Below are 115,343 nucleotides of genomic sequence, written 5' to 3' on the forward strand. Positions count from 1 at the left end.
GGGTGCAGGAAACCGCACCCCGGGCGGGAACGCGGCTCCAATGCGCTCCGCCTGGATCTCAAGCACGCTGAAGAGCATGAAACGACCATGGAACAGGACGAGCGCCGCGCTCGTCGCCGGCCTGGCCTGTGCCCTGCCGCTGCTGACGGCGGCCCCGGCGGCCGCGGGCGGTGGGGACACGACGGCCCGTACCGGCACCGTGCCGCCGAGGGCCACGGCCCCGGCCACCACGGTACGTACCGACTCCGGATGGGTGAGGGGCGGGGCCGGTAAGGATCATCTGTTCTTCCAGGGCATCCCGTACGCCGCGCCCCCCGTCGGTGAGCTGCGCTGGCGGTCGCCGCGAGCCGTCACCCCGTGGCAGGGGGTGCGCGACGCCACCGCGCCGGGTGAGCGGTGCGCGCAGACCGCCGACATCTGGGGCCTGCCGGGAAGCGAGGCGGAGGACTGCCTCTACCTCAACGTGACCGCGCCCGCCCCGGCAGGCGGGAAGCGGCCCCGGCCGGTCATGGTGTGGCTGCACGGCGGAAGCCTCATCAAGGGGGCCGGCAGCGACTACGACGCCCGCAGGCTGGCCGTGCGGGGCGATGTCGTGGTGGTGACGGTCAACTACCGGCTGGGCGTCTTCGGGTTCTTCGGGTATCCCGGGCTGGAGAACGCGGGAGCGTTCGGGATCGAGGACCAGCAGGCGGCCCTGCGCTGGGTGCGGCGCAACGCGGCGGCGTTCGGCGGCGACCCGCGCAACGTCACCCTGTTCGGCGAGTCCGCGGGGTCGCACTCGGTGTGCGCGCAGCTCGCCTCCCCCTCCGCGGCGGGGCTGTTCCACCGGGCGATCACCCAGAGCAGCCCGTGTGGGGCCGGAAGCTTCGAGGGCACCCCGCTGAGGCCGGTGATGGACATACCGTTCTGGGTGCCCCGAGCCGCCCACGACGGCTACGGACAGGCTCTGGCAGCCGGGCTGGGGTGCGCGGACCCGGAGACCGCGCTCGCCTGCCTGCGGGACAGGCCGGTGGCCGACCTGCTCGCCCAGCAGCCGCTCCCGCTGCCCGCGTACGGTAACGCGGTGCTGCCCGAGGATCCCTCGAAGGTGTTCGAGGAGGGCCGCTTCCACCGGGTGCCCGTGTTGACGGGCATCACCAGGGACGAGGGCACGCTTTTCACGTCGCTGCTGTTCCCGCCGATGACGGACGGGGAGTACGAGTCCGCGGCCAACGCGAAGTTCGGCGCCGCGGGACCGGACGTGCTGGCCGAGTATCCGCCGGACGCCCACGGCGGCTCACCCCTTCAGGCGGTGGCGGCCGTCATGAGCGACCTGGACTGGGCCTGGCCGGCGCGCGACACAGACCTGCTGTTCGCCCGGCACGTGCCGACCTTCTCCTACGAGTTCACCGATCGGACGGCGCCCCAGCTCTTCCCGCTGCCCAACGGGGTCAGGCCGCTCGCCTCGCACGGGTCCGAGCTGTCGTTCCTGTTCGACGTCGGCTGGAGGTCCGCCCCGCTCACCCCCGAGCAGCGGCGGCTCGGCGACACAATGATCGACTACTGGTCCAGGTTCGCCGCCGTCGGCGATCCGAACCGGCCTGGCCTGCCCACCTGGAGTCGCGTGCGCCCCACCGGCGGCACGCCGTACGTGCAGGGGCTGGCTCCGGGGCGAGGCGGTGTCGCCCCCTTCGACCGGGCCGCGGTTCACCGTCTCGCCTTCTGGGACAGGCTCGCCGCACAGGGGACGGAGCCGGCACACCCCTCCTAGGGGCCTGCCGACCTGATCCTTCCCGCCCCACCGGTCCTGCCCTGGTCCTCCCGGGCCAGGGCAGGCCCCCCGCTCCACGATGACCTCCGACGCGCTGACGGCTCCGCCGCGCCCCGGGCCTCGTCCGGTCCGCGTTCCTCAGGCCTGGAGCCTGGCGAGGGCGGCGCGGATGCGGTCCATCGACCGCGTCCGGCCGAGGACCTCGATGGACTCGAACAGCGGCAGGCCGACGGTGCGGCCGGTGACGGCCACCCGGACCGGCGCCTGGGCCTTGCCGAGCTTGAGGCCATAGGAGGCGCCGACCTCCTCCAGCGCCGTCTTGAGCGACTCGGGGTCCATCTCGACCTTCTCAAGCCGGTCGAGGTAGCCGGTGAGGATCTCCACGGCGGAGTTCTTCATGGCCTTGTCCCACGACGCCTGGTCGAAGACCGGCTCGTCCAGGAAGAGGAAGTCCACGTTCGCGGTGATCTCGGACAGGACCGCGATGCGGGTCTGGGCGAGCTCGGCGACCTTGGCGAAGGTCTCGCGGTCCCAGCTCGGGTCCAGCCACGGCTCGCAGCGGGTGACGAACTCCGCCAGCGGCAGTGCCCTGATGTACTCGCCGTTGAACGCGCGGAGCTTCTTCTCGTCGAAGAAGGCCGGGGAGGGGTTGACGTCCTCCAGCCTGAACAGCGGCACCATCTCCGACCAGGGCATGATCTCCCGGTCGTCGCCGGGGCCCCAGCCGAGCAGCATCAGGTAGTTGACCATCGCCTCGGCCAGGTAGCCCTCCTCGCGGTAGGACTCCAGCGCGACCTTGTCGCGGCGCTTGGACAGCTTCTGACGCTTCTCGTTGACGATGACCGGCACGTGCGCCCAGGTGGGCGGTGCGACGCCGAGCGCCTCCCAGAGCAGCTGCTGCTTGGGGGTGTTGGACAGGTGCTCCTCGGCGCGGACCACGTGGCTGATCCGCATCTCGACGTCGTCGACGACGTTGGCCAGTACGAAGAGCGGGGAGCCGTCACCGCGCGCGATGACGAAGTCCTCCATCGCGTTGTTGGGGAACTCGACGGTGCCGCGGACCAGGTCGGAGATCACGGTGACGCCCTCGTCGGGGGTACGGAAGCGGACCGCGCCCTCGGACAGGCCCCGGTCGCGGCAGAAGCCGTCGTAGCCCTGGTGCTCGGACCCGGTGCGGGCCTTGACCTCGTCGCGGGTGCACGTGCAGTAGTAGGCCCGGCCCTCGGCGAGCAGCCTGGCCGCGGCCTCGCGGTGCTGCTTCTCGTACGAGGACTGGAAGTAGGGCCCCTCGAAGGCCGGGGCGCCGTCGTTGATCCCGATCCAGGCGAGCGCCGAGATGATGCCCTCGGTCCATTCCGGCCGGTTGCGTGCGGCGTCGGTGTCCTCGATGCGGAGCACGAACTTCCCGCCGGACCTCTCGGCCAGGGCCCAGTTGAACAGCGCGGAGCGGGCGCCGCCGACATGGAACATGCCGGTCGGCGAGGGGGCGAAACGAACCCTAATCACGGGAGACCACCCGGTTGCTGAGAGTGCCGATTCCTTCGATGAAGACGCTGACCTCGTCGCCGACGCTGAGCGGGCCGACCCCTTCCGGCGTTCCGGTGAGGATGACGTCGCCGGGGATCAGGGTCATGACCGCGCTCACGTGGGCGATCAGCGCGGGGATGTCGTACATGAGCTTGGAGGTGCGCGAGCTCTGCTTGACCTCGCCGTTCACGGACGTGACGATGCCGACGTCGCTCGGGTCGAGCTCGGTCTGGATCCACGGACCGAGCGGGCAGAACGTGTCGAAGCCCTTGGCCCGGGTGAACTGGACGTCCTTCTTCTGCAGATCCCGCGCCGTGACGTCATTGGCGCAGGTGTAGCCGAAGATGACCTCGTGGGCCCGTTCCCGAGGCACCTCCCGGCAGAGCCTGCCGATCACCACCGCCAGCTCCCCCTCGTAGTCGACCCGCCGGGACAGGGTCGTCGGGTAGGCGATGGCCTCACCCGAGCCGATCACCGAGGTCGACGGCTTGAGGAAGACCAGTGGCTCGTCGGGGACCTCGCCGCCCATCTCGTGGGCGTGGTCGGCGTAGTTCTTGCCGATCGCGACGACCTTGCTGGGCAGCATGGGCGCGACCAGCTTGACCTGGGAGAGCGAGTGACGCTCACCGGTGAACTGGATCGGCCCGAACGGATGACCGGAGATCGCGGAGATGAACTCCTCCCCTGGGCCACCCTCGACCACCCCGAAGCCGACACCGTCTCCTGTGGAGAACCTCGCTATACGCACACGACAAGGCTAGTCGGGCTCCGGGTCTCGCCTGACCGTGCCCGCGCCTCCGGGAGGTTCATGCCTCCGCCCGGCCGGCCCCTCCATCGCACCGCCGAGCCATCTGGGCTATATGCAACTAAAAATACATATTTTCCCGATATGACCACGATTGAGTTAAAAATAAGCATGCCCTGATTACTGCCTATATGGGGGGTATGACCGTTTCTGTCAGCAGCGGGGGGCCAGAGGGCCTTCCCCCGGGGGAAGGAATGGACGTGACTGAAGCCAGCACGGTGAACAGGCCCAAGGGCGACGAGGTATCCGTGCCCCGGGCACGCACCGACAGCCCCGGATCCCAGGGGGGGCTGGTCACTCCCAAGGGAACCACCACCATCGAGAGCGGCGTCGTAGCGAAGATCGCGGGCCTGGCGGCCAGGGAGATTCCCGGCGTGTACAACATGGGCGCGAGCACCGCGCGAGCCCTGGGCGCGGTACGCGGCATGGTCGGCGCCGACCAGAACATCACCCAGGGGGTCTCCGTCGAGGTGGGCGAGCGTCAGGCCGCCGCCGACCTCGAAGTGGTCGTCGAGTACGGCATGGCCATTCCCGACCTGGCCGCCGCCGTACGCCGCAATGTGATCACGGCGATCGAGCGCATGTGCGGGCTCGAGGTCACCGAGGTCAACATCAAGGTCTCCGACGTCCACATGCCCGGCCAGGACAAGGACTCCTCTGAGGAGTCGTCCGAGCCGGGACCGCGCGTCCAGTGAGAGATCCGGCGCGCGGGCCCGAGGACCCGGCCCGCGAGGAGGCGACGCGTCCGGTGACGGCGGGATCCGGCCACCGGACGCCCGCGCCCGCGAACAACCCGGGTGATCCGGCCCGCCGGCCGCCCACCCCGGCCCCGGCGACCGCCACACCCGCGCACGGACCGGAGCACCCGACTCCGGCGACCGTCATGCCCGTGCACAAGCCGGAGCACCCGGTCCACCCGCCCGCCACCCAGACCCCGGCGGGGTCCGTACCCGCCCAGAGACCGCGGGCTCCGGCCCGCACGACGGCCGCCGCACCGGGCGAGACGGGTCCGCCCCGCGAGGAACCGGCCACGGCCGTCGAGCGGGAACCGGCCCGCCGGGAGGCGGGTCTCGCGCACGGGATAGCCGACGCCGTACGGCGCTGCCCCGATGTCGTCGACCTCTCGGGCGGCCCGTTCGGGACGGTGGCTACCTACCTGCCCGGCGAGAGGGTGTCCGGCGTCGCGCTGCACGAGGACGGGATCGAGATCTCGGTGGTCGTCAGGCTGGGGCGCCCGCTGCCGGAGATCGCCGACGAAGTACGTGCGGCGGTCGCCCCGCTGGCGGATGACCTGCCGGTGAATGTCCATATCGGAGGTTTGACATGAACAAGTTCCCAGTGTGGTCCGTGCTCGGCACCATCGTCGGCGTTCTGCTGGGCTTCGCCGGAGCCTTCGGCGGCTTCTGGGCATTCCTGCTGGTGCTGGTGCTCGGCGCCGTCGGATTCCTGCTCGGTCACTTCGCGGAGGTCGGCGAGGTCAACCTGTCCCGGTTCTCGGCGAGACAGCGATGAACACCCCTGTCGAGCACCGCGCCGCCTCCCCGGGAACGGCCGGTGACCCTCCCGCCGAACGGGCGGGTTCCGCTCTCGCGGAGACCGAGCGGTCCGCGCCGCCCGCCGTGCCCGCCCAGCCGTCGCAGCAGACCGTACCGGCCGAACTGCGCGGCAGAACCGACATATCCCACCGGGTGGTGTCGCGTATCGCGGCCGGTGCGGCCAGGGAGGTGGCACGGGTGCGGAAGGTCGGCGAGCGGGGGCCGCTGTCCCTCCGCGGAGGGACCCGCGCCGCCGTCGACGGCACACTCGCGACGCTCCAGCTGGACGTGACCATGGAGTACCCGGCCCCGATCCGCGAGGTGGCCGACGAGGTCCGGCGGCACGTCGCCGAACGGGTCATGACGCTGACCGGCATGGACATCGGCCACATCGACATCGACGTCACCAACGTGATCCGCGCTCCGGAGAGCCCGCCCGAGACCTCGTACCAGGTCTCGCGTGAGACCTCACCTGAGACCCCGCCCGAGGCCTCGTGGGCCGAAGGCGGGAGCCGGCCCGACTTCCGGACACACGAAACCGGCGTCCCGTCGCGGGAGGAAGGGCGATGACCTCCCAGACCCCCGAGCCGGCCGAGCCCTTCTCCGAGCATGTCTCCGAGACGGGGCCGACCGAGGAGATTCCGGCCGCACCCGGCGCGGCGTTCGTGGAACCGCCCGCGTCGCGGGCACCCGACGAGGTGGTGAGGAACGCCTCCGCGGACCGCGCGGCGGTCAGGGCCTTCCGCCCGCGCCGGGTGGTCCCCGCCGTCATCACCGCCGTGGTGATGACGGCGATCGGCGTCCTGGTGGCGCTGGAGGTCATCTCCGCCCTGGCGGGCCACCCGCTGCGCCTGCTGCCCTACGACCGGATGTTCGCCTGGGCATCGTCGACGCCGTGGAGCGACCGGCAGGTGATGGCGGGCGCGGGCCTGGTCGGCCTGCTGGGCCTGCTGCTGGTGCTGTTCGCGCTCATCCCGGGGCGGCCCACGCTGATCCCGGTGCGGACCGGCGACAAAGACCTGGTCATCGGCATGCAGCGCCGGGGTTTCGCCCGGTCACTGGCCCACGCGGCCGAGCGGGTGCGGGGGGTGGACCAGGCCAGGGTACGGCTGGTGGGAAAGACCGTGCGAGTGGACGCCCACAGCGCCGTCCGGGACACCACCGGGCTGGCCGACGCCGTACGGGAGGCGGTGACCGCGCGGATCGCCGCGCTCTCCCCCGTCTGGAACCATCCCGTCCACGTGCACCTGCGAGGGAAGTGAGCGCCATGGACGACAAGACCGCCCGGGGCAACCGGCTGGGGCTGCTGCTCGTGGGACTGGCGCTGATGGCCCTGAGCGCCCTGGTGATGGCGCGCGGCGCGGGGGCGTTCCCTCCGGCCGTGGCCTCCGCCCGCGGACCGCTCGTGGACGCCCAGACGCGTGCGGCGTTCGCCCGCTACGACCCGTGGCTGTGGTGGGTGGTCGCCGCGGCGGCGATAGTGCTCGCGCTGTTCGGCCTGCGCTGGCTGCTGGTCCAGGGACGCAGCCGGAGGCTGAGCGGCATCCGGCTGGACGGCGGTCCCGCCGGGATCACCGAAGTGGACGCGCACAGCGTGACCGACGCGGCGGCCGCCGAGGCGGGCTCGCACCCCTCGATCATCGGCGCCACCGCCGCGATGACCGGCACGAGCGAGCACCCCGCCGTACGGATGCGGGTGGCGGTCGTCGAGGACACGCCGATGAGCGTGGTCCGCGAGCAGCTGAGCGGGATGGTCATCCCGCACATGCGCCAGGCCCTGGAGACCGAGCGCATACCCGCCGTCGCCCGGGTGAGCCTGGGGGACGCGCCGCACCCCCGCAGGACCGTCACCTGACGGAGCGCCGATCATAGGGTGATCAGGGAAACCAACGCTTCGAGGAGACGATGTGCCTTCGGTCGTGAAGATAAACGTGCTGACAGTGTCCGCGGAGATGCGCGAGGAGCTGGAGCGCCGCTTCTCGGGACGGGCGGGAGTGGTCGAGTCCGCGGACGGGTTCGAGTGGTTCGAACTGCTCCGTCCGGTGGACGGCACCGACCGCTACCTGGTCTACACCCGCTGGCGTTCCGATGAGGACTTCAAGCGCTGGACCGAGAGCCAGGCCTTCCAGCGGGGCCACGCCCAGGCCGCCGCCGAGGCCGGCCAGGGTCACGGCCACGGGCAGGGCCCGGCGGCCTCCGGGGCCGAGCTGTGGTCGTTTGAAGTCGTACAGAGCACCGGCCCCGCGCCCGGAGCCTGATCGCTCGCCGAGGGGCGTCCCGGCCGAGTCCGCGTTGAGCGGGTGAGCCCCGCTCCCTTCGTTTCCGGGAGCGGGGCTCACCCGCTCAACGGTCCAGGGGATTGGCGGCGATCCGCTCGGCGATCCCCGAGCGGACGAACCGCCCGGCCGTGCTGTCCGGCTTGCGCGCGGCCTGGTCGGCGAAGCATCCGGCGAACTCCGGACCTATCCCCAGCCTGGGGTGACGCTCAAGCACCTCGGCCCGGAGACCGGCGGGGAAGTCCTCCGACCGCCGCCCGGAGATGTCCAGCCCGGTGGACAGTTCGAGCAGGTGCCCCTCGGGATCCGATCCGGGGTCCACGCTGTCCCACATGTGGCGTACGACGATCTCCGACGCGCGCACCCGGCGCTCGACGGGCCATCCGGCCCCGGCGGCGAAGACCCAGGCGACATGGCCTCCCGCCTCCTCGAACGGCACGGTGTGGCTGTCGAACTCCTTGACCAGGCCGATGTCGTGCATCATCGACGCGACGTACAGCAGCTCGGCGTCGAAGGCGATGTCGTTCATCGCACCGTAGGCCGCCGCCCACAGGTAGGCGCGCACGGAGTGGTTGAGCAGGGCGGGCGAGCAGTAGGCGGTCGCCACCTCCAGCGCGCCGCGGGCGGCCGGGGTGTCGGGAATCACGATGTCGGCGAGTCTCATGCCGCCCAGCCTGCCGAAACGCGGCGGCGCCCGCGAGTGGCAGCGGGGACATCGACCGGCAGGATCGGGTCACACGCGCCGGGAAACCTGGGAAACCCGCATCTAGTTGCTAACGATGTCCCGGAAGCGCCCATCCCGACTTGACCGGTTTGGTGGGATTCGGACAGCATGATCCGCTCCCCTCGTTCGGCCCGGAAGGAACTGGCGTGCGCCGCCGCACACAAGCACTCGCTCTCTCCCTTGTCCTCTTGACGACCTGCGGTGCCACGGCCGGCACCGCGGAGGCACGGGAGGTAAAACGCACCGCCGAGTGTCAGGGGGACTGGCTGCCGGCCACGCCGACGGCGGCGGACATCATGAACGGCGAGGTCGCCTTCCTCGACCTGGCCCCGGTGAAGATCGGCAAGAACGTCGACTGGCGTACCGACCCCTACCGGAACCGCTCCTGGAGCATGGTCTTCCACTCGCTGCGCTGGATGGGCCGCCTCGTCGCCGACTACGAGACGAACGGCAACGAGGCGTACCTGGCGCGGGCCGTCGAGATCGCCAAGGACTGGGTGGCCGACAACCCCCGCGGCGGTGCGGGGGCCAGCCCGTACGCCTGGCAGGAGCACCCGATCGCGCTGCGCGCCCCCGCGCTGGTCTGCCTCAGCAAGCACGTCAACGAGTCGTGGCTCTCCCGCAGCCTGGCCGAGCACGCCAAGATGTTGTCGGACCCGAAGCTGTATGAGAAGGGTCACAACCACGGCATCGACCAGGACATCGCGCTGCTCGGCATCGGCTGCCGCTATGGCCGGGACCAGTGGTCCAGCCTCGCGATCAGGCGGCTCACCGAGACCGTGAAGCTCGACGTCGACTCCCAGGGCGCGCTGCGCGAGCAGGCCCCCCGCTACGCGATCTACGTCTACGAGCGGCTGAAGGTCGCGATGGACAACATCAGGTCGTGCGGGCGGAAGGTGCCCGCCGACATCTCACGCCGCTGGGAGTCGCTGGAGGACTTCATCTCCCACTCCACCCAGCCCGACGGGTTCATGGTCCCGATCGGCGACGGCGGCGCGGACGTGCGGCCCGTCGGCTACTCCCACCCGAAGAAGACGGTGCGGGTGTTCGGCAACGGCTACGTCTACGGGCGCACCACCTGGGACAAGCCCGAGTCGGCGTTCTACTCCATCCGCTTCGGGCCCGGCATGAAGTACCACGGCCACGAGGACCACCTGGGCGTGACCTACTACGCCCAGGGCCGCGACGTCCTGGTCGACGTCGGCTTCGACTCGTACGAGAACAGCGGCTACCGGCACTGGACGATGTCGGCCGAGGCGCACAACACCTCGGCCGTGTCCGGGGCCGGGTTCCGCGGCAAGGCCGCCACCACCCTGAGCAGATCATCGATCGGGTCCGAGCGGCAGAGCTACCGGCTGACCGACAGGGCCTACGGCGTGCCCAGGACCCGCTCGGTGCTCGTCAACCACGAACGGGACCTGATGGCCGTGCTGGACACGGTCCCCAAGGGCTCCTCGGTCCGCAACACCTGGCACTTCTCCCGCGACCTGTCCACCGTCTCGAACAGCGGCGGCCAGGTCGTGGTGAAGGACAAGGCGGGCTGGAAGGCGACGCTCGTGCAGGTCTCGATGCCCTCCTGCAAGCCGGTCGGCGGGCTCAAGGTGATCCGCGGCCAGAAGAACCCCTACCAGGGCTGGGTCTCCTCCGCCTACCTGCGGCGGCACCCCGCGCCCGCGGTCGTCGCACCCGCCTCGGGCGACTCCGTGCTGACCGTGCTGGTGCCCGGCACCGGTGACCCGTCGCTCTCCTGCGCGGGTGGCAAGGTCAGCGTGGAGACCTCCGAGGGCCCGGTGAGCTTCCGCGTCGGCGGCGCCGACCTCTCCTGACGGCCTCGCCCCCGGCAGGACCGCCTGGCCGGGGGCTCCGGGCCGCCCGGGCCCGCCGGGTCAGCGGGGCGGCCCCGGGTGAACCCCCCTCCGGCTTTTTTCGGGTCTTTTCGGATACCGCCTCAGTCGGTGTGGCCGGCGCGCAGCAGGCCGTAGGTGACGGCCTGCTCCAGCGCCTGCCAGGACGCCTCGATGATGTTCTCGTCGACACCGACGGTGGACCACTCCCCGGCCGCGTCGCTGGAGGTGATCAGCACACGGGTGACGGCGTCGGTGCCGTGCGTGCCCTCCAGGATGCGCACCTTGAAGTCGATCAGCTCGACCCCCGCCAGTTCGGGGTAGAGCCGCTCAAGTCCCTGCCGTACGGCCCGGTCGAGGGCGTTGACCGGACCGTTGCCCTCGCCGGTGGCGACGATCCGCTCGCCCTTGGCGTGCAGCTTCACGGTAGCCTCGCTGACGACCTCGCCGCCTCGGGTCCGCTCGACGATCACTCGCCAGGACTCGACCCGGAAGTGGCGCCTGCGCTCGCCCGCGACGGTGTCGCGGAGCAGCAGTTCGAAGGAGGCGTCGGCGGCCTCGAAGGTGTGGCCCTTCGACTCCATCTCCTTGACCCGCCTCACCAGCTCCCGCGAGGTGTCGGGGGCCAGCTCGTAGCCCAGCTCGCGGCCCTTGAGCTCGACCGAGGCGCGTCCGGCCATGTCGGAGACGAGCATCCGCATGTCGTTGCCGACCTCGGCGGGGTCGATGTGCTGGTAGAGGTTGGGATCGACCTTGATCGCGCTGGCGTGCAGCCCGGCCTTGTGCGCGAAGGCGGAGACCCCGACGTAGGGGGCGTGGGAGTTGGGGGTGACGTTGGTGACCTCGGTGATCGCGTGGGCGATCCTGGTCATGTCGGCCAGCGCCTCCCTCGGCACCAGATCGAATCCCCGCTTGAGCTGCAGGTTGGCCACGACCGTGAACAGGTTGGCGTTGCCCGAGCGCTCCCCGTATCCGTTGGCGCACCCCTGCACGTGGGTCGCGCCCGCCCGCACCGCGGCCAGGGAGTTGGCGACCGCGCAGCCGGTGTCGTCGTGGCAGTGGATGCCGATCCTGGCGGACGTGCCGACGGCGGCCTGCACGACCTCGGCCAGCTCGTCGGGGAGCATGCCCCCGTTGGTGTCGCAGAGCGCGATGACCGAGGCTCCCGCCTCGGCGGCGGTGCGCAGCACCTCCAGCGCGTACGCCGGGTTGGACCTGTAGCCGTCGAAGAAGTGCTCGGCGTCCAGGAAGACCCGCTGCCCCTCCGCGTGCAGGTGGGAGACCGTGTCGCGGATCATCGCGAGGTTCTCCTCCAGGGTGGTACGGAGGGCCAGTTCCACGTGCCGGTCGTGACTCTTGGCGACAAGGGTCACGACCGGCGCGCCGGATTCGCGCAGCGCGGCCACCAACGGGTCGTCGGCTGCCTTCACACCTGCCCGGCGGGTCGCGCCGAACGCGGCGAGCTGCGCGTGCTTCAGATCGAGCTCTGTTTGAGCTCGTCTGAAGAACTCTGTGTCCTTGGGATTGGCCCCCGGCCAGCCACCCTCGATGAAACCGACGCCCAGGCCGTCCAGGTGACGCGCGATGACCAGCTTGTCGGCCACCGTGAGGTTGAGCCCCTCCTGCTGGGCCCCGTCACGGAGGGTCGTGTCGTACACGTGGAAGCGGTCGTCGGCCATGTCGTTCTCCTTCGCGGTTCGATGATTCGCCGCGCGCTCATTCGGCTTCGAGAAACAAAAAAACCCCTCACGGACGTGAGAGGTCTGCGCGCTGGCGGTGTCCCTTTTCAGCCAGCGCGCCTGCCGATAATGAGCAGACCGTAGAACATGATGCTGTGGAGTCTGCCACACGCTGACAGCATCTGACACATCGATCTTAGGATTTGAGACCTGCGGCCTGCCGACACGGCTCGGCTTCACCCCCCGCGACCACCTCGTACCGACCAGAATGAGGCCCATGAAGGCGACCTATCTCGACCCCGCCGTGGGGCAGTATCTGCTCGCGCACACCACCCTGCCCGACGACGTCCTCGACGCGCTCGCCGTCGAGACCCGCGAGCTGACCGGCGACAGCGCGGGAATGCAGATCTCCCCCGACCAGGGGCGGTTCCTCACCATGATCGCCCAGATCAGCGGCGCCAGGAACGCGGTGGAGGTGGGCACCTTCACCGGCTACTCCTCCATCTGCCTCGCCCGCGGGCTCGCCCCCGGCGGCGGGCTCACCTGCTTCGACGTGAGCGAGGAGTGGACCTCGATCGCCCGCAGATACTGGGAGAAGACGCAGGTCTCCGACCGCATCGAGCTGAGGATCGGCCCGGCGGCCGAGCGGCTGCACGAGCTCCCCGAGCACCCCGCGGTGGATCTGGCGTTCATCGACGCCGACAAGGTCAACTATCCCCTCTACTACGAGATCCTGATGTCGCGGCTGGCCCCCGGCGGGGTGATCCTCGTCGACAACACGCTGTGGAGCGGCCATGTCGCCGATCCGGGCAGGGACGACGAGATGGTCAGGCACATCCGCGAGTTCAACGACATGGTCAGCGCCGACGTGCGGGTCACCTCGATCATGCTCCCCATCGCCGACGGCCTCACCATGATTCGAAAGCACTGACGAGAACTTTTCCGAATCTCGGGCGGGCGGAAATCTTTTCGATTACTTTAAGCGACATGGCAAACACGTTGCGCCCACCCGCACGGAGGGAAGGATGACCGCATGGCCAAGGTTCTGGATCGACCAACCGAGAGACCTTCAAAAGAAGATCTCCGCGATGAACTCGTCAGGCGGCTCCCAGAGATGTGCGAGCAATGGCCTGACCGGCGCGTCGAGCTCATCAACGGCCGGATCGTGGTGAGGGAGTTGCCTACCGACAGCCACAACAACATCGTCTTCTGGGTTCTCACCCAGCTTCTCGGCACGGTGACCGAGCATGGCTGGAAGATCTGGAACGACATCAAGATCCATCTCGGCCCTCAAACCGAACGTTACCGTCCCGACCTCACCGTCGTGCCACGTAATCCCAGGATGTGGGACAAGAACGAGGTCTACGGTGACGTCACGCTGCTCGTGGTGGAGGTGGTCTCCCCAAGCAGCGTCAACGACGATCACGTCGTCAAGCCGCAAAACTGCGCGTTGGCGGGTGTCCCGCTCTATCTCGTCATCGATGCTTTCGACGAGCAGGTCCGGCTTCTCAGCAGCCCCAGCCTCAAGGGGTACCAACAGGAAAACATCGTCAAGTTCGGCGGCTCCCTGAAACTTCCCGAGCCGTGGAACCTCACGATCGACACCGACGAGCTGCCCGAAGGATAGCCCTGTCTGCGGAGGAGGCCTGGCCGGTTGGAGACCGGGCCTCCTCTGATTGGGGACCGCTGCGGTGACCGGTATATATGCGTTGGCCGGTTCTCCCCGCCCCCCTCGCGGCACCTGCCGCTACACTGCCCCACTTTGCATATGGGGACATCGTCATGTCACGGTTCAGATGCCATGCGGGATCCAGCACCCCAGGCCAACCGGGGCCACACGCAAAACCCGGGACTAGCAGATCTTGTGGACCCAGTTGTGCGGGTCCGGGCGGGAACCGTACTGGATGCCCACCAGTTCCTCGCGGATCCTCTCGGTGATCGGCCCCTGGGTGCCGTCACCGACCGTCCAGGCGCGGTCGGCGCCCTTGACCGAGCCGACCGGGGTGACGACCGCGGCGGTGCCGCAGGCGAAGACCTCGGTGAGCTCGCCCGACTCGCAGCCCCGCTGCCACTCCTCGATCGACAGCCGCCCCTCCTCCGCCCGCAGGCCGAGGTCGGCGGCCAGGGCGAGGATCGAATCGCGGGTGATGCCCGGCAGCAGCGTGCCGGTGAGAGCCGGGGTCAGCAGGCGGTCGCCGTAGACGAAGAACAGGTTCATCCCGCCCATCTCCTCGACGTAGCGGTGCTCGCCCGCATCCAGCCAGACCACCTGGTCACAGCCCTGCTCGACGGCCTGGCGCTGGGCCACGAAGGCCGCGGCGTAGTTGCCACCGCACTTGGCGAAGCCGGTGCCGCCGGGGGCCGCGCGGGTGTACTCGGTGGAGAGCCAGACACTGACCGCCTGCCCGCCGCCGAAGTAGGCCGCCGCCGGAGAGGCGATCACCATGTACTTGTAGGTCCTGGAAGGGTAGTTGACCCCGAGCGCCGGCTGCGTGGCGATCATGAAGGGGCGCAGGTAGAGGCTGTGTCCGGGCGTGGTCGGCACCCACTCGCGGTCGGTCTGGACGAGCAGTTCCAGTGACTCGACGAACGTCTCCTCGGGCAGTTCGGGCATGGCCATCCGCAGCGCGGAGGTGTTGAAGCGGGCGGCATTGGCTTCGGGGCGGAACGTCACGATCGCGCCGTTCTGCTGGCGGTACGCCTTCATGCCCTCGAAGAGCTCCTGCGCGTAATGGAAGACCGCGGTCGCGGGGTCGAGACTGAGCGGGCCGTACGGCATGAGCCGGGCGTCGTGCCAGCCCTCGCCCTCGGTGTAGTCGATCGAGATCATGTGGTCGGTGAAGACCTGGCCGAACCCCGGAGCCGCCATTACCTGCTCGCGCTCGGCCGCGGTGCGCGCGTGGTCGGAGAGCTGCACGTCGAAGCTGAGCTTCTGAGCGGTGGTCATGACGCGGATCCTTATCTTGAGGTCTGGCTTACCCTTGGGTCCATTCTGCGTTGGACCGGGTAACGGGAAACTACTGCATCCATGGCGAAAACCGGCAGTGCGGGGAAACAAAAACGCGCCCGGCGGCTCGAAGGAGCCGCCAGGCGCGTCGGGGTCGAGGGGGCGGCTTCCTCAGCCGGCTACTCGCGCGGTGATGTCGTCACCGATCTCCTGGGTGGTCCGGCCGGCCCAGCCGGCCAGCCGCTCAAGCAGGTCGTCGGCGACGGCCTGCTCGACCCGGGCCGCCTCACCGGCCAGGCCCAGGTGATCCAGGAGCATGGCGACCGACAGGATCGTGGCGGTCGGGTCGGCCTTGCCCTGGCCCGCGATGTCGGGGGCGCTGCCGTGCACCGGCTCGAACATGCTCGGCGCGGTGCGGTCGGGGTTGACGTTGCCGCTGGCCGCCAGGCCGATGCCGCCGGCGATCGCCGCGCCGATGTCGGTGAGGATGTCACCGAAGAGGTTGTCGGTGACGATCACGTCGAAGCGCTCCGGCTGGCTGACGAAGAACATCGAGGCCGCGTCGACGTGGCAGTAGTCGGTCTGGACCTCGGGGTACTCCAGGCTGACCCGGTCGAACGTGCGGGCCCAGAGGTCACCGGCGTAGGTGAGCACGTTGGTCTTGTGGACCAGCGTCAGCTTCTTGCGGGGGCGGGCCACCGCCTTCTCGAAGGCGTAGCGCACCACGCGCTCGACACCGTAGGCGGTGTTCAGCGACTCCTGGGTGGCGATCTCATGCGGCGTGCCGCGGCGCATGACGCCTCCGGCACCGGCGTAGGGGCCCTCGGTGCCCTCCCGGATGACGATCATGTCGATGTCCTCGGGGCGGGCCTTGCCCAGCGGCGTCTCGACGCCGGGGAAGAGCTTGACCGGGCGGAGGTTCACATAGTGGTCGAGCTGGAAGCGGAGCTTGAGCAGCAGGTCGCGCTCCAGAATGCCCGGGGGCACGCTGGGGTCGCCGACCGCGCCGAGCAGGATCGCGTCGTATCCGCGTAGCTCGTCGAGCAGCGGGTCGGGCAGGGTCTCACCGGTCTCGTGGTAGCGCTTGGCCCCGAGGTCGTACGTGGTGGTCTCCACCTTGGTGCCGACCGCTTCGAGGACCTTCAGCCCCTCGGTGACGACCTCGACTCCGATCCCGTCCCCGGGGATGACCGCCAGGCGAATGTTACGCGAATCCATGCAGGCACCTTACCTGTCCGTCTCGGTGATCGAACACCGGTCTCACTCTTCGGACGTGTCCGCACGTCCACCCATATGATCGCTTTGTCCTTTTTTGCTCCCTATTGACCGTTTCATGAGGTTTCGTTATCGTCCTCCCCATTCACATTGATGCCTAATCCGTACGGACCATCCCCTTACCGGCCCGTACGGAGCCGGGGAACCACTTTTTCCGGGATCCACCCGGCCCCCGGGAACCTTGCTCCGCTCCGGAGCGCGCTCCCGGTTGCCACCACGGGATCCCTTGGGGCGAATCTGCGCGTTCTCGCGCCGTAGGGCGGCCTCCACGCCCGAGCCCGACAGCTCACCCGGCCGGCCTTATGGAAGGAATCATCCTGTCCGGCAAGATGTACTCTCGCGTCCTGTCCATCCTCGTCTCAGGCGCCGCGGTGTTCGCGGCCTCGGCCATGGCGCCGACGGCGGCACTGGCCGCCTCCCCCCTCCCCTCCCCCGAAGCTCCCGCGTTCGGCACCGTCAGGCTGAAGGCGGCACTGAAGAGCGCGACTCCCAAACCTGCCTGGCAGAAGGCCGTGAAGTGGGCCATGTCCAAGCGCGGCACGCCCTACGTCTGGGGTGGCACCGGCAACGGCGGCTTCGACTGCTCAGGCCTGGTGCTCCGCGCCTACGGCGCCGCCGGGATCAAGCTGCCCCGGGTCACCAACGACCAGTACGCCGCCTTCTCCAAGAAGATCGCCTGGAAGGACCTCAAGGCCGGTGACCTGGCCTTCTTCAGTGGCCTCGGCCATGTCGGCATGATCACCAGACCCGGCTACATGGTCCACGCCCCGCAGAGCGGCGACGTGGTCAAGGAGGAGAAGCTCAGCGCCTGGCGCCGGTCCTCCTTCGTCGGCGCGGTGCGCCCCGACCCGCGGGGGGTCAAGTTGACCGAGCGGATCGAGCTCGCGACCGGCGGATGAGACACGTCGGCTGATCGGCCGCGGGAACCCCGTCGGCGCCGGGAACAGGTTCAGCGGGTGGGAGACCCACCGTTGTCCCGGCGGTCCAGGGCGGTCTGGATCGCCTCGGCGGCCTCGTCCTTGACCTCTTCGGCGTGGTTCCAGGGATACATGTCATACATGGCGAATCTCGTCTCGGTCGGATGCGAGCAGGGGCGGTGGTCGAGACTCCGATCAGGGCTCCGACCAGGCCTGATGTCACGGGTCCGGATCACGGACCGGTGGTTCGGGGCGTGGCACCGGAGAGTCGCCGGCCCACCCCTGTCAGGCCCCGTCGCGGCAGGCTGGAACCTGGCGCATTTCATCTCAGGCTACCTGGCGGCCGGAACGCCGTCTCGCCCGGCGTACACACTTCTCACATAGCGAGACAAAAAGGGGCCGTCGCCCCGCACTGCGGGGCGACGGCCACCTCGGTGTGACAACTAGTCGGCCAGGTCGACCGAGCGGCCGCTGTCGGCGCCGATCTCCGCGCCGATCTGGTCGATCACGTCGGCCGGGATGGCGGTGTCGACGGTGAGCGCGATGAGGGCCTTGCCGCCCTTGACGTCCCGGGCCACCTGCATCGAGGCGATGTTGATCGAGTGGTCGCCGAGGATGCGGCCGACCACGCCGACGACGCCGGGGCGGTCGGTGTAGGTGAAGAACGACAGGTGGTCGGTCGGCTCGATCTCCATCTGGTAGCCGTTGACCTCGACGATCTTCGTGATCTGCCGCGGACCCGACAGGGTGCCGGAGACCGAGATCGCGCGGCCGTCGGCGAGGACGCCGCGGACCGTCACCACGTTGCGCCAGTCGGGGCTCTCGGCGCTGGTGACCAGCTCGACCGAGACGCCACGGTCCTTGGCCAGCAGCGGGGCGTTGACGTAGGTGACGGAGTCCTCGACCACGTCCGTGAAGACACCCTTGAGCGCGGCCAGCTCCAGCACGCGGACGTCGTGGGCGGCGATCTCGCCGCGCACCTCGACGTCGAGCTTGGTGGCGACCTCGCCCGCGAGGGCCGTGAACACCCGGCCGAGCTTCTCGGCCAGCGGCAGACCCGGCTTGACGTCCTCGGCGACGGCGCCGCCCTGGACGTTGACCGCGTCGGGCACGAACTCCCCTGCGAGGGCGAGCTTCACGCTACGCGCCACCTGGGTGCCGGCCTTCTCCTGGGCCTCATGGGTGGAGGCGCCCAGGTGCGGGGTGACGACCACCTGGTCGAGTTCGAAGAGCGGGCTGTCGGTGACCGGCTCCTTCGGGAACACGTCGATGCCGGCGCCGGCGACGCGGCCCTCCTTGATCGCGGAGTAGAGGGCGTTCTCGTCGATGATGCCGCCGCGGGCGACGTTGATGAGGCGGACGTTCGGCTTGACCGCGTGCAGCTCCCGGTCACCGATGAGGCCGATGGTCTCCTTGGACTTGGGCAGGTGCACCGTGATGAAGTCGGCCTCGCGCAGGGCCTCCTCCAGCGTGACCAGGCGGACGCCCATCTGCGCGGCGCGGGCCGGCTGCAGGTAGGGGTCGTAGGCGATCAGCTCGACGCCGAACGGCTGGAGGCGCTGCGCGACCAGCTGGCCGATCTTGCCGAGACCGAGGATGGCGACGACCTTCTCGTCGAGCTCCACGCCGGTGTACTTCGAGCGCTTCCACTCGCCGCCCTTGAGCGCGGAGTGCGCCTGGGCGACATTGCGGGCGGAGGCGAGGATCAGCGCGACGGTGTGCTCGGCGGCGCTGGTGATGTTGGAGGTCGGCGCGTTGACGACCATGACGCCCGCCTTGGTGGCGGCCTCCACGTCGACGTTGTCCAGACCGACACCGGCGCGGGCGACGACGCGGAGCCTGGGCGCGTGGGCGACCGCCTCGGCGTCGACCTGCGTGGCGCTGCGCACGATGAGCGCGTCCACGTCGGCGAGCGCGGGCAGGAACTGGGCACGGTCGGCGCCGTCGGTGTGGCGGACTTCGAAGTCCGCGCCCAGGACCGCGAGACCGGCCTCGGAAAGTTCCTCGGCGACCAGTACGACGGGCTTGTTCACAGGCTGGATCCTTACTAGGCGGTGAGGGTGCACGGACCTCACGTAGTCTATCGGCGCTTGTGAACGTATTCACGAGTGTCCCGGGATGCGAGACACGACCGCCCCATGATCCAGCACCCCGGTACCCGCCCCTGACACATCCCATGCGCCAAAATTCAAGTTGGTCTTGATCCTAAGAAAACTTCGCGATTACCCTGATAAGCCGTGGGTCACTACCTATCGTTCCTCATATGAGCATCGGGAACCCCGCTCTCGGCAACGTACTCGCGCAGCACGGCGAGCCGCACCGGCTGCTGGCGGCGCTTGCCGAATGGGGACTCCTGGTCGCCGTGCGACCTGACCGCTCCGTCGTGCTCGGTACGACGCAGACCGGTGAGCGTGTCCTGCTCGGGTACACCTCGGCGGACACCTACGCGCGGCACCGTGGCAACCACTCGCTGTCGGCGTGCGACGCCGACACAGTCCTCGACATCCAGCGGGTCACCGGCGTGCGGGAGATAGTGATCGACGCGGCGGGACCCGCGGCCGCGGCCGTGCCGATCGAGGATCTCCAGCAGTACCTGCTCTCGAAGCGCAGCGGCCCCGCGCCCGTGCTGTCGAGCACGACACCGACGGCGTACGCGACCGGGGCGATGGCCACGGTCTCGCGTCCCGCGCCGGTGCGCCCGCAGAGAACGCCGGTGCCCGCCGCGCCCGCCCAGCCGTGGATCCCCGCGCCCCGGCCCCACCTGTCGGGGCCGATGCAGATGGTGGATCCCGGCTACCGGCGGTGCGAGCACCCGATCCTGCCCGCGCTGCGCGCCGCGATCTCGTACCTGCTCGTCGACTACCCGCTGGTCCACCACGTGTGGATCTCCGAGGCCAAGACCTCCTCGGGCGCCCCGGGCATCATGCTGCACGTGAAGGTGCACATGTCGGCGGCCGAGGACGTGGTCAGGGACATCCATCGCGGGGTGCGCGCCCGGTTGCCACAGCTCGCCGCGAGCGAGGCGCCGATCCTGATGGCCAGGGTCGCCGACGCCCGCAGCGAGCAGCGGATGGTCGAACTGGGCGCCCACGTGGTCTGCGCCGACGTCACCAACTGAACCGGTCCGCGGGGCACGGGTGCTGAACACCCCTACCCCGCGGATCGGTCCGGCTATCCCAGCCGCCGGGTCAGGGTCACCCTGGTCCTGGCGGACGCCATCGCGATCAGCGCCGCCAGCAGCGGCAGGCCGATGCCCACCACCAGCAGCGTCTGCCACGGCACGCTGAGGATGACGCCCAGCTTCTCGAACGGGACCCCGTTGAGCCCGACCTCACGCTCGGCGTCACGCCGCAGGCTTATCTGACTCGCCAGCGCGAGCCCGGGAACCAGCCCGGCGAGTAGTCCCAGGGGCACGCCGAACCCGGCGACGACCGTCGCCTGTCCCGTCGCCACCAGCCTGCGTGTCAGGGGACGTGCCCCGACCGCCGAGAGCGTGTCGAGGTCGGAACGGGCGTCGGCCGCAGCCAGCCCGGAGGCGGTGAGCGTTCCGCCGAGCACCACCAGCGAGGCGAGGCCCGCCATGACCCACATGATTCCGGTGACCCTGTCGGCTCTGTTCCGCCGGACCCCCCGCTCGGTCTCGACCGCGACGTTGGGGGTGACGGCGCGCACCGGCCCGCTGAGCCGCTGCTCCTGCTCCGGGGTCAGCCGGGCGACCGCCGGATCGACAAGCAGGTGGCTGAGCTTGGGGATGAACCCTGCCTTGGTGATCGCGGCGACCGGCAGCACACCGCGCACGTTGAACGGTCCCGGAACGGTGACCACCACCGCGGGCACAGCGAGGACCTGTTCCTTCTCCTGACTGCTGCCACGTGTCCAGGTTCGGAGACGGAGCCTGCCATCCCTGATCGCTTTCGGATTGAAGACCACAGCCTTCCCCTCCGCCAGCGCCGCCTCGGCCGCCCGGTCGGTGCGGCCCAGCAGGAGACGGAGCAAGTCCGGCCCGCCCGTGGGGATCTCGTTCAGCGGGCCCGTCGAGGTCATGCAGCGGCTGCATCTACCATCTCGCGCGTGGAAGTCCACCGTCCTGCCCTTGGCGTCGACAGGTCGGTAGGTCTCCACCAGCGGCACGCCGGGAAGCGTCCGATCGACGATCGGCCGGATCTCCTTCCAGGACTCCTCCGTCACGTCGTCGCCGTGGATCGCCGTGGTGCCCATCGGGTAGGCCGGCCGGTCGTACTCCTCCGACACCCGCTCGCTGCTGGCGAGGCCGACGGCGACCGTGCTGAACGCCGCCGCCGCGGCCAGCACCGCCACGACGGCGGGAGCCGTACGGCCGCGGTTGCGGGAGGCGTCACGGACGGCCAGCCGGAGGGGAAGCGGGAACCCTCCGGCCAGGCCTCCGATCCGCCGAATGAGCCAGGGCGTCACCATGACCAGGCCGAGCAGCCCGAGCACCGCGCCGAAAAGGATCACCGCGTCGGTCGACCGGACCCCGTAGACCATGGCCCCGACCCCCGCCGTCAGCAGGACCAGTCCGAGCAGCGGCCATCCGGTCCGGTCACGCGCTTCGGCCCGCCGGCCGGCGAGTGCCGCGACCGCGTCGGCCCGGGCGGCCTGTACGGCGGGCACCACGGCCGCCGCCACCCCGCTGACCACGGCGAGCGCCGCGACCAGCACGATCTGTCCGGAGGGAATCTCGAACGCCCCAAGACCACCGGCCGGCCAGATCCCCGCCCAGGCCACGATCCCCCTGGCGACGGCGATCCCGAGGGCGGCTCCCAGCACGGCGGCGGCCAGGCCCAGGGTCAGCCCGTCGGCCAGCACGACCAGCTTGAGGTGGCGGGCCGAGCCGCCCTGGGCGGTGATGAGCGCGAGCTCCCTGCGCCGGCGCCGCAGGCCGACGGCAAAGGCGGGTCCGGCCAGCAGCACGACCTCCAGCACGGCCAGGGTCACCCCCGACACGGCTGCCAGAACAGCGCTGCGCGTGCTGGTGGATCTCATCCCGGGCTCTTCGGCCGCCTGGTCCGGACCGCCTCCCACGGGCGGCGGGTTCTCCAGCACCGCCCGCGACAGCACGGTCACCCCCGCCTGGTTGAACCGGCGTGTCTCGGTCCAGGTGACCGGCGCCGGAGCGTCCAGCAACCAGGACTGCTCGGCGTCGATCACCCCCGAGTCGGGGTTCAGCGAGCCGGGCAGCCCGATGATCGCGCGCCTGCGGTCGCCTGGCTGCGAGACCACCGTTCCCACCACACGCTTGGGCACGTCGTCACGGGTGTAGCGGAGGGTCGAGCCCACGGCCGGCTCCATGGAGGCGGTGACGACCACCTCATCGGCGGCCTGCGGGTAGCGCCCCCGGACAAGCGGGAACATGACGCCCGCCATCGGGTCGCGCAGGTCCACCTCCAGGACCTGCGCGAAACCGTAGGCGGTCCCCGTCCAGTATTCCCCTGAGCCGCTGTTCATCGGGATGATCCGGCTGCCGGGTCCGGCCAGGGCCAGGATCTCCGCCCGGGACCGCGACGGCCCGCCGTCCTTTCGAGGTTGCCAGTCGTAGCCCGTCGTATCCTGCCTGATCGGCCCGGCGGCCCCGGTGTCCGTCAGCTTGGCGTCGGCCGCACCCAGGTCCATGGTCAGCCGCTCCTCCGGCCGGAGGTCCTCGGTCGCGGAGAAGGTGAGCACGGCAGTGATCGCGAGGACGGGCAGGCCGATCATCACGATGATGAGCGCGCTGCGTGCCTTCGCCCGGACGATGCTCCGGCGGGAGATCCGCAGTGCGGCGAGGAGGGCGCTCATGCCTCTCCTCCGCTCCGCGGCCCGGAGGCGGGGGTGCGTTCCGCGCTCAACCGGGCACTCTCCAGAGGCGTGGCGGTGGAGTCGGCGATCTCGCCGTCGCGCAGGAAGATCACCCGGTCGGCCCAGGCGGCGTAGCGGGGTTCGTGGGTGACGAGCAGCACGGTCGCCCCCGCGTCGCAGCGGGCGCGCAGCAGCTGGAGGATGTCGTCGCCGGTGGGGGTGTCGAGGGCGCCGGTGGGTTCGTCGGCCAGGATCAGCCGCCGCTCCCCGACCAGGGCGCGGGCGATCGCCACTCGCTGGCGCTGGCCGCCGGAGATCTCGTCGGGGAAGCGGCCGGCGACATCGGCCAGACCGACCTCGGCGAGGGCGTCCCCCGCCTCGCGGCGGGCCCGCCCGGCCCTGACGCCGTCCAGCTCGCGCGGGAGCATGACGTTCTCCGCTGCGGTCAGCGACGGGATCAGGTTGAGGTCCTGAAAGACGTAGCCGACATGGCGGCGGCGGAGCCCGGCGAGCCCTCCAGCGGTCATGCCGGAGAGCGGCGTGCCCGCCACCACGACCTCACCCGAGGTGGGCCGGTCCAGGCCGCCGACGAGGTTGAGCAGAGTGGATTTGCCCGACCCCGAGGGCCCCATCACCGCGACCAGCTCTCCTGCGGCGATGTCCAGGCTCACCTCCCGCAGCGCCGGTACGGCCTGCGGCCCGTCTCCGTGTACGCGGCTCACGTCCGTGAGCCGTACGACCGGATCGAAACTCATCTCTGCTTCTCCTGCGTCTGGGGGGAGGCCGTGAGCACGGCCTCGCAGTGGTCGAGCCAGCGCTGTTCGGCCTCGGCCTGGAAGATCATCGAGTCGAGCACCAGCCGCTGGGCCGGGTCCCCGACGCTCGCGCGCTTGGCGCGGACGAACTCCTGCAGCGTGCGCATGGTCGCGGTGCGCTGGGCCTGGATGATCGGCCGTACGTCCGCGGCGGCGGTGACCGCCATCGCGAGCTTGATGACCAGCTCGTCCCGAGGCCGGTCCGACGGAACGACGGGGGTGCGAAACCATCGCTCCATCTCGGCCAGACCGGCCTCGGTGATCGAGTAGACGACCCGGCCCTGCTCGTCCTGCTCGCCGGGGCTCACCAGGCCGTCGCGTTCCATCCGGGAGAGCGTCGTGTAGACCTGGCCGATGTTGAGTGGCCAGGCCGCCCCCGTCGACGCCTCGAACTCGGCACGCAACTGATAGCCGTAGCGGGGCCCCTGACTCAGCAGGGTGAGAATCCCATGTCGGATCGTCATGCATACCGAGTATGCATACTCAGTATGCCAGTTGCAAGAGATCTGCATATTCTGGACAGGTTCCGCCCTTGGGGCCGATACTCGGAGGATGAGCTCGACGCATCCCCCGTCCCGCGCCTCCGACGGGGATCGCGATCGTGCGATCAACGAGCTCCGTGACCGTGCTGTCGAGGGGCATCTGTCGCACGACACGTTCCTCGGCCGCGTCGACATGGCCCTGCGTGCGCGCAATCAGGGCGAACTCGACAACCTCGTCGCCGACCTGCCGCAACGCGGCCGGTTCCGCCGCGTGATCACCGAGGTCGTCGCCTCGGCCTCCGACTTCACCAAGCGGGTGGAGTCGGCCTGGCGGCGTCCCAGGCTGCCCAGGCTGGCACTGCCCGCCGACGACCGGACCCGCTATGTGGTGGGCCGGGGCTCCGCCTGCGACCTGGTCCTCGCCGACCTGACCGTCTCCCGGGTGCACGCCGAGCTCCGCCGCGACGAGGACGGCTGGACCCTCGTCGACCTCGGCTCGTTGAACGGCACCCGGCTGAACGACTGGCGCCTGGTCGGCCCGGCGAAGGTCCGGCCGGGCGACGTCGTCTCCTTCGGCGACTGCGGCTTCCTGATGATCACGCCTCAGCTGCTGTCATGACCGCACCCGGCCCTCCCAGGTCCGGTCACCTTCCTCAGTCGACCTGGGGCACCTCCGCCTCGGTCGCTCCGACCCCGGCCTCCCTGAGTTTCTCCGCGGTCAGGGTGTAGCGCATGGTCAGCACGATGCCGACCACCATCAGCAGCGCGGGCAGCAGCGTCGTGCCGTACAGCGCGGCCGTGGTCGCCGACTCGGGCTGCGCGACCGGGGTGGAGGGGTCGGACTCCACGAATCCGGTCGCACCGAGCAGCCAGCCGAGAATGAGCGCGCCGAACGCGAAGACCACGGTCTCGGCGGCGGTCCAGAGCCCGGTGAACACCCCGGCACGCCGCTTTCCGGTGACCAGCGTGTCGTGGACGATCACGTCCGAGAGCATCGAGAACTGCAGCAGCTGGAACCCCGCGTAACCGATGCCGACGAGAAGCACGCAGGCATGCGCGTACGCCGAGCCGAGCGGACCCGAGAAGGCCATCCCGACGGTGCCCACCGTGAACAGCGCCGACGACAGGATCATCGCCCCGCGCTTGTCATAACGCTTGGACAGCCAGACCCAGAGCGGCATGGTGATCAGCAACGGGCCGACGATGCCCAGGAAGAGCGTGGTGGTCGCCGCCGGATCACCGAGTGTGTAGGTGGCGAAGTACGGTGAGCCGGCCAGCATGATCCCGGCCGCGAGCATCTGGGCGCAGCTCAGACCGAGCAGCACCATGAACGTCCGGTTCGAGCGGGCGGCGGCGAACTGGGCACCGAGCGACGGCTCCGCCGCGGCTCGCGCGACCATCGGGGCGCGGGCCGTGCCGAAGAAGGCGGCGAGCATCGACAGCAGCAGCGCCGCGCCGACGACCAGCCCCATGGTCCGGTAACCGGAGACCTCGGTGCCCGCGATCATCGGCGCGATGGCCCCGGAGAGCAGGATCCCCAGACCGACGAAGACCATCTTCCACTGCAGCAGGGAGGAGCGCTCGTGGTAGTCGTCGGTCATCTCCGCCGGCATCGCCTTGTACGGCACCTCGTAGAAGGCGTAGGCCGTCGCGGTGAGGAAGTAGCAGAGGCCGACGTACAGCGCGGCGGACAGGCCGGTGAGCGGAGGGCCCATGAAGGTGAGCGTGAAGGTCACCGGCAGGGTGAGCGCGCCCAGCAGCATCCACGGGCGGCGGGCCCCGAAACGGGAGACCGTCCGGTCGGAGCGCTGGCCCACCCAGGGGTTGATGAACATGTCCCAGAGCTTGGGGAGGAAGGCCACCACCCCGGCGATCCAGGCGGGAACCGCCAGCACGTTCGTCATGTAGAAGAGCAGCAGCAACCCGGGGACGGTGGAGAAGGTCGCGGTGCAGATTGAGCCGACACCGTAGCCGAGGCGCACGCCGCGCGGCACGGTGACGACGGCGGGGGAGGGCGCCGGGGAGATCATGCCACATTCAATCGCAGCGAGTGACCGCTTGGTAGGCCCCGGAAACGTGAATATTTTTACCTTCCCCGCCGAGGGACCCCTTCGCTCCACGCGACCCAGTCGATCTTCGTATCGGTCGATGTCATGAATGTCCTGCTCAGATAGGTCAAAAAGGGACTTCTCAGGCTAGATCACCCCCCGACTTGGACCGGTGCATCACCGGCCCCAGACGCCTATGTGATCACTCTGGTTTACCTGGAGCTCACAATTAATGTCGGTAATTTACTGACAAAGCCGACCTGTCCCCGACAGAATGCGGAACCGTCCAGCGTCTCACCAACTGGAGGAACCGACATGCGCAGACCACTAGGGGCACTGCTGTGCCTCGGGAGCCTGGCGGCCCTCAGCACGCCGATCGCCACCGCGCACGCCGCCGCCCCCTTGGCCGAGTGCCGCGTGTACACGGCCAAGCCGTACGTCACCGCGACGGGACGGATCCAGGCCTCCGCCGCACGGCTGGGCTGCGACGACACCGCACTGGTCCGCATCCGCGTCAAGCGCGCCGTGGCCGGCACCGACCCGGTCGTCAAGAGCGCCTCCCTGCGCGGGACCAACGGGCGGGTGACCGTGAGGCTGGCATGCGCCCCCGGGGTCTACTACTCCGTCGTCACCGACTACCGGGGCAACGTCAGCCGTTCCAGGGCCGTCAGGCTCGCCTGCTCCCCCGCGGCCACCCCGACTCCGACCCCCACCTCCACCGCCCCGACCCCCGGCCCGGTCCCCACCCCGACGGCCCCCGGCACCACTGCCCCCGCACCTGAGGGGTCCGCCGTCTCCGAGGAGGTGGTGCGCCTGACCAACGCCGAGCGGCAGAAGGGCGGCTGTGCCCCGCTCGTCTCCGACCCCCAGCTGCGCTCGGCCGCGCAGGGCCACTCCGCCGACATGGCGGCCAGGAACTACTTCAGCCACACCTCGCCGGACGGCAGGGACATGACCGCCCGCATCAAGGCGAGCGGGTTCAGCCCGATGCGTGCCTGGGCGGAGAACATCACGATGCGCCAGCGCACCCCGGCCGAAGTGATGCAGAGCTGGATGGGCAGCGCCGGGCACCGCGCCAACATCATGAACTGCGCCTACACCCACCTCGGAGTGGGCGTGGCCAACAGCTCACGCGGCATCTACTGGACCCAGGACTTCGCCAAGCACTGAGCACCAGCTGGGACCGGATCCGGGCGGGCGCTCGGCCCGGCCGGCCCCGGCGTCCGGCCGGCCGTTCTCACCGGAACGGCCCGCGCCCCCACGACGGGAACTCGTCGCGGGGGCGCGGGCCGTACGGAGCGCCTGGAGCGGATGGCTCCTACTTGAGCCAGCTCATCATCGGGCGGAGCTTGGCACCGGTCTTCTCGATCGGGTGCTCGGCGAGCTCCTCGCGGTAGGCGGTGAACTTCTTCTGGCCGCTGTCGAACTCCTCCACCAGTTCCCTGGCGAACTCGCCGGACTGGATCTCGGCGAGGATGCGCTGCATCTCCTTCTTGGTCTCCGGCGTCACCACGCGCGGGCCGCGGGAGTAGCCGCCGTACTCGGCGGTGTCGGAGACCGACCAGTACATCTTGTGGATGCCGCCCTCGTACATCAGGTCGACGATCAGCTTCATCTCGTGCAGGCACTCGAAGTAGGCGACCTCGGGCTGGTAGCCCGCCTCGATCAGGGTCTCGAAACCGGCCTTGATCAGCTCGGACACGCCGCCGCAGAGCACGGCCTGCTCACCGAACAGGTCGGTCTCGGTCTCCTCCTTGAAGGTCGTCTTCAGCGCGCCGGCGCGGGTGCCGCCGATGCCCTTGGCATACGACAGGGCGAGGTCCATGGCGTTCCCGCTGGCGTCCTTCTCCACCGCGACGAGGCACGGCACGCCGCGGCCCGCGGTGTACTGGCGGCGCACGAGGTGACCGGGACCCTTGGGGGCGACCATGGCCACGTCCACGCCCTCCGGCGCCTCGATGAGGCCGTAGCGGATGTTCAGGCCGTGCCCGAAGAAGAGCGCGTCGCCCTCGACCAGGTTCGGGGCCACGTGGTCGGCGTACAGGTGGCGCTGGATGTGGTCCGGCGCGAGGATCATGGTCAGGTCGGCCTCTTCGACGGCCTCCGAGGGCGTGAGCACCCGCAGGCCGTCGGCTTCGGCCTTCTCCCGGCTCTTGGAACCCTCGGGCAGGCCGACCCGGACGTCCACACCCGAGTCGCGCAGCGAAAGCGCGTGGGCGTGGCCCTGGCTGCCGTATCCCAGAACGGCGACGTGCCGGCCCTGGATGATCGACAGGTCGGCCTGGTCGTCGTAGAAGATCTCAGTCACTTGCTTAACCTTTCGGGTTTCTCGGGTGCGTTACGCGGTCCGGTCCAGGGCCCGGAGAGAACGGTCGGTGATGGAACGGGCGCCGCGGCCGATGGCCACCATGCCCGACTGGACGAGCTCCTTGATGCCGAACGGCTCAAGGACCTTGATGAAGGCCTGCAGCTTGTCCGGCGTACCGGTGACCTCGATCGTCACCGCGTCCGAGGAGACGTCGACGCAGCGTGCCCGGAACAGGTTGACCAGCTCCAGCACGTTGGAGCGGTTCTCGGCGTCGGCGCGCACCTTGATCAGTGTGAGCTCGCGCTGCACCGACTGCGCCGGGTCGAGCTCCACGATCTTCAGTACGTTGACGAGCTTGTTCAGCTGCTTGGTGACCTGCTCCAGCGGCAGGTCGGCGACGCTGACCACGATGGTCATCCGGGAGATGTCCGCGTGCTCGGTCGGCCCGACCGCCAGCGAGTCGATGTTGAACCCCCTGCGGCTGAACAACGACGCGACGCGCGCGAGCACGCCGGGCTTGTTCTCCACCAGCACGGAGAGCGTGTGCCTGCTCATGCCTAGTCCTCGCTGTCCCAGACCGGCGCCATGTCGCGCGCGAACTTGATGTCATCGTTGCTGGTCCCGGCCGCGACCATCGGCCACACCATGGCGTCCTGGTGCACCACGAAGTCGACGACCACCGGCACGTCGTTGATCTCCATGGCCTTCTTGATCGTCGCGTCCACGTCCTCGGGGCGCTCGCATCGCAGGCCCACGCAACCGTAGGCCTCGGCGAGCTTGACGAAGTCGGGGATGCGGCGGACCGTCTGCAGGTCGGTGTTGGAGTAACGCTCGTTGTAGAACAACGTCTGCCACTGCCGGACCATGCCCAGGTTACCGTTGTTGATGATCGCGACCTTGATCGGCACGCCCTCGATCGTGCAGGTGGCGAGCTCCTGATTGGTCATCTGGAAGCAGCCGTCACCGTCGATGGCCCAGACCGTGGTGTCGGGCCGGCCCATCTTGGCACCCATCGCCGCCGGCAGCGAGAAGCCCATCGTGCCCGCGCCGCCGGAGTTGATGAACGTGCCGGGGTTCTCGTAACCGATGAACTGCGCGGCCCACATCTGGTGCTGGCCGACCCCCGCGGTGTAGATCGCGTCCGGGCCGACGATCGCTCCCAGCCGCTCCATCACGTACTGCGGGGCGAGGGAGCCGTCCTCGAACTCGGTGTAGCCCAGCGGGTAGGTCGCCTTGTAGGTGTTGAGCGCCGTCCACCACTCGGCGTAGTCGCCCTTGCGTCCCTCGCCGCGCACCGCGGTGATCAGGTCGGAGATGACCTCCTTGCAGTCGCCCACGATCGGGACGTCCGCGTGCCGGTTCTTGGAGATCTCCGCCGGGTCGATGTCCGCATGGACGATCTTCGCGTACGGCGCGAAGGTCGACAGGTCGCCGGTGACACGGTCGTCGAAGCGGACACCGAGTCCGATGATCAGGTCGGCCTTCTGCAGCGCGCCGACCGCCGACACCGAGCCGTGCATGCCGGGCATGCCCATGTGCTGCGGATGGCTGTCGGGGAAGGTGCCCCGCGCCATCAGGGTGGTGACCACCGGGATGCCGGTCAGCTCGGCGAACTCCAGCAACTGCGCCGACGCGCCGGCCCGGTGCACGCCACCGCCCACGTAGAGCACCGGCCTGCCGGCCTCGACGATGAGCTTGGCCGCCTCGCGGATCTGCTTGGAGTGCGGCCGGGTCACCGGCCGGTAGCCGGGCAGCTGCATGACGACCGGCCACTCGAAGGCCATCTTCGCCTGGAGCGCGTCCTTGGCGATGTCGACCAGCACCGGCCCCGGACGCCCGGTCGAGGCGATGTGGAATGCCTCCACGATCGTCCTGGGGATGTCGTTCGGGTCGGTGATCAGGAAGTTGTGCTTCGTGATCGGCATGGTGATGCCGGAGATGTCGGCTTCCTGGAAGGCGTCGGTGCCGATGGCGGCGCTGGCCACCTGACCGGTGATCGCGACCATCGGGACCGAGTCCATGTAGGCGTCGGCGATCGGGGTGACCAGGTTGGTCGCGCCGGGACCGCTGGTGGCCATGCAGACTCCGACCTTGCCGGTGGCCTGCGCATACCCCTGGGCCGCATGCCCCGCACCCTGCTCGTGCCGTACAAGCACGTGCCGGACCTTGGTCGAGTCGTAGAGCGGATCATAGGCGGGGAGAATCGCGCCGCCCGGGATCCCGAACACAGTGTCGACTCCGACGTGCTCCAGCGCCCTCACGAGGGCCTGGGCTCCTGTCATCTGTTCGGTCATCGGCTCGTTCCTTGTGGCTGAACATGCTTAATGGCATAAAAAATGCCCCATTCCGCTTGGTCGGCGGAGCTGGGGCGGCGCGCAGGTCGGAGTACTTCGCTCAGCGACCTGCGCGCCGGTGAAGTACTACGAGGATCCCACGGTCAATCTGCATGCCTCCACCTTGGCCGACGGAGTGGCCCCACGTCAAATTCATGGGACAGATATCTCAGAGTCCGAGATGTGAGGTCAGGCGTGCGTCCCCAGGCTGGAGAGGCTGGTGCGCATCAACGAGTCGACGCCGCGCGCGGCCATCGGGCGCGCCACCAGGAATCCCTGGCCTCGGGTGCAGCCCATCTCACGCAGCAACTCCAGCTGCTCGGGCCGCTCGATGCCCTCGGCGACCACGATCAGCCCCAGGTCGTGACCGAGCCGCACGATCGTACGGGTCAGCAGGGTCAGCGTCTCGTCGCAACCGAGCCCGGACACGAAGGAGGGGTCAATCTTGATCATGTCGACCGGGAGCTGCCGCAGCAGAGCCAGCGAGGCGTAACCGGTGCCGAAGTCGTCGATGGCCAGCCGTACTCCGAGGGTGCGCAACTCGGAGAGCCGGGTGATGGTCTGCTCGGCGTCCTCGACCAGCATCTCCTCGATGACCTCCAGGGTCAGCGCGCTGGGCGGCAGCCCGCTCTCGACCAGGGCGGACTCGACGGTCTCCACGAAACGCGGCGCCATGATCTGCCGGGCGGACAGGTTGAGCGAGAGCCCGATCTCCCATGCCGAGGCGCGCCAGGCGGCCACCTCCCGGCATGCCTCGCGCAGGATCCACTCGCTCAGCGGCACGATCAGGCCGGTGTCCTCCGCCGGGCCGAGAAACTGCTCGGGTGGTACGAACTCGTCCCCCTGGCACCAGCGCACCAGTGCCTCGACGGCGGTGACGCGCGAGGTGGCCAGGTCGACCACCGGCTGGTACTCGATCACGAACTGGTCTTCCAGCAGCGCCCGCTGCAGGTCGGCGGCGAGCTCCAGTCGCCGTACCACGTCGGCGTGCATGTGCGCGGCGAACACCTCGACCCTGCGCCCGCCCAGTTCCTTGGCCCTGGCCATCGCCACGTCGGCGTTACGGATCAGATCGGCGGAGGAGACGTCGTCGGCCGCGAAGGCCACCCCGACGCTCGCGGTCAGCGCGATGTCACGGTCGGCCACCCGGAACGGCTCGGATGAGACCGTGCGGACCAGTCGCTCGGCCAGGTCCACCGCGGTCTGGGCGTCGACCGCCTCAAGCAGCACCGCGAACTCGTCTCCACCCCAGCGCGCCAGGGTGTCGTCGGTCCGTATCGCGGCGCGGAGCCTGCGGGCCGCCTGGCCGAGCAGGTAGTCGCCGCTGGCGTGGCCGACCGAGTCGTTCACCGCGGTGAAACCGTCCAGGTCCAGAAAGACCACGGCGACGCTGTTCGCGCCGGGACGGCCGAGCACCTCGCGGGTGCGCTCCTCGAAGTAGGCCCGGTTGGGCAGGCCCGTCACGCCGTCATGGAAGGTCAGGTGGGCGACCTGGCTGCGCAGGGCCTCCTGGTCGCTGATGTCGCGGGTGGTGACGAGCAGCAGGCCCTCGCCGCGCACGTGCCGGGTGGCGACCGACTCGGCGGGGCGCCAGGTACCGTCGGAGGCTCGGACCCGGCAGGCGACCATGCACGCGCCAGGCCCCCCTTCGGCCTCCTCCTCCAGGCTCATCGCGCTCAGCGCCCCCTGGATTCCCGGCACGTCCTCGGGGTGGATGTAGTCGAAGATCTTCCCGCCGACCAGTTCCTCGGGGCGGTACCCGTAGGTGATCTCGACACCCTCGCCGATCTGCCGCATCACACCGTTGTAGTCGCAGAGCAGGACCACGTCGCCGGCGCTCTCCGCCAGGTCCTGCAACTGCCGCTCACCGAGATGGAGCAGGCTACGCAGCCGCCCGGTCTCCAGCAGCATCACGAACATGCGTACCAGCAGGACCGCGACGATCGACGCGCACACCGAGGCCAGCACCACCGGCGGCCCCTGCACCCCGCCGCCGATCACCTTCAGCAGCACGACGACGGCGGCCGCCGCGACCAGGAACAGCGGCACCGCCGCGATCAGCGAGGACGTGCTCTCGCGGAGAAAAGGCTCGTCGTCCTCGAGATCCGGCGGTCGCGCCGCGCGCCCGCTCCACGGGACCACGGCGAGCACCAGGAACGCGACGGGGGCCAGCCACACCCAGGTGAGCGACGGCGTGTCGCCGCTCACCCGAGCCAGCGCGGTGATCGTCTCGGAGGTCGCGACGGCGGCCAGCACGGCCAGCGCCGCCAGACCGACCGGCCAGGCCGACCGCCTGATCGGCACCACGGCGGGGCCCACGACGCAGGCGAGGATCAGGCAGAACAGGGGTGAGGCGAAGGTGACCGCGACGTCGCCCGCGTCGCCGGCGTCGCGGTAGACCGGCCCGACCAGCGTCACCCAGATGATCACCAGGATGGAGGCGGCGCACACGTAGGAGTCGGCGAGATCGCGCAGCAGGGCATACCCTCGGGCGGGCCTGACCGCCGACAGCGTGGTACCGACGGCGATCATGGCCGTACCGGCCAGGAGCACCAGGTCGGCGAAGGTCACCACGAACGGCGCGCCGTCCGCGATCGGCCGCACCCCCACCCCGAGCAGCCAGGTGACCGAGCCACCCGCCAGCCAGCGCCAGGCCAGCGCCCTGCGCCGGCCGATCACCCTGGAGGCCGCGGCGAACAGTGAACCCGCGGCGGCCGCCGCGGTGACGACGCCTGCCACCGCCTCGACGACCACGGCGGGAGCGCCGCTGACAAGAGCGGCAACGAGCCCCACCACGCCGACGGCGGCGGCGGTCAGCGGTACCCGGGGGTCACGCCAGCGGATCAATGTCGTCTGCCTATCGGTGTCGTTTCAGTGTGTTCTGCTCCCGCAGCATCCCTTAGTCACTGCGCTCGTGTCACCGGCGCGAGCGCGTCGTCCTTCGTCCTCGGCGCTCGTACCGGCACACGGCCAGTGTGGGCCGTCCGGCCCGCGCGAGGAGTGACAACGCCGTAGTCGTCACCGATCTGATAACCACGCGGGCGATGCAAATCGCTTCTGCAGACGGTACGCACCGTAGGTCACGAGGTAGCCACAGTCCGGATTCCTTTGCCGGTCAGTAGGAACCCGTGATCACGTTTTTGAGCGGCTCGCCCGCGAGGTAGCGCAGCAACTGGGAGCGGAGCAGCTTCAGCGTGCGCCGTACGGACGCCGGGCTGCTGCCCGCGACGTGCGGGGTGATGAGGACCCCCGGCGCACTCCACAGCGGGTGCCCCTCGGGCAGCGGCTCGGGATCGGTGACGTCGAGCGCGGCCAGGATCCGGCCGCTGCCCAGCTCGGCGACGAGAGCGGCGGTGTCGACCACCGATCCCCTGGCCGCGTTCACCAGGACGGCGCCGTCCTTCATCGCCGTCAGGAAACCGGCGTCCACCATGCCCGCGGTCTCAGGGGTGGACGGTACGAGCAGCACCACCACATCCGCCGCGGGCAGCAGGGCGGGCAGCTCGTCCATGCCGTGCACACCGGGCCTGGCGGTCCTGGCCACCCGGACGACGTCCACCTCGAAACCGTCGAGCCGTCGCTCCAGTGCCTCACCGATCGAGCCGTAGCCGACGATCAGGACCGTGGAGTCGGCCAGCACCCCGGTGTGGTGGTAGGTCCACTCCCCCTTCCGCTGCGCGTGGACGAACCCGGGGAACTCCCGAAGCACCGCGATCATGGCCCCCACCGCCCACTCGGCGGTACCCGCGTCGTGCACGCCCCGGGCGTTGCACAGCGTCACCCCCCCAGCCAGATGCGGCCGGTAGGCGTCGACACCCGCCGTGACGGTCTGCAGCAACCGCAGGCCGGTCATCCGGGCGAGCAGCTCGGCGAGACCCGCCACCGGCGTCAACGGCGGAATCCAGACCTCGACCTGCTCCGCCCCCTCCGGCACCGGCTCCGTGCCGTCGTAGACGACGCACTCCACTTCGGGCAGATCACACAGAACGTCGGCGGCGGCTTTCGAGGGGACCCAGATCTTCATCCCCGCATTATCCAACCGCGGTGCCCGTGAGCTACTACTCGTCCTCGCTTCCCTCACTCACACACTTCAGGTCGAGTTCGGGGCGGTAGACCGTGGTCGCCTTGACGCGCTTGATCTCCTTGCCGTTCTGCTTGAAGACGCGCCAGACATCGATGGTGAACCCCTGCTGGCCGACCATCGGGATGCAGTTGGGGCCGCTTTCGGTCACGCTCTTGAACGGGGTGACGTTGTAGCGCTCGGACGAGATCGACTCGATCTCGTACCGCTTGGTGCTCCAGAAGGCGACGGTGACCCCGTTGTTGTCGAAGGAGGTCTTCACCAGCACCCCGTACGGCGAGTCGTTCTTCCAGCGGAAGTCGGGCTCGGGCCAGGAGACCGTGGACTCGCGTCCGGCGGGGTAGCGAGAGATGTAGAACTCGTGTGCCATGTGCTGGACGTCCTCAAGGCCGCCGAAGAACACCGCGTTGTACATCGTGGTCACGAACTGGGAGATTCCACCACCGACCGAGTCGACCAGCCTGCCGCCCTGGATCATGGGGGCGGGGACGAAACCGCGGGCGGTGTCGCGCTGGCCGATGATGCCGTTGAGCGAGAAGGTCTCACCCGGCTTGACCAGGTAACCGTCCATCAGCTTGGCGAGCGCCCTGATGTTGGTCACCCGTGGCGGGCAGCACTCGTAGGGCGTGGTGAACTGGCTGATCCGCTCCTTGATGCCGAGCTTGCGCGCCTCGGCGTCGGACATCCGCGGCCGGACCGTGGCCATGGCCACCGGGATCGTCCGCTCTCCGTTGCGGGAGACCATCTCGGCCACGTCGGCGGCGAGCCGTTCGTCGTCGACGCCCTTCCCCTTGCGGCCGGGCACCAGTTTCGGCTTGCCCGCGACGATCTGGAACGTGGGGTCGCGCGGGGCCAGCGCCGGATCGACGAGCTTGTCCTCCACCGAGGCCACCGCGCTCCTGGCGTCGAACACCGGGCGCATACCACCGGAGCTGTCCGGCTCGAAGGACAGGTGCGCGGCGAGGGTCTCCACCGGCAACTGGACCTGCTTGCCGGAGAAGGTCAGGGTGACCGGTCCGGACAGGGCCTTGACCGCGTCGTTCGCGGCCTTCTTGACCGTCTCCGCGCCGACCTTGGGCTTGATCACCGAGACCGGGAGCCTGACCTCCTTCGCCGGACCGAGGAAGGCGCCCGTGATCGCGGCGACCGCGGCCTCCCTCTCCAGTTCCCTGCCGTCGCGGGGCGTCACGATGACGGGCTTGACGCCCTCGAACGTGACCGAGCCCTCGCGGACCTTGAGGTCGATCTTCTTGGCCAGGCCCGCGACCGCGGTCTTCATGGCCTCGGCGTCGGAGGAGAGCTTGGGCTCCAGCTCGGTGGTGCCGGTGAAGGCCCGCCACACCTCGGCGGGAGTGGGGAAGTCGCTGGGCGCCTGGTCGATGGTGGCGACCACGTTGAACCCCAGACCCGCCTTGCCCGGGTCGAATTCGTAGCGCTTGCCCGCGGCCAGGAGGGTCATCTCCTCCGAGGCCTCACCCGTCAGACGGTCTCTGAGCTTGTCGGCCGCCTCGGTGGCGGTCAGGCCGCCGATCTCGACACCCCGCACCGTGGTGCCCGGCAGCATCTTGCCGGACATGACGACCGCGGGCACCGCATAGGCGAGACCGGCGACGAACAGCACGGCGAGGATGATCAGGACGATCCTGCGGCCCTTGCGCCGGCCCGGGGAGGGCTCCTCGTAACGGAGGCCGCTGGGCTGCGGGAACCCGCCGTCGCCGCCGGGGACGAGCGAGGGCTCGTCTCGTCGGAACGAGGGCTCGGGCGGAGCCGCCATCTGCCAGGGCTGCGGAGGCTGTGCCACGGGCGGAAGCGCCGTCGCCCCGCGGGCCGGTGCGGCGGGACCGCCAAAGCCGGTGGGGCCGAAGATATCGGGCGAGACTCCCGGGGGAAGGCGTGAGCCGTCCTTGGAACGGCCGCCCGGTGCTCCCGGAGGAAGATGTGGATCACGGGCGCCGGGCGGGACGGGACGCGAGGGAAGCGGCATCGCCTCAAAGGGGTCCGTCGGCGGGTCCACAGACGCTCCGGCGTTCCGCACGGCCTCCGTCTCCTCCTGCTTCGCAGCCTCCACCTCCCGCAACCCTAAACCACACCGGTCAACCAACACCCAAAAATAAATAACAAATCAACCAGTCCAGCGGTAGCGGTGTTCGGGCCGACCAGCGGTGCCGTACTTCGGACGGAGCTCCGCCTGACCCGCCGCGCACAGGTGCTCCAGGTACCGGCGGGCGCTGACTCTGGAGAGGCCGGTCATCACCGCCGCCTCGGCCGCCGACATGTCGGTGTCGCTCTTCCTGAGCGCGGCGGCCACCAGGGTGCACGTGGTGGCCGACAACCCCTTGGGCAGCGGCAGCGGGACTCCCTTGACCGTGCCGAAGAACTGGTCGACCTCGTCCTGGTGCGCCTCGTCCCCGAGGGTGGCGAGCCTCCGGTGCATCTCGGCGTACTGTCCGAGGCGGTCGCCGAGGGCGCGGGCGGTGAAAGGTTTGATCAGGTAGTTGACCGCACCGCCGCGCATGGCCGCCCGGACCGTGGCCACGTCACGCGCGGCGGTGATCACCAGGATGTCCACCGGGTGCGAGGCGCCCCTGAGCGTCATGAGTACGTCGAGTCCCGACATGTCCGGCAGATAGATGTCGAGCAGTACCAGGTCGGGCCGGTGCGTCCTGACCGACTCGATGGCGGCACTCCCGGTGTGCACGACGTCGGCGACCGTGAAGCCGGACAGCCTGGCGACATAGCCGCCGTGGATCCTGGCCACCATGAAGTCGTCGTCCACCACCAGTACCCGGATCTCCTCCGCGTGCCCGTCCCCGGTCATCTCCGCACCTGCCCTTCCTCGGGCTCACCCGGGCCGGTGGGCTCACCCGTGGGGAGGAGCGCGGTGAAGACGGCACCGCCCGCGTTGTGCACCCGTACCCAGCCACCCCGGCGCGAGCACGTCTGGCGGGTCAGCGCCAGCCCCAGGCCCCGTGGCCCGGCATGGGCCACCTTGGTGGTGAAGCCCTCCAGGAACACCTCGTGGACCAGGCTCGGGGTGATTCCAGGACCGGAGTCGCCGACCCGGATGTGCAACCCGTCCGCCTCGGTACGGACCGAGACCTCCACCGTTCCCCCACTCTCCTGCAGCGCGTCGAGGGCGTTGGCGACCAGGTTGCCGACGACCAGGACCGCGTCGTGCGGATCACCGATCATGCCCTCCTCCACCCGAGAGTCGTCGGACAGCACCAGGGTCGCGCCCCGCTCGGCAGCCTCCGCCGCCTTCGCCAGCAGCAGCGCGGCCAGCGTCGGGTCGGCGATCTTCTCCCGCACGCCCGAGGCGTGCCTGCTGTAGGCCTCGGTGGTCTGGGTGATGTAACTGACGGCCGTCTCGTACTCGCCGAGCTCCAGCAGGCCGACCACGGTGTGCATCCGGTTGGCGAACTCATGGGCCTGTGCGCGCAGTGCTCCGGTCGTGGTGCTGGCCTGGTCGAGTTCGCGCGCCAGTCGTACCAGCTCGGTCCGATCCCGCAGGGTGACCACCCAGCCGCTCTGCCGATCCCGCACCGCCACCGGGGTCCGGTTGAGCACCAGCACCCGGTCACAGTGGAGTACCACCCGGTCGTCACCGGGGTCCGCGCCGCCCAGCACGTCCCGCATCCGGTCGGAAAGCCGCATCTCCCCCAGGCTCCGGCCGACGTCGTGCTGGGAGAGGCCGAGCAGGTCGCGTGCCGCGTCGTTGACCAGCGTCACCCGGCCCGCCAGATCAAGGGCGAGCACCCCCTCCTTGACGCCGTGCAACACACCCTCACGCTGTTCGAGCAGGGCCGCGATCTCCGCCGGTTCCAGGCCGAACGTCTGACGGCGGACCCTCCGGGCGATCAACGCGGCGGCGGCCGATCCGGCGGCCAGGACCCCGAGCACGGTCCAGAACAGCGGCGGGAGCGCCGCGCTGAGCTGGTCGGCGACGGTCTCCTCCAGGATCCCGACCGAGGCCAGGCCGATGACCTTCCCCGCGGAGTCGAAGATCGGCGCCTTGCCTCGCACCGAGCGGCCGAGCGTTCCCGTCTGGATGCCGGTCCAGGGCTGCCCGTCCGTCATGACCTGCGAGCCGTCGGTGGACAGCCGCTTGCCGATCAGGGCCGTGTTGGGGTGGGCGTAGCGGATCTGGTTCCGGTTGGCGATCACCACGTAGTCGGCGCCGGTGGCCGCCTGCACCCCGACCGCGATCGGCTGCAGGATCAGTTCGGGCCGCGCCTTGCCGAACGCCTCGCGTACCTGGGGAAGCCCCGCCACGGACTCGGCGATCGCCAGGGCGCGCTGCTGGTACTGCCAGTCCAGCAGCTCACGGGTGTGCTCCATCCAGACGCCCGCCGTACCGCCGACCGCGAGAAACACGATCACCGTCTGCAGCACGAAAAGCTGGGTGCCGAGCGAGGCGTTGACCAAGCGTCGCACGAGTTGACTCCCTTGTCAGGGAAGATCGATGAAAGCAGTCCGAGATAACGGCGAGGTCGCGGGGACGTGTGACCAATATGACCGATACGACGGCAAACACGCAAAGGATCGACACGGCGACCGGCTGCGGTCACCATCCTCCCCACGCTCTGTTCATGTTGTTGGGAGTTCGACCATGCGTCTTCGGAGATTCGCCACCCTCGCGGTGCTGTCCCTCGCCGCCCTCACCGCCTGCGGTTCCGGTGGGAGCTCGGGTACCAGCGCACTGAGAATCATGGCCCCGGCCTCACCGGGAGGCGGCTGGGACCAGACCTCCCGCGTCGCGGGAGAGGCGTTGAAGTCCGCGGCCCCGTCCCGCAAGGTCGAGGTCTACAACGTGCCAGGCGCGGGAGGCACCATCGGCCTCGCCCAGCTCGCGGGCGAGAAGGGCAACGGCAATCTGCTGATGACCATGGGCCTGGTGATGGTCGGCGCGGTGGAGCAGAACAAGTCGAAGGTCACCCTGGCCGACACCACGCCCATCGCGAAGCTGACCGAGGAGTACGAGATCGTCGTGGTTCCCGCAGGGTCGCCCTACAAGACGCTGGCCGACCTGACGGCGGCCTGGAAGGCGGACCCCGCGAAGGTCGCCATCGCGGGTGGCTCCGCCGGGGGTACCGACCACATCGTGGCGGGCCTGATGGCCAAGGCCGCGGGCATCGACCCCAAGCAGGTCAACTACATCGCCCACTCCGGCGGCGGCGAGGCGCTCAACGCGCTGCTCGGTGAGAAGGTCGCGGCCGGGATCTCCGGCATCGGCGAGTTCGCCGAGCACGTGAAGTCCGGCAAGCTGCGCGCCCTCGGTGTCAGCTCGCCCGCCCGGCTCGACAATGTGGACGCCCCGACCCTCAAGGAGGGCGGCCTGGACGTGGAGCTGGCCAACTGGCGAGGCTTCGTCGCGCCCGGCGGGCTGGACGACGGGGCGAAGAAGGAGCTCACCGAGCTGGTCACCACGATGCACGACTCGCCGGCCTGGAAGGACGCGGTGATCAAGAACGGCTGGGCCGACGTCTTCCAGACCGGTCAGCCGTTCGCCGACTTCCTCGCGGCGGAGCAGACCAAGGTCAAGGCGGTCATCGCGGAGATGGGCCTCGTCTCCTGATGTCGTCCGCGAAAGACCCGTCCGGCACCGGACGCGAACCCGTCGCCGTCGCCCGCGCCGACGACGGCGGTATCGACCATGAGACCGGCGCGCATCCTCGCCCGGCCTCCGAGACCGGTGCCGGCTGGTCGTGGCGGCGGCCCGAGCTGGGGCTGGCGGTGCTGGTCCTCGCGCTGGGGGCGTTCGTGATCGTCGGCACCGCGGACGTGGCCGCCGCGGGCTCCTCCTTCGGTCTCGGCCCCCGGTTCTTCCCTGCCCTGGTCGGGGCGGCGATGTTGCTGATCGGGTCGTTCTACGTGATCGACGTGCTCAGGGGGGGCCACGGCGATCCCGAGGACGCCGAGGACGCCGACTCCGGCGCGCGGGCGGACTGGCGTACCGTCGCGCTGGTCAGCGTGATCTTCCTGGCCTTCGCCGGACTGCTCGACCTGCTCGGCTGGATCATCGCGGGCGCGCTGCTCTTCTTCGGCCTGTCCGTGACACTCGGCGCCCCCCACCGGCTGCGCGCGGGCGTCGTCGCGATCCTGCTGTCCACCGCCACCTACCTGGCCTTCGTCAAAGGGCTCGGCGTGACGCTGCCGGCCGGGCTGCTGTCCGGGGTGATCTGAGTGGACTCGTTCCAGTTGCTGCTGGAGGGCTTCGCGACCGCCCTCACCCCGGTCAACCTGCTGTACGCGCTGGTGGGCGTCACGCTGGGCACGCTGGTGGGCGTGCTGCCCGGCATCGGCCCGGCCATGACCGTGGCGCTGCTGCTGCCGATCACCTTCACCGTCCCTCCGGCCAGCGCGTTCATCATGTTCGCGGGCATCTACTACGGCGGCATGTACGGCGGGTCGACCACCTCGATCCTGCTCAACACGCCCGGCGAGAGCTCCTCGATGATCACCGCGCTGGAGGGCAACAAGATGGCCAAGCGGGGCCGGGCCGCCCAGGCGCTGGCGACCGCCGCGATCGGCTCGTTCGTCGCGGGCACCATCGCCACCGCGCTACTGGTCGTCGCGGCCCCCCTGGTGGTGGACTTCGCCATCTCCTTCGGCCCCGAGGACTACTTCGCACTGGCCCTGCTGGCCTTCACGGCCGTCTCGTCCGTGCTGTCCCGCTCCGTGGTACGGGGGCTGGCGTCCCTGGGCCTCGGCCTGGTCATCGGGCTCATCGGCATCGACCAGCAGACCGGCCAGGCCCGGCTGACGCTGGGCGTGCCGCAACTGCTCGACGGCATCGACGTGGTGATAGTCGCGGTCGGCCTGTTCGCCGTGGGCGAGGTGCTCTACGTCGCCTCCCGGCTGCGGCACGGCCCGCCGGAGGTGATCCCGGTCGGCCGGGCGTTCCTCGGCCACTCCGACTGGTCGCGTTCCTGGCGGCCCTGGCTGCGCGGCACCGCACTCGGCTTCCCCTTCGGCGCGCTGCCCGGCGGCGGAGCGGAGATCCCGACGTTCCTGTCGTACTCGATCGAGAAACGCCTGGCGCGCGGGATCGCCCGCGAGGAGTACGGCAAGGGCGCCATCGAGGGCGTCGCGGGCCCCGAGGCCGCCAACAACGCCTCGGCGGCGGGCACGCTGGTCCCGCTGCTCACCCTGGGCCTGCCCACCTCCGCGACGGCCGCGATCCTGCTGGCGGCCTTCCAGCAGTACGGGCTGCAGCCGGGACCGCAGCTGTTCGACCACAACCCGGCACTGGTCTGGGGCATGATCGCCTCACTGTTCGTGGGCAACACCATGCTGCTGGTGCTCAACCTGCCGCTGGCCCCGCTCTGGGCCCGGGTGCTGCACATCCCCCGCCCCTACCTCTACTCGGGGATCGCGCTGTTCGCGGCGCTCGGCGTCTACGCGCTGAACTCCTCCTGGGTGGAGCTGGTCATCCTCTATCTCCTGGGCCTGCTCGGTTTCGCGATGCGCCGGTTCGGCCTGCCGGTCGCCCCCGCGGTGATCGGTCTGATCCTGGGCCCGATGGCCGAGATCCAGCTCCGCCGGGCTCTGGCCATCGGCGCGGGCGACGTGACGGTCCTGGTCAGAAGCCCGATCGCGGCGACGCTGCTGGTCGTGGCGGTGCTGGCGCTGTTCACCCCGCTCATCAGGAAGGCGGCCGCCCGCCGCGGCGCCTGACCGGATGACGGCCGCCCGGCCGTGGGGAGCCGGGCGGCCGAGTCTGTCGTCCCCGCTATCCCCGCAGGGTGTCGACGTTCAAGCTGTCCGCGCCCAGGCCGTCCTCCCTGGCCAGGTAGCTGCACGAGACCCATCCCGTGGTACCCGCCGGCAACCCCGAGGCCGATCTGCCGCCCAGCCGGAAGTTGCACCAGCCGCTCGTCGAGTTCGGATTCAGCACCTGCCCGTAATCGCCGTAATAGAGATAGCCGATAACCGTCGACCCTCCGGCGCTGGCCCGCAGGCGCACCCCGTTCGCGACGACCACGGCATCCACCGCCGGGAGCGCCGACAGGACGGAAAGCCTGTTCACGGGGGCTGCCTGGGCGGGAACCGCCGCGACGGCCATTCCCGCCGCGGCCGTCAACGTCGCGGCGGCGAATGCCAGGAACCTTCTCATTTTTCGTGCTCTCCGAATGTGAGGTCAGGTCATACCAGAGTGAATGACGGGACTGCAGTGATCACTTTGCAAGCCATCAAGAATTTCGTCAATACCTGTTGAATTTCAGAAATATGAATTACCACATGAAAAATCCCCGCCGATCGCCGGACGCTTTTCTTCGCGTTTCCCGGATTCAGGGGGACGGGGACCGCTTCGACGGGCCGAGCCGCGCGGAGAGGCCGCCCGGTCCCGCGGATCGTCCGGAGGCGGCCACGACGGTCAGGAACCTCCGAGCCCGAACACAACCAGGGCACAAGTGACCCGCAAGTAGTCATTCCTAGATTTCTCCGCAAGGCCGGGGCCAAGAACGAGGACCCGGTGACCGGTTCCCGATCCTGGGAGCGAAAGACCAGCGGGGGTCGCGACGACGCGGCCGAGAGGAGTGATCATGTCGAAGATCACGATTGACGACCTGCCCTTCGAGGGCGCCGAGCTGACCGAGGCCCAGCTGGGCGAGGTCGACGGCGGCCAGAAGTGGTCCGTCAGCGCCTGGAAGAAGAACCTGCCGTGCGAGTGGTGGCAGTACTAGGCCGAACACACGACCGCTGATCCGATACGACCGTGCCGCCTCACGCGGCCGAGAGGAGTGATCGATCATGTCGAAAATCACGATTGACGACCTGCCCTTCGAGGGCGCCGAGCTGACCGAGGCCCAGCTGGGCGAGGTCGCCGGCGGCCAGATGGGCAGGTGGGTGCTGACCTACGACGGGGCGGGGCCCTGCCGCCGCGAGTGGGTCGACAGCTGATCAAGCCACCCCGCCGGTACCGGGAGGCTGTCTCGCCGTAGGACGGGCCGCGCCCCCGGTCGGCGTACTGGATCGAACACGGCGCGGCGGGCCGGGAAGCCGGTTCCGCCGCGCCTACGCAGATGGGACCGGGTAGTGATTCTGATCGTCAGCAGCCGCGGGGACGGGGCCGCGGAAAGGGTGCTGGCCGCGCTCCGGCGGCGCGGCGCCCGGCTGGTGGGTGACGATACCGGTGACGGCACCGGCCCACCGGTGCTGTGGTGGGACACCGGTGACTTCCCCGGGCACAGCCGGATCACCGCCTCGTTCACCGGCGGGCAACGGCGGCTGCTGCTGGACACCGGTACGAAGACGATCGACCTGTCCCGGATCACCGCTGTCTGGCGCAGCCGGCCGGGCAGACCCTCGGCCGCCGGCACCGTGACCGAGCCCAGCCACCGCGCGCACGTCGACGAGCAGGCGGAGTTCATGCTGGACGGGGTGTGGAGCCTGCTGACCGCGCGCTGGCTCCCCGGCCGCCGAGCGGACGAGCGCCGCGCGCACAACAAGATCTTCCACATGGCGCGGGCGATCGAGCTGGGCTTCTCCGTACCCGACACGGTCTACACCAACGACCCCGCGGAGCTGGCGGACGCGTACGAGTCGGCGGAGGGGCGGCTGGTCGCCAAGCAGATCACCGCCGAGCCGTTCCAGGTCGACGGCGCCGAACACCGCGCGTACACGACCGTGGTCACCCGCCGCCACCTGACCTCCCGGCACCGGATCCAGCACGAACCGGTCATCCTGCAGCCCTATGTCCCCAAGGCGGTCGAGCTGCGGGTGATCGTCGTGGGGACGCGGGTGTTCGCGGCCGAGATCGACGCGTCGGGCTCCCGGGCGGCCAGGGACGACTGGCGGCACTACGACAACGACCGGGTCAGGTACGGCGTACACGAACTGCCCGCCGAGGTGTCGCTGCGCTGCGCCCGGCTGGTCGCCGACGTCGGGCTGACCTACGCGGCGCTGGACTTCATCGTCACCCCCGGCGGCGAGTACGTCTTCCTGGAGCTGAACTCCAACGGCGCGTGGGGGTTCGTCGAGCTGTGGACCGGGCTGCCCGTCAGCGACGCGATCGCGGGCTGGCTCATGGACGGAGGAACACCGTGACCGATTTCGCCAAGGTCCTGGAGTCGGGGGTCTCCCTGTTACGCGCGCTACCCCGCCGCAGCGTAGGCGTCTCCGACGCCCGGCGCACGGCCGGCGAGTGGGCGGCGCGGCACCCGGAGATCCGGGCGCGGCTCGTCGTCGACCGGCGCCCCGGGACTCCGGTGGTCGACTACGACCTGCTCCTCGACCATCCCGACGGCGGCACGGTCGCGTTGACCGCCCCGCCGGAGGACGGGGTTCCCTGGCTGATCGACCACTCGACGCACTGGGCGGCCGGATACCTGGTCAGCGTCAACGACGTGGACGTGACGGTCCCCCAGGCACTGACCATGCTGCGTTCGCTCTCCCGAGGTGACTCGTCGCCGTACCGGGAGATCATCGACCAGTGCCTGCTCGTCGAGGCCACGGGCGAGACCGAACCGCTCAGCGCCGCCGACCTCCAGGCCACGGCCGACGAGTTCCGCAGGGGCCGGGGACTGCACGACCGCGAGTCGACCCTGGTCTGGATGGCCGAGGCCGGCATGTCGGGCGAACAGTTCGAGGCGTACATCACCGAGATCGCCCAGCGCCGCCGGTTCCGCCGGGACAGGGAGGCGGAACTGGCCCCGGGGCACCTGGCCGCGAACCCCGGCGACTTCGCCCGGGTCAGGGCCGTGTGGGTCACCGGCGAGGAGAAGGTGACCGCCGGCACCGTGTCCGACCTCCTGACCGGACTGGCCTCGCTCGGGGACACCGGAGAGGTCACGGCGACCTTCGCGACCCGCTGGGAGGCGGATCTGCCCGCGCCCCTGCGCGGTACGCCGCCCGGCGGGATCGTCGGCCCGGTGGAGCTGCCGGACGGCGGCTTCCTGACCGGCACCGTCCTGCACAGGAGCCCGGCCACCGACGACCGGGAGACGCTGGCCGCCGCCGGGCGCGCCGCGTTCACCGGCTGGCTGGCGGAGCGCCGCGCCGCTGCCACGGTCGAATGGCACTGGTCGTGACCGACCCGGACCGCACCCAGGCCGTCCCCGCGCCCGGCCGGCACAGGGCCGGCCACTGGGAGGACACCGAGGGATACCGCCCCCGGGCACCGTACTCACCTCCGCCCCCTCCGCAGCGCCCCCCGGCGGCGGCCCCGCCGACGCCCCCGCCCGGCCACCAGCCGCATTCCCCGTCAGCGCCTCCGGGACGGCCCATCTACCGGGCGGAGGCGCTGCGCCGGCATGCCGAGGCCCGCTCCGCCGCCCGGATGCCGCTGGTGATCAGCGGCCCGTCGTTCCTGCTGCTGTGGATCCTGGTGGCCGCCGTCCTGGCGGCCGGCGCCACGCTGATCGCGCTCGCGCTGGGAGCCGGTGGATGAGGAATCGCGTACCGGTCCTGCTGCAGAACACCGTCACCGAGTGCGGCGCCGCGTGCCTGGCCATGGTGCTCTGCCACCACGGCCAGCGCACCACCCTGCACCAGGTGTCCGAACGACTCCAGGTCGGCAGGGACGGCCTGAGCGCCAAGGCCATCGTGGACGGCGCCCGCGAGCACGGCCTGAAGGCGCGCGCCTTCTCGCTCGCGCCCGAGGACCTGGCGCGCGTGCCGCTCCCCGCGGTCGCGCACTGGGAGTTCAACCACTTCGTGGTGGTCGAGCGCTGGTCGCCCGACCGGGTGGACATCGTCGACCCGGGGCAGGGCCGCCGCAGGCTGACCGCGGAGGAGTTCAGCGCCGGGTTCACCGGCGTGCTGCTGGTCTTCGAACCCGGTGAGGGGTTCCACCGCGGCACGTCCTCGATGGCGAGCGCCTGGCGGCGCGAGTTCGTCCGGACCCTGTTCCGGCGCCGGCGCGGCCTGCTCGCCCAGGTCATCGCGGCCTCGCTGCTGCTGCAGCTGCTGGGGCTGGCCCTGCCCTTCTTCTCCCAGCTGCTGATCGACAGGATCATCCCGTCCCAGGGCACGGACCTGCTGCCCCTGCTGGGCGGGGCCGTGCTGCTGGCCGGGCTGGCCCAGTTCGTGATCGGCTATCTGCGGGCGGCACTGCTGGTGGCGGTACGGGCCCGCGCCGACCAGGAGCTCACCGAGGGGGTGATCGGCCACCTGGTGACGCTGCCGTACCGCTACTTCGCGCAGCGCGGCAAGGGCGACCTGCTGACCCGGGCCGCCAGCGTCTCCACGCTGCGCGACATCCTCACCGGCCAGATCGTGGCGGCGCTGCTGGACGGTCCGCTCGCCGTCGGCTACCTCGTGCTCGTGTACGTGTGGGATCCCGTCTTCGGGCTGGCGCTGACCGGCGTGGTCGCCTTCCAGGGGCTGCTGGTGCTGGCCACCACTCGCCGGATCAACCTGCTCACCCAGCAGGAGCTGACCGCCTTCTCCGCGTCGCAGAGCAGCCTCATCCAGGCCATCAGCGGCATCGAGACGCTGAAGGCGTCCGGGGCCGAGAAGCGGGCGGTGGAGCAGTGGTCGACCCACTTCGCCCAGCAGCTCAACGCCGACGTGCGCAACGGCCTCACCCAGGGCCTGGTGGAGGCCGCACTGTCCGCGAGCCGGGTGATCGCCCCGCTCGGGCTGCTCTGGCTCGGCGCGTGGCGGGTCCTCGACGGGCAACTGACCGTGGGCGCGCTGATCGCGCTCAACGCCATCGCGCTCGGCGCCCTGACCCCGCTCGGTTCGCTGATGACCGGCCTGCAGAGCCTGCAGCAGGTGGGCGCGCACTTCGACCGCCTGTCCGACATCCTGGCCTCCGAGCCCGAGCCCAGCGAGGGCATCGAGGTGCTGCGGCTGCGCGGCGCGGTGGAACTGCGCGGCGTGGGCTTCCGGCACGACCCTCGCAGCCCGTGGGTGGTGCGGGACGTCTCGGTCTCCATCCGGCCGGGACAGAAGGTGGCGCTGGTGGGCGCCTCGGGCTCGGGCAAGAGCACGCTGGCCAGGCTGCTCCTGACGCTGCACATCCCGGTGGAGGGCGAGATCCTCTACGACGGCGTCCCGGCCTCCGAGCTCAACCTGCGTACCCTGCGCCGCCAGTTCGGCGTGGTCGGCCAGGCCACCTCCCTGTTCAACGGCTCGATCCGGGAGAACATCGCGCTGAACCTTCCCGACGCACCCTTGGAACGGGTGGTCGCCGCGGCAGAGGTGGCGGCGCTGCACGAGGAGATCATGGCGATGCCGATGGGGTACGAGACGGTGCTGACCGACGGCGGCGGTCTCTCCGGCGGCCAGCTCCAGCGGCTCTCCCTGGCCCGCGCCATCCTGCCGCGGCCGAAGATCCTGCTGCTCGACGAGGCCACCAGCAGCCTGGACAGCGCCACCGAGGCGACCATCGAGTCCAACCTGTTCTGGCTCACCCAGACCCGGATCGTGATCGCCCACCGGCTGAGCACCATCAGGGACTCCGACCTGATCCTGGTGGTCGACTCCGGCCGCATCGTGGAACGCGGCACCCACGACGAGCTGATGGCCATGGGCGGCAAGTACGCACAACTCGTCGCCACCCAGGCCGCCCCCGCCTGACCTCGCTCCACGGGTCCGCCCGGTGGGCGGGGGCGGAACCCGGACCGCGCTCCGAGCACGGCGGTCGCGACGGTGCCCCTGTCAGGAGGGGCACCGTCCACAGCGGCCTGCCGGATATGCCCGCTTCCCAGGTGCCGGACCACCGGAAGAGCGAGTCCGGAGTCCGCCGTCCTTCGCATCGGCTCCCCGGAAACTCCGCGGCGGATTCCCATGAAGCCTTCGCGTGACCTACTCGGAGACGCCGAGGCGCTCCAGGATGAGTTCCCTGGCCCGGCCCGCGTCGGCCTTGCCCCGGCTGGCCTTCATGACACCGCCGACCAGAGCGCCGACGGCGGCGACCTTGCCGCTGCGGACCTTGTCCGCCGCGTCGGCGTTGCCGGCCAGGACCTGGTCGATGATCTCCATCAGCTCGCCCTCGTCGTTGACGATCTGCAGGCCGCGGGCGGCCACCACCTCGTCCGGGGAGCCCTCGCCGTTCAGCACGCCCTCCAGCACCTGGCGGGCCAGCTTGTCGTTCAGCGCCCCTCCGGCGACCATCGCGCACACCCTGGCGATCTGGTCCGGGGTGATCCGCAGCGCGCTCAGCGGGAGCCCCGCCTCGTTGGCACGGCGGGCCAGCTCGCCCATCCACCACTTGCGGGCGTCCGCGGGCGGAGCCCCGGCGGCGACCGTCGCCTCGACCAGGACGATGGCGTCGGCGTTGTACATGGACGTCATGTCCAGATCGGACACGCCCCACTCCTGCTGGAGCCGCTTGCGCCGCACACCCGGCAGCTCCGGCAGGGCCGCCTTGAGCTCGGCGACCCACGCGGGGTCGGGGGCGATCGGCACCAGGTCGGGCTCGGGGAAGTAGCGGTAGTCCTGCGCCTCCTCCTTGGACCGTCCCGAGGTGGTGGTGCCGGTGTTCTCGTGGAAGTGGCGGGTCTCCTGGATGATCCGGCCGCCGTCGGCGAGGATCGCGGCCTGGCGCTCGATCTCACCCCGTACGGAGCGCTCGACGCTGCGCAGCGAGTTGACGTTCTTGGTCTCGGTGCGGGTGCCCCACTCCGAGGAGCCACGCGGCATGAGCGAGACGTTGACGTCAAAGCGCATGGAGCCCTCCTCCATGCGTACGTCCGAGACGCCGAGACCGCGCACCAGCTCGCGCAGCTCGGTGCCGTAGGCGCGGGCGACCTCGGGGGCGAGCCTGTCGGTCCCCGGGATCGGCTTGGTGACGATCTCCACCAGCGGGATGCCGGCCCGGTTGTAGTCGACGATCGAGTAGTCGGCCCCGTGGATACGGCCGGTCGCCCCGCCCACGTGGGTGGACTTCCCGGTGTCCTCCTCCAGGTGGACGCGCTCGATCTCGATCCGCACCGTCTTGCCGTCGACCTCGACATCGAGGTAGCCGTCGAAGCAGAGCGGCTCGTCGTACTGGCTGATCTGGTAGTTCTTCGGCATGTCCGGATAGAAGTAGTTCTTCCGGGCGAAGCGGCACCACTCGGCGATGGAGCAGTTGAGCGCCAGGCCGATACGGATCGTCGACTCGATCGCGGCGGCGTTGGTCGTGGGCAGCGAACCGGGCAACGCCAGGCAGACCGGGCAGACGTGCGTGTTCGGCGGGGCGCCGAACGTGGTCGGGCAGCCGCAGAACATCTTTGACGCCGTGCCCAGCTCGACGTGTGTCTCCAGGCCCAGCACCGGTTCGAAGCGCTCCAGCGCCTCGTCGTACGGCATCAGTGTCTTAGCACTCACAGGTAACCAAGTCCCTTCAAAGCGTTCCTCGTCTCGGCCACCCAGTTCGCGTAGGCGGGCACCTGGGCCAGGACGGCGAGGTCGATGTTGCGTCCTATGTATTCGAAGTAGTCGCGGACCGGTTTGCCACGCCGGGGGACGGTCGCGGCCAGCACCCCCGCGGGATCGGCGATCCTCTCGACATCGCGGGGCCGCGCGGGCAACGCGCCGAGGTCACTGCCCGCCAGCCCCGCCCACACGGCGCGGTCGGCGAGCAGCCAGGCCTCGGTGTCACCAAGCCCGATCACCGGCACCAGGTAGTGCGAGTGGTAGCGGACGCCGTCGCTACGGCGGCGCTCCCGCCCGTCATCGTGGGTGAAGAGCAGGTGGCAGTCGGCCGCGAGCTCCTCCAGCGCGGTGACCACGTGCTCCCGGTCGTGGGAGACGACCTCGGTCTCCTTGACGTCCACCGCGTACGGTGCCATCCAGGTGAGCTCGCGCAGCTGCCTGGCGATCACGATGCTGAGGAAGCCCTCGTCGGTCTCCCCCTCCGCGATGAGTCCGGGAACCAGCGGGCGGCTCATGCGGCCGCGCCCAGGTACTTGCGGACCTGCCGGGGGGAGACGAACGTGCCCGGCTCACCGTCCGGCTGGATCGGCTTGGCCACGGTCACCCGCGACACCCGGTCGTTGTCGGGGTCGACCCGGACCGCGGTGTCGAGGAACGTCAGCGCGTCCGGCTCGGTCCGGTAGACCTCCGCGACGACGATCGGGGACTGGCTGGTGAGGATCACCTGCCGCGGCGGCTCGGCACCTCCCGGCCCGGAGGTCCGCTGGCGTACCCGCCGCAGCAGCTCGCCGAGGCGCCCCGGGTGGACACCGCTCTCGATCTCCTCCACCAGCAGCGTGCCCGGGTGGTCGGGGTCGTGCAGGGCGGTCAGCAGGCCGAGGACCCGCAGGGTGCCGTCGGAGAGCAGCGTGGCGGGCACCGCTCCCTGGCCGTCGACGAGCAGGTCGAAGGAGCATTCCCTCCGGTCGGTGCGCGGCACCAGCCCGGTGACGTCGGGGAGCACTCCCGCGAGGTCGACCACGAGGTCGGCCAGCGCCTCCGTACCGGCCATCCGCCCGAGCACCGCGGCCAGGTTCGCGCCGTCGTCCGCGAGTGGTCCCCGATTGGCCGAGGGGCAGCGACGGCGCATCGCCGCCGGGGACGGCGAATAGCGGCGCCACGAGGAGACCGTACGGCGGGGCGTGCCCTCCGGATCCGGGTCCTCGACCAGGAGATCCAGCAGCTCGTGCGGGATCCGCTGGGCCACGTGGCTGACGACGGCCCCGCTGGATCTGGGGATCTTCAGCACCATCTCCGCGCCCACGTCGAACCTGACCGGCACCACGGAACCGGGCTCCGGGGTGACCAGCGCCTCCACCGAGACGACGAACCCGCCCACGGCGGAACCGTGGGCGACCCGGTGGAACTGCTCGCCCGGTAGCCCGCGGGTCGCGCCCAGCAGTCCGCCCGGCCCCTCGATCTCGGCCGCCACGAACCTCACGGCGTCGAAGAGGTTCGACTTGCCGCTCGCGTTGGGCCCGACCAGCGCGAGGAAGGGCGGCACATCGAGATCGAAGCTCAAGAAGGACTTGAACCCGTCGATCTCGATCCGAGTGATCATGCCGCCGTTCTCCCTGTCACCTGTCGCCCCCTCGCCCCGAAATCCAGAAAACCCTTATAGCTCCGGGGCTCTGGACAGCAGGCTGCCGCCCCACCGCGCCTGGAGGGCCTTCTCGACCGCGGCACCGACCCGGTAGCAGCGGTCGTCGCCGAGCACCGGAGCCATGATCTGCAGACCGACCGGCAGGCCGTCCTCGTCCGCCAGACCGCACGGCACGGAGATGGCCGCGTTGCCCGCCAGGTTGGCCGGGATGGTGCACAGGTCGGCCAGGTACATCGCCATGGGGTCGTCGGCGCGCTCGCCGATCGGGAACGCCGTGGTGGGCGTCGTCGGCGAGATGAGCACGTCCACCTGCTGGAAGGCGGCCTCGAAGTCGCGCGCGATGAGCGTGCGGACCTTCTGCGCCTGGCCGTAGTAGGCGTCGTAGTAACCGCTGGACAGCGCGTACGTGCCGAGGATGATGCGGCGCTTGACCTCGGGGCCGAAGCCCTGGGCCCGGGTCAGGGCCATGACCTCCTCGGCGCTGCGCGTGCCGTCGTCGCCGACGCGCAGCCCGTACCTCATGGCGTCGAAGCGGGCCAGGTTGGAGGAGCACTCCGAGGGGGCGATGAGGTAGTACGCCGGGAGGGCGGTGGTGAACGAGGGGCAGGAGACCTCGAAGACCTTCGCGCCCAGCGACTCCAGCAGCTCCACGGTCTCGTGGAAGCGCGCGAGCACGCCCGCCTGGTAGCCGTCGCCGCCGAACTCCTTGACCACGCCGATGCGCAGCCCGGCCACGTCGCCGTTGCGCGCCGCCGCCACGACCGAGGGCACCGGGGCGTCGACGGAGGTCGCGTCCATCACGTCGTGGCCGGAGAACGCCTCGTGCAGCAGCGCGGTGTCCAGCACGTTGCGGGCGAAGGGGCCCGGCGTGTCGAGCGAGCTGGCGAAGGCGATCAGGCCGTAGCGGGACGAGCCGCCGTAGGTCGGCTTCATGCCCACGATGCCGGTGACCGCTGCGGGCTGGCGGATCGAGCCGCCGGTGTCGGTGCCGGTGGACAGCGGGGCCTCGTAGGCGGCGACCGCGGCGGAGGAGCCACCGGAGGAGCCACCGGGGATGCGGGACAGGTCCCACGGGTTACGGGTGGGGCCGTAGGCGGAGTTCTCGGTGGAGGAGCCCATCGCGAACTCGTCCAGGTTGGTCTTGCCGAGGATCACCAGGCCGGCCTCGCGCAGACGACGGGTCACGGTGGCGTCGTACGGCGGGCGATAGCCCTCAAGGATCTTGGAGCCGGCCGTGGTCGGCATGTCGACGGTGGTGAAGACGTCCTTGTGCGCGATCGGCACGCCGGCCAGCGGGCCGAGCTCCTCACCTGCGGCCCGGCGGGCGTCGACGGCCCGCGCCTGCTTCAGGGTCGTCTCGGCGTCGACGTGGAGGAAGGCGTTGACCTGCGGGTCGACGGCGGCGATCCGGTCGAGATGGGCCTGGGCGACCTCGACCGCGGAGACCTCTCCGGCGGCGATCAGCGCGCCCAGATCCGCGGCGGTCTTGTGGACGAGGCTCATGCTTCCTCCCCAAGGATGCGCGGCACGCGGAAGCGGTCGTCCTCGACTGCCGGGGCGCCTGACAGCGCCTGTTCCGGCGTCAGTCCTGGCCGCACCTCGTCGGGGCGGTAGACGTTGGTGAGCGGCAACGCGTGCGAGGACGGCGGGATGTCGTCGGCCGCCACCTCGGCGACGCGGGCGACCGCACCGATGATCACATCGAGCTGGGCGGCGAAGTGGTCGAGCTCCTCGTCGGCCAGCGCCAGCCGGGACAGCCGGGCGAGGTGAGCGACCTCGTCGCGGGTTATGGCGGACATGAGTCGTTGAACCCGTTTCGTGGAATGGCAATTGGACACTGTCATCCTATGGCTCGCGACCTGAGGGTCCCGACTCATTAACACCGTCGCAACCAACCGAAGATCTCTTACTCGAAGCGGTCAGACCGCCCCCGGCCCGCCAGGCCGGAGAAATCGACCCCCGGCCTGTCCGGTGCGCACCGATCCGAGAGGCCCTGAGCCGATTGCCGTCACCCACCTGGATCACCGGACCCCGATCCCGCCCCAGGAAGGTTACAAAACGTTTTACTGCCGGGAGGCTCGATGATCCGCGCCGCCCCCGCGGGCACCGGATCTACGGAGGGGCGCACCCGAGATCGGCTTGAGACGGTCCCCGTAGCCGGTCAGGACCACCGGTGCACCGTTGTCCCACCTCACATCCGGTCCTGGACACCCCGTGATCGCGGCCCGCGTCCGGCCCCGTCCCACCGGAGAATCGCCGCCGAAACGGCGTCTTACGCACTCACCTCAAGAACGTTTTAATTTCAGGTAACCCGGATGTGACATAACTCGACGCGGAGCCGGAGAGCCCGCGACCGCATGGGCGCCGATCCAGGTATGACCCGCCTTCCAGCCGAATCGATCTTGAACACCGCTTCGCGCGTCCCCGGCAGGCACCTACCGGGGGACGGAACGGCCGTACGCAAGATCATGGCGACAGGGAGGACCAGGCCCGCTGGGGGTCGAGGATCTCGGCGGGGCGCAGGAAACCGAAGTCGTGCGGGGCGAGCCCTCGATGCTTGCGCAACCATACTGTCGCGTCAGCGGCCGACATGGGCTTGGCGAACAGCCAGCCCTGGCCCAGATCGCACCCCATGTCCGCCAGGCGCTCGGCCACCTCGGCCGACTCGACGCCCTCGGCGACCGAGCGCAGGCCGAGGGAGCGGACCAGGTCGACGATCGAGCGGACGATCCGCTCGTCGTCCTTGGACTCGCCGATCCGGCGGACGAACGAGGAGTCGATCTTGACCTCGGCCACCGGCAGACGCTGCAGGCGGACCAGCGAGGAGTAGCCGGTGCCGAAGTCATCGAGCGCGAGCGGCACGCCCAGCGAGGCCAGGGCGCGGACCGCGTCGGCGGTGTATGCCTGGTCGGTCATCAGGATGCGCTCGGTGACCTCCAGCTGGATCGCCTTGGGCGGCAGCCGGTATCGCGCCAGGCCCGCTCCCAGCTGGTCGGAGAGCGCCAAGTCGAGAAGGTCGCGGGCCGAGACGTTGACGGAGATCTGCTCGTGCAGACCGGTGTGCCACCAGTGAGCGGCCTGCTCCAGGGCCGCGTCGATGACGTATCCGGTGAGATGGCGCATCAGATACGACTGCTCGGCCATCGGCACGAACTCTCCGGGGGAGATCATCCCTCGCTCCGGGTGGCGCCATCGCAGTAGCGCCTCCACGCCCCGCACCTGCCCTCCCGACAGGTCCAGCTTGGGCTGGTAGTGCAGCCGCAGCTCGGAGCGGTCGATGGCCCTGCGCAGGTCACCGAGGAGGGTGAGCCGCTCGGGACTGTTGCGGTCCTTGTCGGCGGCGTAGATCTCGACTCCGGTCCTGCTCTCCTTCGCCAGGTACATCGCCACGTCGGAGCGTTGCAGGAGCATCTCGAAGTCCGGTGCGTGGTCGGGGTAGATGGCGATGCCGAACGAGGCGTCCAGGTCGAAGCTCATGCCCTCCAGCCGTACCGGCTCGGTGATCGCCACCCGCAGGCGCGCCGCCACCTCCCTGGCCGCCGCGGCGTCCCTGACCGAGGGCAGCAGAACGGCGAACTCGTCGCCGCCGAGCCGGGCCACCACGTCGCCGGGACGGACGCTGTGGGTGAGCCGGTGCGCGACCATCTGCAGGAGCCGGTCGCCGACCGGATGCCCGAGGGTGTCGTTGATCTCCTTGAACCGGTCGAGGTCGAGCAGGAACAGGCCGACCCGCTCGCCCTCCCGCGCCTCGGCGAGCGCCTCCTCCGTGCTGAGCACCAGCATCTTGCGGTTGGGCAGCCCGGTGAGGCCGTCGTGCATCGCCTGGTGGTCGCGGCGGACCGACATGCTGGCCGTGAAGTAGACGGCCAGCACGGGCGCCAGGAAGAGCGGCACCAGGGCCGGCGAGTGGTTCATCACCACCACGACGAGCGGGGCCATGCCGAGCAGCCCGGCGTAGACGAGGCTCTGGTGGCCGATCGTGGTCTTGATCACCCGGTGGATCGACCTGCGCTCGTGCAGCGCCACCGCGCCGGAGACCAGCGCGGCCCGGACCACGAAGTAGGCCAGCCCGGCCAGCCCGATCGCCAGCAGGTCGGTGCCGTCGGGCACCCCGTCGCCCACCGTGACGGGGTGGTCGCCGAAGAGGTCGAGCACCATCCCGGCGGCGGTGTAGGCCAGGGTCACCTGGGCGATGTTGAATATGACCCGATGGCACGCCTTACGGGTGACCGCCCCGTTGACGACCATGGCGACCGTCTGCAGCAGCACCGCGATCGGCAGGCCGTAGTGGAGCAGCGCGGCGAAGGTGAACATGGTCGACGGGTAGGTGCCGCCCACGGTCAGCGACGCCGACAGGATCACCGGCCGCAACTCACCCAGCACGACAAGGACCGTGAGCATCCAGAACAGCGGGCTCCGGGCGAGTTCCACGACCTCGGCCGTGTCCATGCGCAGCTGGGACACGACGAGGGCGACGAACCCGACCGCGATGACGGTGGCGAGGTAGGCCCAGAGGGGCGTTCCCGGACGCGGTCCGGTATCGCGAGTGTCGGTTGGGTCGGCCATGAGTAACAAAACCCCCATTAGTTCACTATGGGAGAGTACGGCCTACGGGCCACTTCGCGAAACCGGTTGCGCACGTTCCGTCACTGAAAATTCGGGCGTTCTTGCGCACGGCGGCGAGGCGGTTCCGTCACTTCTCGGGCCGCACCGTCACCTTCGCCGCCGCCTCGGGTCCCTCGGCCAGCAGGACCCGCAGACCGGCCTCGTCGAGGATCGGCACGCCGAGCTTCACCGCCTTGTCGAACTTGGAACCCGCGTTCTCCCCGACCACCACGAAGGAGGTCTTCTTCGACACCGACGCCGAGACCTTCCCGCCTCGGGTGGCCAGGGTCTCACCGGCCTCGTCGCGGGTGAAGTCGGCGAGCGTGCCGGTCACCACGAAGGTCAGCCCGGCCAGGGTCTGCGGGAGCTGCTCGGCCGGCGGGTCGTCGACCATCCGGACCCCGGCGTCCGCCCAGCGCTTGATGATCTCCCGGTGCCAGTCGACCTCGAACCAGTCGCGGATCGCCGCGGCCACCCGCGGGCCGACGCCCTCGACCGCGGCGAGCTCCTCCTCGGAGGCCTTCGCGATCGCGTGGATGGAACCGAACTCCGCGGCGATCGCCTGGGCGGTCGGGGGGCCGACATGCCGGATGGAGAGCGCGACGAGCACCCGCCAGACCGGCTGGCCCTTGGCCTTCTCCAGCTGCTCCAGCATCTTCTCGGCGTTCTTGCTCGGCTCGCCGCTCTGGTTGGCGAAGAAGGTGACGACCTTCTGCTCGCCGCTCTCCGGATCGGCCTTGGGCAGCCCGGTGTCGGGGTCGCGGACCACCGACCTGATCGGCAGCAGCTGCTCGATCGTCAGATCGAACAGGTCCGCCTCGGTGCGGACCGGCGGCTCCTGCGGTGGCAGCGGCTGGGTCAGCGCGGTGGCCGCCACGTAGCCCAGCCCCTCGATGTCGAAGGCCCTGCGACCGGCCGCGAAGAAGATGCGCTCGCGGAGCTGGGCGGGACACGCCCTGGTGTTGGGGCAGCGCAGGTCGGCGTCGCCCTCGTTCTCGTACGCCAGCTCGGTGTCGCACTCCGGGCAGCGCTCCGGCATCACGAACGCCCGCTCGGTGCCGTCGCGCAGGTCGACGACCGGGCCGACGATCTCGGGGATGACGTCGCCCGCCTTGCGCAGCACCACGGTGTCGCCGATCAGCACACCCTTGCGCGCGACCTCGGAGGCGTTGTGCAGCGTGGCCCGCTCGACGGTGGAGCCTGCCACCACGATCGGCTCCATGACCCCGTACGGCGTGACCCTGCCGGTGCGGCCCACCGCGACCTGGATGTCGAGGAGCCTGGTGTTGACCTCCTCGGGGGGATACTTGTAGGCGATCGCCCAGCGGGGGGCCCGGCTGGTGGAGCCCAGATTGTGCTGGAGCTCGATGCGGTTGACCTTGACCACGACGCCGTCGATCTCGTAGGCCGGGTCGTGACGGTGCTCGCGGTAGAAGCCGATGAAGTCGTTGATGCCCTCAAGGTCGTCGACGACCCGGTAGAGGTCGCTGACCGGCAGGCCGAACGCCGCGAGCCGATCGTAGATCTCCGACTGGGTGCGGGGTGGGGCGGTCCCCTCCCACTTGCCGATCCCGTGGACGATCATGTGCAGCGGCCGCTGCGCGGTGATGCGCGGATCCTTCTGCCGCAGGGAGCCCGCCGCGGAGTTGCGCGGGTTGGCGAACGGCGCCTTGCCCGCCTCGACCAGCTGCTCGTTGAGCTTCCCGAACTCCTCGACCGGGATGTAGACCTCGCCCCTGACCTCCACCAGGTCGGGCACGTCGTCGCCGGTCAGGCGGTGCGGCACGTTGGCGATCGTGCGGACGTTGGCCGTCACGTCGTCACCGACGCGACCGTCGCCCCTGGTGGCCCCCCTGGTCAGGCGGCCCCTCTCGTAGACCAGTGCGATCGCCAGACCGTCGATCTTCAGCTCGCACAGGTAGGGTGCGGGATCGCGCTCGGCCAGCCGCTCGGCCCTCGCCCGCCAGGCGGCGAGATCCTCGGCGTTGAAGGCGTTGTCGAGGCTCTCCATCCGCTGCAGGTGCTCGACGGGATTGAAATCGCTGGAGATCGGCGCACCGATCTTCTGGGTGGGGGAGTCGGGCGTGCGAAGGGTCGGGCTCTCCTCCTCCAGCTCGCGCAGCTCGCGCATCCACCCGTCGTACTGGGCGTCACTCACGGTGGGCGAGTCGAGCACGTGGTAGCGCCAGTTGGCCTCCTCGACCAGCTCGGTCAGCTCCGCGTGCCGCTCCAACGCCCGCACCGGCACGCCCTCGACCTCAGCGCCCATCGCCCGCCTCTCCCCTCGTCGTCGGCCAAGCCAAACGTATCCTTGAGCACCGACAATCCGTGCCCCTCCTTACCACGAGTTGGCACGCCCGCGGCCGGGATCACTGGCCGGGATCGTCCTGCAGCACCCGGGCGGCCTTGCGGCAGGTGGCCAGGGCCGCCCTGGCGTAGGCGGGCGAGGCCCCGGCCAGGCCGCAGGCCGGGGTGAGCACCACCTGCGAGGCCAGCGTCGCGGCGGGAAAGCCGAGACGGCGCCAGAGCTCGACGGCCGGTCCGGCGACCACGCCGACGTCGGGAAGTTTCGCGTCCACGCCCGGCACGACACCGAGGAACAGGGCCGTCCCCGCCTCGACCGCCTCGCCGATCGCGTCCTCGTCGCGCCTGTTCAACCGGTGGGCGTCGAGCGAGACGCCCGCCACCCCCGCCGCGCGCAGCACGCGGAAGGGCACGGCGGGGGCGCAGCAGTGCACGACGACGAACGTCCCCGCGGGGAACACCGCGCCGAGCCGCTCCGCGGCGACCTGGCGGTCGACGGCGGTCAGCCGCCCGAAGCCCGAGGCCGTCGGTACCGTGCCCGCGAGGACGCCGGGCAGCCCCGGCTCGTCGATCTGGACCACGATCTCCGAGGCGCCGGGCACCCTGCGGCGTACGTCGGCGATGTGCGCGGCGAGTCCCTCGGTCAGGGAGTCCACCAGGTCACGCACCGCTCCCGGATCGGCGAGCGTCTTGTCGCCGTACTTGAGCTCGACCGCTCCCGCCAGCGTCCACGGACCGCACACCTGGATCTTGAAGGGTCCCTGGTATCCCTGGGACGCCTCTTCCAGGGCGTCGAGGTCGCGTACCAGGTGGTCGCGGGCGCGCTTGAAATCGCGGCCCGGTCGGTCGGCGAACCGCCAGCCCGAGGGCTGCACCTCCACCGGCATCTCCAGCAGCAGCGAGGCGGTGCGCCCGATCATGTCGGCGCCGACGCCTCTGGCGGGCAACTCCGGCAGATACGGCAGCGCGGGTGACTCGCCGAGGACGACCCTGACCGCCTCGGCCTGGTCCTCTCCCGGATGCGACCCGATGCCGGTCGCGGTCGCCTCGCCCCACGGGTACTGGCTCATTGACTGCTCCTGGTTTCGCGTCGGGACATGGGTGATGCTCACCGGCGTCCGCCCGGCGCACCCACCCAGGCCAGCTTAGGACCGCCGGATTCCCGCACCCGCCCGAGTGACCTCCCCTCCCGCGATCCCACCGATCGATTCCCGGTGCCGGGGCGGTGTGTCAGCGGTGTGTCAGACGGAGGATCGCCGCCCTCGTTACCAGAAGCGACTTCGCCATTACTCCGATACGCAAATGAAACAGTCATCCCACCCTCGACAGGCGAAAAAACATGAAGAACGGATGAAAACGGTGATTCAGGTGAGCCTGATTTGATTTGATGGTGCTTGATCAATCGTTAAGTACCAGTAGAGAGATCTGAGCCGGAAAGGAACTCCATGGGCGATCTACACCCTTTGCTGCCGGAAGATCCGGAGCGCATCGGTGTTCACCTCCTGGTCGGCCGGCTCGTCGAAGATCCCACGCAGGCCGTCTACCTGGGTCATCTGCCGGACGAGGACACCCTCCGGGTGATCCGCGTGCTGGAAGCACGCCCGGGCGCCGACCCGGAGACCTGCGAACGGATCACAAACGAGTTGCACGCCGCCAGACGCGTGTCCGGCGCGCACACCGCCCGGCTCCTTGAGGTCGGCTGGTTCGACGACTCCCCCTACGTGGTCCGTGAGCATGTCGAGGGTCGTTCCCTGCGCGAGGCGGTGACCGCCGACGGACCGCTCAGCGGGGACACCCTGGAGCGACTCGCCGTCAGCACGCTCACCGCGCTCACGGCCGTCCACCTGTCCGGCCTCGTCCACGGCGGGCTCAGTCCCGACACCGTGCTCCTTGGTCCCGACGGTCCCCGCGTCTGCGACATCGGCCTCGGCGACAGCGGTTCCGAGCCGGGATACCGCGCTCCCGAGGCCCCCGAGCACGTCAGCCCGGCGTTCGCCGCCGGCACCGGTCAGGCACCGGTCCCGGCCACCGCGTCAGGAAGGCCCGCGGACCTCTTCGCCTGGGCCGCGACGGTCTGCTACGCGGCGACCGGGCAACCGCCTCTCCTTGATCGGCCCGAGACAGAGCGGGCCGACGCGGCGTCGGAGGGCCCGGTGAACCTGACCGGCGTCCCGTCGGGGCTCCGCTCCCTCATCGCCCTCTGCCTGGACAGCCGCCCGGAGGCCCGGCCCGACACCAAAGCGGCCATGCTGCGACTGCTCGGCGAGCAGCCCACGGAAGCACTCCTGCCGGCTCCCTCCCCTCCCACCGAGGGCGGCCCGAACATTCCCGGCGCGAACGCCGGCCCGCAGAACGGAGCCCTGTATCCGGCCTCGGTGCTGCCACCGGCGGCCCCGCTCTGGAGCACACCGCCGCTGCCGGGAAGCCCGCCCCCGCTGAGCGGGACGGTGATCGCCGAGCCCGCCAAGGAGCAGCGCAGGTCCGCGGGTTTCCCCCTCATGCTGGTGGCCGGTGTCGGCGTGGTCGCCCTGATGTCCGGCCTCGGCGTCTGGGCCGCCGGAAGCTACGCCTCGCTGGGCGACGTCGAACAGGCCGCCGCGAACGAAAAGGCCCCACTGGCGCTGGCGAGCCAGTGGCGGGGGCAGAGCGGTACGGATCCGGTCCAGGGTGGCGGAGATCCTCTCCAGGGAGGTACGGATCCCGGTCAAGGAGGTACGGGTCCCGGTCAGGGAGGTGGAGATCCGGGCCAGGGCGCCGCGGACGACCCGGCCAACCGGGTGACCGTGCCCTGGGGCGTGACACCGGAGCCGCGGGTGGGAGACGTCGGGCCGTTGCAGCTGTCCACCGATGCCCCCACCCCTCCGACGCTGAACCCGCTCACCTCGCCGCCGGCCGCAGTGCCGACGATTCCGGCCCCCACCGCGCCGATCACCGCACCGCCCCAGCCCCAGCCCCAGCCCCAGCCCCAGGCGACGGAGACGGAGAAGGCCAAGGAGACGCGGAAGGCCCGTCCGACGGAGAAGCCCAAGGAGACGCAGAGGCCGACTCCCGACCCCACCGAACCTCAGCGGACGCCACAACCGACGCCGAGCCAGACGCAGCAGGCCCCCCAGTCTCCGGCCCCGACCGAGCCCGAGCCGAGCCGGACGCAGGAGGCTCCCCGGTCTCCGGCCCCGACCCAGTCCAAGCCCGCTTCGTCGAAGCCGGCCACCAACCCCCCGGTCGTGAACCCGGAGGCACCCCCCGAGGCCAAGCCGACCACCGCCGCTCCGAAACCGACCGCGGCAGCGCAGCGTTCCAACCCCTACAGCCCGCAGCAGGTCTGCGGGGCGGGTTACTACGTGCAGCGGTCCGCCTCGTTCAGCGGCGGAACGACCTACCAGCTCTACAACACCTCCACCGGCACCAACTGCGCGGTCACGATGAAGACCGCCGACGTCGGGAAGGAGACGCAGATCTGGGCCACTCTGGAGGCCCAGGGCGGCGGTTCCAGGACCGAGCGGGGCAACTACAAGTACTACGCGGGCCCGGCCTACGTTCCCGCCAAGGGCAAGTGCGTGCGCATCTCCGGCGGCGGCCCCGGCGGCAGCACCAGCACGGGCTGGGCCAACTGCGGATGACCCCGAGGTGAACGCGGCAGGGGAGGGCACGTGATGCCGCTCTCCCCTACCGATGACGGTGAGGCCGGCGGATGCTCGCCGGCCTCCAGGAGCAGGTGAACGGGGCCGGGCCGCCCACGGTCATGTGATGGCGGAGACCCCGCCCAGCCCTCTGAGAGATGAAGAGCGCTGTCCGACGTCCAGCTGTTTCGGGGGTTTCAATGATCGGTGGGAAGCTTGTCGCGGGAGTGCTCGCAGTGACGATCATGACTCCCGTGCCCACCTCCGCGACGGGGACGGCCGACTGCTCTCCGCCCCGCGGGACGAAGAGCATCCGGGAGTCATGGGCCCAGCGGCGCTTCAACCTGCCGGAGGTGTGGAAGCTGACCAGGGGCGCGGGGGTGACGGTCGCGATCGTCGACAGCGGCGTGGACGTCACCCACCCGCAATTGTCGAAGATGGCCAGGTCGCTGATCGACCTCACCGGAACGGGCGGAGGCGACTGCATCGGGCACGGTACAGGGGTCGCGGGCATCATCGGGGGAAGCGAGATCAAGGGAGTGCCGTTCGCCGGCGTCGCGCCGGAGGCCGAACTGATATCCATCAAGCACACGGACAAGGACGTCGGAGAGGCGGGGCGGCTGGCCCACGCGATACTGCGGGCCGTCCGGCTCGGCGCCGACGTGATCAACGTGTCGGTCAAGGCGTACGACCAGCCCGACCTGAAGAAGGTGGTGGACTACGCCCTGGCCCAGGACGTGGTGATAGTGGCCGCCGCGGGCAACGTCTCCAAGGACGACGGCACCTCCACGCCCGCCTACCCGGCCGCCTATCCCGGAGTCATCTCCGTCGGCTCGGCCAACCCGGACGGCACCAGGGCCTCGTCCTCCAGCACCACCACCCCGGTCTCCGTGCTCGCCCCCGGCGTCGACATCACCTCGACCTCACCCGGCAGCGCCTACGCCGAGGGGCTGGAAGGCACCAGCTTCGCGGCGCCGTACGTCGCCGGGGTCGCGGCGCTGGTGCGCGCCCGTCACCCGGGGCTGGACCACCTGGCGGTGCAGCGGCGGATCAGGCTGACCGCCGGCGGCGGTGCCGGGGTCGGGACCGGCTCGGGAATGATCAACCCGCTGCTGGCCGTCTCGGCGATCCTGCCGTCGGAGACGGTGGCGATCGCTCCGGACGAGGCCGCCCCGCTGCCGGCCGACGCGATCCCGCGGATCCCGGTGGAGGACTCCCGCGGGACCGCGGTCGCCGCCTGGGTCGCCCTGGTCTCCCTCTCGCTGGCGGTCCTGGCCGTCCTGACCAGGCTGGTGACCCCACTGGGCCGGCGCCGGGGATGGCGGCCCGCCCGGATCGAGAGTGGCGGGTGAGCGCGCGATGAGTTCCGGCATCCGCCGTTCCCCGGCGAGAGCCGCGAGGTGGGAGTGACATGCAGACCCGTCGTGACCTCTACCAGGCGCACAAACTGATGGTCCAGCGCCTGAATCTGGCCCTGCTCCAGGGCGAGCCGGACCTGCCCGAGTCGCCGATGCGCAGGCTCAATGTGGCGATGTTCTGCGGTCTGCTGGTCGCGGTGCTGGTGACGGCCGGCTTCGGCATCGCCGGGCTGCTGTTTCCCGGTGGCGCGACCGCGCTCACCGAGCCGGGGACCGTGATCGTGGAGGAGGAGTCGGGGGCGATCCTCGTCTACAGCGCGTCACGGAAGGAGATGCTCCCGGTCGCCAACATAACCTCCGCCCGGCTGCTCCTGCGCGAGCAGGAGGTGACCGTACGCACCGTCAGCTCGGCCTCCCTGGCGGGCTTCCAGCGCGGCGTGATGGTGGGCATCTCCGGTGCCCCCCAGTCGCTGCCCGCCCCCGACAAGCTGGTCCGTACCCCGTGGTCGGCCTGTGTGGTGGAGAGCGCGGACGCCCGAGGCGAGCGCCGGCTGCACACCTCGCTGGTCGGCGGCCTGAACGTCGGAGGCCGCCCGATCGGGGCGGACAGCGCCATGGTCGTCGAGGAGGGGAACGAGACCTGGCTGCTCTGGTCGAACCAGCGGATGCTGGTACCGGTCGGCAATGTGCGGGCGCTGCCGGAAGGCGCGCGCCGCCAGGTCCCCGCGGCCTGGCTCAACGCGCTGCCCGTCGGACCTGACTTCCGCGGCCCGAAGGTGCCCGGCCTCGGCCGCGCGGCCCGCGGGCCCGGCGGGGAGAGGTCCGTGGTGGGCCGGGTGTACCGGGTGCCCGCGCTGGTCGGCGCTCCCGAGAAGTGGTACGTCCTGCTCTCCGATGGGCTGGCCGGCCTCAACCCCACCCAGGTCAACCTGCTGCTGCAGCACCCCGACAGCAAGAAGGCGTACGGCCGGCGGCAGGCGCTGCCGATCGAGACGGACGCCGCCAGCGTGAACGGGATGAAGGTGTCGGCCACCCGGATGGACTCCGGCGGGCTTCCCCCGACCATGCCGAAGATCATCACTCCGAATCCGACGGACCCGCTCTGCGCCGTCTACTCCGACACGGAGCGCGGCTCGACCCAGGCGACGCTGACGATCGAGAGCACGGTGCGGATACCCACGCCGCCGACGGGCCGGTTCAGCCAGGACGCGGTCGACCAGGTGGTGCTCCCGCCCGGCACCGGCGCCCTGCTGGGAGTGCTGCCGGGAAACGGCAGGCTGGACTCGGTCCAGTCGCTCTATCTCATCGGCGACCAGGGACGGCGGCACGCCATCCAGTCCCCGGAGGCGCTGGGAAGCCTCGGGTACGCGGTGGAGAACGTCGCCCCCCTCCCCGCGCAGCTCATGCTCCTGATCCCCGAGGGCCCGGTGCTCGATCCCGTGGCCGCGCGGAACCCCGTACGCGTGGAGCAGCCGTCGGCCGCCCGCCCCCAGCAGTGAGCGCGGGACCTGCCGTCCACGCGCTCACCGGGCGGCCCCGTCCTCGGGGTCCGGGTCCTCGTCGTCCAGACCCTCCTGGCGGAGCCCGCCAGGAGGCCGGTCCAGGTCAGAAGATGCCCAGGAATCCGCTCTTGGGCTGCTGAGCGGCACCCAGGTCCAACGAGGGGGAAAGGGTGCCGGAAGTGTAGCCGAATCCCGCGCTTCCGAAGTCGGGTACCTTGTCGCTCACGGCCTCCAGGCCGGGGAACAACGCCGCCTGGGAGGCGCTGTACATGTTCACGATGCCGAGAATCGTGGCGGCGACGAAGACCCCCTTCAGCTTCATCTTCATCACCGCCTGGAGACTCGTGCCGATGCTTCTGAGCGTCTGGGTGATCGCGATCTGCACGCCTACCCTCAAGGCGGGAACGAACGTGGAAGCCAGGGCTATGGTCGCCAGTACGCTCATGGTGGACGCGGCAAGGAACGCCACCCCGGCGCCGTAGTGGAAGATGAGCGCGGTCTGATCGACGGTGTCGCCGGCGCTGTTCCGGTGGTTCGCGAGCTTGTTCATCTCCCTGAGGAAGGTGTCCGAGGAGGAGTCGAACAGCTTGCGTGCTTCGCCCTTCCATCCCTCGGCCTCGGCCTTCGCCTTCAGCTCGGCTATCGTGATCTTTAGGGCGCCGAGATCCACGGACTCGCCCCCCAGCTTCGAGTCACGCCACTGATCTGCCAGCTTCTTCATCCCGGCGGGGTCGGAGATCATGCTGCCGATCATCAGAGCGATGGTCTTCGCAAGGGGGTTGACGAGGATGACCGCGGCGGAGGCGGCGGCCGCCGCCGCCGCGATGTAAATCGCCTTGTCTTCCTCATAACTCACGGCGAGCACCTTCCATCAGAGCAGCGGACCGTCAAAGACCGATTCTCGTCGATCATGACTCCTGCCCGAGCACCGCGGGAGCGACGTCGATGTCGTCCTCCCAGTCCCCCTCATCCCCCGAAAGGCCCGCGAGTGAGCTGTTGTTCTCCTTTCTCTGTTCACCACCGGCGCCGGCACCGCCCATCGGCATGAAGGGCATCCCCGACATACCGTTCGCTGCGGCCCCGCGCGCGCCGGCCAGCGGAGACTGCCCGCCGCCCGCGGCTCCGGACGAGTAGCCGGCGGAACGAGCGGAGTCTCCCGACCAGGTGCCGGCCTCCGGCACGCTCGGCTGCGACGTCGTCAGGTTGGCAGGGGTGTAACCCGCCAGGCCCGTCTTCCCGGGATCCGTCAGGCCGAGGTTCGGGGTGGCCGACGTGCCGACCGCGTTGCTCGGATCGAGGCCGGGGATGTTCGTGTCGGGGGCCTGTGGCAGGCCGGTGTTCAGCCCTGGAATGTCGGACGTGGGCAGGTTCGAATCGGGAAGGCCCGTGCTCGGCGTATCGATGTCGCGTGCTTCCAGGTTGGGCGTGGTCGGGTCGAGGCCGTCCATACCGGCGAGCTCTCTGTCGGGAAGGCCCGTATCAGGCAGACCTGTGCCCCCGAGGCCCGCACCATCGAGACCCGCACCACCGAGCCCCGCACCGTCGAGACCCGCACCACCGAGCCCCGAAAGATCGCTCTTCGGGGAAACGGCGCTCGCCTCCCTAACCTCCTTCAAGCTGGCCTTGATGTCCTTCTCCCGTTGCTCGATGTCATCGGCCATCGAGGCAAGGGCCGTCTTCCAGGAGTTCAGCACCTTCGCGCCGGCTTCGAGAGCCTGGACGGCGCTGTCGCGAGCCTGGTCGGTGGCACTCAGCAGTCCTATGCCGACGACGCCGAACGCGGGAAAGCCGATGCCCATCGCACCGGTCCTCTTCCCGAGTGACTCCAGGCCCGGCGCCTCCTTACCGAAGCCATTGCCGAGCGCTTTCAGCTCACTGGGCGAGTAGCCGATCTCCTTGCTCGTCGGGCCGAGGCCTGCCCCCGAAGCGATTCCGCTCATATCAGGCATGAGTTCGCCCATGTCCGCCCTTTCCCGTGCCGTGTCTACGCGAGCAGCGGAGGCGTGGTGGAGCCGCCGCTGCCCCAGACCTCGTCGTCCTCTAGGAGTTCGGTGCTGTTCTCGTGCTCCTGGCCCTTTTCGCCGCCCTGTCCATGGCCTGCTCCCCCGTACGGCATCATCGGCATGCCGGACGCCCCGCCGCGGGTTCCGGAGAGGGCGCCGGCACCGCCCGCTCCCCAGAGCCCCGCACCGCTCACTCCCGACCCGCCCGTTCCCGCACCGCCCGACGTGCCGATGCCCGACACGCCGTTCGCCGACAGACCGGTCGTCACGGGGTTCGCCGGTCCGGTCAGTCCCGTATCGTTCAGGCCGCTGAGCCGGGTCTCGCCATCCGGTACGGACAGGTCCTGGCCGGACGTCCCGGTACCGCCGGGGAACTCCACGGACGGGTCCGAGCCGTTCCCGTCCAGCCCGGATGGGCCGGACGGCTGGATGAGGCCGGGAGTCCCGGCGTCCGGGCCCGGTCCGAACAGATCCGCCCCTTCCCCGCCCGGTCCGCCGGCACCGTTCGTATCGAGTGCCGACGAGACCAGGTCGTACGGTCCCAGCCCCGCCTGTCCCGAGCCGGGCAGGTCATCCATGCCGCCCGAGCCGTACGGGTCACCCGTGCCGCCCGAACCGTATGGCGAGACCGATCCGGTTGCCCCGCCGGGAAACCCCCCGGGGGAGAAACCTCCCGGCTTGAAATCGGGGATCTCCAGCGGGGTCGGGGTGGGAAACCCCAACTGCACGGAACTGGGGAGCAGCGCGTAGTGCTCGGCGATCCTCTCGTTGACCTCGTAGAACTTGTCCCTGGCCCGGTCCTCCACCCGGTATGCCCCGTAGAAGGGGACCATGTCCGCCCAGTCGGTGTCGTGGTCCGACCGTGAGTCCTCGCCCCTCTTCACGACGATGTTCTGCATGGCCCAGGCGAGGGTGTCCGCGTAGCGATGCAGAGGCGGGCCCATCTTCCCCATCTCGGCCGCCAGATCGCGAATGGTCGCGTGCAGGAACTGCAGCTGTTTCTGTGTCTCCGCACTCGCCGGCCCCCGGTAGTGGCCGGCCAGGTCCACGGCCTTGTTCTTGAGCTCTCGCGCGGCGTTCTCAAGCAGGGCCTGGGCGGCGAGGTAGTAGTCACCGGCCCGGCGCACCGAATCCGGATTGGTGTTGTCGATCCAGTTCTTGATCTTGTCCAGGGAACTGTGGAAGAGGGAGAGCGTGAGTGTTTCCTTGGGCAGGCTGATGCTGGTCCGGTTGGGCGACGTCGGTTCTGTTTCCGCCATGGTGGCTCCCCGTCAGACGTCGCGCCGGGTGCCCGGCTCCAGATTGGCCTGCTCGGCGGCGGTGTTGGTCTTGGCGATGTCAAGGACCGCCTCGATGACCGCGCCGTACTGCCGGATCAGCGACGAGTAGACGCCGCCGGACCCCTTCGTATCACCGATAAGCGTCGCGTAGGCGGTGTTGACCGAGATCGCGAACTGCTGCGCGGTCAGCCACTCACCCAGCTGGGCGGGACCGATCGCGCACTGGAGCCGGACGTCCGGCAGCGACCCGGCGCCGGGGGGCGGTCCCGGCAGCGGCGGGGACGTGGTTCCCGCGGCGTGGGCGACCGATGTCGCCGGCGGCTGTGTGGGCGTCTTCAGCGCCTTCAGCGACTCTTCCAGCTCGCCCGCGATCCGCTTGATCTCGGTCGAGTCCCACTTGGGTTCGTTGCCCTTCACCGTCAGGCCGGGCCAGTCCTTGTCAAGCTCGATCGCCATGCCGTGCCTTTCCCGGATCCGTGGCGGATCCACCGATGAGCGCGGAGGTCGCGTCGGGGCGCGAACCCCAGACGTCGTTCTCCTCCGTCAGCGGACTGAACCTCTCGGACTCCTGGGCGCTCTCGCCACCGGCCCCGCCGCCCATGAACGGCATCATCGGCATGCCGTTCATTGTTCCCCGTGCCATCGCGGCGTAGGACGGCACGACCGTCCCCGAACCCGCTCCGGGGGTGCCCAGTACCGGCGGAACCGACGTGACGGGAGGAGCGACGGTCGTCGTCGGCCCGATGACCCCGACCGGATTCTGCTGGATCACCGGGACCGCCACCGGGTTCTGTGGGACGAAGCTCGCCACCTCGGTGCTTTGGGGGTCGTCGCCGCCCGGCGTACCGTCCGTTCCGTCGAGCACCGCGGGGACGGTTCCGTCGTCCGGTGAGTTCTGGGCCGTACCGGCCTCGTTCGCGGCGTCGGCCGCGGTGGACGGATCCTGCCCGTTCGTCCCGGTGGAGCCGTCCGAACCCGAGCCCTCGTTCCCGGAACCGCCCGGATCAGAACCGCCCGGATCAGAAGTATCCGTCCCGGGACCGCCCGCGCTCGAACCACTCGGACCTGAACCATCCGGACCTGAACCACTCGGACCTGAAGCGCCCGAGCCTGAAGCGCCCGTACCCGAGGTCGAGCCTGACCCGTCCCGGCCCACACCGCCGGTCGCGGAACCGCCCGTCCCCCCGCTCCCCGTTCCGGCCCCCGGTGATCCCTCCCCGGACGGCGGACGGCCGTTCTGGTACGGGTCGCCCTGCCGGTACACAACGGTGGAGTAGACGTGGTCACCCGACGGTATTGTCACGACCGGCAGGTCGTAGGAGATCTCCGTGGGCACCTTGTGGTAGAGATCGACGATCTGAGAGTTCAGTGTGCGCAGCACCTGACGGGCCGCGACCGTACCGTCTTCGACCTCGGGCAGGAGCTGCGGCTCGGTCGGTAGCCTCGTGGGCGTGGTCCCGATCTTCTTGGGGAAGGTCCGCAACAGCTCGTCGGTGGACTTGAGGTCCTCGATCTTCTTGCGGGCCTCCGGGAGATAGACCCCGCCGTACAGCCTGAGGACCTCCGCCATCTTCTCCATCGTGGAGACCAGTTCCCCGGCGGTGGAGTGCAGCATCTGCAGTGCCTTCTGCACCTCGGCGGATGCCTCACCGCGCCACGACTGACTGAGTTTCGTCGCGGCCGAGGGCAGTGCGTCGCGGAGGGTGCCGATCGTGCTCGCGGCGTGCGTGTAGGCGAACCCCGCGTCGTCCACCATCATCGGCAGGGTGTCCCGCAGCCACTGCTCGATCTGGCTCCTCGACGCGGTGACCTCGCCCTGATCGGGCGCCGCGTTGGTGGCACGGATCGGCCGGCTCCCTGAATCGCTGCCCACAACGCCCCTTTCCTAGGCGTCCGCGCCGTTTCCTCGGTGGGGATCGGCCCTGTCATACTCGTCGGCGTTCGCGCGGATCGCCTTGATGGCCTCTTCGTACCGCGTCATGAACAGCTGGTAGACATACCGCAGCGCCGCGTTCCCCTGTTCGAGGGAGGCGACCCCGCCGGGGTCGGGAATCATGCCGACGGATCTGGCGAACGCGCTCGCCTGCGGCCAGGACCCCAGTTCCCGCTCGGTCAGCCCGCCGTTGACCTGCACGCTCTTCAGTGACCCCGTGGTGTATCCCTCGTCGTGGGCCGCCCCCTTGAGGGGGCCGAGATGCAGCTCCAGCTCCTCCGCGACCTTCCGCATCAGCGCGGTGTCGTATTCGAGCTCCGCCTTACCGTCCAGCCCGGGCCAGCCTGGGGCACCGTCCATGGAGGCTCTGCTCACGTTTTCCCCTCGAAGAAGACGAACGGTCCCCGGCCATCGCGTCATGCTCGATGGCCGAGACCAGCGTGAGACGCGTACCGACCGTGTCAGCCGCCCCAGATGGCCCTGTTACGCGCCTCGGCCGCCTTGTAGTTCTCGTTCGCGGTACCGAGGGCGGCCACAGCGCTGTTCAGCTGGTTTCCCATCTCCCGCTCGGCGGCATCCCAGATCTTGCGGTGATCCTCGAAGAAATTCGCCGCACCGCCCTCCCAGCTGCCGCCCAGCACTGCTGCGAGCTTGGTGATGAGGTCGTCGGTGGCTTTGTCCATGGCCGTGACGACCTTCAGGAGGCCCTCCTGAGCCAGCTCCATCTGGACGAAGTTAACCTTCGTGTAGTCGTCGGACATGCTGATCTCCGTTCTCGATCATGGATAGAGCAGGTTCACCTCACGGTGCCGCTAGCTCCTGGGGGCGTTGATGAGAGCGTCGACCCTGCCGATGCCTGCCTGCACGTCCTGGTCCGCCGCGCTGTAGACGATGGAGTTGTCGCCCATCTTCCGGGCGATCTCCTCCAGATCCTGTCGCACGATCACCATCTGCTCGTCCCAGACGCGCATGGCGCTGACGAACTTGGCAGACGCCGGGCCGAGCCAGCCCGAGCTGGTCAACTCCAGAGTCGTGGTCTCGACACCCTTGCGCAGACCCTCGACATACTGCGCGGTGTCAACGACCAGCTCGGATCCTTTTTGGATCTGTGACGCACTCGCGCCGAAAAACTCCGTCACCGGCCACCTCCGTGACATAAGCCTGCTTTGTCGCGACGATGCCGTGCCCCACCGGCCGTACACGTATAAAGCCACATATGCGAACAGAAAGGGCCATAGCCGCGAACATCATCAAACGGCATGTTAGCTAGCTGATGCAACATACCTAACATGAATGCATGTCAAGCTCAGATAACACTTTGGACACACTAAGAAAAACGCGCAGGCCAGAGGTGCGCGGGCGGTGCTGGTGCCCAACGTGATCGGTACGGAGCCGGTCAGATCACGACTGAGGGCCGCGGCGGTCCGGGGCGCTACTCAAGCCTCCGGCGAATGCGGTCGAGCTCGCCCATCGCATCCTCGAACGTCCGCTGGTAGACGGCCTCTGCGGACTTGAGCCGGTCCGTCGCCACGTCCGGGTCGGCGATGAACTTCATCGGGTTCATCTCCTCGCCGAACGTCTCGCCCATCGCCGCGCTCATCCGCACCTGCAGGTCCTGGGAGGCGTCCTGGAGGACCGCCTTTATCTTCTCCGCGAGCTCGGACGAGCTCAGCCGCATCGCCTTGGGGTGGATGTCGAGCGTACGCAGCCCCTCGGCCGTGTATTCCACCGTGACCAGTTCGTCCTCGTCCTGGGCACGCCCCACCAGTTTGGCCATGTCCTCCTGCAGGCTCCCCATCCGGGCGATCTGCGAGTCCGCGTCATTCAGCAGCTTGTCGATATCGATGTTCGCGAAATCCCCGAATTCCCTCATCGAGGGTCCCCTCCCCGGGCATCATTTACCCCACGGGTAACAGGCGGTCAGTTTCCGGGCAACCTAGCCGCCCTTCCCGCGGGGTGGCAATACGGCCGGGATCACGAGGGCCGACGCCGGAGCCTGTCCAACTCCGCGAAACCCCCGACCTTCCGCGGTCACGCCGACGACAACGCGATGCCGAGTGGCTTCGAGCGGATCGCCCCCGGGCAGGACAAGCCCATGCCCTACGGGCAGTGGCTCAGCCGGCCAGGCCACGTACCCAGGAGTAGACGTCCAGCACGCCGAGGGCGAGCGGGAACAACGCGACGAGCAGCAGGGTCTCCACGATGTCCCCGGCCCTGCCCCAGAACGGGGACGGTTTCCCACGCGGCAGCGACAGGCCGATGCCCGCCGGGATCGCCGCGGCCCAGAACACCCCCGTCGTCACACCGACCGCCATCAGGCCGCCCCCGGCGACGGCCTCCGAGATCGCGAAGAGGGCGATCCCCCCGATGCCGGCGCTCATCAGCCAGAGCCGCTGGCCAAACCCCTGGAAGACCCGGGCTCGCATGAGGAAGGTCAGCGACAGGGGCAGCATGGTGGCCGTGGCGATCCAGCGCGGGTCCAGCGCCAGATAGATCTGGGCCGCCAGCCCCGTCAACGCGGTCGCCACCACGAATCCGGTCGCGTACTGCCGGGCCTGACCGGCGCGTTCCCCGACGGCCACGCCGTCGACCTGCTGGTTGTCGCTCCGCAACTCCTCCGCGTTGGTGGGCATCGAGGGCATCGGCATCCCGGCGAGCCGGAACGACATCGTCGAGATCAGCGGGCCGAACGCCAGCATGACCGTGACGGTCACCACGGCGACTCCCTGAGCGGGAGCACCGGAGAACAGCACGACGGCGGCTCCCGCCGCCCCGGCCGCCGCGGCCACGGCGGAGCCGAGGAAACCGGGCACGCCGTCGGCGACCGCGACGAGACCGAGGGTCGCGACGAGCACGGTGACGGCGAACGCCGACAGCAGGTGGGGCGCGCCCAGCCCGCTCAGCCCTCCGGTTCCCAGCGGCGCGAGGAGTCCCGCGAGAAAACCGTAGGGCAGCGCCGCGTATCCGATCAGCGCACCCGCCCCGGAGTCGCCCACCGCCCGGGACAACACGGCGCCCGCGGCGATCAGGAGGACCGCGAACACCCCGGAGAGCACGGCGGGAACCGTCCACGGCGGCCCCGCCAGCATCAGCGACAGGGTTCCGGTGACCAGGAGTACCACCGCGAGCCCCACCCCCGCCAGGCGGGTGTGCTTCGGGTCCCACTTTCCGGGGCCGTCCTTCACCCTGGTGGCGACCACGTCGGCCACGTCGTCGAACAGGGCCGGCGGCAGGATGGAATCGCGGGGCCGAAGGTAGAGCACCTCACCGTCGAGCACCCCCAGAGCCCCCAGGCTCTGACCGATGTCCAGCGGGGCGCCGCCGAGCCGCTGGAGCACCCATCCCGGAGCCGTCACGGAGTCGCCCGCCGGCTCGCCCATCGCCTGCAGCAGGCCCGGCAGGATGTGCGGCAGCGGAAGGTCGGCCGGTAGCGCCAGGTCCGCCTTCCCCCTGGGGGCCACCACCGTGACATGACACAGTGCGGGCAGTGGAGCGGCGACCCGGGCCAGCGCGGTCTGAGGCATCAATCCCGGAGCGGGCGGTTGAGTCAGTGAACTCACGATTGTCCTCCGTCCCCCCGTGAACGTCACAGACATCACGGATACGCCGGATACGGTAGCGGGCGAGAATGGATCATACGCGGGAGCCGTAGCTGAACATCCGTGGCCGACGACCCGTCGAACCGCCAGAAGGGTGATCCCAGGGTGAGCATCGTCGTCATACGACGTCCTGAACGCCGTCCCCCGCCCAAGCCGCCTCGGGGCGAGATCCTGCTTGAGTCTCCACCGGAGATTCCCGAGGTCGAGTCGCAGGGGTTCACCGCGATCCTCACCTACCTGCCGATGCTGGCCGGCGGCGCCGCGATGGGCCTGATGTTCACCGCCGGCGGCAACTCCAACCCGATCATGTACGTGGCGAGCGGCCTGTTCGCCGTCTCCATGGTGGGCATGTCGCTGGGGCAGATGGGCCGCCAGTCCGGGGAGCGCAGGCAGCGGCTGAACGGCCTGCGTCGCGACTACTTCCGCTACCTCGCCCAGATCCGCAAAAGGGTCCGGCGGGCCGCCGCCCAACAGCGGGAGGCCCTTGAATGGGGTGCCCCCGCCCCCGACTCCCTGTGGTGGATCGCCATGGGTCCGCGCCTGTGGGAACGGCGCCCCAACGACGACGACTTCGGCACCGTGCGACTGGGCACGGGCGTGCAGAAACTCGCCCTCAAGCTCATCCCTCCCGATTCCAAGCCGGTGGAGGATCTGGACGCGCTGTCCTCCGGTGCGCTGCGACGGTTCGTCCGGGCGCACTCGACCGTCTCCCGGCTGCCGGTCGCGGTGGCTCTGCACTCCTTCGCCCGGATCAGGCTGACCGGCGACCCTGCGGCCGTACGCGAGATCACTCGCGCGATGATCGCTCAGATCGCCGTGTTCCACTCCCCCGACGACATGCGGATCATGGTGTGCGCGGGCGAGGGGTGGATGTCGCAGTGGGACTGGGTCAAGTGGCTGCCCCACGCGCTGCACCCCGAGGAGAGCGACGCCGCGGGCCCGGTCCGGCTCATGACAGGCGACCTCGGCGAGCTCGACAAGCTGGTCGGCGACGAGCTGAGGGAGCGGGCCCGGTTCAGCCCGGGTGCCTCCTCCGCCGCCCTGCCGTACCACGTGCTGATCATCGACGGTGGCCACGTGCCACCCGACTCCCAGCTGGGCGGTGACACCATCCAGGGGGTCACTGTGATCGACCTGTCCGGCTCGACGGCACCGATCGAGGAGAAGAACACCCTGCGGCTGGACGTCCAGCCCGAGGGCTTCTTCATGGTCAAGATCGACCACGCGGGCAAGGAGCAGACGACCCGCCTCGGCGATCCCGACCGGATGGACTTCCTCAGGTCCGAGGGACTGGCCCGGCAGCTCGCGCCGCTGCGCGCCTCGACCGCCAAGGGCGGGGAGACACAGGACGTGCTCTCGGTGAACACCTCGCTGACCGACCTGCTCGGTGTCGGCGACCCGTCCCGCCTCGACCCGGCGGTGACCTGGCGCCCCAGGGCCGGTCGCAACCGGCTACGGGTGCCGATCGGCCTCGGCTCCGACGGGCGGGTGGTCGAACTCGACATCAAGGAGTCCGCGCAGGGCGGGATGGGACCGCACGGGCTGGTCATCGGCGCCACCGGCTCGGGCAAGAGCGAGCTGCTGCGCACCCTGGTGCTCGGGCTGGCGATCACCCACTCGTCGGAGATCCTGAACTTCGTCCTGGTCGATTTCAAGGGCGGCGCCACCTTCCTCGGCCTCGACACCCTCTCCCACGTCTCGGCGGTCATCACCAACCTCGAAGACGAGCTCCCCCTCGTCGACCGCATGTACGACGCCCTGCACGGCGAGATGGTCCGCCGCCAGGAGCTGCTGCGCGCGGCCGGCAACTACGCCTCGCTCCGCGACTACGAGCGGGCCCGCGAGCAGGGCACCGACCTGGCGCCGATGCCCACGCTGTTCGTCGTCATCGACGAGTTCAGCGAGCTGCTCTCGGCCAAGTCCGAGTTCATCGAGCTGTTCGTGATGATCGGGCGGCTCGGCCGCTCTCTTGGCGTGCACCTGCTGCTGGCCTCACAGCGGCTGGAGGAGGGGCGGCTGCGCGGCCTGGACACTCACCTGTCCTACCGGGTGGGCCTGCGCACGTTCTCGGCGATGGAGAGCCGGGTCGTACTGGGCGTCGCCGACGCCTACGAGCTGCCGTCCGCCCCGGGTAACGCCTACCTCAAGTTCGAGACCACCGGAATGACCCGCTTCAAGGCCGCCTACGTGTCCGGTCCCTACCAGGCGGACCCGCGCCACACGGTGACACCGGACGGACGGGGAGCGATCCAGCAGGTGACGCAGTACGGCCCGGCATTCGTCCCGATCCCCGTCGTGGAGGAGCCGGCGGCGGACGAACGCGTGCAGAACGACCTGAGCAGCCTGCTGGACATCGTGGTCGGCCGGCTGAACGGCCAGGGTCCACCCGCCCACCGCATCTGGCTGCCTCCGCTGAGTGCCCCCCCGACCGTCGGCCATCTGCTCCCGCCGCTGTCGATCACGCCGGAACACGGCCTCACCACGGCCGGATGGGTGGGCCGGGGCCGGTTGCACGCCGTGGTGGGCATCATCGACAAACCGTTCGAGCAGCGCAGTGACCCGTTCTGGATGGACCTGGCGGGTGCGACCGGTCACGTCGGCGTCGCGGGCGGAACCCAGAGCGGCAAGAGCACGGTGCTCCGCACACTGATCACCAGCATGGCGCTCACCCACACGCCCCGCGAGGTGCAGTTCTACTGCCTGGACTTCGGCGGCGGCGCACTCGCCTCGCTGGAGGGGCTGCCCCACGTCGGCGGGATCGCCAGCCGCCTCGACGGTGACCGGGTCCGCCGTACGGTCGCCGAGATCGCCGTCCTCCTGCAGCAACGAGAGCGCGACTTCGCCGAACAGGGCATCGAATCGATCACCACCTACCGGCAGCGACTCGCCGACGGGACGATCGAGGGTGACGGCTGGGGAGACGTCTTCCTCGTGGTCGACGGCTGGCTGACCGTCCGGCAGGAGTTCGAGACGATCGAACCCGTGATCACCGACCTGGCCGCGCGCGGTCTCGGCTACGGCATCCACGTCGTGGCCGCGACCAACAAGTGGTCGGAGTTCCGCCCGGGCATCCGCGACCTGTTCGGCACCCGGGTGGAGCTCAAGCTCGGCGACGCCTACGAGTCCGAGGTCAACCGGAAGTCGTCACTGGCCGTTCCGGAGGGCGTACCGGGACGCGGGCTCACCAAGGAGGGCCTGCACTTTTTGTCCGCGCTCCCCCGAATCGACGGCGTCCGGAACGCCGAGGACCTGTCCACCGGGGTACGCGCGCTCGTCTCGGCCGTCAAGAACGCCTGGCAGGGCCCCTCCGCCAAGCCCGTGCGGCTGCTGCCGTCGATACTGCCCGCCGGGACGCTGCCCGACATCACGCGGACCGGCCCTGGCCGGATCCCGATCGGCATCGACGAGGCCACCCTCTCGCCCGTCATGCTCGACTTCGAGACGGACCCGCACTTCATCGTGGTGGGCGACACCGAGAGCGGGAAGTCCAACCTGCTACGGCTCGTCACCGAGGGCCTGGTCGCCCGGCGCACCCCGCAGGAGGCCATGATGATCGTTATCGACTACCGGCGGTCGCTGCTGGACTCCGCCGCCACCGAGCACCGCATCGGCTACGCCGCCTCCGGCGTGGCCGCCCTCGAACTGATCAACGACGCCCGTGCCGCGCTGCTCAAACGGCTGCCGCCGGCGAATCTCACCCCCGACCAGCTCCGGGCCAGGGACTGGTGGCAGGGCTGCGACCTCTACATCGTCGTCGACGACTACGACCTCGTCGCGACCTCGTCGAACCCGCTGCAGCCGCTGGTGGAGCTGCTGCCGCAGGCCCGCGACATCGGACTGCACCTGGTCATGTCACGCGCGATGGGCGGCGTCGGCCGGGCGATGTTCGACCCGGTCATCCAACGGGTCAAGGACATGGCCAGCCCCGCGGTCATCCTCTCCGGCAACAAGGACGAGGGTTCCCTATTCGGCAACGTGCGCCCCCATCCGCTTCCGGTGGGCCGGGGATACCACGTCGACAGGAAGTCCGGCGCCCGCCTCATCCAGACCGCGCTCTTCCCGCCCCCGGAGGTGTAGGTCACGCCGACCCCTTCCGCAAACCCGCCTCCGCTATGCTCGATCATGATCGGCTCGGGGGCGGTGCCGAGGAAGGGGCGGTCACATGGACGGTATCGATCTTCACTTTCAGGCGCTCGAACGGTGCCGTACGAAGGTGGGGAAGCTGGCCAACCGGGTTCGTGACGAGCTCAGCGATGATCACCCCGCCCCGCCGTCCGACACCTCCGACTACGGAAAACTCAACGGCTCCGCCGCGCTCGCCGGTCTCGTCGACACCCTGGAGAAGTTGATCCACGAGGAGCTCCAGCAGGTCAGGGAGAAGCTCGGCGGCGTCGAACACGCCCTGGAGACGGTGCAGGACAACGTCCGCGGGGCGGACGACGCCAGCGGAGGGCGGTAGTGGCCGCCCCGGACGATGTCGCAGCGGCTCTCGGCAGGCTGCCCGGCGGCGGTGATCTCGCCGCTCTCCGGGAAAAGGTCAGCGGCGCCCCGGCGGTGATCCGCACGGTCATGACCCGCTGGCAGGGGACGGCGAGCGGGGCGAACGAGCTCATGGGCAACCTGAAGACCGCGGTGCTCGACGTGGACAACGCCTGGCAGGGTGCCTCCGCGGACGCCTTCTGTGACTACATGCGGACGTACGAAAAGGCCGGCGACGGATTCCACGGCGCGCTGAACGGCTGCGCGGTCTCCATCGGAGAGGTCGCCACGAAACTGACGGACGCGAGCGCGAAGGTCGACGGCATCTGCGCCACCCTCCTCAGCCGGGTGGAGACCCACCGCAGGAACAACCCCGACACCGAGGAGAAGGACCTCAGCAAGACCTTCGGGCCATGGGTCACGACGGCCGTCTCCGACGCCCGCGAGGCGATCAAACCCGCTGAGGAGGCCGTGGGCAAGGCCATAACCACCCTGGAGACACACGCGAAGGACAAGCTTGCCCACTTCGCCCTCATCAGGTCACCGGGCAGTGACTCCTCCATACCCACCTCCGGCTGGCAACGGACCCCCGGCTATCGGCCGCAGACCGAAAGCGGCGGTCCCGGCGGCTCCGGCTCGGAGACCGGGCACGGCTCGGGCGGATACGGCGGCGCCCCCTCTGGCGGCGGGACCCCCAAGCCGAAGGAGGAGGTCGTGAAGTGGATCAAGGAGGCGCTCACCATCCTGCGGGACCACGGCGTGGCCGTGAACCCGGACGACCAGGCGACCATCGACAAGATCTGGACGGTCATCTTCCACGAGTCGGGCGGCAACCCGCAGGCGATCAACAACTGGGATTCCAACGCCGCCGCGGGCATCCCGTCCAAGGGACTCATGCAGACGATCGACCCCACGTTCCAGACTCACAAGCAGCCCGGCTACAACGACATCTGGAACCCGGTGCACAACATCATGGCCGGTGTCCGCTACACCATCAGCCGCTACGGCTCCCTGGACGGTCATCCCGGCATCGCCTCCCTCAGCGGTGGCGGCGGCTACAAACCGTACTGACAACCGCCGCCGGTGGCCCGGTGAAGATCGGCGTGCCCCTTAGGGTGAGGGAATGAGACTCACGAAATTCGGGCACGCCTGTGTTCACCTGGAGAAGAACGGTTCCACGCTCGTGATCGACCCGGGCTCCTTCAGTGAGGAGTCCGCGCTCGACGGGGTCCAGACCGTGCTCATCACCCACGAGCACTTCGACCACGTGGACGCCGACCGGCTGCGCCGGGCGGCCGAGGCCAACCCCTCCCTGGAGATCTGGACCAACGAGGGCGTGGCCGCCACGCTGACCGACGTCCCTGCGAAGATCCAGGTGGTACGGCACGGCGACGCCTTCGACACGGCCGGCTTCGGGGTAAAGGTCGTCGGCGAGTGGCACGCCCCCAACCACCCGGACCAGCCGATCGTGCGTAATGTCGGTTTCCTGGTGGACGAGGAGGTCTTCTACCCGGGGGACGCGTTCACCCCGCCGGGCGTCGAGGTGCCCACGCTCCTGGTGCCGACCAACGCGCCGTGGATGAAGGCGTCGGAGATGGTGGAGTACCTGCGCCAGGTCCGTCCGGCCCGCGCCTTCTCCACCCACGACGGCCTGCTCAACGACATCGGGCTCGGCCTGGTCGACAGGTGGCTGGAGATGGAGTCGGAGAAGCAGCGGGCCGAGATGCGCCGCCTCAAGCCCGGCGAGTCGGTCACCCTGCCCTGACCCGGACCGATCTAGGGCATGTCCCGGCATGGGGACACCCGGCGCCGACCCGTCCAACGCCCGCCCGTATCGGAAGGTGACCGGCACGGACGCGGGACGAACGCCACTGGAGTGCGGCTCAGGAGGCCGAGGCGATGGTGGCCGAGCCGATCACGGTGTCACCGAGGTAGAGCACCGCGGCCTGGCCCGCCGCCACACCGGTGGCCGGGGCGTCGAGCGTGATGTGCACCTCCCCGCCGGAGAGACGGGCCCGGCAGCCGTACACCTCGCCGTGCGCGCGGAGCTGGACCGTGCAGGCCAGCGGCTCGCGCGGCTCGCCGGTCGGGCCGTTCCAGACCGGGCGCTCCGCGACGATCTCCGAGACCGCCAGGGACGAGCGCGGACCGATCGTGACCGTGTTGGAGACCGGCTCGATGGACAGCACGTAGCGCGGGCGGCCGTCGGGGGCCGGCCGGTCGATGCGCAACCCCTTGCGCTGGCCGACCGTGAAGCCGTAGGCGCCCTCGTGGCCGCCCACGACCTCGCCGGACTCGTCGACGATCGGACCCGGCGCCGTGCCGAGTCGGTCGGCGAGGAAGCCCCTGGTGTCGCCGTCGGCGATGAAGCAGATGTCGTGGCTGTCGGGTTTGTCGGCCACCATCAGCCCGCGTCGCGCGGCCTCCTCGCGGACCTGGGCCTTGGTGGAGTCGCCCAGCGGGAAGATCGCGTGACCGAGCTGCTCCCTGGTGAGCACGCCCAGCACGTACGACTGGTCCTTGCCCGCGTCGGGGCTGCGGCTCAGCACGCCGTCGGTGACCCGCGCGTGGTGCCCGGTGGCCACCGCGTCGAAGCCCAGCGCGAGGGCGCGGTCGAGCACCGCCTCGAACTTGATCTTCTCGTTGCAGCGCAGGCACGGGTTGGGCGTGCGGCCGGCGGCGTACTCGCTGACGAAGTCCTCGACCACGTCGCGGTGGAACCGCTCGGCCATGTCCCAGACGTAGAAGGGAATGCCGATCACGTCGGCGGCCCTGCGGGCGTCTCGCGAGTCCTCGACCGTGCAGCACCCGCGGGCGCCGGTCCGATAGGACTGGGGGTTGGCGGAGAGGGCGAGGTGGACACCGGTGACGTCATGGCCCGCCTCGGCGATGCGGGCGGCCGCCACGGCGGAGTCGACGCCGCCGGACATGGCGGCAAGCACACGAAGACTCATAACCCCTTGAGCGTACCCGCGTTGGCGGGCGCCCCGTCGGGCTGGGAGAATCCGGGGTCATGCGACTGTTCGGGCGGAAGAACGAGCCCGCCGCCGACCCTGCCGGCGGTATCGACGAGTTCTGGGCGTGGTGGGCGGAGGCGAGACCGGAACTGGACGCGATGGTCGCCGCCGGCGAGGCCGAGCGGCTGGCCGAGTGGATCGGGCCCGCGGTGCTGGTCATCCACCCGTCGCTGGTGTGGGAGATCGCCCCCGGCCTGGACGCCGACCAGGCCCTCGTGGTCACCTCGGCCGGCGACCCCGAGCTGCGCCCCATCGCGCACCGCTGGGCCGCCGCCGCGCCGCCCGCCGACGGCCTGTGGGAGTTCCACCCGTCCCGGCGGGCCAACCCGCACGCGATGGACCTGACGCTCGACGTGGGCGGCTACGAGTTCGCGCTCGACAAGCTCGTGCTCGGCCTGCGCGCCCCGCACGGCAACCCCCGGGTCGACGTGGTCGCCTACCATCCGATCTTCACCATCCTGGACGACGAGACGCGCACCGAGGCGGCGCTGCTCGCCCTCGACTGGCTGCTCGGCGAGGACGACGTGGCCCGCTGGGTGGGTGACATCTCCGCCGCGGCCTTCGAGCCGATCGACGCGGTGCCCGCCGTGCACCTGCCGAGCGTGGTCTCCGATCTGGCCTCCGGCTACCGGGACGAGCAGTGGGCGCTGCTGGAGGGTGAGACCGCCACCGGCGCCCGCCTGATCGCCACCGCCCGATACCCGCTCCGCCCGGTCGACCACCCGCTGTTCGACCAGCACATCGCCATCACGCTGCCGTACGCGCACCACGACGCCGAAGGGCTGCCCACCGGCCCCTCGCTGGAGGCGCTGCGCGACTTCGAGGAGCGTCTCGCCGGACGGATCAGCAGGCTGAACGGCCAGGCCCTGCTCGCCGCGCACATGAGCGCCGAGGGGCAGCGGGTGCTGCACGTCTACGCCGACCCGGTGAGCGAGACGGCCATCCACGCCAAGGAGCTCATCGTGAGCTGGGAGGAGGGGCGGCCCCGGGTCGACGTGGTCGGCGACCCCGGCTGGGTCGCCATCTCGCCCTTCCTGACCTAGGAACCGTTCGTTGATTCTCGGTGTCCGTCGTTGAGAGTCACCGTTTCACCGGTGCGTGCCCGGCACGGATGCCGGGTCCTACCGCTCCTCGGCGGGCGTTCAGGTCACCGCGCCGTACGGGGTCGCTTCAGGGGCGTACGGATCAGCTCAGACCCGCGCGGCGGGCGCGCTCGACGGCGAGGCCGATGATCTCGGCCAGCCGGTCCACCTCGGCCTCGGTCGAGGTGTGGCCGAGGGAGAAGCGCAGCGAGCCGCGCGCCCGGAACCCGTCGGCGCCCATCGCGAGCAGGACGTGGGAGGGCTGGGCGACCCCTGCCGAGCAGGCCGAGCCCGTAGAGCACTCCACCCCCTTGGCGTCCAGCAGCATGAGCAGCGCGTCACCCTCGCAACCGGGGAAAGAGAAGTGGGCGTTGCCCGGAAGGCGGTTCACCGGGTCCCCGTTGAGGATCACATCGGGCACTGCCTCACGAACCCGGCGGATCAGGTCGTCGCGGAGTGCGGCCAGCCGGGTCGAGGTCTCGGCCTGCCGAGCCACCGCGGTCCGCACGGCCGTGGCGAAACCGGCGATGGCGGGGGCGTCGAGCGTGCCGGAGCGGACGTCCCGCTCCTGACCGCCACCGTGCAGCACCGGCACCGGGTCGACACCCCGGGCGAGCAGCAGCGCGCCGACGCCCATCGGGCCGCCGACCTTGTGACCGGAGAGCGTCAGCGCGTCGATCCCCGAGTCTGCGAAGACCACCGGGATCTGACCGACCGCCTGGACCGCGTCGGTGTGGAAGGGGACGCCGTACTCGCGGGCCACCTCGGCGAGCGCGTGAACGGGCTGGACGGTGCCGACCTCGTTGTTGGCCCACATGACGCTGGCCAGCGCGACGCTGCCCGGGTCGCGCTCGATGGCCTCGCGCAGGGTCTGCGGATGCACCCGGCCGAACTCGTCGACGTCGAGCAGCTCGACGGTCGCCCCCTGGTGATCGCCCAGCCAGTGCGCGGGGTCCAGGGCGGCGTGGTGCTCGACGGCACTGATCAGGATCCTGTCCGCCCCCCCGGCGCGACGGGCCCAGTACAGGCCCTTGATGGCCAGGTTGTCGGCCTCGGTGCCGCCCGCGGTGAAGACGACCTCGCTGGGACGGGCGCCGAGCGCGGCGGCGATGGTCTCCCGCGACTCCTCCACGACCTGGCGGGTACGACGGCCGGCCGCGTGCAGGGAGGACGCGTTGCCGACCTGGCCCAGTTGGGCGGTCATCGCCTCGATCGCCTCGGGAAGCATCGGCGTGGTCGCCGCGTGATCGAGATAGGCGGACTTCACGGCCGCATCCCCTCCCCCACATCGCTGTCAACCTTCCAAGGGTATCTGTGCCCGCGAAGGGCCTTATCCCCGGAGTTGACCACTAAACCGTCCAGACGGTACAGTAACGGCCATGAGACGGGGCGAGCTGTTGGACGCGGCAGAGGATCTGCTCAGCGACCAGGGCTCCCAGGCGCTCACCCTGGCGGCGGTCGCCGAGCACGCCGGATGCAGCAAAGGCGGCCTGCTCTACCATTTCAGCACCAAGGAAGCCCTGATCAAGGGCATGGTCGAGCGGCTGATCGAGGAGTTCGACGAACTCATCGCCGCCCAGGGCCACGACACCTACACCAAGAACTACCTGGCGGCCACGTTCGCCGCCGTACGGAGCGGCAGGCTGCGGCGCTGGGCCGTGGTGACCGGAGCCTCCGGCAATCTCTATCTTCTGGCACCGCTGCGGGTGGCGATGGCCCGGTGGCATCGCGAGGGGCTCGACAGCGAGCCCGACCCGGAGGCGGCGCAGATCGTGCGCCTCGCCTGCGAGGGACTGTGGGACGTGGCGAGCCACGACCCCGATCTCTATGACGACGAGCACTACGAGCGTCTGAAACGGCGTCTGCTGGCCATGCTGCCCGCCTGACCCTGACACCTTTTCCTTTGGTTCTCCTGGTTCCCCTCACTCGCCCGCGCGCCTGATCGCGGGCCCGGCCAGGGAAAACCCATCACACAGATTGGTGGTCGCTTCCGCACGCGCGAAAGCGACCGTCCTTGGTGTGCCCGTTCACCGGTTTGTCAAAACATTTATTGAAGGGATTGAGCATGACCCGCGACCTGAGAACGGCTCGAACCGGGGCGGTTCTCACATTCGTGCTGGCCGGTCTGATGTGTGGATCGATGACCGTGCGCATTCCGGCGCTCTCCGACAAGCTCGGCCTGTCCGAGGCGTCGGTCGGCGTCATCCTCCTCGTATGGGGGCTGGGAGCGCTCATCACCATGCAGTCGATGCGCGCCGTGATGGCGCGCTTCGGCAGCCGGAGCATCCTCCGGGTCGCAGCCCCCCTCACCGCGGCCACCCTGGCCCTGCTGGCGGTGGCGCCGTCCTTCCCCCTGGCCGTGGCCGCGAGCGGCCTGTTCGGCATGGCGTTCGGCGCGGTGGACGTCGCGATGAACGCGCAGGGGTCGGTGGTCGAGCGCGCCTACGGTCGCCCGCTGATGAACGGCATGCACGCCGGCTGGTGCGCCGGAGCGATCAGTGCGGGCCTGCTGGGCACCGCGGCGATCGCGGCGGGACTCTCGATCACCGCCCACCTGGTGCTGGTCGCCCTGCTCACGCTCCCCGCGACGGTCCTGATCAGCCGCACCTACCTGCCCGACCCGACGGCGGCAACCGGCGCCGCCCCCGCCGCGCCCCGCCGGCGGATGCCTCCGATGATCTACCTGCTCGGCGTGATCGCCTTCTGCGCGTTCATGGTGGAGGGCACGGTCGCCGACTGGAACGGCCTGTACCTGCGAAACGCGCTGGGCGCCCCGGAGGCGGTGGCCGCCCTGGGTTACCCGATCTTCGAGGCGGGCATGCTGGCCGGGCGCCTGGCCGGTGACCGGGTCCGGGCCCGCTTCGGCGCCCGCGGCATGATGGTCGCCTCGGGCCTGGCCACCGCCGTGACCTTCGGCGTGGTCATCACGGCCCCCAGCGCGCCGGTCGCCCTCGCGGCCATGCTGTTCGTGGGCGTCGCCGTGGCGACGGTCTCGCCGATGGCCATGTCCCTGGCCGGCGAGGCGACCGGCACTCCCGGACCCGCCATCGCCCAGACCGGCGCGATGGGCTACGCGGGACTGCTGCTGGGCCCGGTGATCATCGGTTTCCTCTCCGATCTGGCCACGCTCAGGGTGGGCCTCGGCATCGCCGTGCTGCTCGGTGTCCTGATCGCCGTGGTCGCGCGCTTCCTGCCCCGCCACCGCGCGGCGGCGGTGCCCGCGGAGACCGCCAGGCGGGAGCTCTCGATGGCGGCCTGACCCGGGAAGGCGAGACGGCACCGCACATGTCGTGCGGTGCCGTCCCACGTTCGCGTCACCCCGCGCGTACGCCGTTCCCCTGCCGGGTCACTTGCGCTTGGTGACCTCCTGGGTCAGCTGCGGGACCACCTCGTGCAGGTCGCCCACGACGCCGAAGTCGGCGAGCTCGAAGATCGGCGCCTCGGGGTCCTTGTTGATCGCGACGATCGTCTTGGCGGTCTGCATGCCGGCCCGGTGCTGGATGGCACCGGAGATGCCCGCCGCGATGTAGAGCTGCGGCGAGACGGTCTTGCCGGTCTGGCCGACCTGGAACTGGTGCGGGTACCAGCCGGCGTCGGTGGCGGCGCGGGACGCGCCGACGGCCGCGCCGAGCGAGTCGGCCAGCTCCTCGATGATCGAGAACTTGTCGGCCGAGCCGACACCCCGGCCACCGGAGACCACGATCGCGGCCTCGGTGAGCTCCGGGCGCGCGCCCTTCTCCTGCTTGACCCGCTCCACGATCCTGGCGCTCTTGGCGGCCTCGGACACGGTGAAGGAGACCTGCTCCTCGGTCCCCGCACCCGCGGCGGCCTCGACCGGCGTCGAGTTGGGGCGGACCGCGATGATCGGGGTGCCCTTGGTCACGCGCGAACTGACGTTGACGCCGCCGCCGAAGATGGACTGGGCGGCGACCAGGCCGTCCTCGATGCCCACGACGTCGGTCAGCACACCAGAGTCGATCTTGATAGCGAGGCGGCCGGCGATCTCCTTGGCCTCGGCGGTCGCGGCCACGAGCACCGCGCTCGGCGACTTCTCGGCCACGAGGTGGGCGAGCAGCTCGGCCTTGGGTGCGACGACGTAGTCGCTGACCTCGGCGGAGTCGGCCACATAGATCTTCTCCGCGCCGTACTCGGCCAGTTTGGCCGCGGCCTCGGGCGAGTAGCCCGCGCCGGTCCAGACCGCCGACGGAGCGCCCAGCTTCCTGGCGAGGGTCAGCAGTTCAAGGGTGACCTTTTTGACCTGGCCCTCGACGTGCTCGACCAGAACGAGAATCTCAGACATCTCCAGCTACCCCCGTTCTCAGACGAACTTCTTCGACGCGAGGAAGTCGGCGGCCTTCACGCCACCGTCGCCCTCGTCCTTGACCACCGTGCCCGCCGCGCGCGGCGGAGCGGCCGCGAAGTCGACGACCTCGCTCCAGGAGCCGACCAGACCCACCTGGGAGGCGTCGATCTCGGCCTCGGCGACGCCGAGCTTCTCGACCGGCTTCTTCTTGGCGGCCATGATGCCCTTGAAAGACGGGTAGCGCGGCTCGTTGATCTTCTCCACCACGGAGACGACGGCGGGCAGCGAGGCCTCGACCCTGTCGTAGCCGTAGTCGGTGACGCGCTGGATGGAGATGGCGTCCTTGTCGATCTGGACCTGATTGGCGAAGGTGAGCTGCGGCACGCCGAGGCGCTCGGCCAGCATGGCGGCGAGGACCCCGGTACGGGCGTCCGTCGACTCCGAGCCAAGTACGACCAGATCGAAGCTGATCTTCTTGAGAGCCTGCGCCAGGGCGTGCGAGGTGCCCAGCGCGTCCGAGCCGTGCAACGCGTCGTCCACCAGGTGGACAGCCTTGTCCGCCCCCATGGCCAGGGCCTTGCGGATGGTGTCGCTCGCCTTGTCGGGACCCATGGTGAGAACGGTCACCTCACCGCCATGAGCCTCCTTCAGACGCAGCGCCTCCTCGACCGCGTATTCGCACAGCTCGTTGATGACGCCGTCGGCGGCGTCGCGATCGAGCGTCTTGTCATCGGACCTCAGCTTGCGCTCGGTCGCCGTGTCGGGGACCTGCTTCACGCAGACGACGATGTTCATGGCTGGTGGCCGACCTCCCGTGGTCGCTTACGCCACCGCGTCACTGCGGTTGGCGCCGGATACTCGGTGCGTACACGCGGGGCACGTGCACACTGTGCCAAGACTGCCAGGTGCCCGAGAGCGGTGTGGCAGCGGGTGGCTCGGTTGGGACACGCCCGTCCCTACCTCGAGCCTATGTTACTTTCCAGTAGCTTAGCCGCAAATCGCCAGGCCGGACGGCCGGCGACCGAGGCCCCAGAGCCCCCAGGGGCCCCGAACCACCATACCGAACTATATTCCGGTACCTGTGCGCGGACCCCCTACTCCGGAAACGTACCCCCAGAACCGGTCTGAGGAGCTCCGCGCGCTCAGCTGGCCACCAGGATCCCTACCAGGACGAAGACGACGGTGCCCAGCGCGAGTGCCAGGGTGATCGTGCTGAAGAACGCGCCGAGGGCCGCCCACAACGCGACGGCCCCGGCTCCCGCGGACAGATCGAGGATCGTGCGCCCCCGGTCCCTGCGGGCGAACAGGGCGATGCCCGCGTCGACGAGCATCACCGAGCCGTACCCGGTCAGCAGCAGCAGCGCCACCTCGGGCAGCGGTTCCCTGGCGGTCGCGGCCATCAGCGAGACGAGCAGGCCGGTGCCGACGACCCAGCGGCGGTGCAGCACGACTCTGCGACGCTCGCGGGCCTCCTCCAGCGTGGGCCTGCCCTGCCGCGGGCGGGGGCGGTCGCCCGGCCGCCACTCCCGGGTGGTGAGGCCGTGCATCCCGCTCTCCAGCACCGCGCGGGGCCGCGGCGGACCCACCACGGGGGCCGCACCCAGCCGTACCGGCAGCGTGCCCGCGTCAGGCCGGGCGGCGGGGTCGCGCAGCAGGCACTCCCGCAGCAGCGGCTCCAGCCAGCCGGGAACACCTTCGAGGTCGGGAGGGTGGTGGACGACGCGATAGCCGATCGCCGACGCCGGGCCCGTGCCGTAGGGGTGCCGTGCCGTGGACGCGTACGCCAGCGTCGCCCCGAAGGCGAAGACGTCGGCCTCGCTACCGGACCCGGTGCCCTCCAGCACCTCGGGCGCCAGGTAGCCGGGCGTGCCGAGCACCGCTCCAGAGGCCGTGACCGAGGGCGAGTCGAGCGCGCAGGCGATGCCGAAGTCGATGACGACCGGCTCGCCGTCGGTCAGGATCACGTTCGCGGGTTTGAGGTCGCGGTGCACCACCCCCGCGGCGTGCACGGCCGCCATGGCCTCGGCCAGACCGCGCGCCAGCCGTACGAGATCGTCGCCCACGACCGGCCCGTCCGCGCCGACCACCTCGCTGAGCGGGCGCCCCTGCACGTAGCGGGTGACCAGGTAGGGGCGTGCCCCGTCAAGGGAGGCGTCCAAAACCTCGGCGACGTGCGGGCCCCGGACCAACCGCATGGTCTCCACCTCGCGGGCCAGCCTGGTCAGTGCCGTCGCATCGGCCGCGACATGGGGATGCAGGATCTTGACCGCCACCGTACGCCCCTCTGGGTCCAGCGCCAGGTGGACCTCGCCGAAGCCTCCGGCCCCCAGTCTCGACAGCAGGCGGTAGGGGCCAAGACGTTCACCGTCCGGCGCAACCATGCGACTCCTTCCGGCGGGTCTCCTCCATCGTGCCGCAGCGAGGGCGATCCCGCATCGGCTGGATGTCAGGAGACACCCATCGACGGACACGGGATGCAAACTAGAGGTTTCCCATCGACCACATCCGGTAACCGGGCTTGGGGCCGGCTTGGGGCCGATCTCCAAGGATCGCCCAAGAAAGCGGGGCCAACCTGTCGTCACCATCCCCGGGTGAGGAGAACCTCGATGACGAACACACACCGCCCCGACGTCCCCCAGCTCAGGCTCCCCGGCCAGGCGGCGGCCGCCGACGGCCCGCTGGACCTGACGAACATGTACCTGGCCCACCACGGCTTCCGCCGCGACCTCGGCCGACTGCTCACCGCCGTGCGCGAGGTGCGGCTCGACGACCACAAACGCGTCGGCGCCTTGGCCAAGCACCTCGGCTGGGTACTGCTGGTGCTGCACCACCACCACACGACCGAGGACACACTCACCTGGCCCCGGCTGAGGCAGCGGGCACCGGAGGCCGCCGCGACGATCGACGCGCTGGAGGCCGAACACCGGGAGGCCGACCGGTGGGTCGGGGAGGCCCAGAACGCCTCCACCGCGTTCGAGCACCACCCGACCGAGGAGGGCCGCACCAGGCTGGCCGGGGCGCTCCACTCGCTGGCCGACACGCTGGACACCCACCTGGCCCATGAGGAGACCGAAGGCATCCCTCTGATGATGATCCACATCACACCGGAGGAGGCCGCCCAGGAGCACCGGAGCATCCGTGGGCAGTACGGCCTGCGCGGCATGACGAAGCTGGTCGCATGGGTCACCTTCGATCTGCCTCCCGAAGCCGGGGAGCACCTGCGCAGGTTCGCCCCGAAGGATCTGCTGCTGCTCAGCAGGCTGGTCGGCCCCCGCTACCGGCGGCGCATGGCCTACCTGTGGGGCTGAGCCCGCGCCACGAGGAGATCGAGCTCCGCGGCGCGGCCGACGTCGCCGGGGGCGCCACGGGTGCGCCTGATCCCCGCCAGGTCGGAGGCGATGGCACCGACCAGCTCGTGGGCGTCCATCGCGACGGACACCGCCAGCGCGCGCTCGCCGTGCCCCACCGCGGCGTCGAGATCGCCCAGCGCCCGCGCGAGCAGGCACAGCGACCGGCTGAGCGGCCACTGGATCATGCAGAGACCGCCCATCGACATCCGGTCCGCGTACGGCAGCACCTGCTCGTACAGCTCCGCGCACGCCCTCGCGTCGCCGAGCCGCGACCACACCTCGGCGCGTGAGCCGAGCTGCTGCAGGAACAGGAAGCTGTCGGTGACCGGAGGCAGCCGCTCCCAGGGGCCGACCAGCTCCCGCGCCCTGTCGATCCTGCCCACCGCGACCAGCAGCACCGCGTGGGCGTCCCTGACGACGTCGTCGAGGGGCCCGGTCCAGGCGTCCAGTGCCTCCAGCATCTCCTCGCCGAGTGCTCCCCCGCCGATACGGGCCAGCGCGAGCTGTAGGGCGCCCCCGGCGATGCTCACCTCCGCACCCCACATCGAGGTGGCCCTGTGCGCGGCCGAGGTCTCCTCGAACAGGGCTTCGGCGGCGGTGATGTCACCGGAGAGCACCACGGTGCCGAACCTGAGCCAGCCCAGTACGACCCGGACGTATGGCACGCGCAGCCGCTCGGCCAGGACCGTCGCCTCCTCAAGCACCTTCCTCGCCCTGCCGATCGCGGTGATCTCGAACAGCGCGGCGCTCAGGCAGGTCAGCCCGATCGTGAGCAGTTCCTCGTCGTCCTCGCCGCGACCGATGCCGACCATCTCCTCGGCGGCCGCGATCCGCTGGTGTACGCCGTCCGCGGCCTGAAGAGCGAAGTAACGCGTGTAGAGCGCCCAGCCGAGCAGCAGCGGATCGCCCTCCTCGCGTGCCAGTTCCACCGCCTCCTCACTCAGCCGGTCGCGCTCGGCGAGCGTGCTCCCCGGCAGGTAGGTACTGTCCAGCGCCAGGCAGGCCAGCACCCGCACGCGGGAGCGCCGGTCGAGCCCGGGGTCGGCCGCCAGCTCGGACAGCTCGGCGATCAGCTCGACGTCGTAGTGCCCGTGCTCCTCCCACGGGCGAAGAATCCGCCCTCCGTACCCGGTGGCCGCTGCGACCCGGCGTCCCAGGTCACCCGCCTCGCGGGCCAGCCGCCGGGCGTCGTTCAGCGCGTCGCGCTGCCCCCGCGCGTCACCGGCCCCGATCCTGGCGTCCGCCAGCGCGAACAACAGGTCCATCCGGTCGGCCGGGGTGATCTCGGGGTCTCCCTCCGCCACCGTGACGGCCCTGCCAAGCAGCTCTGCCGCGGCGTCGTAGGCCCGCAGCCCCATCGCCTCGCGGGCGGCCCGCCAGGCGGAACGCCAGGCCCTCGGGGCGTGCCCGGCGGGCACGGCGAACAGCCAGTGGTGCGCGGCGGCTGCCAGCCGCTCGGACGCCGAACCGCCCTTCCTGCCATCGAGCACCCCGGCGATCCCGGCGTGCAGGCGTGCCCTGCGCAGCGGGGGAACGGCGTCGGCCAGTGCCTCCTGCACCAGGGCGTGCACGAACTTGAAGCGTCCCGGCCGCCCCTCCGCGATGAGCGCACCGGCCAGCGCGGGCTCCAGCCGGTCGAGCGTCTCATCGAGCGTCAGACCCATGACCTCCGCGACGAGCGCGGCCTCGAACTCGCGCCCGCTCACCGCGGCGACCCGGAGCGACTCGGCGGTCGGGCCCGGCATCCTTCCCACCCGGCCCATGACGACGTCGCGCACTCCCAGCGGCAACGCGCCCAGTGGATCCGCTCCGGGGGACATGTGGCGAACGAGTTCGGTGACGAAGAACGGGTTGCCGCCGGTGCGGTCGTGGAGCGAGCGCAGGACCTCCGCCGGCGTGCCCTCGGGGGTGAGCCCGCCCAGCTCCTCCGCGGTCAGCCCGGAGAGCGGCAGCCGTACGGTGTGCCTGCGGGACAGCGCCTCGAAGGCGTCGGCGAGCGCACCCGAGGGCGGCGAGTGGACCCGCGCGGTGCCCGCGATCGCCAGCGCCCCGTCGGTGAAGGTCTCGGCGAGGTAGCCGAGCAGCCGCAGCGAGGACGGGTCGGCCCAGTGCAGGTCGTCCAGGACCACGAGGACGGGCTGGACCGCCGCGGCGGCGGCCAGCACCCGCGCGGCGGCCTGGTAGGTACGGAAGCGCGAACCCTCCGGGTCCGTCGGCGTCGCCGAACCGATGCCGGGCAGGTTGTCCCTGACGTCCTCCGCCTGTGTGGGGAGCGTCCCGGTCAACTGCTCCAGAACGGTAACCCAGGGCCAGAACGCGGGCGCCCCCTCGGTCGCCGCGCACCGTCCCACCGCGACGGTGAATCCCCGCGCCTGGGCTCCGCTCACCATCTCCTCGGCCAGCCGGGTCTTCCCGATGCCCGGCTCCCCGGTGATCAGCACGAATCCGGGCTCGCCCCCGGCGACCTGGTCGAGGACCCCCCGCACCGCGGCGAGCTCGGCCCCACGTCCGACCGGCCTCCGCCGCACCGCGCCGAGTTCCCGGGGCCGCGCCTCGCGAGGGCCGGTGGCCACGGTCACGGGGGCCGTGCCGCCCTGGACTCCGGGAACCCCCGGTTGCAGGCTCGGCGCCTGGGCGAGGATGTCACGCTCCAGGGTGCGCAGCTCGTTGCCGGGGTCGATACCCAGCTCCTCTGCGAGGACCCGGCGCGCGGTGCGCAGGGTGTCGAGGGCCTCACCCTGGCGCCCGCTCCGGTAGAGCGCCAGTGCCCGCAGCCCCCACAGCCGCTCGCGCAACGGGTGCTCGCGCGTCATGGCCTCCAGGTCGCCCAGCACCTCGGTGTGGCGGGCCTGCTCGATGACGGCGGCCACCCGCAACTCGTGGGCGCGCTCCCGGGCCTCGACCAGCCGCGCCTGGGCGGCCATGACGTACTCCTGCCCGTCGAGGTCGGCGTAGGGGTCGCCCCACCACAGCTCCAGCGCGCAGGTCGCGACCCGCTCCACCTCGGCGGGCACCTTCGCCCTGCCCGCCTCCTCGACGAGGCGGAGGAAGCGCACGGCGTCGACGTGCCCCGGATCGATCCGCAGTGCGTAGCCGACCGGGCCGAGCGTGAGCAGCCTGCTCGGGGCCCGGGGTGCCCGTTTCGGCTCCAGCGCCCTGCGCAGGCTGGAGACGTAGGCGTGCAGTGAGGCCGTCGCCTCGGCGGGGGCGTTGCGGCCCCAGATCCGCTCGGTCAGGACCGCCGGGCTGACCGGCCGCCCCTCGGCGAGCACCAGGATCGCGAGCAGCATCCGAGGCTTGAGCGGCCCCACCTTGTGGGGCCGCCCGTCGCGTACGATCTCGACCGGCCCGAGCACCCGGATCTCCACGGGTCCGCCTTCACCGGCGATTCCGCCTCCGCCAGCGATATCGTCACTTCCAGAACGTCAGGAAGCCGAGACCGAGGCTGGTCATCAGGTCGTCGAGGAGGCCACCGATGAGATCGAGCACGCCCATCGCGCCCTCGTTCGCCGACTGCCGCCACTGCGCCGTGAGGCTGTCGACCACATCGGTCGGCTGCTGCCACGGGGTGAAGGAGGGGACCACGCTCAGCGCGGCCATCACCGCGAAGAACGCCAGCGTGCCCAGGATGATCGTGGTCACCATGCCCGCGCCAGGACTCCGGATGATCCCGCTCAGCGCGCGGGCGACGGCCTTGCGCGGCTTGCCGCCGCCCGGAAGGACGAACAGCCCGGCCGCGAAGGCGCCGGCCGCGTAGGCGGCCGCGTGGTTCTTGTTCATGTCACCGGCGTAGACCAGGAACCCCCACACGCACATGCCGAACATGGCGGAGAGCATTGAGGTGATCAGCGTCCCGAACGTGGCCCTGATCAGTGCCCACGGGGTGCCGAGCAGCGCGAGCAGGGGGTCGGTGGCGCTGCTGCCCCTGATGGAGCGGCGCTGGACCAGGTCCCCGAACAGGTACTCCCCCACCCGCAGGCAGAGTGCGGCGGCCAGCGCGAACACGCTCACCACCACCGGCAGCATGCAGGCCGCCGCCACCAGGATCGTCAGCAGCAGGAACGCGGCCAGCGGGTGGCTGGCGCGGTAGCGCTCCTGCGGCGGGGTTCTGGGCGCGGGTGCGGGCCGCTCCTGCGTCGGGGTGTGCGGCCGTGCCTGGACCGGCGGCGGGTAGTGCCTCGACGGGCCGGTAGGCGGCGGCGCCGGGTATCCGGCCACCCGCTGGTCGGGGTAGGGCGGCGGTGCCGCGCCCCTGGCATGCGTCGGGGGCGTCGCGGGGACGTAGGGCGGCGGCTGGGGGGCCGGGACGTACGGCGGCGGGGCGGTCCCCGTGCCGGACGCCTGGCCGGACTCCTGCCTCGGCCTGCGCTCGCGCCGCTCCGGCTTGGCGTACTCGACCGGCGGGAGCAGGTCGGCGTAGCCGTCGTCCTGCGGCAGGACACGGGTGCCGCTCGGCGGGGGCGGCGGGCTCTGGCCGTCCAGGATCCTGGTGCCGTCGGTGTTGAGGATCTTCGTCCCGCCGTCGAGGACGGCGGTGGGCGGTGTCTCGTGGAAGGTCGTCACCGTCGGGTCGAGGGCGCGGGCCATCCGGTGCAGCTCCGTCGCGGACGGCCGGGCGGCGGGGTCGACGGCCAGTGCCCGCCTGAGCCAGGCTCGCAGCCATTCGGGGGCCTTGTCGACGTTCGCCCGGCCCTCCATGATGTTGAAGCAGACGACCTCGAAGCTACCCGTGCCGAACGGCGGCTGACCGGTCGCGCCGAAGAAGACCGTCGAGGCCAGCGCGTGCACGTCGGCCGCCTGGGTGATCTCGGAGTCACGGATGATCTCCGGGGCGAGGTAGCCGGGGGTGCCGACGAACATGCCGGTCTGGGTCAGCCTGGTCGCGTTGACCAGGTGCGCGATGCCGAAGTCGATGACCAGCGGGTCACCGTTGACGATCATCACGTTGGACGGCTTGAAGTCGCGGTGGATGACGTCGGCGGCGTGGATGGCCACCAGTGCCGCGCACATGCCCTGCGCCAGCCGGATGACCTGGTCGGCGGGGAGCGGGCCGTCCTGCAGGACGGTCTCCTCCAGCGTGCGCCCGGGGGCGAACCGGGTCACGATGTAGGGCTGTCTGGCCGTCAGTTCGGCGTCGAGCACCTCGGCGACGTGTGGGCTGCGCACCCGCCGCATGGTCTCCACCTCGCGGGTGAGCCGGTCACGGGCCTTGAGGTCGGCCGCCACGTGCGGGTGCAGGACCTTGACGGCCACCTCGCGCCCGTCCTCGTCGACCCCGAGGTGGACGACGCCCATACCGCCCTCGCCGATCTTTCTGAGCAGCCGGTACGGGCCCAGCCTCTCGGGCGCCCGCGTGTCCCCCGTCATCACGCCGCCTTCTTTCGTAGGTCGCTCAGTTCGTCCACCACCGTTCCGACGTCGACCGGCGTCCACACCGCCGGCCGTGCCCTGTCTCCCACGGTGCCGATCGCCAGGAAGACCATCAGCGCCGCCACCGCGCCCAGCGCCATGGCGGCGATCATGGCTGCGCCGCGTGACGGCAGCAGTGATGCCAGCGTACGTCGCATCTGGCGGCGGGGGCCCTCCACACCGGGTCCGGCGCAGACGGTCCAGAGCGCGACGGCCGCGCCCCAGCTCAGCGTGTTGGTGATGGGCATGCTCCCGACCAGCACGGCGAGCAGGAGCGTCACCGGCAGGCCGAGGATCAGCGCGTACGGCACCAGGGCGACGGTGATGCCGATCGACTTCAGGAGCGCGGCCGGCTGGCCGAGCACCCGGAAGACGTCGGTAGCCGCCTCACCGGCGGCCCTGCGGGCGTTCAGGGCCGGCTGGGCGATGTCGGCGGCGCGAAGCAGGATCGCCACCGGGATGGCCACCGCGGCGACGATCAGCGGGGCGATGACCGCCGCGATCGTCATGATGACCAGCATCAGCACGCTCACCACCCCGTACGCCCTGGAACGCTGCAAGGCGTGCCCCGGTCGCTGCCCGGGGTGGAGCGGCGACGGCGCGGGATGCTGCTGGACCTGCTGGGGGTACTGCTGGGCCTGCGTGGGGGGCTGCGGGTGCGAGTAGGGGTAGGGCGGGGGTGCGGGAGTGCGGACGTGCGGGGTCTGCTGCTGATCGAACGGGGCCTGCCGCTGCGGGTAGGGCTGCGGGGCGCCCGCCTGCGGCGCCCGGCCCTGCTGACCCTGGTAGCCACCCTGCTGGCCCTGCTGGCCCGGCTGGTTGGTGTACTGACGGATGTATTCCTGCAGGTCCTGAGGGCGGACCCGCTGGGTGGGAATGTCTCCGTCGGAGACCGGCGCGCCGAAGCCCCGGTCGTCGACCCTCGCCCCCGGCTGGTCCCGGACGGCGGGGACGGGCGGGGAGCCCTGGACCGCGCCGGGGGTGCGGGTGGGCACGTCCTCCGGAGCGAGCATGCCGGTGGGCAGGTCGTGCACGGACTGCTGGGCCGCCGCCTGGCGCAGTTCCTCGGGGGTCACCCGGCGGGTCGGCCACGGGTCGGCCTGTTCCTCGCCGAGCAACGAGACGTACTCGTGGGGCTGGGCCACGGGGGTGGGAGGCCAGGGGGTCGGCGGGACCGCCGGGCGGGACGCCACCGGGGTCGGCACGTCGCCGGGGTCGCCGCGGAAACCAGGGGTGCCGCGGAAACCGGGGTCGGGGGCACCGCGAAAGCCGGGAGCGGGGTCGTCGAACTCCGCGACCGTGGTGATCTCGTCCGGCACCCGGGACCGGCGGGTGTCCGGCAGCAGACGCCCCACCTGCGCCGCCAGGTCGGCGGCCGAAGGTCGCCTGGCCGGGTCGCGCTGAAGCGCGGCCCGCAGCACCGGCTGGAGCTCACGCGGGACGGCCTCGACGTTCGCCTTGCCCGCGGTGATGTTGTAGAAGATCATCTCCAGCGTGCCCTTGCCGAAGGGCGGCTGGCCGGTGGCGGCGAAGACCAGGGTGCCCGCCCAGGCGTGCACGTCGACCTCGGGGCCGGCCTCGTGCCCCTCGATGATCTCGGGGGCGAGGTAGCCGGGCGTGCCGATGAACATGCCGGTCTGGGTGAGCCTGGTCGCGTCGACGGCCTGGGCGATGCCGAAGTCGATGAGGACCGGCTGACCGTCCAGGATGAGGACGTTGCCGGGCTTGAGGTCGCGGTGGATCACGCCGACCGAGTGCACGGCGGCCAGCGCCGACGCCACACCGTGCGCGACCCGCAGCAGCGCGGGCAGCTCCATGGGGCCGTCCTGCTTGATCACCTCGTCCAGCGGCCGACCGGCGACGTATCGCGTCACGATGTAGGGGCGGTGGCCGGTCACGTCGGCGTCGATGACCTCGGCGATGTGCTCGCTGCGCACCCGCCGCATCGTCTCGACCTCACGCGAAAGGCGGCGACGGGCGACGTCGTCGCCCGCCACCTCGGCGCGGAGCACCTTCACCGCGACCTGTCGGCCCTGTGGGTCGACCGCGAGGTGAACCACCCCCATACCGCCCTCGCCGAGCCGCCGCAGCAGCCGGTAAGGACCCAATCGGTCGTCCTGATTCATGGCATGAAGCACCATATCGGCTTAGACCCCGCCCATGAGATGAACCATCGGGCCACATTTTCCGACTGAATAACGTTCACAGGACCCCGACGGTTTCCCGATTCCCGCTCTCACTTAATCTCATTTTCGCTTCAGTTCGCCAGGCGGAGAACCTGCGCCGTTTTCAACCCGGCCAGCAGGGAGCCCGGCACCGCCAGTTTGGAACGGCGGACCCCGCTGCCGATCACGACCTCCGGATGGGCCGCCACCGCCTCGTCGACGAGCACCGGCCACTCCTCGGGCAGCCCGAGCGGGGTGATCCCGCCGTACTCCATGCCGGTCAGTGTGACCGCGTCGTCCATCGACGCGAACGAGATCTTCCGTGCGTCCAGGTGACGCCGGACCACGCCGTTGACGTCGGCCCTCATGGTGGCGAGCACCATGCACGCCGCGTAGCGGACCTCGCCCGCGCGCTTGGCAGCCACGATCACGCAGTTGGCCGACTCGCCCAGGTCCACGCCGTAGCGCTCGCAGAAGGCCGCCGTGTCGGCCAGTTCCGGGTCGATCTCGGCGACCTCGACCCCGCCGAGGACCCCGTCGAGCCCGTCGATCGCCCGCACCACCGGCGCGGCCAGCAGGTCCGGCCGCTCGGCGGTACTCGTCCAGTCCAGTGTTCCGATCGCCATCGCCGTCTCATCTCCCTCGGTTTTCCTTCGCACCGAAGACCTTACGTCCGCGCCGGAGAACTCAGGAGGTCGCGCTCAGCACCCGGCGGTGCAGTTCGGTGACCGTCCTCCTCGCCGACTCCATCGCGCCGGCCTGCCAGGCGATCAGCTGGGTGAGCCAGTCCCCCGCGAAGTAGACCCGCCCCGCCGGGCGCTGGAGGAGGGCGAAAGCACCCTCGTAGGAGGGCCAGCCCACCCAGCCTCCCTCGATGTACGGCCTGCGCCGCCAGGCGATCGAGACGCTGGAACGCAACTCGGCGCGGTACTTCTCACCATGGATCTTCTTGCCCTGGGTGAGCGCCCGCTTTCGACGATCACTGTGGGAGAGCGCGCCGTAGAGGTCGGCGTTCGGCCCGACGTTGTAGTAGCCGACCAGCAGGCCACCGCGGGAGTGGTAGCCGTGGGAGGGGTACCAGATGTGGGTGATGTCCAGGTCGGTCTCGGTGACACCGCCGTAGATGCGGTCGTCGATCTCCCACCAGCGCCTGCCGTACTCCAGACCGATCTTTCCCGCGGAGACCGGGACGGGCGTGCGGAGCGCGGCGGTGACCGGGGTACCGAGGTTGTGCGGCAGGCGCGCGAGCAGGTGGGGTGGCAGAGTCGCGATGCAGTAGTCGGCGCGGACCGTGCCGCCCCGGTGGGTCACCTCCACCCCGTCGGGCAGGTTTTTTATCCCGGTGACCGGGGTGTCCATCTTGATCCGATCGCGGCCGACCGCGTCGGCGAGCGCGCCGGCGATCGTGTCCATGCCGCCCACCGGCTGGAACATGGGCATCGCCTGGTCGTAGCCGAAGTCCATGGTGACGGCCCTGCCGGTGCCCGCGGCGAGCACGTCCCGCAGCGAGGGCGTCGCCCCCAGGGGGACACCCTGGTCCACTCCCGGATAGGTCTCGAAGCCCCGCCGTTCCGACCCCCGGTAGCTGAGATCGGGGCCGAGGTCGCCGAAGCGCCGCAGGAACTCCGCCAGCCGCTCGCGGTCGTCGACGGTGAGCCTGCGGTTCAGCGCGCCGGCGCTGCTCGCCTTGGCCAGCAGCTCCGCGACGTAGCCGTACAGGTCCGCGCGAGCCGTACGCGCCCGGACCGGGGCGGTCATGTTCTCGTTGTAGACGTACGCCGAGGCGTTGTTGTTGACGAACGTCTCGATGGGGACGCCCAGCTCGCGGCAGTAGTCCATGGTGACCATCCACGGCGCGATCCGCCCGGCCCCCGCGTTGAAGTAGGTGCCCTCCGCGAACGCGGCGGTCTGCGTCTCGCCGCCCAGCTCGTCCAGCCGGTCACCCGTGCGCAGCGTGATGGTCCTGCCGCCCACCCGGCCGGACGCCTCCAGGACCGTGCAGTCGTATCCGGCCTTACCCAGCTCGTAGGCGCAGGTCAGCCCGGCGATACTGGCACCGAGGACGACCACCTTGGCCGCCGCCTTGCCGCTGAGGGAGAAGTCGGAGGGCTGCGGAGGGGTGAAGTCTTTTTCCTGTGACTCCGGGGCGAGGCCGAGCGCGCCCATGGCCGCGAACATGGCCCCGGCACCTCCGGCCGCGCCCACCCCGACCAGCAGCGCTCTGCGCGTCAGTCCCCCGCCCCGGGCGGGGGCGGCCTGGGCGGCGGGATCCGTCTCGTCACTCATCGAAGGTCGTCGGCAAAGGTCGTCAAGGACATCGGGCACCGTCGGGGGTCGGTTCGGAAGGGGCGTCGAAAAGGGTCGGTTCGAAATCTGCTTGAAGGGAGCACCGGAGGAGGTCAGCCGTAGACGCCGCTGCCGCAGGCGACCTGACCGCCGATCATGGCGAAGACTCCCAGCAGGGCCATGATCTGTGAGAAGTCGTCCGTGGTGAACTCGGTGTGCCGGGGGCCCACCGCCCGTACCCCGGGAATGATCGCGCATCCGGCCGCGATGGCCGTGGAGTTCCACTCGACGCCGAGCGTGAACGGCGGCTCGGGGGCGCAGAGGCGGAAGTCGGCCACCCGGTCGAGCGCGCGGGCGGTGGCCTCGCGGATACGGGCCTGGGCGACGGCGGGCGGCAGGAGCTCGGCGGCGAACCTGTCGATCCCCTTCTTGACCGCGACGGTCTCCACGTCACCGAGCAGTTCCCTGGCCTCCTCGCAGACCGCCTCGTCCCCGGTCACCAGTACCACCGGCACGCCGAGCACCCCGGCGAAGGAGGCGACGAGACGGGTCTCGCCGCAGACCTCGTCGTTGAGGTAGACGTTCTGGATCTCCCTGCCCATCCAGGTGTGGTTGAGGACGCCGTGCTGGACACCGGCCCGCGCGTGGTAACCGACGAAGCAGGCCGCCCGGTGGCTCGCGTCGAGTCCCTGCCCCATCCGCAGCGGCTTGCCGGGACCACGGAGCAGGGTCGCCCGCTCGTCGAGCAGGTCGATCCTGAGGTTCTTGGTCGAGCCGTGCGCGTCGTTGACGCGTACCGCGGTGGCGCCCGCGTCGAACGCCCCCTCGATGACCGCGTTGGCGTCGCCGGTCATCAGCTCGCAGCCGCGCTCGTAGCCCCGCCCTCCGGCCTGCATCTCCTCGGGGTCGGTCAGACCGGTGACACCCTCCATGTCGACCGACACGTACACCTTCACGCCGTCCCCCACGTCTCGACGCGCCGCGCCTCGTCCTCGGTCATGAAACCGATCTCCCCATCCATGAAGTCGTGAACCTGCCTGCGCCACGCTTCGGGAATCTCCGCGATCGCGGGCCGGTAGCAGCGGTCCAGCCAGGCGGTGGAGGACTCGTTCGCGCGCAGGTAGCCGGCCGCCGCGCCGAAGACGGTGTCCTCGATGCCGCGCACCCTGGCGCAGCCGTACTCGATCATCTCCTGGCCGCCGTACGGCGGCGGCTGCTGCCACCTACGGGCGACCGGGCGGCCCGCGGTGATCGTGGTACGGAGCGGGCGGCACTCGACGGCGGCCTGGATGAGCTCCTTGTACAGGCACTTGCCGCAGGTCCCGCAGGGGCCGTTCACCCCGCGCAGGCACCAGCGGACCTGCTCGCGCAGCTCGGAGCCGAGGGCGAGCCGCATCGTGACGGCCTCGCTCACCCCGCCCACCGGGAGCACGATGTGCAGACCGGCCGCGGCGAACGCCCGCCCCCAGGCACCGTGCGGCGCCCACATCGGGTTGTCGGGTGTGTAGCGGAGCAGGTAGCGGTCGCCTCCCAGCCAGCGCGAGCCCAGCTCGTAGCCGAAGGCCAGGCCCCCCAGGTCGAGCTCGTCCGCCAGCAGCAGCGCGCCGGCGGCGACCGCGTGGTGCTCGGGGTAACCGGGGCGCGGCTCGGCGAGCGTGAACTCCAGGTCGGAGCGGACGACGGTCAGCTCGCGCCCGGTCTTGGCGGCCAGCGAGGCCAGCACGTCGGAGCGGTAGTGGGTCCACCGGTTGGGCACCCGCGGGTGCGGGACCCGCTGAAAGTGCACGAAGGGCGCGTCGGGCAGCATCGCGGCCACCGCGACCGAGTCCGCCCCGCCGCTGTAGGAGATCGCCAGCCTGTCACCCGACCGCGCCCGTCCGCCTTCGGGACCGGCCTCGATTCCCCAGCCGTCGCCGATCGCCCCCGCGAGCTCCGGTGAGATCGGCCGGTCGAAGACGACACGGCGCCGGGTCCACGGCGCGACCACGGTCCACGCGGCGAGGGCGAGCAGGTCGGGGTGGATGTCACGCGGAGCTCGCGGCAGCTCGACCCGGAACGAGTTCGTGGCCAGCTTCAGCGGCTGGCCGTCGGCGCAGTGGCCGGTGACGTCGTCCTCGGGGTCCAGCCGGAACACCAGGTGCCAGGTGCCGTCGTCCGCACTCCAGGTCACCCTCACGCGGTGCCCCCGGCGGTCCTGTCCGAAACGCTCCCGCGCTCCCCGGAACCCGTGGCGCGGTCCACGGCCTGCCAGAGCAGCACCTCGTTCTGGAGGACCCCGTCCAGCGCGACCGCGGTCTCCTGGGCCAGCCGGTGGGCGTCGTCCCAGCGCCCGGCCCGCGCGGGGTCGAGAGCGACCCCGACCACCCGCGCGCGGAGCTCGACGACCTCCGCGCGCAGCGAGGTGACCTCCCTGGCCAGCGTCTGGACCTCCCAGAGCGCGTCCTTGACGTCCTGCCGGTGATCCGCCCTGGAGATGTACCGGGAATCGAACCAGCCGAGGACCGCCCGCCGCAGCGGGGCGGGCACCAGCGCACGCTTCACCAACCGCACCATAATCCGGCACGATACCGGCAATTTTTAATCACCCATGACCGATCCCGGCAAGCCAGGTGAACGCCTCATCGGCCGGTGAACTCGGCCTTCGACCTCTCGGAGAAGGCGCGCATGCCGATCCCGGCGTCGGCGGTGGCGAACATGCCGGAGAACTGCAGGCGCTCGATCTCCAGACCGGTGTCCAGATCGGTCTCCAGGCCGTGGTCGATCGCCTGCTTGGCGGCGCGCAGCGCCAAGGCCGGCCCCCCGGCGAACCGGGCCGCGTACGCGAGGGCCTCGGTGTAGACGTCGTCGTCGGGGACCACCCGGTCCACCAGGCCGATGGCCAGTGCCTCGTCGGCGGCCACGTGGCGTCCGGTGAAGATGAGGTCCTTGGCCTTGGCCGGGCCGACGAGCCTGGGCAGCCGCTGGGTGCCCCCCGCGCCGGGAATGAGGCCGAGCAGGATCTCGGGCTGGCCCAGCTTGGCCGACTCCCCCGCGATCCTGATGTCGGCGCACAGGGCCAGCTCGCAGCCGCCACCGAGCGCGTAACCGGTCACGGCCGCGACGACGGGCTTGCCGATCCTCGCGACGGCGGTGAAGCAGTCCTGCAGGGTCCGCGAGTGGACCGCCATGTCCGCGTACGACATGTCGGCCATCTCCTTGATGTCGGCACCGGCCGCGAAGACCCGTCCCCCGTAGACGACCACGGCGCTCACGTCCCCGTCGGCGTCCACCTGCCGGGCGCACTCGGCGATCTCCAACTGGACCTGCCGGTTGAGCGCGTTCATCTTCGGCCGGTCGAGCCTGATCGTCGCGACCCCGTCGGTCTTCTCCACCCGCACGAACTCACCCATGGACGTCCCTCCGTCAAGATTCACAACGCGACCGGTCCGGTGCCGGTCGCGCCGTGATCCAACATAGAGCGCCGCTCAGTTGACGGGCATGGCCAGGTCCCTGCTCCCCGCCGCACTCTCCGTCGCGCTCGCCGCGACGCGCTCTCCCGCCCGCCTCGACGGCCCGGCGATCACCCTGCGGTAGATCGCCTCGTACGCGCGGGCCATCGTCTCCACCCCGAAGAAACGCTCCGCCCGGGAGCGGCAGGCGTGCGGGGCGAGCGCGCCGGCCGCCTCGATGGCGGCGGAGAGCTCCTCGGGGGTGCCCCGGATGAATCCGGTGACCCCGTCCAGGACCACCTCGGGCACCGCGCCCCTGCCCAGGGCGACCACGGGCGTGCCGCAGGCCATGGCCTCGATCATCACCATCCCGAACGGCTCCTCCCAGACGACCGGGAAGACCAGGCATCTGGCCGCGGCCAGCAGTTCGCGTTTGCGGGCGGTGTCGGCCTCGCCGACGTATTCGGCGTCGGGCCCCAGGCGTGGCCTGACGTAGGCGTCGAAGTAGTCGTGCTCGGTCTTCTCGGTGAGCTTGCCGGCCAGCAGGATGCGCCGCCCGGCCGCACGAGCGGCGTCGATGGCCAGGTGGGCGCCCTTGTCCTCGCTGAACCTGCCCAGCCAGAGTGTCCAGTCCTCCTTGTGTTCCCTGAAAGGGAAGGCCTCGACGTCGACGGCGTTGTGGACGACCCCCGCCCAGTTCAGGTCGGGGGCGATGCGCCGCTGGGCCTCGGAGATGGCGACCATGGACATGCCCGCGCCGAGCACCCGGTAGTACTCGCCGTACTCGCCCCCCACCTCGCCGTGGCAGGTGATCACGGTCGGCGCGGCCTGCGCGGGCGCGGTCAGCGGGCCGGCCAGGGAGTGGTCGTGGATCACGTCCACGACGAGCTTCGAGCTCATCGCGTACGCCCTGGCTGCGTGCAGGACCTCGGGCAGCGCCTCGCCGATCCGCTCGGACGGCGCCCGCCCGTAGGTGGTCAGGAAGCGCGCCGGTGTCCCCGCCGTACCCGCCCCGATCATCGTGACGTCGTGCCCGCGCCGGGTCAGCCCGGTGACGAGGCCCGCCACCATCGACTCGATGCCCCCGTAGCCGTGGGGCGGTACGTCGTACCAGGGCGGCGCGACCATCAGGATGCGCATGCCGTTGGACCATCCCGGGACAGCTCTGGAAGAAACCATGGCGACCTCACCTGGAGAGACGAAGGAAACGGTCAGTGCACCTGCCTCAGGGCCGCGGTCAGCGGGCTGCGCGGCGCGTTGATCAGGGTGATCCCGTCCGGCAGCCCGCCGATGGTGGCGCCGGACGCGCCGACGTCGATCGTGACCCTGGAACCCGCGAGCGGCAGCCCCTGGATCCGCAGGCCCTCCAGCCCGACCGGATCCAGCCACACCCGCCCGTAGGGAACCCACGGTTCGAAGCGCAGCAGGCTCCTGACCAGCTGGATGGGACTCGCGGCGGCCCACGCCTGCGGGGAGCAGGAGGTGGGGTACGGCACGGGCCAGGTGAACTCGGCCCGGTCGAACCCGCAGAACAGCTCGGGCAGCCGCCAGCCGAAGGCCTCGGCCGCGTCCAGCAGGCCGTAGGCGATCCGCTGCGCCTCCCGCGTGAAGCCGTAGCGCATCAGCCCGGACGCGATCAGGGCGTTGTCGTGCGGCCAGACCGAGCCGTTGTGGTAGCTCATCGGGTTGTAGGCGCCCATGGTGGAGGCGAGGGTCCGCACCCCGTACCCGGTGAACATCTCCGGCGAGAGCAGTCGCTCGGCGACCTGCGCGGCCCGGTCCTCGTCGACGATGCCGGCCCACAGGCAGTGCCCCATGTTGGAGGCGAGACTGTCGATGGCGCGCCCGGCGCCGTCGAGACCGATGGCGTAGTAGCCCCGGTCCGGCAGCCAGAAGCGCTCGTTGAAGGCGTCCCTGATCCGGCTCGCGCGGGCCGTCCACTGCTCCTCCAGAGCCGTGTCGCCGACCTCGTGGGCGAAGTGGGCGCGGGCGATGTAGGCGGCGTAGACGTAGCCCTGGACCTCCGCCAGGGCGATGGGCGGGCGGGCCAGGGTGCCGTCGGCGAAGTTGATGCCGTCAAAGGAGTCCTTCCATCCCTGGTTGATCAGTCCGTGGTCGGTCTTGCGCCGGTAGGACAGGAACGGGTCGGCGCCCCTGTTGATCCAGTCGAGGGCGGCGTCGGCGTGCGGCATGAGTTCCTCGACGGCCTCCCGGTGCATGCCCCACCGGCGCAGCTCGCCCAGGACCATCACGAACAGCGGGGTCGAGTCCACCGAGCCGTAGTAGGCACGGCCGGCCTGCGGGGAGGCGCCGACCTGGGTCCCGAAGCGGAGCTCGTGCAGGATCTTGCCCGGCTCCTCCTCGGTGAGCGGGTCGTTGACGGTGCCCTGGAGCCTGGCCAGACGGCGCAGGGTGCCCAGTGCCAGGCACTGGTCCATCTGGAGCGCCATCCACGAGGTCAGCAGCGAGTCGCGGCCGAACAGGGTCATGAACCACGGCGCGCCCGCGGCGATGGTCGGCGGTTCCTCCGGCCTGTCGGATTCGAAGAGCCGGAGCGCGCCGAGATCCTCCTTGGAGCGTTCCAGCACCTTTGACAGGAGGCGGTCGGAGGTGACGACGACCGGGCTGAGGCGCTCCCAGTCGGCCCGGCGCCTGGCGGGCTCCGCGTGCTCCAGGGGATAGCACGTGGAGAACCAGGCCGGTGACTCCTCGCCCTCCAGAATCGGGTTGACCTGCAGGCTGACGGTCCACTCGCCCCGGGGGGGCACCACGACCCTGAAGATGAGCATGCCCGGCACGGCGAACGGCGACGGTTCGGCCACCACCCTGGTGCCGCGCGAGCGGCAGGTGGAGATGATCAGCAGCCCCGACCTGTCAGCCGTCATCTCCACGTCGGCCACGTGCCTGACCCGGCCCGCCTTCACCTCGAACAGGTCCGCCACATCGGAGGCCACATGGATGTCGACGACGCATCCGGCGGGCTCGTCGGCCAGGTTGCGCAGGGTCACATCCTCGCGGAGGCCGCCGCCGACGTAGCGGTCCCTGATCACGAGAAGGCTGCTCTCGGCCCGCCCCGGGCGGGGGCCGGTCCTGCCGAGGAACGTCGCATGGTACGGCTCGGCCGGCAGCACCCTGAGGGGCTCCACCGCCATCTCGTCCACCCTGAGCTCCCAGCGCGAGAGCAGCCGGGTGTCGGCGTGGTAGACACCCTGCGCCCCGCCGGGCCGGATGTCGCCGTTGCGCGCGCACACGCAGAAGGAACCACCCTCGACCAGGGTGACCGTGGTGTCGCCCAGCGGGCCCGGCTGACCCTCGAACGTCCATGCCTTCAATGCTCACTCCAGCCTGTGCGATATGTCGGCTATCTAGCCATTACCCAATAAAAGGAGGGAGAACTAGGCAAAAGAGGTCCATTGTCGCGTTTTGCCCGATAAAAGAGCTTTTGTCCGACCCGGCTTGATATTCCGCCCGCGAATGCCGTCACCCGCCCACCGGCCCTCCGTCCGCCTGTTGCGACAAAAACCGCAAAAAACAGGCTCCGTCACATCGGTTGGAGTCACAGCCGGGGAGATCCTGGCACACCGGAAGGCAAACCGATAGTAGTCATTCCATTACCTAGAGTGACCAACGACAGGAGGATACCGTGACAGGCATCGACCGGCGAGGATTCGCCAGGCTGGCAGGGCTGGGCGCGGTGGGGGCCATGGGCTCCGCCGTGGCACCCATGTCCCCCGCGGTCTCGGCCGCCGTCTCGCCCACCGGCCCGGCCCCCACCGGCACCCGGCGGGAGCCGCGTGCCGGAGAGCGCTGGGACACCTGCCTGAAGGTGGCGCGGGATCTGCTGCTGATCGACGAGAACGACGCGGACCTCAAACTCGAATACCTCAGGGTGCTGATCGACAAGGGCCTGCCCAGGGCCCGCAGCCCCAAGAGAATCCTGGTCGTCGGCGCCGGGATCTCCGGGCTGGTGGCCGCCACGCTGCTGAAGCGGGCCGGGCACCGGGTCACCGTCATCGAGGCCAACGGCAACCGGATCGGCGGCCGGATCAAGACCTTCCGGACCGGTTTCGCCGACCGGCGGCAGTACGCCGAGGCGGGGGCGATGCGCATCCCCGACTTCCACCCGCTCACCCTCGCGCTGATCGACAAGCTCGGCATCTCCCGTCGCCTGTTCTACAACGTCGACGTGCGGCCCGGCGACGCGGCGAGCGGGCCGACACCGCCGGTCGTCTACACCTCGCGCCGCGGGCCGGTCTGGCGCTCCGGGCCGTCCCGCGGGGAGTTCACCGCACCGGAGCGGGCGAACCACACCTGGATCCGGGTCAACGGCATCTCGCAACGGCGCGACGAGTACGCCAGGGACCCACGAAAGATCAACGCCTCGTTCGGGCTCAGGGACGACAGGACCGCGGGAAAGATCCTGGACGAGGCGCTGGACCCGGTCAGGGACTACTTCTCCGTCGTCCGCGGCTCCGAGCGGGTCGACAAGCCGCTGCCCGAGCTGATCGAGGGCTGGGCCCGCGTGCTGTACGACTTCGACGACCACTCCATGAACCGCTTCCTCCGGGAACACGCCAGGCTGAGCGACGCGGCCATCGACGCCATCGGCACCATCGAGAACCTGACCTCCCGGCTGCCGCTGTCGTTCATGCACACCTTCCTCACCCGGAGCCTGGTCAACCCGTCGGCGACCTACTGGGAGATGGCCGGGGGCAGCCGGGAGCTGCCCTACCGGCTGGAACCCGGGCTGCGCGGGGACATCCGGATGGACCGCCGGGCCGTGCGGATCCGGCACACCGCCCGGGGGGTACGCGTGGAGACGGTCACCGAGACGGGCAGCACCGAGTCCGTCTTCCGGCCCCAGGGCAGGGGCGAGACGTTCGAGGGAGATCTCGCGATCATCACGATCCCGTTCTCCGCGCTGCGCCACGTGGAGATCACCCCGGCGCTGCCGTACCCGAAGCGGCGCGCGGTGATCGAGCTGCACTACGACTCCGCGACCAAGGTGCTGCTGGAGTTCCGCAGGCGCTGGTGGGAGTTCGACGAACGAGACTGGAAGCGCGAGCTGGGCCCCCGCTACCGCCCCGGGCCCGCGAGCCATGTGACGGGCGGCGGCTCGGTCACCGACAACGCCAACAGGTTCGTCTACTTCCCCTCACACCCGGTGCGCGGCAGCGAGGGCGGGGTCGTGCTGGCCAGCTACGCATGGGCCGACGACGCCTCCCGGTGGGACTCCATGGACGACGCCGAGCGCTACGGCCACGCGCTGCGCGGCCTGCAGGAGGTGCACGGGGAGCGCATCGCCGACTTCTACACCGGCCACGGCCAGACCCAGAGCTGGCTGCGCAACCGCTATGCCTTCGGCGAGGCGGCGGTCTTCACCCCCGGCCAGATGACCGAGATCCACCCCGCCATCGCCGCACCCGTCGGGCGGCTGCACTTCGCGGGCGAGCACACCTCGCTCAAACACTCCTGGATCGAGGGCGCCCTGGAGTCGGCCGTCCGTGCGGCTCTGGAGGCCAACGCCTGACATCGCCGTCCACCCGGCGCGTCCACCCGGCGCGCGCGCCGGGTGGACGCTCGCTCAACGGAGGGTGCCGTTGGTCATGCCCACGGGCTCCTCCGGCACCGCGACCAGGCCGAGCTCGGCGGGCGATGCCACCAGGGGGTGGTCGGGAACGATCCGGACCGTGTAGCCGAACGGGCCGGTGCGCTCCAGGGGGATGGTCCCGCCGAAGACGGCCCTGCCGTCGTCGCCCGTGTTCTCGACCGTCAGGTCGGCGTAGGCGGGGGCGACCAGGTCGTCGTGGTCCCCGACCCGCCCGTAGGCCGCCTGGACCCGGATGTCACCGGGCTCCAGCTCGCCGAGGGCGATGGTGGCCTTCAGCCCCAGGGACGATCCGAGCTCGGGGGTGTCACCGAGACCCGAGGCCTCCACGTGCTCGACCCGCACACCCGGCCAGGCCCTGCCGACCCTGAGCTTCCACGCCGCGAAGCTCCTTGCCTGCTCGTACCCGTCGCCGGACAGGGCGCGCGCGGAGGAGGCCGCGGGGGCGTAGAGACCGACCACGTAGTCGCGGAGCATCCGCCCGGCGAGCACCTTGGGGCCGAGCGAGGTCAGGGTGTGCCTGACCATCTCCAGCCAGCGCCGGGGCAGGCCGTCCGCGCGGTCGTAGAACCGGTCGGCCACCTCGTGCTCGATCAGGTCGTAGAGGGCGGTGGCCTCCAGCTCGTCGCGGCGGTCGGGGTCGGCGACGCCGTCGGCGGTGGGGATGGCCCAGCCGTTGGTGCCGTCGTACCACTCGTCCCACCAGCCGTCGCGGATGGACAGGTTGAGCCCGCCGTTGAGCGCCGCCTTCATGCCGGACGTGCCGCACGCCTCCAGCGGGCGGAGCGGGTTGTTCATCCACACGTCGCAGCCCTGGACGAGCAGCTGGCCCAGGGCCATGTCGTAGTCGGGCAGGAAGACGATGCGGTGTCGCACGTCCTCCGCGTCGGCGAACTTCACGATCTGCTGGATGAGCTTCTTGCCGCCCTCGTCGGCCGGATGCGCCTTGCCCGCGATCACGATCTGGACCGGCTTGACCGGGTCGAGCAGCAGCGCCCGGAGCCTTTCGGGGTCGGACAGCATCAGGGTGAGCCGCTTGTACGAGGGCACCCGGCGGGCGAAGCCGATGGTCAGCACCTCGGGGTCGAGGGCTTCGTCGATCCAGCCGAGCTCGGGCGGGGAGGCGCCCCGGTTGAGCCACGACTGGCGGAGCCGGGCGCGGGCCGCCCTGACCAGCTTCTCGCGCAGCCTCCCCCGGATGCCCCATACGTCGCCGTCGGAGATCTTGGTGATGCTCTCCCAGCCCTGGGCCTGCTCGACCAGCGTGGGCAGCTCCTGGCCGGCCAGCTCCATGATCTCGCGGCCCACCCAGGTGGGCGCGTGCACGCCGTTGGTGATGAATCCGATCGGGACCTCGCCGGCGTCGAAGCCGGGCCAGAGCCACTGGAACATCTCCCGGCTCACGGCGCCGTGCAGCTCGGAGACGCCGTTGACCCGCTGGGCCAGCCGCATGCCCATCGCGGCCATGTTGAACTTGCCCGGCTCGTCCTCGGCGCCGAGCGCGAGGATGCGGTCGGTCGGGACCGTGGGCCACGCGTTGTCGCCGCCGAACTGGCGGGCGATCATCTCCGCGGGGAAGCGGTCGATCCCGGCGGGCACCGGGGTGTGCGTGGTGAAGACGGTGCCGGCCCGCACCGCCTCCAGCGCCTCGTCGAAGGAGAGCCTGGCCTCGGTGAGTTCGCGGATGCGCTCCAGGCCGAGGAAGCCGGCGTGCCCCTCGTTGGTGTGGAACACCTCGGGCTCGGCGTGCCCGGTGACCCGGCAGTAGGCCCGGATGGCGCGGACGCCGCCGACGCCGAGCAGCAACTCCTGGAGCAGGCGGTGGTCGGTGCCGCCGCCGTACAGGCGGTCGGTGACGTCGCGGGCCGCGGTGTCGTTCTCGGCCACGTCGGAGTCGAGCAGCAGCAGCGGCACCCTGCCGACCTGGAGCACCCAGACCTGGGCGTGCAGCGTGCGCTGCTCGGGAAGGCTGAGCTTGATTCGCACCGGGGTGCCGTCCTGCTCCTTCAGCAGGGTCAACGGCAGGCCGCCCGGATCGAGGGAGGGGTAGTGCTCAAGCTGCCAGCCCTCGGGCGAGAGGGACTGGGTGAAGTAGCCGTGCCGGTAGAGCAGGCCGACGGCCAGGATGGGCACGCCGAGGTCGCTGGCCGCCTTGAGGTGGTCGCCGGCGAGGATGCCGAGCCCGCCGGAGTACTGCGGCAGGGCGGCGGCGATGCCGTACTCGGGCGAGAAGTAGGCGATGCTCCGGGGAGCGTCGGAGATGGTCTGGTACCAGCGGGGAGCGGTCATGTATTCGCGGAGATCGTCGGCCGCGTCGGCCAGCCGCCGCAGGAAGCGGCGGTCGGCGGCGAGCTCGCGGAGCCTGTCGGCCTCCACCGCACCCAGCAGGGCGACGGGATCGTACCCGACACGCCCCCAGATCGCCGGATCGACCTCGCCGAACAGGTCCAATGTCTCCGGGTGCCACGACCAGCGCAAATTCAGCACGAGCTCCCCGAGAGGTGCCAGCTCGGGGGGCAGGACGGTGCGGACGGTAAACCTGCGAATAGCTCTCACGGTGCCAGACCCTAGTTACTCAGCGCCACGAGGGCGACTCAAACACTCACGCGTCTCCCCCTCACCGCTATCAATCCCCCCCAAACACATCAAAGGCAGGTGATCGACTGTTAGGACAACTCGCCGAAGAGTAAGAGGTCCCGCACTCTATCCACCGGCACGCATGAAGATGGACTATTAGGGCACCGGACATACGAGCCAGAATGCACTGCCCTCGGAACCGGCCGTCCCGGCAGGGCAGGGCTCCGCCTTGCCCCGAGAGCGGCCGCCGGGGGCGCTTGAAAATCGAAGATCTTTCCTTGCTGACTTCCCCGGCGGTACCGGGCGTGCCGCCGCTACCTTGAGACGCGATGATCGGACGAATCCCAATCCTGGACATCTACCCCACGGTCGAATGCGGGCGCTACCCCGCGAAGGCCGCCGCGGGTGAGACCTTCGAGATCTCCGCGACCGTGTTCCGCGAGGGACACGACGCGGTCGCCGCAGGAGTCGTGTTCACCGGCCCCGACGGCGTGCGCGGGCCACTGCTGCCCATGGGCGAGCTCGGGCCCGGCACCGACCGCTGGGGCGTGGAGGTGACGCTGCCCACCGAGGGCGAGTGGCGCTTCCGGGTGGAGGCCTGGGGTGATCCCCTGGCCACCTGGCTGCACGACGCGGGCATCAAGATCCCGCGCGACCTGGACGCCGACCTGATGTGCGAGGAGGGCGCCCGGCTCTTCGACCGCGCGGCGAGAGCCGTGCGGGCCGCCGACTGCGGACCGGCGACCGGCACCGTCGCGACCGGCAGGCCGGTGAGCGGCCGGACCCCCGCGGCGAGGACGGCGAAGCGCGGCAAGGTCACCCAGGCACACGCGTGCGGGCACCGCGCCGCGCTCCAGGCGGTGGCGGCCAGGCTCCGCGACACCCGGATCGACCCGCGTGCCCGGTTCACCGTCGCCCAGCTTCCGGAGACGGCGGCGCTGCTGCACGCGCACCCCCTGCGCGTGCTGATCACGAGGTCGTCCCCGCGCTCGGTGGTGGTCCATCGCCGCAGGGCGCTGTTCGGGTCGTGGTACGAGTTCTTCCCGCGCTCCGAGGGGGCGATCATCGAGCGGGACGCAGCCCCCAAGTCCGGAAATTTCCAGACTGCCGCGAAGCGGCTGCCGGCCGTCGCGAAGATGGGCTTCGACGTCGTCTACCTGCCGCCGATCCACCCGATCGGGCAGAGCTTCCGCAAGGGGCGCAACAATACCCTGACGCCCGAGCCGTACGACCCCGGCTCGCCCTGGGCGATCGGCTCGCAGCAGGGCGGTCACGACGCCATCCACCCCGACCTGGGCACCTTCGAGGACTTCGACGCCTTCGTGACGAAGACCCGCGAGCTGGGCATGGAGGTCGCCATCGACCTGGCCCTGCAGTGCGCGCCCGACCACCCATGGGTCACCGAGCACCCGGAGTGGTTCAACATCCGCGCCGACGGCTCGATCGCCTACGCGGAGAACCCGCCGAAGAAGTACCAGGACATCTACCCGCTGAACTTCGACAAGGATCCCCAGGGGATCTACGAGGAGATCAGGCGGGTGGTGCGGGTCTGGATGGATCACGGCGTGCGGATCTTCCGGGTGGACAACCCGCACACCAAGCCGGTGGCCTTCTGGGAGAGGCTGCTGGCCGACATCAACGCCACGGACCCGGACGTGCTGTTCCTGGCCGAGGCGTTCACCCGACCGGCGATGATGCGGACGCTGGCCAAGGTCGGTTTCCACCAGTCGTACACGTACTTCACCTGGAAGAACTCGCGCTCGGACGTCGAGGACTACCTGAGCGAGCTCTCCCACGAGACGTCGTCGTACATGCGGCCGAACGTATTCGTTAACACTCCGGACATTCTCCACGAGTACCTTCAACATGGGGGTGTCCCGGCATTCCACATCAGAGCGGTACTTGCGGCGATGGCGATGCCGACCTGGGGCGTCTATGCGGGTTATGAACTTGCGGAGAATGTACCGGTTAGACCAGGCAGCGAGGAATATCTAGATAGTGAGAAATATCAGTACAAACCCCGAGATTGGGTAGGGGCGGAGCGGGAAGGCCGTAGCCTTGCCCCGTTCATCACGCAACTCAATTTGTTCCGAAGAGCACACCCGGCGCTCCAGGAACTGCGTAATCTACGGTTTCACAGCGTTAACCATCCGGACATGGTCTGCTTCTCCAAGCGGCTGCCCGGTGCCTACGACACGGCCACACGACGGCACGGCCTGGGCGACGTGGTCCTCGTGGTCGTGAATCTGGATCCGCACAACACCCACGAGGCGACGGTGTCGCTGGACATGCCCGCCCTCGGTCTCGACTGGCAAGCCGAGTTCGTCGTGGACGACGAACTGTCGGGCGAGTCGTATCGGTGGCGGCAGGACAACTACGTGCGCCTCGATCCCCACATCCACCCAGCGCACGTCTTCACTCTGCGTGCAGCGGCGGCGAGCCAGCGGTGAGCCGGCCGGGTACGCGTATACCGGCAGAACAGCGGGGAGTCCACTGGTGAGTCAGCTACCTGAGCCAATTCCGAACACCTTCGACGAGGAAGAACCGCGCGACCCCTACTGGTTCAAGCGCGCCGTCTTCTACGAGGTTCTCATCCGGGGCTTCGCCGACTCCAACGGCGACGGCACCGGAGACATCCGCGGTCTCATCCAGAAACTGGACTACCTCCAGTGGCTCGGCGTCGACTGCCTCTGGCTGCTGCCGCTGTACGAGTCACCGCTGCGCGACGGCGGGTACGACATCGCCGACTTCATGAAGATCCTCCCCGACTTCGGGGACCTCGGAGATTTCGTGAAGCTGGTCGACGAGGCGCACAAGCGCGGCATGCGGGTCATCGCCGACCTGGTGATGAACCACACCAGTGACCAGCACCCGTGGTTCCAGGCCTCCCGGCACGACCCCGAGGGTCCGTTCGGCGACTTCTACGTCTGGAACGACCACGACGAGCTCTACAAGGACGCCCGGGTCATCTTCATCGACACCGAGACGTCCAACTGGTCGCACGACCCGGTCCGGGGACAGTACTACTGGCACCGCTTCTTCTCGCACCAGCCGGACCTCAACTACGAGAACCCCGACGTGCAGGACGCGATGCTGGAGGTGCTCCGCTTCTGGCTGGACCTCGGCATCGACGGTTTCCGGATGGACGCCATCCCGTACCTGTTCGAGCAGGACGGCACCAACTGCGAGAACCTGCCCAGGACCCATGAGTACCTGAAGCGGGTCAGGGCGGAGGTCGACCGGCTCTACCCCGACCGGGTGCTGCTGGCCGAGGCCAACCAGTGGCCCGCCGACGTGGTCGAGTACTTCGGCGACCCTGCCACCGGGGGCGACGAGTGCCAC

Annotated in this window: 92 protein-coding genes, 1 pseudogene and 1 riboswitch (1 of these 94 running past the window's edge); of the genes and pseudogenes, 38 read left to right on the top strand and 55 right to left on the bottom strand. The window is 70.3% G+C overall.

Features of this window, described 5'->3' with window-relative positions:
- The first annotated feature begins 76 nt into the window (after positions 1 to 76).
- The gene (locus tag IG98_RS0119015) at positions 77 to 1,750 is read left to right on the top strand and encodes a carboxylesterase/lipase family protein (protein ID WP_084195510.1); all 1,674 of its coding nucleotides are present in this window, start codon (positions 77 to 79) and stop codon (positions 1,748 to 1,750) included.
- Between the two features lie 138 nt (positions 1,751 to 1,888).
- On the opposite strand, the gene gltX is transcribed toward IG98_RS0119015, so the two are convergent.
- Together gltX and IG98_RS0119025 are read right to left on the bottom strand one after the other, a co-directional pair.
- On the bottom strand, positions 1,889 to 3,220 hold the full coding sequence (gene gltX / locus IG98_RS0119020) for a glutamate--tRNA ligase (protein ID WP_030913618.1): 1,332 nt from the start codon (positions 3,218 to 3,220) through the stop codon (positions 1,889 to 1,891).
- Positions 3,221 to 3,248: 28 nt separating this feature from the next.
- Positions 3,249 to 4,025: a fumarylacetoacetate hydrolase family protein gene (locus IG98_RS0119025; protein WP_030913619.1), complete on the bottom strand. Its 777-nt coding sequence runs from the start codon at positions 4,023 to 4,025 to the stop codon at positions 3,249 to 3,251.
- A 251-nt stretch (positions 4,026 to 4,276) separates the two neighbouring features.
- Between IG98_RS0119025 and IG98_RS0119030 the strand changes: the two genes are divergently transcribed.
- Genes IG98_RS0119030 through IG98_RS0119060 form a run of 7 tightly spaced genes read left to right on the top strand, consistent with a single transcriptional unit; the run spans position 4,277 to position 7,875 of the window.
- Positions 4,277 to 4,777 (top strand): Asp23/Gls24 family envelope stress response protein, encoded by a 501-nt coding sequence (locus IG98_RS0119030; protein WP_030913621.1) that lies wholly within the window; start codon positions 4,277 to 4,279, stop codon positions 4,775 to 4,777.
- A gap of 53 nt (positions 4,778 to 4,830) precedes the next feature.
- Positions 4,831 to 5,409 (top strand): Asp23/Gls24 family envelope stress response protein, encoded by a 579-nt coding sequence (locus IG98_RS53380; protein WP_245651624.1) that lies wholly within the window; start codon positions 4,831 to 4,833, stop codon positions 5,407 to 5,409.
- Positions 5,406 to 5,594: a hypothetical protein gene (locus tag IG98_RS48805; protein ID WP_030913625.1), complete on the top strand. Its 189-nt coding sequence runs from the start codon at positions 5,406 to 5,408 to the stop codon at positions 5,592 to 5,594. The genes IG98_RS53380 and IG98_RS48805 overlap by 4 nt, the downstream gene beginning before the upstream one ends.
- Positions 5,591 to 6,187 (top strand): Asp23/Gls24 family envelope stress response protein, encoded by a 597-nt coding sequence (locus IG98_RS47030; RefSeq protein ID WP_051752433.1) that lies wholly within the window; start codon positions 5,591 to 5,593, stop codon positions 6,185 to 6,187. Before IG98_RS48805 ends, IG98_RS47030 begins: the two co-directional genes overlap by 4 nt.
- Positions 6,184 to 6,879, top strand: a complete 696-nt coding sequence (locus IG98_RS0119050) for a DUF6286 domain-containing protein (protein WP_051752435.1) — start codon at positions 6,184 to 6,186, stop codon at positions 6,877 to 6,879. The genes IG98_RS47030 and IG98_RS0119050 overlap by 4 nt, the downstream gene beginning before the upstream one ends.
- Before the next feature lie 5 nt (positions 6,880 to 6,884).
- Positions 6,885 to 7,472 (top strand): hypothetical protein, encoded by a 588-nt coding sequence (locus tag IG98_RS50615; protein WP_030913631.1) that lies wholly within the window; start codon positions 6,885 to 6,887, stop codon positions 7,470 to 7,472.
- Between the two features lie 52 nt (positions 7,473 to 7,524).
- Positions 7,525 to 7,875, top strand: a complete 351-nt coding sequence (locus IG98_RS0119060; protein ID WP_030913633.1) for an antibiotic biosynthesis monooxygenase family protein — start codon at positions 7,525 to 7,527, stop codon at positions 7,873 to 7,875.
- 85 nt (positions 7,876 to 7,960) lie between these two features.
- Here IG98_RS0119060 and IG98_RS0119065 read toward each other — a convergent pair whose 3' ends face one another.
- Complete coding sequence (locus IG98_RS0119065) at positions 7,961 to 8,557, bottom strand: HD domain-containing protein (RefSeq protein WP_030913635.1); 597 nt, start codon at positions 8,555 to 8,557, stop codon at positions 7,961 to 7,963.
- A gap of 248 nt (positions 8,558 to 8,805) precedes the next feature.
- Between IG98_RS0119065 and IG98_RS0119070 the strand changes: the two genes are divergently transcribed.
- Positions 8,806 to 10,443 (top strand): heparinase II/III family protein, encoded by a 1,638-nt coding sequence (locus IG98_RS0119070; protein WP_245651625.1) that lies wholly within the window; start codon positions 8,806 to 8,808, stop codon positions 10,441 to 10,443.
- Between the two features lie 122 nt (positions 10,444 to 10,565).
- On the opposite strand, the gene cimA is transcribed toward IG98_RS0119070, so the two are convergent.
- The gene (cimA, locus tag IG98_RS0119075; RefSeq protein WP_030913638.1) at positions 10,566 to 12,140 is read right to left on the bottom strand and encodes a citramalate synthase; all 1,575 of its coding nucleotides are present in this window, start codon (positions 12,138 to 12,140) and stop codon (positions 10,566 to 10,568) included.
- A 277-nt stretch (positions 12,141 to 12,417) separates the two neighbouring features.
- On the opposite strand from cimA, the gene IG98_RS0119080 reads away from it, so the two are divergent.
- On the top strand, positions 12,418 to 13,071 hold the full coding sequence (locus IG98_RS0119080; protein WP_030913640.1) for an O-methyltransferase: 654 nt from the start codon (positions 12,418 to 12,420) through the stop codon (positions 13,069 to 13,071).
- A 102-nt stretch (positions 13,072 to 13,173) separates the two neighbouring features.
- The gene (locus tag IG98_RS0119085; RefSeq protein ID WP_084195483.1) at positions 13,174 to 13,767 is read left to right on the top strand and encodes a Uma2 family endonuclease; all 594 of its coding nucleotides are present in this window, start codon (positions 13,174 to 13,176) and stop codon (positions 13,765 to 13,767) included.
- Between the two features lie 225 nt (positions 13,768 to 13,992).
- Here the strand turns inward: IG98_RS0119085 and IG98_RS0119090 are convergent, their stop codons facing one another.
- The gene (locus tag IG98_RS0119090) at positions 13,993 to 15,087 is read right to left on the bottom strand and encodes a branched-chain amino acid aminotransferase (protein WP_030913645.1); all 1,095 of its coding nucleotides are present in this window, start codon (positions 15,085 to 15,087) and stop codon (positions 13,993 to 13,995) included.
- Positions 15,088 to 15,258: 171 nt separating this feature from the next.
- The gene (locus IG98_RS0119095; RefSeq protein WP_030913647.1) at positions 15,259 to 16,305 is read right to left on the bottom strand and encodes a 3-isopropylmalate dehydrogenase; all 1,047 of its coding nucleotides are present in this window, start codon (positions 16,303 to 16,305) and stop codon (positions 15,259 to 15,261) included.
- Between the two features lie 141 nt (positions 16,306 to 16,446).
- Positions 16,447 to 16,677, top strand: a riboswitch (cyclic di-AMP (ydaO/yuaA leader).
- On the opposite strand from IG98_RS0119095, the gene IG98_RS0119100 reads away from it, so the two are divergent.
- Positions 16,665 to 17,261: a C40 family peptidase gene (locus tag IG98_RS0119100; RefSeq protein WP_051752437.1), complete on the top strand. Its 597-nt coding sequence runs from the start codon at positions 16,665 to 16,667 to the stop codon at positions 17,259 to 17,261. Its footprint overlaps the riboswitch before it by 13 nt.
- 461 nt (positions 17,262 to 17,722) lie before the next feature.
- Here the strand turns inward: IG98_RS0119100 and serA are convergent, their stop codons facing one another.
- Positions 17,723 to 19,312, bottom strand: coding sequence for a phosphoglycerate dehydrogenase (gene serA / locus IG98_RS0119110; RefSeq protein WP_030913649.1), 1,590 nt, complete (start codon positions 19,310 to 19,312; stop codon positions 17,723 to 17,725).
- 230 nt (positions 19,313 to 19,542) lie between these two features.
- Here serA and IG98_RS0119115 point away from each other — a divergent pair, with 230 nt between their 5' ends.
- A complete protein-coding gene (locus IG98_RS0119115; protein ID WP_030913650.1) occupies positions 19,543 to 20,397 on the top strand; it encodes a hypothetical protein in 855 nt (284 codons plus the stop codon).
- A gap of 53 nt (positions 20,398 to 20,450) precedes the next feature.
- Here the strand turns inward: IG98_RS0119115 and IG98_RS0119120 are convergent, their stop codons facing one another.
- From IG98_RS0119120 to IG98_RS0119130, 3 genes are read right to left on the bottom strand one after another with little or no spacing between them, the layout of a single operon-like run.
- Positions 20,451 to 23,075: an FtsX-like permease family protein gene (locus IG98_RS0119120; protein ID WP_030913651.1), complete on the bottom strand. Its 2,625-nt coding sequence runs from the start codon at positions 23,073 to 23,075 to the stop codon at positions 20,451 to 20,453.
- Positions 23,072 to 23,830 carry an ABC transporter ATP-binding protein gene (locus IG98_RS0119125; RefSeq protein WP_051752439.1) on the bottom strand — a complete coding sequence of 253 codons (759 nt, stop codon included), beginning with the start codon at positions 23,828 to 23,830 and terminating at the stop codon, positions 23,072 to 23,074. The genes IG98_RS0119120 and IG98_RS0119125 overlap by 4 nt, the downstream gene beginning before the upstream one ends.
- Positions 23,827 to 24,354, bottom strand: a complete 528-nt coding sequence (locus tag IG98_RS0119130) for a PadR family transcriptional regulator (protein ID WP_030913654.1) — start codon at positions 24,352 to 24,354, stop codon at positions 23,827 to 23,829. Before IG98_RS0119130 ends, IG98_RS0119125 begins: the two co-directional genes overlap by 4 nt.
- Before the next feature lie 88 nt (positions 24,355 to 24,442).
- On the opposite strand from IG98_RS0119130, the gene IG98_RS0119135 reads away from it, so the two are divergent.
- Positions 24,443 to 24,991 (top strand): FHA domain-containing protein, encoded by a 549-nt coding sequence (locus IG98_RS0119135; RefSeq protein WP_030913657.1) that lies wholly within the window; start codon positions 24,443 to 24,445, stop codon positions 24,989 to 24,991.
- A gap of 34 nt (positions 24,992 to 25,025) precedes the next feature.
- Here the strand turns inward: IG98_RS0119135 and IG98_RS0119140 are convergent, their stop codons facing one another.
- On the bottom strand, positions 25,026 to 26,402 hold the full coding sequence (locus IG98_RS0119140) for an MFS transporter (protein WP_051752441.1): 1,377 nt from the start codon (positions 26,400 to 26,402) through the stop codon (positions 25,026 to 25,028).
- Between the two features lie 333 nt (positions 26,403 to 26,735).
- On the opposite strand from IG98_RS0119140, the gene IG98_RS53385 reads away from it, so the two are divergent.
- Positions 26,736 to 27,590 (top strand): CAP domain-containing protein, encoded by an 855-nt coding sequence (locus tag IG98_RS53385; RefSeq protein ID WP_051752442.1) that lies wholly within the window; start codon positions 26,736 to 26,738, stop codon positions 27,588 to 27,590.
- Positions 27,591 to 27,738: 148 nt separating this feature from the next.
- Here IG98_RS53385 and ilvC read toward each other — a convergent pair whose 3' ends face one another.
- From ilvC to IG98_RS0119185, 8 genes and pseudogenes are all read right to left on the bottom strand, one after another.
- Positions 27,739 to 28,719, bottom strand: a complete 981-nt coding sequence (gene ilvC / locus IG98_RS0119150; RefSeq protein ID WP_030913661.1) for a ketol-acid reductoisomerase — start codon at positions 28,717 to 28,719, stop codon at positions 27,739 to 27,741.
- Between the two features lie 39 nt (positions 28,720 to 28,758).
- Entirely contained in the window at positions 28,759 to 29,283 is a 525-nt protein-coding gene (gene ilvN / locus IG98_RS0119155) for an acetolactate synthase small subunit (RefSeq protein ID WP_030913663.1), read from the bottom strand.
- A 2-nt stretch (positions 29,284 to 29,285) separates the two neighbouring features.
- A pseudogene (locus tag IG98_RS0119160) lies at positions 29,286 to 31,025 on the bottom strand (acetolactate synthase large subunit); the annotation flags it as partial.
- A 225-nt stretch (positions 31,026 to 31,250) separates the two neighbouring features.
- Positions 31,251 to 33,908, bottom strand: coding sequence for a putative bifunctional diguanylate cyclase/phosphodiesterase (locus IG98_RS0119165; protein ID WP_245651626.1), 2,658 nt, complete (start codon positions 33,906 to 33,908; stop codon positions 31,251 to 31,253).
- Between the two features lie 268 nt (positions 33,909 to 34,176).
- Complete coding sequence (locus IG98_RS0119170; RefSeq protein WP_030913667.1) at positions 34,177 to 35,085, bottom strand: 2-hydroxyacid dehydrogenase; 909 nt, start codon at positions 35,083 to 35,085, stop codon at positions 34,177 to 34,179.
- A gap of 34 nt (positions 35,086 to 35,119) precedes the next feature.
- Positions 35,120 to 36,943 (bottom strand): VanW family protein, encoded by a 1,824-nt coding sequence (locus IG98_RS0119175; protein WP_030913670.1) that lies wholly within the window; start codon positions 36,941 to 36,943, stop codon positions 35,120 to 35,122.
- A 321-nt stretch (positions 36,944 to 37,264) separates the two neighbouring features.
- On the bottom strand, positions 37,265 to 37,960 hold the full coding sequence (locus IG98_RS0119180) for a response regulator (RefSeq protein ID WP_030913671.1): 696 nt from the start codon (positions 37,958 to 37,960) through the stop codon (positions 37,265 to 37,267).
- Entirely contained in the window at positions 37,957 to 39,576 is a 1,620-nt protein-coding gene (locus tag IG98_RS0119185) for an ATP-binding protein (protein WP_030913673.1), read from the bottom strand. Before IG98_RS0119185 ends, IG98_RS0119180 begins: the two co-directional genes overlap by 4 nt.
- 175 nt (positions 39,577 to 39,751) lie before the next feature.
- Between IG98_RS0119185 and IG98_RS0119190 the strand changes: the two genes are divergently transcribed.
- Genes IG98_RS0119190 through IG98_RS0119200 form a run of 3 tightly spaced genes read left to right on the top strand, consistent with a single transcriptional unit; the run spans position 39,752 to position 42,819 of the window.
- Positions 39,752 to 40,717 carry a Bug family tripartite tricarboxylate transporter substrate binding protein gene (locus IG98_RS0119190; protein ID WP_030913675.1) on the top strand — a complete coding sequence of 322 codons (966 nt, stop codon included), beginning with the start codon at positions 39,752 to 39,754 and terminating at the stop codon, positions 40,715 to 40,717.
- Entirely contained in the window at positions 40,717 to 41,325 is a 609-nt protein-coding gene (locus tag IG98_RS0119195; RefSeq protein ID WP_084195486.1) for a tripartite tricarboxylate transporter TctB family protein, read from the top strand. Before IG98_RS0119190 ends, IG98_RS0119195 begins: the two co-directional genes overlap by 1 nt.
- Entirely contained in the window at positions 41,326 to 42,819 is a 1,494-nt protein-coding gene (locus IG98_RS0119200) for a tripartite tricarboxylate transporter permease (protein ID WP_030913679.1), read from the top strand.
- A 55-nt stretch (positions 42,820 to 42,874) separates the two neighbouring features.
- On the opposite strand, the gene IG98_RS47040 is transcribed toward IG98_RS0119200, so the two are convergent.
- Entirely contained in the window at positions 42,875 to 43,258 is a 384-nt protein-coding gene (locus IG98_RS47040) for an SH3 domain-containing protein (RefSeq protein ID WP_051752444.1), read from the bottom strand.
- Between the two features lie 430 nt (positions 43,259 to 43,688).
- On the opposite strand from IG98_RS47040, the gene IG98_RS48815 reads away from it, so the two are divergent.
- From IG98_RS48815 to IG98_RS0119235, 6 genes are all read left to right on the top strand, one after another.
- On the top strand, positions 43,689 to 43,829 hold the full coding sequence (locus IG98_RS48815) for a putative ATP-grasp target RiPP (protein WP_084195487.1): 141 nt from the start codon (positions 43,689 to 43,691) through the stop codon (positions 43,827 to 43,829).
- A 67-nt stretch (positions 43,830 to 43,896) separates the two neighbouring features.
- Entirely contained in the window at positions 43,897 to 44,046 is a 150-nt protein-coding gene (locus IG98_RS48820; RefSeq protein WP_084195488.1) for a putative ATP-grasp target RiPP, read from the top strand.
- A 135-nt stretch (positions 44,047 to 44,181) separates the two neighbouring features.
- The gene (locus IG98_RS51940) at positions 44,182 to 45,192 is read left to right on the top strand and encodes an MvdC/MvdD family ATP grasp protein (RefSeq protein ID WP_051752446.1); all 1,011 of its coding nucleotides are present in this window, start codon (positions 44,182 to 44,184) and stop codon (positions 45,190 to 45,192) included.
- A complete protein-coding gene (locus IG98_RS51945; protein WP_030913685.1) occupies positions 45,189 to 46,175 on the top strand; it encodes a TIGR04500 family putative peptide maturation system protein in 987 nt (328 codons plus the stop codon). The genes IG98_RS51940 and IG98_RS51945 overlap by 4 nt, the downstream gene beginning before the upstream one ends.
- Complete coding sequence (locus IG98_RS0119230) at positions 46,160 to 46,534, top strand: hypothetical protein (protein WP_030913687.1); 375 nt, start codon at positions 46,160 to 46,162, stop codon at positions 46,532 to 46,534. The genes IG98_RS51945 and IG98_RS0119230 overlap by 16 nt, the downstream gene beginning before the upstream one ends.
- The gene (locus IG98_RS0119235; RefSeq protein ID WP_037970753.1) at positions 46,531 to 48,669 is read left to right on the top strand and encodes a peptidase domain-containing ABC transporter; all 2,139 of its coding nucleotides are present in this window, start codon (positions 46,531 to 46,533) and stop codon (positions 48,667 to 48,669) included. Before IG98_RS0119230 ends, IG98_RS0119235 begins: the two co-directional genes overlap by 4 nt.
- Positions 48,670 to 48,897: 228 nt before the next feature.
- Here IG98_RS0119235 and gatB read toward each other — a convergent pair whose 3' ends face one another.
- From gatB to IG98_RS0119275, 8 genes are all read right to left on the bottom strand, one after another.
- Positions 48,898 to 50,385, bottom strand: a complete 1,488-nt coding sequence (gatB, locus tag IG98_RS0119240; protein ID WP_030913698.1) for an Asp-tRNA(Asn)/Glu-tRNA(Gln) amidotransferase subunit GatB — start codon at positions 50,383 to 50,385, stop codon at positions 48,898 to 48,900.
- Positions 50,386 to 50,399: 14 nt separating this feature from the next.
- Positions 50,400 to 50,966, bottom strand: a complete 567-nt coding sequence (locus tag IG98_RS0119245) for a hypothetical protein (protein ID WP_030913700.1) — start codon at positions 50,964 to 50,966, stop codon at positions 50,400 to 50,402.
- Entirely contained in the window at positions 50,963 to 52,051 is a 1,089-nt protein-coding gene (locus IG98_RS0119250) for an AAA family ATPase (RefSeq protein ID WP_030913702.1), read from the bottom strand. The genes IG98_RS0119245 and IG98_RS0119250 overlap by 4 nt, the downstream gene beginning before the upstream one ends.
- A 54-nt stretch (positions 52,052 to 52,105) precedes the next feature.
- Entirely contained in the window at positions 52,106 to 53,596 is a 1,491-nt protein-coding gene (gene gatA / locus IG98_RS0119255; protein WP_030913704.1) for an Asp-tRNA(Asn)/Glu-tRNA(Gln) amidotransferase subunit GatA, read from the bottom strand.
- Entirely contained in the window at positions 53,593 to 53,892 is a 300-nt protein-coding gene (gene gatC / locus IG98_RS0119260) for an Asp-tRNA(Asn)/Glu-tRNA(Gln) amidotransferase subunit GatC (protein WP_030913706.1), read from the bottom strand. The genes gatA and gatC overlap by 4 nt, the downstream gene beginning before the upstream one ends.
- Positions 53,893 to 54,559: 667 nt before the next feature.
- Positions 54,560 to 56,659, bottom strand: a complete 2,100-nt coding sequence (locus IG98_RS0119265; protein WP_030913708.1) for a putative bifunctional diguanylate cyclase/phosphodiesterase — start codon at positions 56,657 to 56,659, stop codon at positions 54,560 to 54,562.
- A gap of 127 nt (positions 56,660 to 56,786) precedes the next feature.
- Positions 56,787 to 58,967, bottom strand: a complete 2,181-nt coding sequence (gene ligA, locus IG98_RS0119270) for an NAD-dependent DNA ligase LigA (protein ID WP_030913711.1) — start codon at positions 58,965 to 58,967, stop codon at positions 56,787 to 56,789.
- A gap of 100 nt (positions 58,968 to 59,067) precedes the next feature.
- Positions 59,068 to 60,072, bottom strand: a complete 1,005-nt coding sequence (locus tag IG98_RS0119275; RefSeq protein ID WP_030913713.1) for a methionine synthase — start codon at positions 60,070 to 60,072, stop codon at positions 59,068 to 59,070.
- 375 nt (positions 60,073 to 60,447) lie between these two features.
- On the opposite strand from IG98_RS0119275, the gene IG98_RS47045 reads away from it, so the two are divergent.
- The 3 genes from IG98_RS47045 (at position 60,448) to eccB (ending at position 65,479) form a co-directional block, all read left to right on the top strand.
- Positions 60,448 to 62,622, top strand: coding sequence for a protein kinase domain-containing protein (locus IG98_RS47045; RefSeq protein WP_084195489.1), 2,175 nt, complete (start codon positions 60,448 to 60,450; stop codon positions 62,620 to 62,622).
- Positions 62,623 to 62,867: 245 nt separating this feature from the next.
- The gene (locus tag IG98_RS0119285; RefSeq protein ID WP_245651633.1) at positions 62,868 to 63,974 is read left to right on the top strand and encodes a S8 family serine peptidase; all 1,107 of its coding nucleotides are present in this window, start codon (positions 62,868 to 62,870) and stop codon (positions 63,972 to 63,974) included.
- 59 nt (positions 63,975 to 64,033) lie between these two features.
- Positions 64,034 to 65,479 carry a type VII secretion protein EccB gene (eccB, locus tag IG98_RS0119290; RefSeq protein ID WP_030913719.1) on the top strand — a complete coding sequence of 482 codons (1,446 nt, stop codon included), beginning with the start codon at positions 64,034 to 64,036 and terminating at the stop codon, positions 65,477 to 65,479.
- A 106-nt stretch (positions 65,480 to 65,585) separates the two neighbouring features.
- Here eccB and IG98_RS0119295 read toward each other — a convergent pair whose 3' ends face one another.
- From IG98_RS0119295 to eccD, 10 genes are all read right to left on the bottom strand, one after another.
- Positions 65,586 to 66,338, bottom strand: a complete 753-nt coding sequence (locus IG98_RS0119295; protein ID WP_157594411.1) for a hypothetical protein — start codon at positions 66,336 to 66,338, stop codon at positions 65,586 to 65,588.
- Between the two features lie 52 nt (positions 66,339 to 66,390).
- Positions 66,391 to 67,443: a hypothetical protein gene (locus tag IG98_RS0119300; RefSeq protein ID WP_030913722.1), complete on the bottom strand. Its 1,053-nt coding sequence runs from the start codon at positions 67,441 to 67,443 to the stop codon at positions 66,391 to 66,393.
- Positions 67,444 to 67,466: 23 nt separating this feature from the next.
- On the bottom strand, positions 67,467 to 68,744 hold the full coding sequence (locus tag IG98_RS0119305; RefSeq protein WP_030913724.1) for a hypothetical protein: 1,278 nt from the start codon (positions 68,742 to 68,744) through the stop codon (positions 67,467 to 67,469).
- A 12-nt stretch (positions 68,745 to 68,756) separates the two neighbouring features.
- A complete protein-coding gene (locus IG98_RS0119310; RefSeq protein WP_030913726.1) occupies positions 68,757 to 69,221 on the bottom strand; it encodes a hypothetical protein in 465 nt (154 codons plus the stop codon).
- Positions 69,205 to 70,638, bottom strand: a complete 1,434-nt coding sequence (locus tag IG98_RS47050; protein WP_051752451.1) for a WXG100 family type VII secretion target — start codon at positions 70,636 to 70,638, stop codon at positions 69,205 to 69,207. Before IG98_RS47050 ends, IG98_RS0119310 begins: the two co-directional genes overlap by 17 nt.
- Positions 70,639 to 70,650: 12 nt before the next feature.
- On the bottom strand, positions 70,651 to 71,073 hold the full coding sequence (locus IG98_RS0119320) for a hypothetical protein (RefSeq protein WP_157594412.1): 423 nt from the start codon (positions 71,071 to 71,073) through the stop codon (positions 70,651 to 70,653).
- Between the two features lie 86 nt (positions 71,074 to 71,159).
- The gene (locus tag IG98_RS45040; protein WP_037970754.1) at positions 71,160 to 71,459 is read right to left on the bottom strand and encodes a WXG100 family type VII secretion target; all 300 of its coding nucleotides are present in this window, start codon (positions 71,457 to 71,459) and stop codon (positions 71,160 to 71,162) included.
- A gap of 51 nt (positions 71,460 to 71,510) precedes the next feature.
- Positions 71,511 to 71,837 carry a WXG100 family type VII secretion target gene (locus IG98_RS0119330; RefSeq protein ID WP_030913732.1) on the bottom strand — a complete coding sequence of 109 codons (327 nt, stop codon included), beginning with the start codon at positions 71,835 to 71,837 and terminating at the stop codon, positions 71,511 to 71,513.
- A 293-nt stretch (positions 71,838 to 72,130) separates the two neighbouring features.
- On the bottom strand, positions 72,131 to 72,571 hold the full coding sequence (locus IG98_RS0119335; protein WP_030913734.1) for a YbaB/EbfC family nucleoid-associated protein: 441 nt from the start codon (positions 72,569 to 72,571) through the stop codon (positions 72,131 to 72,133).
- A 241-nt stretch (positions 72,572 to 72,812) separates the two neighbouring features.
- On the bottom strand, positions 72,813 to 74,222 hold the full coding sequence (gene eccD, locus IG98_RS0119340) for a type VII secretion integral membrane protein EccD (RefSeq protein WP_063766241.1): 1,410 nt from the start codon (positions 74,220 to 74,222) through the stop codon (positions 72,813 to 72,815).
- A 180-nt stretch (positions 74,223 to 74,402) separates the two neighbouring features.
- Here eccD and IG98_RS0119345 point away from each other — a divergent pair, with 180 nt between their 5' ends.
- The 4 genes from IG98_RS0119345 (at position 74,403) to IG98_RS0119360 (ending at position 80,541) form a co-directional block, all read left to right on the top strand.
- Entirely contained in the window at positions 74,403 to 78,374 is a 3,972-nt protein-coding gene (locus IG98_RS0119345; protein ID WP_030913738.1) for a type VII secretion protein EccC, read from the top strand.
- 85 nt (positions 78,375 to 78,459) lie between these two features.
- Positions 78,460 to 78,756: a hypothetical protein gene (locus tag IG98_RS0119350; RefSeq protein ID WP_030913740.1), complete on the top strand. Its 297-nt coding sequence runs from the start codon at positions 78,460 to 78,462 to the stop codon at positions 78,754 to 78,756.
- Entirely contained in the window at positions 78,756 to 79,847 is a 1,092-nt protein-coding gene (locus IG98_RS0119355) for a transglycosylase SLT domain-containing protein (protein WP_030913742.1), read from the top strand. Before IG98_RS0119350 ends, IG98_RS0119355 begins: the two co-directional genes overlap by 1 nt.
- A 52-nt stretch (positions 79,848 to 79,899) precedes the next feature.
- On the top strand, positions 79,900 to 80,541 hold the full coding sequence (locus IG98_RS0119360; RefSeq protein WP_030913744.1) for an MBL fold metallo-hydrolase: 642 nt from the start codon (positions 79,900 to 79,902) through the stop codon (positions 80,539 to 80,541).
- Positions 80,542 to 80,659: 118 nt separating this feature from the next.
- Here IG98_RS0119360 and mnmA read toward each other — a convergent pair whose 3' ends face one another.
- Entirely contained in the window at positions 80,660 to 81,730 is a 1,071-nt protein-coding gene (gene mnmA, locus IG98_RS0119365) for a tRNA 2-thiouridine(34) synthase MnmA (protein ID WP_030913746.1), read from the bottom strand.
- Positions 81,731 to 81,789: 59 nt separating this feature from the next.
- Between mnmA and IG98_RS0119370 the strand changes: the two genes are divergently transcribed.
- Complete coding sequence (locus tag IG98_RS0119370; RefSeq protein WP_030913748.1) at positions 81,790 to 82,836, top strand: DUF695 domain-containing protein; 1,047 nt, start codon at positions 81,790 to 81,792, stop codon at positions 82,834 to 82,836.
- A gap of 142 nt (positions 82,837 to 82,978) precedes the next feature.
- Here IG98_RS0119370 and IG98_RS0119375 read toward each other — a convergent pair whose 3' ends face one another.
- Positions 82,979 to 84,142, bottom strand: coding sequence for a cysteine desulfurase family protein (locus IG98_RS0119375; RefSeq protein ID WP_084195492.1), 1,164 nt, complete (start codon positions 84,140 to 84,142; stop codon positions 82,979 to 82,981).
- 112 nt (positions 84,143 to 84,254) lie between these two features.
- On the opposite strand from IG98_RS0119375, the gene IG98_RS0119380 reads away from it, so the two are divergent.
- Together IG98_RS0119380 and IG98_RS0119385 are read left to right on the top strand one after the other, a co-directional pair.
- Positions 84,255 to 84,761: a TetR/AcrR family transcriptional regulator gene (locus tag IG98_RS0119380; protein WP_030913751.1), complete on the top strand. Its 507-nt coding sequence runs from the start codon at positions 84,255 to 84,257 to the stop codon at positions 84,759 to 84,761.
- Positions 84,762 to 84,940: 179 nt separating this feature from the next.
- Positions 84,941 to 86,134 carry an MFS transporter gene (locus IG98_RS0119385; RefSeq protein WP_030913753.1) on the top strand — a complete coding sequence of 398 codons (1,194 nt, stop codon included), beginning with the start codon at positions 84,941 to 84,943 and terminating at the stop codon, positions 86,132 to 86,134.
- Positions 86,135 to 86,221: 87 nt separating this feature from the next.
- On the opposite strand, the gene IG98_RS0119390 is transcribed toward IG98_RS0119385, so the two are convergent.
- From IG98_RS0119390 to IG98_RS0119400, 3 genes are all read right to left on the bottom strand, one after another.
- A complete protein-coding gene (locus IG98_RS0119390; RefSeq protein WP_030913755.1) occupies positions 86,222 to 87,175 on the bottom strand; it encodes an electron transfer flavoprotein subunit alpha/FixB family protein in 954 nt (317 codons plus the stop codon).
- Between the two features lie 18 nt (positions 87,176 to 87,193).
- Positions 87,194 to 87,973: an electron transfer flavoprotein subunit beta/FixA family protein gene (locus IG98_RS0119395; protein ID WP_030913759.1), complete on the bottom strand. Its 780-nt coding sequence runs from the start codon at positions 87,971 to 87,973 to the stop codon at positions 87,194 to 87,196.
- A gap of 347 nt (positions 87,974 to 88,320) precedes the next feature.
- Positions 88,321 to 89,559, bottom strand: coding sequence for a serine/threonine-protein kinase (locus IG98_RS0119400; RefSeq protein WP_030913762.1), 1,239 nt, complete (start codon positions 89,557 to 89,559; stop codon positions 88,321 to 88,323).
- 225 nt (positions 89,560 to 89,784) lie between these two features.
- Here IG98_RS0119400 and IG98_RS0119405 point away from each other — a divergent pair, with 225 nt between their 5' ends.
- Positions 89,785 to 90,486, top strand: a complete 702-nt coding sequence (locus tag IG98_RS0119405; protein ID WP_051752453.1) for a hemerythrin domain-containing protein — start codon at positions 89,785 to 89,787, stop codon at positions 90,484 to 90,486.
- Here the strand turns inward: IG98_RS0119405 and IG98_RS0119410 are convergent.
- The 11 genes from IG98_RS0119410 to IG98_RS0119460 all read right to left on the bottom strand — a co-directional run bounded on the left by IG98_RS0119410 (position 90,471) and on the right by IG98_RS0119460 (position 107,148).
- Positions 90,471 to 93,896 carry an ATP-binding protein gene (locus tag IG98_RS0119410; RefSeq protein WP_030913766.1) on the bottom strand — a complete coding sequence of 1,142 codons (3,426 nt, stop codon included), beginning with the start codon at positions 93,894 to 93,896 and terminating at the stop codon, positions 90,471 to 90,473. The two genes, IG98_RS0119405 and IG98_RS0119410, sit on opposite strands and share 16 nt — an antisense overlap.
- A gap of 43 nt (positions 93,897 to 93,939) precedes the next feature.
- Positions 93,940 to 95,895, bottom strand: coding sequence for a serine/threonine-protein kinase (locus tag IG98_RS0119415; protein ID WP_030913768.1), 1,956 nt, complete (start codon positions 95,893 to 95,895; stop codon positions 93,940 to 93,942).
- Positions 95,895 to 98,063, bottom strand: a complete 2,169-nt coding sequence (locus tag IG98_RS47055; RefSeq protein ID WP_169750148.1) for a serine/threonine-protein kinase — start codon at positions 98,061 to 98,063, stop codon at positions 95,895 to 95,897. The genes IG98_RS0119415 and IG98_RS47055 overlap by 1 nt, the downstream gene beginning before the upstream one ends.
- 131 nt (positions 98,064 to 98,194) lie before the next feature.
- Positions 98,195 to 98,728 (bottom strand): YbaK/EbsC family protein, encoded by a 534-nt coding sequence (locus tag IG98_RS0119425; protein ID WP_030913773.1) that lies wholly within the window; start codon positions 98,726 to 98,728, stop codon positions 98,195 to 98,197.
- 61 nt (positions 98,729 to 98,789) lie between these two features.
- Positions 98,790 to 100,388: a flavin monoamine oxidase family protein gene (locus IG98_RS0119430; protein ID WP_051752457.1), complete on the bottom strand. Its 1,599-nt coding sequence runs from the start codon at positions 100,386 to 100,388 to the stop codon at positions 98,790 to 98,792.
- A 113-nt stretch (positions 100,389 to 100,501) separates the two neighbouring features.
- Positions 100,502 to 101,344, bottom strand: a complete 843-nt coding sequence (locus tag IG98_RS0119435) for a M55 family metallopeptidase (protein WP_030913777.1) — start codon at positions 101,342 to 101,344, stop codon at positions 100,502 to 100,504.
- Complete coding sequence (locus IG98_RS0119440; protein ID WP_245651627.1) at positions 101,341 to 102,558, bottom strand: DUF6395 domain-containing protein; 1,218 nt, start codon at positions 102,556 to 102,558, stop codon at positions 101,341 to 101,343. The genes IG98_RS0119435 and IG98_RS0119440 overlap by 4 nt, the downstream gene beginning before the upstream one ends.
- Before the next feature lie 2 nt (positions 102,559 to 102,560).
- Complete coding sequence (locus tag IG98_RS0119445; protein WP_245651628.1) at positions 102,561 to 102,929, bottom strand: hypothetical protein; 369 nt, start codon at positions 102,927 to 102,929, stop codon at positions 102,561 to 102,563.
- Positions 102,930 to 103,006: 77 nt separating this feature from the next.
- Complete coding sequence (locus tag IG98_RS0119450) at positions 103,007 to 103,777, bottom strand: enoyl-CoA hydratase/isomerase family protein (protein WP_030913784.1); 771 nt, start codon at positions 103,775 to 103,777, stop codon at positions 103,007 to 103,009.
- A gap of 75 nt (positions 103,778 to 103,852) precedes the next feature.
- On the bottom strand, positions 103,853 to 104,995 hold the full coding sequence (locus IG98_RS0119455; protein ID WP_084195495.1) for a glycosyltransferase family 4 protein: 1,143 nt from the start codon (positions 104,993 to 104,995) through the stop codon (positions 103,853 to 103,855).
- A gap of 32 nt (positions 104,996 to 105,027) precedes the next feature.
- Entirely contained in the window at positions 105,028 to 107,148 is a 2,121-nt protein-coding gene (locus tag IG98_RS0119460; RefSeq protein ID WP_157594414.1) for an amylo-alpha-1,6-glucosidase, read from the bottom strand.
- A gap of 311 nt (positions 107,149 to 107,459) precedes the next feature.
- On the opposite strand from IG98_RS0119460, the gene IG98_RS0119465 reads away from it, so the two are divergent.
- Positions 107,460 to 109,346 carry a flavin monoamine oxidase family protein gene (locus IG98_RS0119465; RefSeq protein ID WP_030913790.1) on the top strand — a complete coding sequence of 629 codons (1,887 nt, stop codon included), beginning with the start codon at positions 107,460 to 107,462 and terminating at the stop codon, positions 109,344 to 109,346.
- 54 nt (positions 109,347 to 109,400) lie between these two features.
- Here IG98_RS0119465 and glgP read toward each other — a convergent pair whose 3' ends face one another.
- Positions 109,401 to 111,980 (bottom strand): alpha-glucan family phosphorylase, encoded by a 2,580-nt coding sequence (gene glgP / locus IG98_RS0119470; RefSeq protein WP_030913792.1) that lies wholly within the window; start codon positions 111,978 to 111,980, stop codon positions 109,401 to 109,403.
- Between the two features lie 350 nt (positions 111,981 to 112,330).
- On the opposite strand from glgP, the gene IG98_RS0119475 reads away from it, so the two are divergent.
- Positions 112,331 to 114,451 (top strand): alpha-1,4-glucan--maltose-1-phosphate maltosyltransferase, encoded by a 2,121-nt coding sequence (locus IG98_RS0119475; RefSeq protein ID WP_030913793.1) that lies wholly within the window; start codon positions 112,331 to 112,333, stop codon positions 114,449 to 114,451.
- A 46-nt stretch (positions 114,452 to 114,497) separates the two neighbouring features.
- A protein-coding gene (gene treS / locus IG98_RS0119480) for a maltose alpha-D-glucosyltransferase (RefSeq protein ID WP_030913794.1) crosses the window boundary here: on the top strand, positions 114,498 to 115,343 show its beginning. Its footprint extends 858 nt past the window's final position; the window shows 846 of its 1,704 coding nt (coding positions 1–846); it begins with the start codon at positions 114,498 to 114,500; its stop codon lies off the right edge, out of view.

The organism is Streptosporangium amethystogenes, from assembly GCF_000721075.1.
Taxonomy (GTDB): Bacteria; Actinomycetota; Actinomycetes; order Streptosporangiales; family Streptosporangiaceae; genus Streptosporangium; species Streptosporangium amethystogenes.

Excerpts from the sequence above, each read along its gene's own strand:
- IG98_RS0119015 (WP_084195510.1), top strand. The coding sequence starts at position 77 with ATGAAACGACCATGGAACAGGACGAGCGCCGCGCTCGTCGCCGGCCTG.
- gltX (WP_030913618.1), bottom strand. The coding sequence starts at position 3,220 with ATGTTCCATGTCGGCGGCGCCCGCTCCGCGCTGTTCAACTGGGCCCTG.
- IG98_RS0119030 (WP_030913621.1), top strand. The coding sequence starts at position 4,277 with ATGGACGTGACTGAAGCCAGCACGGTGAACAGGCCCAAGGGCGACGAG.
- IG98_RS48805 (WP_030913625.1), top strand. The coding sequence starts at position 5,406 with ATGAACAAGTTCCCAGTGTGGTCCGTGCTCGGCACCATCGTCGGCGTT.
- IG98_RS47030 (WP_051752433.1), top strand. The coding sequence starts at position 5,591 with ATGAACACCCCTGTCGAGCACCGCGCCGCCTCCCCGGGAACGGCCGGT.
- IG98_RS0119050 (WP_051752435.1), top strand. The coding sequence starts at position 6,184 with ATGACCTCCCAGACCCCCGAGCCGGCCGAGCCCTTCTCCGAGCATGTC.
- IG98_RS50615 (WP_030913631.1), top strand. The coding sequence starts at position 6,885 with ATGGACGACAAGACCGCCCGGGGCAACCGGCTGGGGCTGCTGCTCGTG.
- IG98_RS0119065 (WP_030913635.1), bottom strand. The coding sequence starts at position 8,557 with ATGAGACTCGCCGACATCGTGATTCCCGACACCCCGGCCGCCCGCGGC.
- cimA (WP_030913638.1), bottom strand. The coding sequence starts at position 12,140 with ATGGCCGACGACCGCTTCCACGTGTACGACACGACCCTCCGTGACGGG.
- IG98_RS0119080 (WP_030913640.1), top strand. The coding sequence starts at position 12,418 with ATGAAGGCGACCTATCTCGACCCCGCCGTGGGGCAGTATCTGCTCGCG.
- IG98_RS0119085 (WP_084195483.1), top strand. The coding sequence starts at position 13,174 with ATGGCCAAGGTTCTGGATCGACCAACCGAGAGACCTTCAAAAGAAGAT.
- IG98_RS0119090 (WP_030913645.1), bottom strand. The coding sequence starts at position 15,087 with ATGACCACCGCTCAGAAGCTCAGCTTCGACGTGCAGCTCTCCGACCAC.
- IG98_RS0119095 (WP_030913647.1), bottom strand. The coding sequence starts at position 16,305 with ATGGATTCGCGTAACATTCGCCTGGCGGTCATCCCCGGGGACGGGATC.
- IG98_RS0119100 (WP_051752437.1), top strand. The coding sequence starts at position 16,665 with ATGGAAGGAATCATCCTGTCCGGCAAGATGTACTCTCGCGTCCTGTCC.
- IG98_RS0119115 (WP_030913650.1), top strand. The coding sequence starts at position 19,543 with ATGAGCATCGGGAACCCCGCTCTCGGCAACGTACTCGCGCAGCACGGC.
- IG98_RS0119120 (WP_030913651.1), bottom strand. The coding sequence starts at position 23,075 with ATGAGCGCCCTCCTCGCCGCACTGCGGATCTCCCGCCGGAGCATCGTC.
- IG98_RS0119125 (WP_051752439.1), bottom strand. The coding sequence starts at position 23,830 with ATGAGTTTCGATCCGGTCGTACGGCTCACGGACGTGAGCCGCGTACAC.
- IG98_RS0119130 (WP_030913654.1), bottom strand. The coding sequence starts at position 24,354 with ATGACGATCCGACATGGGATTCTCACCCTGCTGAGTCAGGGGCCCCGC.
- IG98_RS0119135 (WP_030913657.1), top strand. The coding sequence starts at position 24,443 with ATGAGCTCGACGCATCCCCCGTCCCGCGCCTCCGACGGGGATCGCGAT.
- IG98_RS0119140 (WP_051752441.1), bottom strand. The coding sequence starts at position 26,402 with ATGATCTCCCCGGCGCCCTCCCCCGCCGTCGTCACCGTGCCGCGCGGC.
- IG98_RS53385 (WP_051752442.1), top strand. The coding sequence starts at position 26,736 with ATGCGCAGACCACTAGGGGCACTGCTGTGCCTCGGGAGCCTGGCGGCC.
- ilvN (WP_030913663.1), bottom strand. The coding sequence starts at position 29,283 with ATGAGCAGGCACACGCTCTCCGTGCTGGTGGAGAACAAGCCCGGCGTG.
- IG98_RS0119170 (WP_030913667.1), bottom strand. The coding sequence starts at position 35,085 with ATGAAGATCTGGGTCCCCTCGAAAGCCGCCGCCGACGTTCTGTGTGAT.
- IG98_RS0119180 (WP_030913671.1), bottom strand. The coding sequence starts at position 37,960 with ATGACCGGGGACGGGCACGCGGAGGAGATCCGGGTACTGGTGGTGGAC.
- IG98_RS0119190 (WP_030913675.1), top strand. The coding sequence starts at position 39,752 with ATGCGTCTTCGGAGATTCGCCACCCTCGCGGTGCTGTCCCTCGCCGCC.
- IG98_RS0119195 (WP_084195486.1), top strand. The coding sequence starts at position 40,717 with ATGTCGTCCGCGAAAGACCCGTCCGGCACCGGACGCGAACCCGTCGCC.
- IG98_RS47040 (WP_051752444.1), bottom strand. The coding sequence starts at position 43,258 with ATGAGAAGGTTCCTGGCATTCGCCGCCGCGACGTTGACGGCCGCGGCG.
- IG98_RS48815 (WP_084195487.1), top strand. The coding sequence starts at position 43,689 with ATGTCGAAGATCACGATTGACGACCTGCCCTTCGAGGGCGCCGAGCTG.
- IG98_RS48820 (WP_084195488.1), top strand. The coding sequence starts at position 43,897 with ATGTCGAAAATCACGATTGACGACCTGCCCTTCGAGGGCGCCGAGCTG.
- IG98_RS0119230 (WP_030913687.1), top strand. The coding sequence starts at position 46,160 with ATGGCACTGGTCGTGACCGACCCGGACCGCACCCAGGCCGTCCCCGCG.
- IG98_RS0119235 (WP_037970753.1), top strand. The coding sequence starts at position 46,531 with ATGAGGAATCGCGTACCGGTCCTGCTGCAGAACACCGTCACCGAGTGC.
- gatB (WP_030913698.1), bottom strand. The coding sequence starts at position 50,385 with ATGCCGTACGACGAGGCGCTGGAGCGCTTCGAACCGGTGCTGGGCCTG.
- IG98_RS0119245 (WP_030913700.1), bottom strand. The coding sequence starts at position 50,966 with ATGAGCCGCCCGCTGGTTCCCGGACTCATCGCGGAGGGGGAGACCGAC.
- IG98_RS0119250 (WP_030913702.1), bottom strand. The coding sequence starts at position 52,051 with ATGATCACTCGGATCGAGATCGACGGGTTCAAGTCCTTCTTGAGCTTC.
- gatA (WP_030913704.1), bottom strand. The coding sequence starts at position 53,596 with ATGAGCCTCGTCCACAAGACCGCCGCGGATCTGGGCGCGCTGATCGCC.
- gatC (WP_030913706.1), bottom strand. The coding sequence starts at position 53,892 with ATGTCCGCCATAACCCGCGACGAGGTCGCTCACCTCGCCCGGCTGTCC.
- IG98_RS0119265 (WP_030913708.1), bottom strand. The coding sequence starts at position 56,659 with ATGGCCGACCCAACCGACACTCGCGATACCGGACCGCGTCCGGGAACG.
- ligA (WP_030913711.1), bottom strand. The coding sequence starts at position 58,967 with ATGGGCGCTGAGGTCGAGGGCGTGCCGGTGCGGGCGTTGGAGCGGCAC.
- IG98_RS0119275 (WP_030913713.1), bottom strand. The coding sequence starts at position 60,072 with ATGAGCCAGTACCCGTGGGGCGAGGCGACCGCGACCGGCATCGGGTCG.
- IG98_RS47045 (WP_084195489.1), top strand. The coding sequence starts at position 60,448 with ATGGGCGATCTACACCCTTTGCTGCCGGAAGATCCGGAGCGCATCGGT.
- IG98_RS0119285 (WP_245651633.1), top strand. The coding sequence starts at position 62,868 with ATGACTCCCGTGCCCACCTCCGCGACGGGGACGGCCGACTGCTCTCCG.
- eccB (WP_030913719.1), top strand. The coding sequence starts at position 64,034 with ATGCAGACCCGTCGTGACCTCTACCAGGCGCACAAACTGATGGTCCAG.
- IG98_RS0119300 (WP_030913722.1), bottom strand. The coding sequence starts at position 67,443 with ATGGGCGAACTCATGCCTGATATGAGCGGAATCGCTTCGGGGGCAGGC.
- IG98_RS0119305 (WP_030913724.1), bottom strand. The coding sequence starts at position 68,744 with ATGGCGGAAACAGAACCGACGTCGCCCAACCGGACCAGCATCAGCCTG.
- IG98_RS0119310 (WP_030913726.1), bottom strand. The coding sequence starts at position 69,221 with ATGGCGATCGAGCTTGACAAGGACTGGCCCGGCCTGACGGTGAAGGGC.
- IG98_RS45040 (WP_037970754.1), bottom strand. The coding sequence starts at position 71,459 with ATGTCCGACGACTACACGAAGGTTAACTTCGTCCAGATGGAGCTGGCT.
- IG98_RS0119335 (WP_030913734.1), bottom strand. The coding sequence starts at position 72,571 with ATGAGGGAATTCGGGGATTTCGCGAACATCGATATCGACAAGCTGCTG.
- eccD (WP_063766241.1), bottom strand. The coding sequence starts at position 74,222 with ATGCCTCAGACCGCGCTGGCCCGGGTCGCCGCTCCACTGCCCGCACTG.
- IG98_RS0119350 (WP_030913740.1), top strand. The coding sequence starts at position 78,460 with ATGGACGGTATCGATCTTCACTTTCAGGCGCTCGAACGGTGCCGTACG.
- IG98_RS0119360 (WP_030913744.1), top strand. The coding sequence starts at position 79,900 with ATGAGACTCACGAAATTCGGGCACGCCTGTGTTCACCTGGAGAAGAAC.
- mnmA (WP_030913746.1), bottom strand. The coding sequence starts at position 81,730 with ATGAGTCTTCGTGTGCTTGCCGCCATGTCCGGCGGCGTCGACTCCGCC.
- IG98_RS0119370 (WP_030913748.1), top strand. The coding sequence starts at position 81,790 with ATGCGACTGTTCGGGCGGAAGAACGAGCCCGCCGCCGACCCTGCCGGC.
- IG98_RS0119380 (WP_030913751.1), top strand. The coding sequence starts at position 84,255 with ATGAGACGGGGCGAGCTGTTGGACGCGGCAGAGGATCTGCTCAGCGAC.
- IG98_RS0119385 (WP_030913753.1), top strand. The coding sequence starts at position 84,941 with ATGACCCGCGACCTGAGAACGGCTCGAACCGGGGCGGTTCTCACATTC.
- IG98_RS0119390 (WP_030913755.1), bottom strand. The coding sequence starts at position 87,175 with ATGTCTGAGATTCTCGTTCTGGTCGAGCACGTCGAGGGCCAGGTCAAA.
- IG98_RS0119395 (WP_030913759.1), bottom strand. The coding sequence starts at position 87,973 with ATGAACATCGTCGTCTGCGTGAAGCAGGTCCCCGACACGGCGACCGAG.
- IG98_RS0119400 (WP_030913762.1), bottom strand. The coding sequence starts at position 89,559 with ATGGTTGCGCCGGACGGTGAACGTCTTGGCCCCTACCGCCTGCTGTCG.
- IG98_RS0119405 (WP_051752453.1), top strand. The coding sequence starts at position 89,785 with ATGACGAACACACACCGCCCCGACGTCCCCCAGCTCAGGCTCCCCGGC.
- IG98_RS0119415 (WP_030913768.1), bottom strand. The coding sequence starts at position 95,895 with ATGACGGGGGACACGCGGGCGCCCGAGAGGCTGGGCCCGTACCGGCTG.
- IG98_RS47055 (WP_169750148.1), bottom strand. The coding sequence starts at position 98,063 with ATGAATCAGGACGACCGATTGGGTCCTTACCGGCTGCTGCGGCGGCTC.
- IG98_RS0119425 (WP_030913773.1), bottom strand. The coding sequence starts at position 98,728 with ATGGCGATCGGAACACTGGACTGGACGAGTACCGCCGAGCGGCCGGAC.
- IG98_RS0119430 (WP_051752457.1), bottom strand. The coding sequence starts at position 100,388 with ATGAGTGACGAGACGGATCCCGCCGCCCAGGCCGCCCCCGCCCGGGGC.
- IG98_RS0119450 (WP_030913784.1), bottom strand. The coding sequence starts at position 103,777 with ATGGGTGAGTTCGTGCGGGTGGAGAAGACCGACGGGGTCGCGACGATC.
- IG98_RS0119455 (WP_084195495.1), bottom strand. The coding sequence starts at position 104,995 with ATGGTTTCTTCCAGAGCTGTCCCGGGATGGTCCAACGGCATGCGCATC.
- IG98_RS0119475 (WP_030913793.1), top strand. The coding sequence starts at position 112,331 with ATGATCGGACGAATCCCAATCCTGGACATCTACCCCACGGTCGAATGC.